The following is a 95,077-nucleotide window of genomic DNA, read 5'->3' as shown; positions in this document are numbered from 1 at the left end:
GGTAGCCGAGCTAAAAATTTGCGCATTTGCGGTAGAAATGAAGCGTGGGTTCATAGTGTGATGAATTCCCTAACTTTTTTGTATCCAAACCTACCTGACTTAAGTACATAATTCCCGATTTTCTTTAATTGCCCCCATGGAATATTGGTTTTTCTATTTACAAAAGCAACAATGTATTCTACGTTAGAAGAAGAATTTTAATCAGTATTCTAATGTGGGGGCAGGTTTCCCCGCTGGAGGAAACAAAAAAAGGCATCCGTTTTCACGAATGCCTTTCCACTATTTATTGCTTATTTAAATATGCAATGCTCTGTTATCTGTCGCTGCCAAAGCCGCTTCCTTGATTGCCTCAGAGAACGTCGGGTGTGCGTGACAAACGCGGGAAATATCTTCTGCTGAAGCACGGAATTCCATTGCTGTAACCGCTTCCATGATCATATCTGCAGCACGTGCGGCAATCATATGAACCCCCAGAACCTCATCCGTTTTTGCATCCGCAAGGATTTTAACGAATCCGGCGGTATCCATCGAAGCACGTGCTCTTCCCAATGCTTTCATCGGGAAAGATCCTGCTTTGTATTCCACTCCTGCAGCTTTCAATTCTTCTTCTGTTTTTCCTACAGAAGCAATTTCCGGCCAGGTATACACTACTCCAGGAATCAGGTTGTAATTGATGTGTGGTTTTTGTCCTGCCAATTGCTCAGCAACTACCACACCTTCTTCTTCCGCTTTGTGTGCCAGCATGGCTCCGCGGATTACATCACCGATTGCATAGATGTTCGGAACTGCAGTCTGCAGGTGGTCATTTACATCAATCTGACCGCGGTTGTTGACTGCCAATCCTGCATTTTCCAATCCAAGACCTTCTGTATATGGTTTACGTCCTACAGCTACCAGACAGTAATCTGCCTCGAGAACCACTTCTTCATTCTTTTTGTTCAGGGCAACCAGTTTCACTCCGTTTCCGGTGTTTTCAACTTTCTGAACCTTATGCTCCAAATTGAATTTGAATCCTTCTTTTTTGAGGATTTTTGTCAATTCTTTTCCAAGAGAAAGATCCATCGTAGGCAAGATGTTCGGTGCGAATTCAACCACCTCGATTTCTGACCCCAAACGTGCGTAAACAGATCCCAATTCCAATCCGATGACACCACCTCCGATCACGATCATCTTTTTAGGGATTTCCGTCATCTTCAAAGCTTCCGTAGAAGTGATGATACGTTTTTTATCCGGTTCCATTCCCGGGAAGAAATTTGGCTTGGATCCGGTAGCGATAATGGTGTTTTTCGCTGTGATTGTTGTTTTGTTTCCTTCTCCGTCGGTAATTGCAATCGTCGTTTTATCTACAAACGAACCCACTCCCTGGTAAACGGTTACTTTGTTTTTATCCATCAGGAATTTCACACCGTTGCAGGTCTGCGTCACTACGTCGTCTTTACGGGCAATCATCTGCGCGATATCTGCCTCTACGTTATCTACCTTAATTCCGTGAGTTGCGAAATTATGTTTTGCGTTGAAAAAATGCTCTGAAGAATCCAGCAAAGCCTTCGAAGGAATACATCCTACGTTCAAACAAGTTCCACCAAGCGTCGGGTATTTTTCGATTAAAGCCGTATTCAATCCTAATTGTGCACAGCGAAGAGCGGCTACGTATCCACCAGGACCTGAACCAATTATCGCAACGTCAAACGTACTCATAGTTTCAATTTGTAAAATATGTGTTAAAGGTAAGTATTAATTGAGAATTGAAAATTGAAAAGGCAAAAAGAATCTGTTCAAATTTGCTAAAATTGTATAGCCAGGTGATTAAATACGTTTTGATCTGAAACACGGGGTTTTCATTACTATTTTTCAGGCTTTGCACACGATGCTTCTTCGCGGTTAAACAAAATACGATGCGTTAATGTCGTAAATGACGCAGAAGGTTTTCCAAACGCTAACCTGAATTCGGGCGCAAGACCATGGGAATAAAAAACAAACAAGAATCGTTTTTAATTACATTTGCGAATCAGGAATTACAATCGGTATTCATATCCAATCAACCTAAGATGAATGTGTTCGTCAGAATCAAAAAAATCCGCTCCATCCTTTTTCCTATTGCCCTCATTCTACTAATTGACTTCGTTAGTGTTCGAGCTGTTTTTCAGAACTGCACCTGTCCGGAACTGGCTCTAATAGACCCCGTTGAATGGATATTACTAAAGTGGAAATACCGTAACGAACCTGCTGTAAAAACCGGTGAAATTTATCCTGAGAAAGACCTTTCTCCAGATGGCCCGCGACCTGCATTCATTACGATGACGCATTTCGGATATTACCTTGAACCCCAATGTGAAGATGCGGACTGCAACATTCAATACCCGCAATTCCGGATTTTGTTTTCAATACCCACCTTCCTGCTTTTCGTTTTGGAAGCAATCTTATTTTTTGTGCTTTTCCGGTTCTGGAGCAAACGAGGTTACTAATTACAACTCAAGGGAAAGCACACCATAAACGGGAGTGTTTGCTTTTTCATCAATAAATGTTAAATCCGGATTTTCAAAGAAATAATAGTAATACATTTGTTAATAATAGTATTACTATCATGATCATCCAGTTCAAAATAGCTCAGCCCGCCAGTACCTATTTAAGGGACCCGCAGGAAACCAAATTGGGGCTTTCCATCATTACGCATTCCATCAACCTGATTCATGAAATCGGTTTCGAACGGTTTACCCTGAAAAAACTAAGTGATTCTATTGGTTGTACAGAAGCAAGCATTTATCGTTATTTCAACAGTAAACAACAGCTCCTTTTGTTTTTATTCTCCTGGTACTGGGGCATGATGAACTACCGGATTCAACATGAAATCAATCAGTCTGAAAGTGCTGTCAAGCAACTGCAACAAGCCATTATATTGCTCATTGAAAGAAGAAAAACACCGAAAGACCTTCCCGTTATTGATGAGTTGAAATTGCAGGACATTATTGAGCAGGAAGGTGTCAAATCCTTGCTGACAAAAGATGTCGACAATATGAATAAAACCGGGGCTTTTGAAAACTACAAACAATTGGTTGGATATCTTGTGCAATTGGTGCATCAAATCAATCCGCAGTATGCATATCCCAATATGCTGATTACAACCATCATCGAAGGAGCCCATTTGCAGCATTTTTTTGCAGATCATCTTCCGCGGTTGACCAATGCGAACGAGGATCATCAATCGGTGGTTTCATTTTACATTCATTTACTAACATCAACGTTAAACGCGCATGAAAACACAGACAATTAATCCATGGAAAAGACTGAACCAGTTATTAAAGCTGGAAAAAACCGATATTTCGGCGCTTTATTTCTATGCAGTTGTCAGTGGAATCCTAAGCCTGAGCTTACCCCTTGGAATCCAGTCGGTGATCCATTTTATCCAGAGCGGTCAGATCACGACTTCCTGGGTACTGCTGGTCATGCTGGTCATCGCCGGCGTGGTACTCACCGGTGTGATGCAAATCATGCAGCTTCGGATTACGGAAAATATCCAGCAGCGTATTTTTGTGCATTACTCCTTTGATTTTGCCCACCGTTTTCCACGCTTCAACAGACAGGCTCTTTCAGGGAAAATCCCTGTTGAACTCATGAATCGTTTTTTTGATGTCATCAGCCTGCAAAAAGGGTTTTCCAAAGTCTTGCTGGACTTCACTTCTGCACTGCTCCAGATTGTATTCAGCCTGGTCGTTCTATCACTTTACCATCCTTTTTACATTGCTTTCAGCATTCTATTGGTTCTGTTACTAGTCATTATTTTTCGACCAATCCTGAAACAGGGGTTGGCTACTTCCCTAACGGAATCCAAGCACAAATATTCAACAGCTTATTGGCTGCAGGAAATTGCGCGTGCGGACTGGAGTTTCCGACTGATTCCAAACGAGAAGCTATCCCTGAACCGACTGGATGAACATGCCAATGCTTACCTGGAAAGCAGGGAAAATCATTTCCAGATTCTGTGGAAACAATTTATCTGGATGATTGCTATCAAGGCACTTATTGTTGCTTCGCTGCTCGGGCTGGGAGGTTACCTGGTTATTTCGCAGCAAATCAACCTGGGGCAATTCGTTGCGGCTGAAGTACTGATATTGCTCTTACTTGGTGCTGTCGAAAAAATCATTCAATCCCTGGAAACACTTTATGATGTTTGCACTTCTCTTGAGAAATTAGAGCAGGTGCGCGACATTCCTGTAACCTTTGAAGAGAATACTGCGGAACAACAAGTGGAACTATTCCCGGTTGAACTCATGAAACTGTTACCGGAAGGCAGCCATCAAAGTATTTTGCATGTGGATCAGGGACAACACACACAAATCATCGGTATCAATCAGCTCCAGATCAACACGCTGTTACGCAAACTGATTGATCCCACTGTTTCCAAAGGTTACCGTCCGCGCTGGAATTACCACATCCCCGATGGAAACAAACTCACCTCCGGTTTCGAGCAAATCGGCTGGTTTGCCAAGGGCTCCAACCTGATTGAGGGGAGCCTGACCGATAACATCGTGTTTGGAAGGACAGGTATTTCCACCGAAGAAATTATTTCCGCACTCAATTGCACCGGACTTGCTCACTTATATCAAGACCAGGCAGCTGGACTGGATTCCCTGATTTCGAAATCCGATAAGTTCCTTTCGGAAGAAGAGCGGGACCGCTTGCTGATTGCCCGCGCAATTATTTCCAACCCCAAACTCCTGGTGCTCTCATTCATCGGTTCCCCCATGACGACGCTCCAGCGGGAAGAGCTCATCGGGAAAATCCTGGAACAAAACCCCGGAACAACCATCGTACTTGCCACTGAACACGCACTTCAACTCAACGGGAATATCATTGATTTTAACGACTTGAAATTATGAAACGATTCGAATCATACGCATCCGTACAAACAGCCAAGCAATTAAAAACACCTTTGCGCTGGAGAAGACTGAGCCTGTATTTTTTCGGAATACTGCTTATCATCTTGTTTTTACCCTGGACTCAAAACATCGAATCCCCGGGAAGCGTAACCGCTTTGAGTCCGAATAACCGTCCTCAAACCGTTCATTCCATTATCGGAGGACGGATTGAGAAATGGTTTGTCCGGGAAGGAGAATTTGTTAAGAAGGGCGACACCCTGGTTTACCTTAGCGAGGTGAAAAGCGAATACATGGACCCCGCACTCATTGAACGGACCGAATCTGCCATGCATTCCAAGGAAAACAGTGCCGAATCCTACATGGCCAAGGTGCGTGCACAGGACCAACAAATAGATGCGTTGATTGATAATCGGAAAATCAAACTGCAACAGGCACGCAACAAGGTAAAACAAGCCCGGCTGAGAGTTGCTTCAGACAGTATGGACTACCGTGCCAATACCAAACAGCTGGAAATTGCAGTCAAGCAGTATGAACGAACGGAAGAATTGCACCGTCAGAATCTCAAATCGCTCACAGAATTGGAAAACAAGCGATTGAAAGTACAGGAAATGGAAGCCAAAGTTGTGAGCCTGGAAAACAAATTACTGGCTTCCCGAAACGAATTGCTGAATGCCATTACCGAAATCCAGTCCATTGATGCCGAATACCGGGATAAGATCGCCAAAAGTGAATCCGACAAATCCACGGCCCTCTCCAGCTTATATGATGTGGAAGCGACTGTGACGAAAATGCAGAACCAGATTGCCAACTACCACATCCGTTCCCGTTACTATTACGTAACAGCTCCCCAAAATGGCTACATTTCGAAAGCCTTGAAAAACGGTGTAGGAGAGACCGTCAAAGAAGGTGCTGAATTAGTGAGCATCGTACCGAATCTGAGTGACTTTGCGGTAGAAATGTTTGTTTCTCCGGTAGATTTGCCACTGGTACACGTGGGAAATGAGGTGCGGCTTCAATTTGACGGATGGCCGGCCATCGTATTCTCCGGGTGGCCGATGGTCAGCTATGGTTCCTATGGAGGAAAAGTAGTTGCTATTGACAATTTCGTGGGCACAAACGGAAAATACCGTGTCCTGGTCGCTCCGGATAAATCGGATTATCCGTGGCCAAAAGAACTGCGCATGGGAGTAGCTGTAAAAACCATGACCTTACTTGATAATGTACCAATCTGGTATGAACTGTGGCGAAAAATCAACGGATTCCCCCCGAATTACTATTTACCGGCTACCCCGGCTGCTAAAACTAAAAAGTCATGATGAAAGTACTCGTTTTATCATTGAGTTTCTTTGCTGTTACCGGATGGTCACAAGATACTGTACAGGAACTTACCCTGAAACAATACCTGCAGCATATTAAAGAAAACCATCCTGTTGCCTTGGTAGCATCCAACCAGGTAGAAATGGCAGAAGTCTTTATCCGTCAGTCGAAAGGAAGTTTTGACCCTGTACTACTCGGGGGAATTGACCAAAAAGTTTTTAACGGAACCACCTATTACAGCACGCTTTCAACCGGACTCAAAATTCCAACGAGACTGGGAATTGATTTCAAAGCGATGGGAGACTGGAACCGTGGAACTTACCTGAACCCGCAAAGCCGGACTCCTGAAAACGGGCTGACTTACCTGGGTGTGGAAGTACAATTGGGGCGCGGCATGTTTACCGATGAACGCCGGACTCAGATCAAACGGGCCCAGGTTGCACTCAATCAAAGCTATGTTGAACAGCTATTGACACTGAACGAATTGCTCTACGAAGCCGGACAAGTATTCATCCAATGGCAGGAGCAAACAGCCCAGTATGAGCTGGCCCTGGAAGGGTTGAAATATACGGAGATTCGCTTTGAGCAATTATTGTCCAATACCGCATTGGGCGACCGTCCTTACATTGATACTGTTGAGGCTTCAGCGCAACTTTTCCTGCGAAAAATGGAGGTCGAACAACGCCAGCTCCAGTTGCAAAATGCAGTGATTGCCGTGGAAAATTACTTATGGGAAAAAGGCAGGATTCCTCTTCAACTCGACAGTATGCTGATACCAGAAAAGCTGGTTGTAAATGAACCTTCCGCCGCGCTTCCTGATTCAGCAGGTACACATCCGGCTATTCGTTACTACGATTGGAAATTATCCGACCTGGATTTTGAACGCAAACTGAAAGTGGAACAATTGAAACCCCAGCTGAGTGTTAACTACAATTTACTGACGCCTGCCCCGGATTTTATTTCTACGAATTACACCTGGTCCAACTATAAATGGGGAGCAGCATTCTACATGCCGATTCTACTCAGAAAAGAGCGAAACAGTCTGTCCCTGACCAGAACCAAAATCGAAAATACCCGCCTGGAACAGCAACTGAAGCAACGCGAATTGCGGACCAAGCAACTTCAGATCCGCAATGAATGGAACACCTCCGTGACTCAGGCAAGAATGGCACAAACCATCGCTAATCGCTATCGTCAGCTGGCCAATGCGGAGCGTTCATTATTCATCAACGGGGAGAGTTCGCTGTTTTTGGTGAATGCCCGTGAAATTTCGTATTTGAATGCGCAATCGAAATGGATTGAAACGCTGTCGAAGACCAATAAGTCACAACTTTCAGAGTTGTATGTCACCGGAAAGCTGGGAATGAGTTACTAAATGAATCCGGAACGAATCAGTGATTCGGGATCGTCAAAGAGGTCGTCGAAACACTTATTCCAGGGTTTTACAACTCGAAAATATGCTTTTCGGCATGGTAAGATGAACGCACCAGCGGACCGCTTTCCACGAAACGGAAGCCCATTTCCAATCCGAGTTTTTCGTATTTCTGGAAACGTTCAGGCTCCACAAACTCCACAATCGGAAGGTGTTTCGGAGTTGGCTGCAGGTATTGTCCCAAGGTGAGGATATCAACACCAACGGCTCTCAAATCTTCCATTGTTTCAATGATTTCTTCGTCTGTTTCTCCCAAACCGAGCATCACCCCGGATTTGGTTCTCATTCCTCCTTTTTTCAGACGGAACAATACTTCCAGGCTTCGGTCATATTTGGCCTGAATACGCACCTGTTTGGTCAGGCGGCGAACAGTTTCCAGGTTATGCGAAACAATTTCCGGAGCTACATCGATGATTTGCTGCAGGTTTTCCCATTTTCCGGCAAAATCAGGAATCAGGGTTTCCATGGTTGTTCCCGGACTTTGATGACGCACCGCACGCACGGTCTGAACCCAGATTCCGGCTCCGCCGTCTTTCAAATCGTCGCGGTCTACCGAAGTAATCACGGCGTGTTTGATCCCCATCGTTTTGATGGAATGCGCCACTTTCCCCGGTTCGAATTCGTCAACTGCATCCGGACGACCGGTTTGTACCGCACAGAAACCACACGATCGTGTACAGATATTTCCCAGGATCATGAACGTTGCCGTTCCTTCTCCCCAGCATTCACCCATATTCGGACAGCTTCCGCTCTCACAAATCGTGTGCAGTTTATGTTCATCCACTAAAGCCCGAACCTTCTTATAGTTTTCACCGATCGGAAGCTTCACGCGCAACCAATTCGGTTTTTTAATGCGAACTTTATTATCTGCTGTTGTTATTTCTTCTGACATAGTCGTACCCTTCCACTAGTCAAAAACCAGGTTCTCTGTTCAAATGGCTATCGGGACACAAAATTCCGTACCTTTGACCCACTGATTTTTGATTTTACAAAAGTACAAAGAAGCATTCAATTTTAAGGGAGAATTGAAAAGTCAAAATTGAAAAGTTAACAGGCATGAACATGCTTCCTTTTGAACTTTTTGAATGATCCTGAGGAAACAGTATAAATAAGGAAACAGGAAACTCACAGGTTTGAGCACTTTTAAACCTGTTGAGTGATAAAACGAGATACACATTATGGCAACATCAACAGTCAAATACCTTGGAGGCCTGAGAACGGAATGTACTCATCTTCAATCCGGAACCGTTATTCATACGGATGCTCCGACAGACAATCACGGAAAAGGTGAAAAGTTTTCTCCTACCGACCTGGTTGCTACGGCTTATGCTTCCTGCATGATCAGCCTGATCGGGATTTACTGTAACGAACACGGTCACCGCTATGAAAACGGGACTGCAACAGTAACCAAAATTATGGCTGCCAATCCACGCAGAATCGGGAAACTGGTGATTGAACTGGATCTGAGAGACAACGGCTGGGATGAGCAAACGATTGAAAAAGTGAAGCGTGTTGCCTTGACTTGTCCGGTTGCAAAATCCGTTAGCGAGGATATCGAACTTGAAATTACTTTCCATGTATAATAAAAGAAATGACCGCGACGAGCGAGGCGGAGGTTTTAACCGCGATAAACGTTCGTTCGAGCGCAAACCGAAGGAAGATCCTTCCGACATTATTTACGGAATCCGCGTGGTGATCGAAGCGATCAAAAACGAGGTGGAAATCAATAAAATCCTGATTCAAAAAGGAATCGACAAGGATTTGTTTGAAGAACTGCGTACGGCTTTAACCGGAAAGGATTACCAATTGCAGTACGTTCCGGTTGAAAAACTGAACAAGCTGACTTCAAATAATCACCAGGGAGTTGTTGCTTTTACATCCCCGGTTGAATACCAAAACATCGAAGAGTTGTGTAATCAATGGCTTTCTGAAGGAAAAGAACCGTGTGTCCTGGTTTTAGACCGCATTACGGATGTCCGGAACTTCGGGGGAATTGCCCGCACAGCAGCATGTATGGGGGTAGATGCAATCCTGGTTCCTTCCAAAGGAAGCGCACTGGTTTCTGCGGATGCCATCAAAACTTCTGCCGGAGCTTTGCATACGATTCCTGTGTGTAAAACCGATTTATTGAAAAACAGCTTGTTCTATTTACAGCAAAGCGGCTTCCAGATTGTTTCCTGTACGGAAAAATCGAAAATTTCCGTTGAAAACTATTCGTTTTTCGGCCCTACAGCCATTATCCTGGGATCTGAGGAAGATGGAATTTCGCACGATTTATTGAAAATGTCGGATGCACGTTTGAGCATCCCGATGGCGGGAGACATTGCTTCCCTGAACGTGGGAGTTGCAACCGGAATGATTTTGTATGAACGATTGAAGCAGGTAAAAGCCGCTAAATAAGTGACATTATTTCGATATGAGGAGGCCGTTTCCTTTTATCTGAACGGCTTTTTTGCTCCCTTTCATGTCACAAATAATTGCTATTTTTCGTCCCTGAATTTTAAAACCAACTTATGAAAACCATTGAAGATCTAAAGATTGAAAAGACAACCTATAAGAAAGAAAAGGACGAAAACGGGAATGTCGTAGAATTTCCGGTTACCCGAATGATTAGACGAAACCCGGAAGTTGTTAAGCAAGGCGTTCGTTTTGGTTATTTCGTCATTGATGTTGTTTTCTACTACATCTTTACCATCATCGTAGGGGTTATCATCGGCCTTGTTGTAGTTGCAACGGACAATGTAGAAATGTTACGTCCCGGAACGTCGTTCAATACCCTTCTCAACTGGATGGGATATCCGCTGTTCTTTATCTATTATGGAGCTTTCGAGGGCACAATGGGAACATCTTTGGGAAAACTGATTTGCGGCTACACCGTCATCAATGAACGTGCTGAAAAAGTAGGTTTTGGACAGGCAATGTTGCGTACACTATGCAGATTCATTCCTTTTGAAGCATTTTCCTGCTTTGCGGAACGCGGGTGGCACGATACGTTATCAAAGACGTATGTCGTAAAAAAATCAGAGAAGATCGAACTTCAAAAATTATTGGGGAACTTCTCTGATACGCAGACCGATATTTTGGATTGATCAAAGACTTTAGACGAATAGACGAAAGACCGGAGACAAAATACTTCGGTCTTTCGCATTTTTAATCACTTTATAAATTTGCTCCTCCGGACACTTCAATACGTTGTCCGTTGATCCAGCGGGATTCATCTGAACACAGGAATGCAACCACATCACCGATATCATCCGGCAACCCTGCTCTTCCTAAAGCGGTTGTATTGGCAATCATTTTATTGTAGTCTGCATTATCTCTTACTGCTCCACCTCCGAAATCCGTTTCAATTGCTCCCGGAGCCACACAGTTTACGCGAATCTGACGCGGTCCCAATTCTTTCGCCAGGTATCTGGACAATTGTTCTACAGCCGCTTTCAAAGATCCATACACGGAATATCCCGGTGCTGTAAAACGTGCCAATCCACTGGAAATATTGATAATTGCTCCTCCATCATTTAAGCTTGGCAACAACCATTGGATCAGGAAATAAGGTGCTTTGAAGTGAATGTCTGTCAATGCATCGAAAACCGACATCTCTGTTGCTCCAAGCGGTGTGTGAAGTCCCACTCCGGCATTGTTTACCAGGTAGTCAATCTTATCCGTATTGAATTTGCTGTTCAGCAATCCGGTCAATTCCGCTACAAATGCTTCAAAACTATCTGCCTTACTTACGTCCAGTTGCAACGCCAATGCTTCCACTCCCTTCGCTTGTACTTCAGCAACTACTTTGTCTGCTTCCGTTTTGTTCGTATGGTAAGTGATTACAACGTTGATCCCTTTGTCTGCAAGCTTGTTTGCCATGTTTCTTCCTAAACCACGGCTTCCTCCTGTAATCAATGCTAATTTGTTTGTTTTCATATCCTGTCATTTGATATCCCAAAATTAGTGCATCAGGTGCGCAGGTAGTTTGCAAAGAGCAATCCAAGAATTGCAAAATTCAATCATTCATTAAAAAGAGACATCAAGAATCAAGAGTCATGACTCCAAAATTCTTCTCTCTTGACTCTATCTTTCAATTGTAAGTTATTAAACCCGGAATGAATTCGGAGCCATTTCTGTCTGCTTTTTAAAGAAATTGGAAAAATGCGCCACTTCTTCAAACCCCAGGCAATGAGCAATTTCCGAAACCGTCCAGTTTGTCTGCTTCAACAAAATCTTCGCTTCCTGGGTAATGCGATTCCCGATCACTTCAGTAGTTGTTCGTCCGGTATGCTCTTTCAACACTTTATTGAGGTGGTTCACATGAACTGACAAGCGATCTGCATAATCTTTCGCAGTCCTCAACCCGATCCGCTGCTGGTTGGATTCAATGGGAAACTGTCTTTCCAGCAATTCAACGAAGAGCGAGCTCACTCTTTCGGATGCGGAATGTTTCGGGTATAACACGGAAGCCGGCTGGAATTTCTGTCCCAAATGAATGATTTCCATCACATAATTCCGGATCAGGTCGTATTTGAACGCGTAATCCGAAGCCAGTTCTTTTTTCATTTTGGAAAATACCGTCCGGATATATGGTGCTTCATTTTCAGATAATTCAAATACAGGAATGCTTCCCGGGCTGAAAATCGGCAACTCATCCAGGTTGAAGCCCGTGTTGGACTTTGTGATAAAATCTGCAGTAAACACACAAAATACCGCCCCGTGATTGACGTCTTCGGAAGCGTAATTGTACGGAACTTTCGGCGTTGCAAACAACAATCCGTTTTTCTCTATATCAATGACCTTATCTGCGTATTCCGCCTTGCTCCGGCCTTCAATCAGGCTGATTTTGTAGTACAAACGACGGTTATAGGGCATTTTTCCTTTCTGTCCTTTTAGTTGTGTCATCAACTCTCTGGTGTCAAAGACATTGAAATGCCCCAGCTCCTTACCGATTCCCTCCGGAACCAAAGAAACGCCATTGCTGATTGATTGGTAAAATTCTTCCAGGCTGATAAAATCCATGAGCTATTGAATTGCAAAATTCAAATATAGGAAAGAAAAGGTGGGGATTTTAAGGGAAAGAATGGTGGGAAGGTGTTGGGTTTCTATACAAACCGGTTGGAATAGTAGTAAAACCAGCCTTTTACACAATTTCATGAATTTATAAAATTGAAAAAATCTCCCGCAAAATAGTGAGAAACACTTGCTTCCAATGTTCTTTTATCCGAAACTTAAATAGAAACGAAGGGGGCAGGATAGCTTCACCGGTCTTTACAAACTATGACCTCAATCAGTTTTCTTTTCGCTCTTTTGTGTTACTTTTGCACAGCTTTTAAATCCAAGAGATGAGTAAAAAGATTGGTGTACTGTTGATTCAGTTAGGAACTCCCGATAGTCCGAAAAACAGTGATGTTCGTCGTTATTTGAAAGAATTCTTAATGGATCCGAGAGTCATCGACATCCCGTTCTTTTCGCGTTTGTTACTGGTTCGCGGAATCATTGTTCCGTTCAGGACACCGAAATCGGCTAAAATCTATAAAGAACTGTGGGATCTCGGGAACGGAAAATCCTCGTTACTGACGTACACCGAATCGGTACAAAAACTGCTTCAGCAGCGATTTGAGTCGGACAATGTGACCATTGAAATGGCGATGCGTTATCAGAATCCATCCATGGAATCCGTGCTGGAACGCATGCGTAAAGCCAATTACGATCAGATCATTATCCTGCCTTTGTTTCCGCAGTATGCCAGTGCATCAACCGGATCTGCAGTGGATAAAGCGATGGAAATCATCAAAAAATGGTGGGTGATTCCGGAGATTCAGGTCGTTTCCCAGTTCTACGATCACGAAGGATACATCGACTCGATCGTTGAGCGTGCGAAAGCATTTGATATCGCTTCGTACGATAAAATCATGTTCTCTTACCACGGTTTGCCTGAAAGACAAGTGGACAAGGTTTATAATTCGGGTCTTTGTGCGGATCACGACTGTGAAAAGGAAATCACCGGTGACAACAAATTCTGCTACAAGGCAACGAGTTACGCAACAACCCGCCTTATCGCTGCAAAATTGGGATTGAGAGAAGATCAGTACATGGTAAGTTTCCAATCGCGCCTGGATGAAAAATGGATTCAGCCGTTTTCAGATAAAGTGATTGAGCAATGGGGGAAAGAAGGAAAAAAACGCATTTTGGCTTTTAGTCCCGCTTTTGTAGCTGATTGTTTGGAAACACTGATCGAGATCGGGGAGGAGTACCAGGAAATTTTCAAGGCAAACGGAGGAGAAAAAGTGCAGTTGGTACCAAGCTCCAATGATCATCCCCGTTTTGTGGATTGTTTGGAGGATTTGGTGCGCCGGAAATTGGGTTGATTTTTCTTGTTGCTGAGAGTAAAAAAGACGAATAGACATGAGTCTATTTGCCCGGTGTTAGCGCGGTTTTTAGCGTAAACCCGGAACCATCCTTACTGATGGATAAAATCAGTTTTTCACCATGCAGAAAAAGAAAATCGACCTCGTAGCGAATAAGTTTGCGTTGTTGGGCCTCCAGTTCGCTTTGCGCCGCATCATCCAGTTTCGATAGTTGCTCATAGTCATACTTCGTATCGGCATAGCTTTGCTCAAAAACGGCAATCTGCGACGGACGGAACCCACAATTCATTGAAATAGCCGAAAACAAAAACGGCGTTTGATCCTTCGCGGGAATGGAATCGTAACCCAATTCGGAAACGCTTCCCAAATAAGGAGTCTCGGACTCATTGACAAACTGCACAAACCCTCTTTCGGCCTTTTTTCCTGGAAGCATCAAAAAGATACCACAACAGGTGCAGGGCGAAATCGTATAGTGTTCATTGGGACGGAATTTGCATAAACTGAACGTTTCAATGCGTTTTCCCTGCCAGAAATAAACATACCTGATGGTGTCGAACCCGTTTGGATTGAGCCGAATAAGGTTTTCCCGGGAACTTGTCGTGCCGAATGAAACACCGTTAATAGTGAACTTCAACGAGAAAAAAACGGCCATTTCCTCTTCAAAGCTCTGAACAGATACATCCGGTTCGACCTTGATCGAACAGGTTTGAGCATAACTGTTAAGTAGCAGAGATGCAAAAAGAACCGAAAACAGCAGCTTCATGCCGGGGGATTTACTTCAGGTCTTCCGTGAACGAATCAATGGCTCCCGCTCCAAACTGGTCGTTCGACCATCTGTAAACAGGAACGCCTTTTTTCAATCGCACAAAAGTAGGGAAGTGGCCTTCTGCCAGCTTCACGGAAGCTTCGATGTCTTTCGCCAGGTCGATGTCAAAATCTCCTGCGATAAGCCCGCTATAAAGCTCCAGGTCTTTTTTATCGGAAGAACACACCATGAACAGCATCTGAGCCTTCGGGTGATGTTTCTTGATCAGTTTCAAACGGGTAATGGATTCCAGACAGAAAGGACAGCCCGGGATGGTAACGATGACCAAATCGTATTTCGGATCAACAGTCACTTTTGAATCGGAAACTTCCGTTCCTTCAGAGCTGAAATCTCCTTCGTAAATCGGGTTGAGTGCAAAACCAATTGTAAACGGCAGTGCTAAAAGCAGGATTACGATGACAACCTTTACGGCCTTCGGCTTCAGCTTAAACCCTTTCGCAAAGGTATAAGCCAGGAGAATTCCCCCGAAACCCAGGAGCAGGTATGGAAACAATTTCGACATCGTCCAGGAAAAACCACTATCCAAAAGCGATGATTCCAATGAATCGAACGTGAAAACAGTGGCTCCGCAAACAACGAGCAACAGGGCAAAGAGTATCTTCATGAGTTGGCTTTTGCGACTAAAATTAAGAATTATCTGTTTCCGAAAGCGGAAATTGAACCATTTCCGGAAGAACTAGATCAAACTCATGCTCAAACCCACTCCCAGCAGAATAGCCAGCAGTTTTGCCAGGTTAAAACGGTGGTTTTCGTTCGTTTCAAAAATGATCGTCGTGGAAATATGCAGGAACATTCCGACAACGATAGCCAGCAGGATATCCATGAACGGAACGGCAGTATTCATGGGGATCACTGAACCGAAAATCAATCCGAGTGGCGTCATCATCCCGAAAACAAGCAATAGAATCCAGGAAGTGGAAGACTTGATCAGCGACTGTCGCAGCAAAGTCATCAAAGCAATGGCAACCGGCAATTGGTGCAGGATAATTCCCAGCAATAAAGAATTGTGATGGTGACCGATCAGGTGTTCGTGGTTGTGGACGTCTACACTGGTGTTGGCCAGCGGAATTCCCTCAATAAACGAATGAATGCTCAGGGAAATCAATAAACCATAGGGAATCTTCTTGTTTGCATGTGCATGAATGTGTCCGTGCTCGATGCCGCCCGAAAAATACTCGAGAAACAACTGAACCAGGAATCCCACGAGCACCCAGATTCCAATCGTGGTATGGGCTTCCGCGTACAATTCCGGGAGAAAATGAATAAAGGCAATCGCCAGCAAAAAACCGCCGCTGAATGCCAGTGACAACTTGATAAAAGCCGCCTGATTCTTCTTTTCAAGAAAAACCACCAGCACACCGCCTACAACAACGGATAACAGCAGGAAGAAAATCGTTAGGATCAATTCGCTCATTTCTTTTTACAGATAAGGATCAGTCGGTCAGATGTTTCGCTGTCAAATGAATCCAGTTGGTAGTTTCCGGCAAGGCGTACGATTTCAAAATCCGCGTCTGCCAAAAGTTGTTCGAAATCCGAAAGGTAAAGAGCCTGTACTTTTTCCTGGAAGAACCACGAATTTCCCTGATCTTCAAATGCGATGGTTTTCACAATTCGGCCGTTGCTCACCTCCTTTTTGATATGGAAAAGAATGCCGTTTTTCCGTATTTCCTGGCGGAAGCGCAGGTCGCGGATTACTTTATGCGTATTCATGAAATCAATCACCAGGATGGCCGGGCCGGTCAGTGCATCGTGTACACTTTTCAACACCAGTGCATTCTGATGCATGTCATCAAAATACCCGAAACTGGTAAACAAGTTGAAGACATACTGATAGTGTTCGTCCAGCGGATCACGCATGTCATGCACGAAGAAAGTCAGTTCTGAACCGGAATTCTTTTTGGCCTCTTCAATACTATTCGGAGAAAGGTCGCAGCCCGAAACATTCAATCCATGACTGGCCAAAGCTCTGGAATGTCTTCCTGCTCCACAGGCAAGATCCAGTACGCTGGCTCCCGGTTCAGGTTTAAGTGCCGAAACCAGGTTGTTCAGGAACTCGTTTGCTTCTTCATCGTTCCGCTCGTCATACAATACGTGATAGTATGGTGAATTGAACCAGGTCGAAAACCACTCCTTTTTCTCTTCTAAATGCATCATTGTTGCAAAAATAATTCTTTTTTGTCAAACGCTTTTACGATTGATTCAAATTCCTTCGGAAAGAAAAACGGCAGGGATGGCGAAGTTTTATTTCGCCGTCTTGCAAGGCTTTGGAATAGTTATACTTTTGCTCAAAGAGTTCCTGCATTGAACGACTGCGCAGAATAACCCGACTCATTCGGATCATCTCCGGTGACTGATTATTTTCCTGGCTTTTGATCAGGACTCCATATTATACTATTTACTTATAAAAACCATTATTCATGAGCACATTAAGTTCTATCGTGATGCCTGTAATCTCAGATATGCAGGAATCACACATCAAACAACAATTACTGGCCTATTTTCCTTTACAGGAAGAAAAATTCGCCGTTATCGAGGACACCTTTCGCGCGTTGACGGCTGTCAAACAAGATCCGGAAACCCTGAGATCGTTTTTCCACAGTTGGAGTCAGACCAATAACAGCGCGGTAACCGTTGCCGGATTGAGCAACCGCATGACGATGCTGGTGCATGAAAACAAACCGGTACAAAGCGAACACGATTTGTTTAAAGCCGTTGCGAGCCTGAACCGCATTGTGGATGAGGATTTGGCTGTAGTCGGTCAGATTTTGCATTCCGTTTTGTTTTACCGCATGGCAACCAATATCAGTGGAGACGACAGCTGGCTGTCACACCGCTATCTGTGCGCTGAAGCGAAAGAATTCAAAGCGTGGAAGGACAAAAATTCCCTGCGGAATAAAGACATCATGATCGGTTTGCTGACCACGTTGGTACACGAGATTTATACACACGGAGAAGTAGAATTCATCCTGCCGCTTTTTGAAAACTGGCTGAAAACAACCAGTAATTTGTCGGAGCAGGATATTAACCTTTCCCTGGCTTGGATTGCGGTTCATTGCGGCCCGACTGAAAAAAATCACTTCTTCCATGCGGTAGATGCGGTTCATTCGTTTGCGAAAGCAACGGGATTGTCCGTTGAAGACTACGATTTACAGGAAATCATCACGACTTATCTGACATTGAAAGCAGAAGTGATGAGCACCCTGAACCACCAGCTGGTACAGTCCGGCGCATTATTGCAATGATGAATCCGGCGGAACAAACCGAAGCGCGTCGCCAGGGCCTGGAACTTTCTGCGAAAGGAATGGACCAGGCCCAGGTGAATTTCCTGCTGGAGCAATTTCTGGGTGAATTGCCCTACAACGTTTCTAATTTGCCTGTTTTGGTGAAGGAAAGCGATTTGCAGGAATTTCAGCGGCTGACCGAAATCCTGAACCGGGCATTTGTTCAAATCGTTCAGCATTATTTTTCGGATCAGCGTATCCGGGATATTTACCAGCTGGACGCCGGATTGGAATCCATTTTGGAAATAGCACAGGAGTTTCCGTACAAAGTCGGGATGTATCGTCCTGACTTTGTCATCGACACCGGCGGACAGAAGAAAATTTGTGAAATTGGTTGTCGTTATCCGTTCAATGGCTGGATGTTCAGCTATTACCTGGATGAAATCGTGGCGAAGCTCATTCCGGGAGTGCATGACAAGTGGCAGGAAGTTCCCGGATTGAACAATTTCCTGGATGATTATGTTCAGACTTTACATTCCGGAGAACCGCTGTTTTGGATTCATGACCGGGAAAAGGGAACCGAGGTCAATTACCTGTTTCGCGAGTTGAATCAACGCGGCATTCTGGCGCAATCGATTTCCTCAGCTGATTTGCGTGCAGAAGCGGATCAATTGTTTGTCGGGCAACAGCCGGCCGGTCAGTTTATTCTCGAAATGGATCGCGAAGAGTTGAAACGAATTGACCCTGCAGTACTGAAAGGACTAATTGCTTCCGGTAAATGCACCAATGATCCACGCACCTTAATCCTGGTTCACGATAAACGCGTTTTGGCAGTGCTTTGCAACGCCGAAATCATGCGTGATTATCTTTCCGAATCAGACTATGCTTTTTTGACTCCTTTCCTGATCCCGTCATTCATTCCGGACACGCAAGAAAAGCGGGAAGAACTGATTCGCTCAACCAAAAACTGGGTGTTGAAAAATAACAGTGGAGGAAGAGGTATCGGGATGTATATCAAAAATGAATGTGAACCGGAAGGTTGGGACCGCGTAATTGCTGAAGAATGGCAGCATTACATGGTACAGGAATACGTAGAACAGGAGTTTTTTGATTTTTTCTACGACCGCAAAAAAGAACGGATCAATATTGTGGGAATGCTGTTGTGCAGAGACAAACACACGTATGGTCCCGGAGTTTTTCGTGGATCAACCGAAAAAGTGATCAATATGCACGAGGGACGCGGCGTATTTCTGCCATGTATTGTGGAGAAAAACGGGTGAAGATGAAGTATTCCATCGTCATTCCCTTGCACAACAAAGCACCTTATGTGTGTGAAACACTGCAATCCATTGTGGATCAAACGGTATTGCCTTACGAATTGATTATTGTAGACGATCAAAGTACGGACGGAAGCCTGGAACTGGCTGCTCGTTTTTTGGAGCAGGTTCCGGAACGGTTCCGTAGTGTGCGTGTTGAACTGATTGCGTTGGAAGAGAACCGTGGTGTGAGTTATGCCCGCAACCTCGGTTTTTCCACAACAAGCGGTGACATCGTCAGTTTTATCGATGCAGATGATGTGTATGCCCCCGAACTCATCCAAAAAGCGACGCAATTGATCGCGGTAGAGGGAATGGATTTTGTGGTACTCGGCATTCAATTGTTTCCAAGTCATGTCCGCTACCCGGCTTTCCGGAAAATAGCACCCGATCTGGAAGAAGTGGAAACGGATGCTTACCGCATGAAACATCCCTTGAAAACAGTGACTTCGCGTCATTTCGTGATGGGGGTGGGAAGTAATGTGATCGCGAAACGAAAATGGATGGAAACCGTCCGTTTTGACGAAAATGTACGCTTCTACGAAGGAATTGATTTTTGGTACCGGGTTTTGAAAGTCGTGCTGAACGATCCGGATTCGAAAGTGGGCATGCTCATGGGAGATCAGCTTCGTGTGCGGGAAGTGGAAGGGAGTTTATCCCGGAAAAAATACCGAAGCAGCCGGGAATTAGTACTTCCGCCAGTGTTGGTTCGTTACAAAAACAGCAACGACCGTTACGACAAATTACTGATGGGCGTTGTAGGAGCCAGATGGATTGCACACGCGTTCGAAAATTTGAGTTCCCGAAGACAGAAAATCCGCTTCGTGATCCGGCATGCCGGACTTTTCCCGCGCCAATTGTACTATTTCTTACTGAGTAAAACACCTTAAAAGGTGACATAAGAATTCCGATAAATTGGCTGTTCAGCACTCCTGAACACTATGACGACAACTCTTTGGCGATTCCGGTAGGCGAGCATTCATTTGCGTATTTGGGGGAAAAATTACTGGAATTCTCAAAATCTTAAGATAAAGTTTAAAACAACACCAATATGAACACAGCAGGTTTAAAAGCGCATTTTCAGCACGTCAAAGCATCCCGTTTGTGGAGTGCTCATTACGAAGGAATTGACGATTTTTCAGCCGCACCGGTAATCGATAAACAAGTCCTGCGAGACACATTGGCCGACAAATTCCATTTAGCTGAAGAAGAAAAAGGAGTGTATTTGGTGCGTTCCGGCGGATCTACACAGAAGCCGTTGGTGTTTCCGGTAGATATCCGGGAAAATCTGGAACAACGCCAGTTGTTGGCAAACGAATTGGTTGCAAACGGAGTTTTCTCTTCACGCACCATTGCGCTGAACGTTTTCAGCTACGGCGATATGTACCGCACCGCTTCCATCATGGACGATATACTGGACAGGTGTTCGGCAACTACGCTGGCTTTGAGCGCCAATGCGACCTACGAAACAATGGTTTCAACGAGCATCGGCTTCCGGGCCAATACGATAATCGGAACGCCTTCCAAATTGGTCTTATTTGCCAAGTTTTTGCAGAAAGAAGGAATAACGTGTCACTTTGAAAGCGTGCTCTTTGCCGGGGAGTTCCTGCTTCCTTCACAACAGGAAACGCTTGCGGAAGTATTTCAGTGCAACACCATTTATTCCATGTACGGCTCAACCGAAACAGGAATTTGGGGCTGGGCGCATTACGACCAGAATCCGCGGGCCTTTCATTTCCTGGAAGACATTGTGATCGAAATTTTCAATCCGGATGTAGATGGATATGGAGAAATTGTAGTGACGAACCTGATCCGAAAGCGCTTCCCGCTGTTCCGTTACCGGATGGGTGATATCGGGAAATTGACGGAGGAAAACGGCCGGCCGGTAGTACTGCTGAAAGAACGCGAACAAAAGTCTTTTTCCCTCCATGAAAGTGCCTATTTCCTGCATGATTTTGAACCTTTGATGCACGATGTGGATTGTTTCCAGATTCAGTTGTCTTTGAAAACAGAACTGCTCACCGAACTGCGCTTTTTATTGGTGAAACCACAAGCTTCATTGCCTGATAAGGAACAATTGATAGCGCGCGTAGCACAGGGAATCGACCGGATCATTGAGCGCGATCCCCGATTTGCAACTGTAGAGGTAGATATTGTAGCTGAAGAAGCATTGTATATGAATCCCACAACCTCCAAAACACCACCGATCATTGATTTCCGAAATTAAATCGGATAACATTATTGAACTGCAAAGGCCTTTAGGGTTAAAAGAGTAAAACAGATCTAAATGGTATTACATCATAGCTTAGAATTCATTAAGGATTAATCAGCGAAATCAGCGGGAATTAGATAAACCACATAGGACAAATAGCCAAAATCTTTTAAATCCTTTGGGATCTCTATAGCCCAGTCACAATAAAGGATTCAGCAGTTTCGTTGTATGGAAAGGAACTAAGAAGAATTTAGGGGAATTGGGGGTCAAACCTCCAATTTTCCTACCCTTTTTAGTACCCAAACTGTGAGTTATTACTTATACGTTTGAATCAACCAAATAAATGAATCACCATGAAATTAAAGATCAATTTCATACTAAAAACAGGAGTTCAAGGAGAAATTCCTGTATTAGCTGTAATGAACTTCGGGTACAAAGAGTTCGATGCGATGAAACAAACGTATGTGTATAAACCGCTTCGCTATTATACCGGAGTTAAAGTTAAGAAATCTGAGTGGAATGAAGAAGAAAAACTTCCTAGGGATAAATCTAAACGTGCAACACTTCTTCAAATCGAAAAACAAGCAACGGATATTTTCAACTATCTGATCACAACAGAAACAGTAACTCCCGAACGCTTGAAACAAGAATTGGACGTTAAGATCAAAAAGAAAGAAGAACAAGCAATTGTAACACGGGTTCGGATTGTAGATTTCATAGAAAATGAAATCCTGCATGAACAGGGAATCAAACAAGGAACAAAGAACAGCTACAAAGTACTCGCGAATCGTTTGAATGAATTTGAAACTAAGATTGGGAAACAATTGTATAGTAGTGATCTGAATGAAGAATTGTATATCAGCTTCATGAATACGATCCGGGAACGTGTTACTCGAATCAATTCTGTTTACAATGCATACAAAACGTTTAAATCCGTTCTGAATAGAATTGCCCGAAAATATAAATTGAACAACATATTCAATCCAACTAAGGAACTACGAACTACAGATAAACTGCGTAGTGTTACAGAAGATAAAATCTATCTTGAATTTGGACAGATTCAAAAAATCATGGGTTATGAACCCCCAACTAAAGAACTCGCTAATGCAAAATTGATTTTGCTTACACTCCTATTTACAGGTTGCAGATACTCTGACGTTCATAAAGTCAAACCGGAATACTTGTATTCGAAAAACGATGTAACGTTCTATTACGCTCGTTATCTGACTACCAAAACCGATACAGAGATTGTAGTACCAATTCTAAAGCCATTACAGGAAGCATTTGATGCAAATGGTGGAGTTGCAGAACCCATGATCATGCAAAGGTTTAATTCACTTGCTCGGGATATTGCTGAAAGCGTAGGATTAAAAGAAGAAATTACACTCTCTCACACGAACTCCTTTGGTAAGAAAGAACTAACAACCCAAAAGCTGTTTCAACTGATTAGCTCCCATATCGGGCGCAGATCATTTGTGACTAATTTAATGAGCTATATTCCGATTACGGTATTGAGTAAAATAACCGGACATTCCAATTCAGCGGTGGAATCGGATTTCAAAGGGTTAGGAAGTAGTGAGATTTTCAAATACAACAAAATCTCATTGATTGATAATGCAGCTTTGCTGGTTAAGATACTCCGAATTTATATGGAAGATAAACTCGATGATTTTCCGATTCGGTTAGTTTAGGAATATAAAAAAACACAAAAGCGATCCGGAATCAAGATCGCTTTTGAGGTTAATTCATAGATTTATTTATGAAGCAACTTATAATCTCATTAAGAAATTCATGCTTGCCAAATAACACTTAGTGCTTTATTTTCATGCATAATGCAATGCTCTTTAAACTTTTTCTGTAAGCTTTGCTGCGAAACATTATTGAACCATTCTACTGCCCATACATCTGTGGTTATTCCAGCGGTAGATTTACCTTTAAAACATTGATCCATTAATGTGTTTTCAGGGATGGCAGGATATTTTTCTGCTAAGAATTTATATGGAAATCGTTCGCTTTCGAATTTCCATTTAATCTTACCATCAACTGCATATACGATCATAATTTCATTATTACCAATGTCTTTATACCGGAGTGCAGCAGCAGTCAGACTTACGTTAAATGAAATTCTTAGTTGTTCTAAAACAGAAAAGTCGAACTTTTTCCCTTGCACTTCCTTTTTGAAATCATTTTCTGGCATCAAAAGACAGGCAGCGAAATAATCTGCTTCGCGCTCTATCCGATCAAATCGTTCTGGTTTGCTCATTGAACCATGAGGTTTTAACAATCCATTTACAAGACCGACCCTGTGGTTCTCAATAAAATAATGCCCGAGTTCATGGGCCAAAGTAAATCGCCCTCTTGCTGTTCCGCTTTTGTTTCCTCTGCTTTCATTAAGATGCATGTAAAACGCATCATCGAAAAAGGTCATTCCATCAAAGCTATTGCCATAATCATCATAGAATAATTCGATTCCCTCGTCTTCGATTATTGATTCAAGCAGAGTCGCACGATCATCGTGTAAACCTGAGATCGATTCTGCCAGTTGTTTGATAAGTAAATCAGAGCTATTTTTTACCGTCGTCATCCTTCTTGCGATGTTTAGCTTTCATTTTAGAGAGAATATCATCAGGGATGGTTATATCTCCATTTCTTGCAACCATTTTCAATTCTCCAATTTCTTGTTGGTTTATCTGAATAATTTTGGTCGGTTCGTGTTGGCATTTATACCTTCCTGCAAGAATTCCTTTTACATCAACTTTTGCATTCGCTAATTTGAATACATAGTCATCATATAATTTGTTGAACCGGAGCAACTCTAGTTCGTTACTCGGTAATAAATAGCCCGCAGACCCCAGCATTTCATCCCAGTTATCAGCATTGACAACGAAGGTTTGATTTTTATTATTTGCCATAGTTGTTCAGGTAATTTTCAATTGTTTTGTAAGCTTCATTTTTATATACTTTCACACTGCTCTGAGTCAGATTCAGTGTAATACGAAGTTTTTCCAAGACTGACCTCGGAACACGTTTTTTTGGTTTCTCATAAGCTTTGTACGTAAGGTAGATAATACGGTGTTTTTCATCCAGTAGTGCTAAACCTTTTTCCAATACATCAAGTACTTGCCGAAGGTCTTTTTTTCTTTCGACATCCCCGCTGCATGTGTAATCGATTAATTCTTCAGTACTGGTAATTATGGACAAATCTTCTTCGTCCGTTGGTTCATGACAAGTACCATTATTATATTGGTTTGCTAGTTGGGTCATTATGATTCCATTCAGCCAAAATTGAATTCCTTTGCTTTCATCAGACGCTTTGGATTTTTTTGGATTGAATGATGGATACTTCCAGACTCTTTCAAAGGTGCAGTTAACTATATCCAGAGCAACGGTTTCGTTGTAATTCCATTTATTGCATGCAATTTCAGCCATTCTGAATACTTCGCCTTGAAATCGCAGACAAAACACTTCAAAAGCTTCACTGGCTTGTTCAGGAAAATCCTTTTTCATAGCCATGTAATCTATCAAATCAGTACTGGAGCTATTTTTTATTTCTTCCGATACGGTCAAGTCATCCATGCTTTTCTTATTAATACCAAAAACGATAGTATCGATTTTAGTATAGGGGGTGAATAGTGGTCATATTACCTGTAAACCAAACGACTATCGTTTTTAGTATGAAGGGTAAGAGACCGAATTAATTAATGCAAATAAAGTAAAAAATGGCAAAAAATGATCCAACTGGAGATAATTCTCGAAAAGGAGCGGTGAAAAACCGCTCACAGGTATTGAATCCGCAGACAGGACTTTACACGAAGCGCGACAAGAAAACAGGACAATTCGTGGGAGTAAAGATAACCGGAGGTAAGTACAAAGGAGTAACCAATGAAAAAAAGGGTGAACGATAACAAAAACAAAATGCTAATCAGTATGATTGAATTTCTACTAAAACTTTTCTTAACAAAAGGAGTCCCAACATTTTGGAAAAACAGAAAGACTCTTAAACTCTACTTCCAAACCAGATTTGGAAAGTACCGCAAACAAAAAATAAGATTCTCAATTAGCTACTTGTACAGAATACGAATTCCGCATTCAAACAAGTATTTACTGGTCTTTAACAGACGAATTGAGAACCAGCTTCAGCCTGTAGGAGGTGTGTATAAACGCTATGGCGCAGATCATCTTTTTGAATCTTGGGGGCATATGCCGGATTGCCCAACCAGAGGTGTAGGTGTTGATCGAACAAGTGATGGAGACCTTCGTTTTTGTGTTGATGGGAAGCACGTCATTAATGTCGTAAAATGGTTCGAAGAAGGAATGGAGCGTGAAACAAGCGCAAACAGAGAATTCATTGAAGAACTAGTAGACACAGCTATTCTTGACAGAGAAATCTTCAGAAAAATCAAGTACAAGCAAATCGGGCGTTATTCAAAACATCTTAAATGGAGCGACCACCACAAATGCTACGAAGTTCTCATCTACGATATTGTAGAGCTATTGCCGACCCCGGATCAGGAAACTGCTTTGATAGAACTGGCGGAAGGTGAAAAATTCGTTCCAGGTAGATATGCAATCGTTGAAAGTTCTGACATAGAGCAACTACGATTAATGAAAGACGGTCAGCAAATCGCTCGCATAGGTGAGCATACAAAATACACAATCAATCAAAAATAAAGTGATGACAAAAATTTTTAAAAACTACGAGATTCAGCGGGAAGAACTACTTGCCCGTATTGCACACCAGTTGGAATTGAACCCAACTCGCGCCGAACGTATGGTAACTGCGTACAATGCAGTATTCGAATTACTGAAGAAGGATGAAGCATTTTTTGCGGGTGTAGAAATCGAACTTTACGTGCAGGGTTCTAAGAGAATTGGCACGACAGTAAAACCAATCAATGGGGACGATTTTGATTTAGATATTGTCCTGCATATCCATGTATTGCATGAAAATTATAACCCGGTAGATGTTTACAATGCTTTGGTAGAAGCTCTTGAGGGTGACACGTATTACAAATCCATAATGGAGAAAAAAGACCGTTGCGTCCGCTTAAATTACAAAGACGATTTCCACATGGATATTTTAATCGGCTGCATGGTAACAACTGATGATCCTGACCGTTTAGCAATTCCCGAAAAGAAGCTCGCTTCATGGTCTTTCAGTAATCCTAAAGGTTTTTCAAAATGGTTCTTGGGAATTGCAAATTCTGCGGAACGATCCATGTTAAAACGATTTTCGGAACAACTACTCCTGGAAGCAAAAATTGACCAGGAACAGCTTCCTGAAAATGACCTTTACAACAAATTACCTTTACAGCGCGGAGTACAGCTAGTCAAGCGCGCACGAGACATTTATTTCACCAATAAGGATTATGCAGTGTCAAGCATCGTATTAACCACTCTGATGGGCAGATTCTACAATGGTCAAGAATCAATCTACGATACGATTGATGAAGTTGTTCAAAATATCATGGATCAACATGCCCTATCAGTTCGAACCGGAGAGAAATTCCAGATCAGAAACCCCGTTGATCCGAATGAAGTTTTTACAGATACCTGGACAGACAAGCATTACGAAGCTTTCTATGCTTTTATCAAGGATTTCCATACGAAATGGAATCGACTAAAGCAGGATTTCGACCAAAGCGGAGAAGCTTACATTGATTTATTCGGTGAAGGACAATACAAGGAGTCACTTAGAGAACAGGTTAAATTAATGTCCCGTTTTGACACAGATGAACTCACAAAAGCCAATGGTCTTATTCTCAGTGGTGCAGCTTACACTGACAGAAACGGGTTGATTACGCAAAATAGAGGAGTGAAAAATGAGAGCCACAGCAATTTTGGAGAATAGAATGTATGCCGACTACTTCAAAAATGTAGACTGGAATCTTTTGCTAGAAAAGGAGCTTGTTGAAAAGCATTTTGACTGGATTAAAGTAAGAATCGTAAACGGGGCAATTTGGGGTTCTGGTGTTTTAATTGTCAATGGAAATCGATACGAGGTTTCACTGGAATACAAGCCACGTATTGACGAATTCGGACGTGTTGATCGTTTTGATAGAATCCGTATAAATGGGATTAAGCACCATTCAAAGACACATCTTTACCTGGATGATACACTGTGCCTATATCATCCAAGAATTGACCGATCACCGTTCCGGATTCTTCCATTGGTTACGATTATACCTTGGATTTCTGAGTGGTGTATCCACTACGAAGAATGGAAAAAGTATGGGACATGGCTAGGGAAAGAAATAGAGCATTGAAATACAATGTTGATTTTCAATTATCTTTTACAAAAATATTCAATGGATAAAACAAAACTATTGCTAGAATTCACTACTGCTCTAAACGAGCAGGTTGTCAAAGCTTTTGAAAACAAAGAAATGTATGATCAGAAGTACATTGTTAACTCAAAAATTACTGCTGGATCAACTTATGAACGAATGCCTGTAATTGATCAATTTACAGTTCTAAATGCAGAGGAAATTCCTCTGACGGATCTAATCTTGGGACAAAATACCAGCATGAACATTTCAGCCACTGGAAAACTAGCTGTTTGTGGGAGTAAACCAAAGACAGGAAAGGAGTTAAACGCGGTTGATCAAAAGTTCTATTCTTTAAATATGTACGTGGAGTTAGCTTACGACAAAGATAAGGAGCAGATAAATATTTTGTCTTTGGATATTCGCTAAAGAACGTTGCTATCTGTCCGACTATTTATGAGGTTTTCGGTATTAGACCAAAAAATCGAATAATCATCACTTTTATTTGATCTCTGGAATTAAACTAACAATACGGCTATCTCATTTTGAGATAGCCGTATTGTTAGTCGTTTATTCAATGAACAGCTGAACCCTGTTTCCGCTCTATATACTCCATAATTGCAGCCCGTGAAAACCGAACAGTCCGCTCATTCATCCGGATGGCTACAAGTACGCCATCACGGACCAATTTAATGAGGGAATTCTTACCGATGTTCAGAATCCGTTTTACCTGCTGATTATTGAGCAATTCGTCTTCTTTTTTGTTCGGAATTGGTTCAATAGGTAGTGTGCGATTGCCATTCTTTTCCAATAAAGTAATGCGTCTTTGGTGTTCGTTCACCTGGGCTTTTAATTTTTCAATTTCCTCGCTCATTCGTTCAATCGCGAGTTTAACCACTGTTTCCATGATTAAGGTGTTTTAATTAGTTGATACTTTTTGTTTATTCACGGCTTTAGAACCGTACTTAGAGCAAGTATAGTGCAGAAACGAAACACAAAAAAATATTGGGGTACCCCAAAAATTCAACTTTTTCTAAGTTTTAACATTTGAAGCCTCCAAAGGATCTAAAGGGACAAAAACAAACTGTTATTCAAGTGTCTTTTTAACTTTTTCAATGTCAGAATCAATCAAGGAAATTGCAGAAGCAAGTCCCCAATCCTCAAAAAAGGACCGAGCAATCTTCAGGTTTTGAATTGTTGCTTTCTCACTTGAAAAAGTCAAGGGATTCAATAGTTTTTTGTATAATTCCGAATGGGTGATTTGGGTGTATGGAATGCCTAAAAAAGTATGAAGTGCATGGGCAGACTTGCTAACATTCTTTTTGTGCTTGATCCCTAATAACTGAGAAACATAGTAGAAAATCAAAACCTGTTGAGAACGGGTAAGTCTATTCGTGGATGCTGGAAGAATCAGATCAACTAGCTCTTCGGACTCTCCTTCCTTTACGGTAAACTCTTCCAACAAGTTCTGAATAGCCTGTGTCAATGCCAAAAGCAAAACAATCTTTTGTTCCTTGCACTTGACTAACCGCTGTTCCTGGTCAATCAATTCCAAGACGGACTTTCCGGCATCTTCAATTCCCTGAATGTAGAGCCAATGCAACGGGTCCGGAGATTCATATTTTTGAGTGTGGAGAAGGAATGTTCGTTCAACCACTTCAGACGCCAATGAACGAATTTCAGATAGATGTCCAAACGTTTGTTTCAGAGGATCGGAATCACCTAGTTTTTGAAAGTGGAGGTAGGTTGAAACAAGTGAATGATAAAGCACCGAATAGCGAGGAATCAGAGGATTTTCATTAAACAAAGATTGCCTGTAATACGTCTCTGCATAGGTTTTATCTTTAGCCCGTTCAATGCCCAATGAATAACGTTTTTTCAACGAATGATAAAAACGAACATAGGCTCTTGAAAAGAGTTCTCCAGGTGGTTGAATTGCTTCCATAATCCTATAACGTATTTAACCTTGTAAATCTTACACAATTCAGTGAAAAATTCCTGAAACCCAGTAAAACCCCAAGTCACTCCATGTTATTCCATGTTGTGATCAGCTTACTTCATGTTATGTAACAGGTTATTACTAGGTAATTATTTCGCTGCGCGTTCTTATAAAATCGTATCAGATCTATTTTTCTTCCGATTCAAATAAGCACTTACTGCCAAAAGGCAAAAATCCTCCATAAATTCGACTATGCTTTTATAGAGGTCTTGGGTAAGATCCGCTTTTTCAAGTTTCATAATAATGTACGGATAAGTCCACCTCTGTTTTAAAGACGTACTTCCGAAAAGCACTTCACTAGGAGTGAAATTTGAAAGTGGTAGCAACTTTCTTTGATGTGAACTAGTATTGTGCAAGCCTTTTGAAATTTCTGTAGCGAAAAATTCGCAAGTACTCACAGCTTCGAGTATCCCTAATTTTGGATCATAAGTAGCACCTTCTGGAAATAGTAATAACTGTAATCGCGTGCGTTGATCAATCGTGCCTGTATCCCACAATTGTTTTGGTTCCTGGCTGATCTGTTTTGCGAACTCGATGCAGTTGCCGATTTTTAATTGATATGATCCTCTATTCTTTGGAATGGATATACGTTGAATTTCTGTCTGGTATTTTGTTTGGTATTTTTCAAAAATTTCCTTGTCAATTTCACCAATTGCAAACCGCTCTTCAACCAGTTCAAGTTTTCGAAGAATTTCATTTTTCCTTGACTGCATCATGTTTTGTTCCTCCATCTGTTCTTTGAAGATTGTTTGAAACAAAATGCGAATTCCATCTTCAACCAACGGCATTAAATCATTGTTGAGCTTCAATCCGATCAATAAGCTCTGGAATTGACTGTGTAGATTTTTTGCGCTTTTATTACTCTTACAGCCTTTTTGATTACAGTTGTAATAAAACAAACCTTTCTTATTCACCAAATATCCAGTCATGGACCTTCCACAAGTCTTACATTTTGTGAAGATTTTTAAAGGTAACTCATTGTTATATTTAAGATGAACAAGAGGTTGTGTATTTTTGCTTGCAACAATGTTATTCACCTTCAGGAATAATTCTCTAGATACCAGCGGTTCATGTTTTCCAATAATCACCTCTCCAGGAATCAAACTGTTCGTAATAATTCCACAGTAGAATGTATTTTTAAAGATCAATCCCAAGCGAGTTTCTTTCATTTTATACCCCAGAGTTTCATATCTTCTTATAATATCGGCATTACGCATTTTTTCATTAGCCTTCCATAGAAACGCTTTTCGAATCATTTCACCTTCTTCGTTGATTACAAGTTGCTGATTGATAGCTTTGCCCGGGGACAAATTCGTGTAACCACTTGGTAAATTTAAAGGCCAATAGCCTTTACGTAATAACTCCCGCATACCGGTAATGGTCTTATCTTTGCGCAGATCGTTATCCATTTGACTAAATAGAAAGAAGATGTTTTGCTGAAACATTCCGGATGCGATCGTAGGATCAAGTTCCTGGGTTACTGCAAGTGTTTTGACATTGAGATCCCGCAACAAATCACTGGCAATTTTTGCTCCGTTCAAGCCGGACCGAGAAAAGCGTTCATAAGAGTAGACGATAATGTAATTGACTTGTTTATTGCGCTTAATGAAGGTCAAGATCCTGGAGAATTCTTTTCGATCATCTGTCTTTGCAGATTCATGGGTTCCACCGAAGTAATCGATCACTTCCAAGCCTCGTCTGGCAGCAAAATTCTCACAATACTTCTTTTGGGATTCAAGACTGGTATTTTCCTCTTGTGAGACATGGGAAACACGCGTGTAAATGACTGCATTGGAGCCATTTCTTTTGGGAGAAAAATTCTTTCCTGTGAAAGAATTAAATAAGCTTAGATCATTCATAATGAAAGTTTTTCATTAAGATCTTCAATACTTCATTCATTTTCAAAGAAGACTATTGCGTTTAGTCGAACATTACACCATGTTCGTACAACTTTACACCATTGCTAGAGTACTTTATACAATTATTCAGAAACTTACATAATTCACAGATTTTATCGGGAATAGGATTGAAATAGTATCTTGTAACCGATTTAGGTGGTTAGGTTAGGTTGATTAGTGAATGGAGTAATGACGCCTGTCTTACTCCATTTGTATTTTTAGTCAATTCTTTATTCGGATTCCAATCGAATTGATTTCGATGAATCTTTCTTTTCGACTAGACTAATTCAATTATCCTTTTTGATTAACTTTTCTTTTTAATCGACGAATCAGTTTCAATTTTATGATGTCTTCAATCTTATTCGGTTTCGACCTTATTTCGAGTCAAATCAGTTTCGACGAATCTTATTTTCCGACCATATCAATTTAATGATCCTATTTGCTAAAGTTTACTTTTTGATAGACGAACCATTCACCATATTGTGCTAAAGACCGTTCCGGGTTTGATTCAACGCTATCTCGACTTAAAATTGCTTCTTAACTCGATTTTTTAGTTTCTTGAATTTACTGTTGGCTGATCAAAAAACACTAACTGCCCACCGGATTGGGGCAGTTAGTGTTTTTAATAATCTTTGATAGAAATGTGGTTTTCCGCAATTAAATACCGTATTTATACGGTTGATATTTTATTATGAGATACTTTATTTTGCCATCGAACTTACATAACTACAAAACTAGTGGTAAAATACTTATTACAGATTCTTGCGGCAGTAGTCTTTTTATGGATTTCCTACTATACAAATCCAAGTCTAAAATCTGAATTCCTAGGACAAGGTATAGGTTTATTTGTAATACTATTTGTCGTGGAATTAGGTGGTGATGTTTTGAAACATCACAAAAGAATAGGTCTAGTATTTCGTAGTTGGTATCTTGCCATAAGAGGGAAACACATCCGATTTTCAATGTCTTACGTTTATAGAATACAGGTTAATGATAAATATTTACTTGTAAAGAACTCTAATTGGAACTTCTATCAACCAGTCGGCGGAAAATATAAAAGACTTCCTGTAACCCGTCAAATTTTAAAACAATTTGAAGCAACGGATGATTTAAAACTTTCAACAAACGGATTGAAAAAGGATGATCTTGCGGTCTTCATTCCTGCCAAAAATGCAGTCAAATTTATAGATTGGTTTAATACGTGTGAGGATAGAGAAATATCTCATTGGCGTGAATTTTACGAAGAATTGATTGATGTAAAAGGTCAAGTGCTATCATCTACAAACTTCCCTTACGTCAATTATGAATTTGTAGGGAGAGTTAGAACTCCGTTAAAAAAAGCAAAGGGATGGGATTGTTGGGAAATTCTTCAATACGATGTTTTAGAACTGTTACCGACTCAAAAACAATTGATTGAACTTGAAGCTCTTCTTAATAATGGAGATACTGATTATATAAAATGGGCAGACAAGGAATTGATTGAGTCTTTAGGATATGACAATAGGTCCAGGAGTACACCATATAAGATTGGAGAGCATACGAAATGGACGGTTAATATGAAATGGACTGCCGACTAACTTTTGAAATGCAAATTTAAAATGTAATTAATTGGTCACTCAAAAAAATAATGTTCTAATTCTTGCAAGTGGTGGAATAGATTCTACAGCCTGTATTCAATTTTATAAAGACCTTGGTTTTGAAGTTGAACTGGTCTTTTTAAATCTTGGACAACCCTCTCACAAGAATGAATTAAACGCAGTAACAAAAATCAGTGAGTATTACGGATGCAAACTAAATATTCTAAATGTAAGCGGACTTAATATTACAAAAGGGTTTATTCTAGGTAGAAATGCCGCACTTATCTTTTTAGCGTTAATGAGTTTCTCAAAATCTTTTGGAATAATTGCAATTGGAATTCATTCAGGAACAACTTACTATGACTGCGGTGAGAATTTTTTAAATCAAGTTCAATCTATTATTAAAGAATATAGTGGTGATTTGGTACAAGTCGCTGCTCCTTTTCTCACTTGGAACAAAAAAGAAATTGCCAATTATTGTTCACTTGAAAAAGTTCCAATTCATTTGACATATAGTTGTGAACTTGGTTTAGATCAACCTTGTAATGAATGTTTAACCTGTAAAGACTTAAGGAAAATATATGAGTGCTAGAAGTAATATTATTGAACACCCATTAGGTGTTCGACTTGAAACTCCATTAATGGTTCCATCTTTTTCAAGTAAAGGTTATGGCTTTAAAAAGAAAAGAAGTAAAAGAGCTCCTGACACCTCAGAAGTTGCAGATGCCTTTCAGTTTGCTAAGGAATTTCTTACAGAGACTCTTTTAGTAAGTGCTTATGATATATTTTACAGTCATATACCATTTGATGAAGATTCAATTTGTACAGAGCTTACTTTCATTGATAGTGGTGGTTATGAAACTGGCGGTGGATATGATATTTCGGCAACATCAAAATTCAACTATGACATAAAAGCATGGGATGTAAATCAATTGAATAGAGTATTAAGTAAATGGCCGGAACATAAAGCTGCAATTGCGGTGAGTTATGATCATGGTAATCATAGAATCTCATTAAAGGATCAAATTGATTCAGCAAAAGCATTATTTAGCACTCATTCAAACTTTTTATCAGATTTCTTAATAAAACCTGAAACTAAAGACCAACAATTTGTAAAAGTTCAAAACATCATTGACAATATCCAGGATTTATCAGGTTTTTCGATAATTGGATTAACTGAAAGAGAATTAGGTAGTTCGATTTTAAATCGGATGATTAATATAGCTGAAATTAGACGTGCTTTAGACAACGCAGGTATTTCGTCACCATTACATATCTTTGGAAGTTTAGATCCAATAACAACGATATTGTATTTTTTAGTAGGCGCGGAAATTTTTGATGGACTAACGTGGTTAAAATATTCATATTACAACGATTCAGCAATATATCAGTCAAATTATGGAGCACTTAATGTTGATTTAGGTATTCATGTAAGTGATGCAAAAGTTAAATCGATGTCTATTACTCAAAACACATATTATCTCGAGAAAATGAAATATATAATGAAGGACTTTATCGAGTATCAAGATTTTGAACAATTTGATGAATTAGGTGGTCCTGGGTTTGGTAAAATACTTGAGAAGCATTTCAAAACTTTTCAATCAAATTTTAAGTAATATGGGCGGTTCAGGAGGTGTATTTTTTCCTGGTGGTAATTCACCAGATGAAATTAGCAAGAGAATTCGAAGTGAAGAGCAAACTAAAGATCAGGCCTTCGAAATTAAAGTGACTGATTTAATTAGAACTCTATTATCTAATGTGAATGACAGAGATACAAATCAAATTCAGACGCATATTCAACGAATAAAACAGGCACTAAATTTAGGGGTCGATGGGACTATTGATTTAAGGTATGGTGGATCACTATCAAAAAACACATTTGTTGAAGGACTTAGTGATATTGATACATTGGCAATTCTGAATAAATCTGAATTGATGCATCTAAGCCCTAATGAAGTTAAAGATTATTTCTATGACAGAATTCGTGAAAGTTTACCTTATACAGATATTGTTTCTGGAAAAAAGGCTGTAACAATTAATTTCACTTCTGAATATTCAATTCAGATATTACCTGCCTTAAAAGACGGGAATGGAATTCGTATTCCATCATCTTCAGATCCAAATGAATGGTCTAAGATAATTCAACCAAAGAAATTTGTTGAAACTTTACGATACGTCAACATCAAAAATTCAGGTAAATTGATTCCAGTAATTAAGTTAGCAAAATCTATTATATCGACTCTTCCGGAAAGAAGACAACTTTCAGGATACCATGTAGAAGCACTTGGAATTGAGGTGTTTTCAAATTATTCAGGCGATAAGACTCCAAAAGCGATGCTTAAACATTTCTTTACTGAAGCTAGTAAAAAGGTTTTAGAACCGATAAAAGATAAAACTGGGCAAACTATTCACGTTGACAACTACTTAAAAGCAGCAAATAGTATTGAACGAAAAATGGTTTCTGATTCACTAAGTACAGTATCGAGAAAAATGCAAAATGCAGACGGAAGTAAAGATATCCGTGCCTGGAATGAAATACTTAAATAATGAAACCTTTTTGCTAATCTCCGTAAAACACAGAATAAAATTAGAGTATGGAGTTTTCCTCGCAATTATCTCATGCATATTTCTTTGCCAAGAACATTGTAATTGACAATGGATACGCTCATGAAATTGATTGGCAAGATAATATTTCATTCAATGATATAAGCTTGTCTCAGTTCTTGGAAGAGATTTCATGGGTAGTTATAGCTAGTGGAATGAATGACCGTGTGGTTCAAAAAATATTTCCAAAAGTTAAACAAATTATGAGAGGATTCGAGTCTATTGATTGGATTTGTGCGAATCGAGAAAAGATTAAGGGGCAAACAAAGATCGTTTTCAATCATGAAGGTAAAATCAATGCTATCCTATATATTGTTGATTATATCAAATCGAATTCTTTTCAATATCTTAAGCATAGAATTCTTAATGAAGGAATATCTTACATCCAGACTTTTCCATACATGGGAAAAGCCACTTCCTATCATTTGGCAAAAAACATTGGACTAAATTTTGCCAAACCTGATCGTCATTTATTAAGATTAGCAGATATATTAGGGTTCAATTCACCTGACGAACTTTGCTTGAATATTTCAGATTCTATTCAAGAAAAAGCATCTGTTATTGATCTAGTTTTATGGCGGTATTGTACATTAGATAAAGACTATAAGCTAACCCTTGAGAATTTTATCTTAGGTTCATATTGCAAAATTCCACAAAGACAATTTTCATAAAATGTACAATGTAGTTTTCTCAAAAGTGTAAGTTTAACTCATGTACAATTTGAGACTCATGAGATCATCAATTGTTTCGAGGAACCCCATATAAAATTCTTTGTATTTAATTAAATATACTCCACTATGTCAAAAAGCACTGAAACCATTAAGGAAGAAATTGAAGATTTTAAAACTTCGCAAGGAGGTGATTATCCCGAATTTTACATCGGAATTACTAATAATCCGCAAAGGAGACTCGTTGAGAATATTTTAGTAGAAGAACTTTTTGAACATATTAGTGCTGGTCGATATAAAGACACCGATCCATGTTATCAAGCAGAAGCAGAGTCTAGAGATGAAGCGGTTGAAATAGAGAGGTATTTTCAGAAGCTTGGTATGCAGGGATTTAATCCTAGATCTAAAGGAGTAGAGAGTTCTTGCTATGTGTATTGTTTTAAAATCTCCGAGGATTACCAATTGATACAAGAAACCGAAGGAAATTCAGAAGAAGGTAGAAGCATGGCAAAATCAATAAAGAAGTTTGAACAATTTTCTAAACTAAAGTAATCAAGAATGTAGTGGTGATCCTTTCTGACGAATTTAAAGTACCTTCATCGCCCCTACTGAGCATAACAAATTAAATAACCAAATACCTAACACAATGGATGCTGGAAAACGAACAATCAACGATATTTTTAACGGTAATAGAATTTTAGAAATTCCTTTCTTTCAAAGAGCTTATGTTTGGGGAGATGAACAATGGGAACGGCTACTTGAAGACATGGAAGCGGTAAGTATTTCAAACCGCCCCTATTTTTTAGGATCAGTTATTTTGAAACAGCAGCCGACCAATACGTCTAATCCTGTAGGAGATGTTAGGACAGTTATTGACGGACAACAGCGTCTTACAACCTTAAATATTTTCTTCAAGGTACTATGTCTTAGAACAGATAACAATGCCTCATTTGAACGAATTTTTAAACTCCTGAACAACGAGTTTGCACTCTATCATAATCATAATGATATTGCTTCATTTAAGCAGATATTGAGTCTAACCGAATTGGTTGATCTTACTGGTCCCGATCACGACAAGATTATTCACGCATATAATTACTTTAAGAAAAATTTAGATCCGAATAAACTCAATTTTAACATCATTTTGTCAAGAATCTTATTTGTAGGAATTGATTTGGATGAAAACGAAGATGAACAACAAATTTTCGATACGATTAACTCACTAGGGGTTCGTTTAACAACTGCTGAATTGTTAAAGAACTACTTTTTTAATCGGGATGACTTGAATCTGTATAATGAATATTGGCGTAATATTTTTGAAGGAGACGATGAAGAAACAAAACGCTATTGGGATCACGAATTGACTGCCGGAAGACTGCGTAGAACTTGTATTGATTTGTTTTTCTATTCTTACTTACAAATTAAGATACAAGACTCTTCATTGAAGGTTAAAACTGAAGATAAAATTGAATTCTCGAAAGTAGAATCGCTTTTTGAATCTTACAAAACGCTTATTAAGGAGTACAAACTTGATAGAACAGAAATACTTCGTGAAATCAAAGACTATGCTGTGGTTTTCAGAGATAGTTTTGATTATGAGATTGTAGAACATGAATTGAGCGCTGATTATGGTATTGACAGAATCAATGCGATCATTTTTGGTTTGGATACTACCACACTTATCCCATACGTGTTATACATTCAAAAACACGTTCGTGAAGAATCTGAACGTAACAAGTTGTATAAAGCATTAGAAAGTTATTTGATGCGCCGAATGGTCGTTCACGCTACCACTAAGAACTATAATCAACTCTTTACAGACCGACTCATTTCTCATGAAGTATTGACTGTTGAAGCTTTTTATGATTACATTGAAAAAAGTGCAGATAGAGTAAATTACTTCCCCGATGATTCAGAATTGGAGCATGGATTCAAAAGTACTTATTTGATTAACAAGCAATCTGCAGGAATTATCTATTTCCTCGAATCCAAGATCAGGAATCGAAACAGACAGTCAACTCAATTGCTCGGTATGCGCAAGTATAGTCTTGAACACTTGATGCCAAAAAAATGGAAGAACCATTGGGGGGAACTGGGAACTAAAGAAGAACGAGATTTCCGAAATAGAATCCTGTACACCCTAGGAAATCTTGCGATTATCACTCAATCCCTAAACGCTTCAATTCGTGATTCGGATTGGACAACAAAGAAGGTCGGAAGAGCAAATAAACCTGGATTGAGACACTATTCAGCCGGAATAGAAACTCTTGCACCATATTTGGAACTGGAGGATTGGAATGAAAACGAGATTCAAAAGAGAGCCCGCTTTCTTTATGACAAAGCAATAGAAATTTGGTAAAATAAGAGTAAACTTCTTCAAACAAATAAAAAGGTCACCATTTCTGATGACCTTTTGTTACCTATTTTGGGCGTGTATCGAACCAAGAATGCTTTTTTTATGTGTTTCCAAGGGTGAAGCACCCGCTCTGTGTTTTAAATCAGGGATTAAAAACATATACCATTTCGTAGTAATATCAAGAAATACATTGCGGAGTTTTGCAAAAATCGATGAATAATCGAACTAAATAATTTGGATATTCAAGTTTTTTGTGGTTGATTTGAAATACTTATTCACTGAATATCAAAACACTATGATAAAACTAACCCTATGCTTAATCGGAGGAATAGTTTCTGTCTCAAATACATTTGCTACTACTGAACAAAGTATAACTGAAACTCCAAAAACTGACCTACTTGATTCAATAATCACAATAGCGATTATCCTATTCATCGTAAGTATGATCGTAGAGAAGATGACTCAATTTGTACGTAGTTATGGTCCAGGCTCTTGGATAGCACAGTTATTTTCTAAATTAGGAATTAAAGGTATTTGGAAAAATATAGGAAAAGGGCAAAAACCAGAAAGTATTGAACTTAAAAATAAGATAGAACGCGAAGTGGCGATGTTAAGTTTTGTTATTGGATTAATAATCGCTTCTTCTCTTGGTATAGATATCCTTAGCATGTTTCAGGCAAATGATCCCCGTGAAGTAATTTTTTGGAAAGGGAGTCAATATCCACATAAGATTATTTTAATTCTTTCATTAATCCTAACCGCCTTTTTTCTTTCCTTCGGATCAAAGTTTTTTCATGATTTGTTGGATATGCTTCTTCAAATAAAAAACTTAAAAAGAAAACTAGCTTCTGATGAGACTTATGATGTTGAAACGGTAGAGCAGTTAGATACATATTTAACCAAATCACAATCAGAAATTGTTCACCTCGCCATAGAGCAAAATAAGGAATTATTTCATCATAAAGAATTGACATCTACTCCAATGCATGGTAAACTGATGAAAAATGATGAACTAATAGATTGTATTGATATACACATTAGTGGCTCTGACAGAGGTAAGATTCCCATCTCAGTAAATGCAGATATAGGAAAGGGTAAAAGGGTAAATATTCCCGTCAACGTGATTTTCAGAGTGGAAACAGCTTCCGTATATGTCGGTCAGAACAGCGCGGTTTTTGTAGCTGAAAGAGCAGGAGTATCCGGAAGCCTTTGCTGTAAAATTAGGATTGGTAGTGAAGAAAGACTGCTGACTTGTAGTCATGTTCTAAATGCCGGAAAAGGAGTTAATAGATTTGGTGCAATAAAACCAACTCCTGCAATGATCGATGGGAAACTAAATGGAAATTTTGTTTGGGCATTACATGATAAGCAATTCGACATTGCATTAATAAAAACAACTACAAGTAGTTTCACTTATGAAATTACTCCAAATAAAGTTAAGAAGTTAACTCATTTAGATATCCGAACATTACAAGTCCGCATTATGTGCAATGACACATTAAATGGCGGTTATCTAGAAAAAAAAGGGTATGTAATTAACAATAGAACAATCAATCCAATACCAATCAAATATTCTGATGGAACTTATCAAATGACTGATTTAATAGTTCTTTCAAATATCAAAGAAAGTGAATCAGATGATAACTATAGTGGCATAACTACTCCAGGGGATTCAGGTGCTTGTGTTTACGATCAATATAATAATCCAATTGGAATGATTATAGCCGGGAACAATAAATTCTCCTACGCAATTCCGTTGGTCAACATCTTAAACAAGCTGTCTGCAGAAATAGTATAAACCTTAAAACTCTCAATATGAAAAAACGTAAATTATTATTGCTAGCAATAACCATCGTTAATCTTTCTTTGATGAATAAAGGGCTTTCGCAAGAGAATTCAATAAAAATTGATATAAATAAAATCAACAAGGATGGATATGAGGTCGATTTCAAAAAGGGTTTTACAATTGCTTTTGTAAACATGGATTCCAAAACAGAAAACAAAATTCAATATCAAGTGGAAGGTGCTGATGGTAATCCAGCTAAAGAAATCACCATGTTAGCAGAAAAACTAAGAACTACCAAATATGAACTTAAAATACTATTAAAGGACGATAAACTTATTTTAACTGCAGCTGACCCTACAAATCCAATAGAGATTGATAAGAATTTTTTCTTGATTTTTAATAAAGATAGGATTGCAATAAAAAACAAGTTTATTGAATCAGAACAAGATAAGAATAGCGAAAATAACATTATTCCATATTGGCAACTCGTGAAAAAATTTGAATTTAAACTCTCACCATTTAAAGTTGATCCTGAAAAAAACGGGGTTATTGATGAAACTGAAATATTAAAAGATTATCCAGACGCAAATTGCTTGATCTATAATGCCAAAACCGGTAAAACAAAAACTTATCTGAACGGGAAGATCGTAGATAAAACTAAAACTGTTGTAAATGCTGGAGAACCTTTGGTTTTAGTAGTAGCAAACGTGAATCCCGCAATTTATTCTGTCGAAGTTCTAGACTCTACGATTCTCATGTATAATGAAAGTAATTCACTCATTGAGACATTATTATTAAGTCGAGCTGAGAATTGGTCAGGGGATAACGAAACGGTCGCTCAAAGTAAAAAAATAAATGACGAGGAGTTAAAACAATATCAAACTATGAAAATTAAACTTCTACTCGCACGTACAGAAATGAAAACACTTTTGGAAAACTACTATTTGAGTAGTCCATACGGAAATGAATGCTTAAAAGAGAAGAAAAAAGACGCATTAAACTATATAGACACTAGTATTGAGCGATTTTTTGAGGATTCGGGAGATAAGGGATCTTATAAAAATTTATCATTCCTGCAATTGGTTGATCTTTATTTATCACCATCGGGTCAGGACTCTGTTTTAAATAAAGAGTTGAAAATCCTGTATAAAGAATTTACAATTAATCAACCCTACATTACTTACTACTGTCCACAAGTGCCCAAAGCTGATAAATTGGATCTTAGAATGACAATCGAAGCAAAACCCTTAAATCCATATCCTAGCCTTCAAAAAGGGTCCCAATTTAAGAAAAATTCAAAAAATCCAACTCAGACGATCTATATAAAAGGCTTTTTTAAAGCCGATATTAGTGCTGGTTTATATATGGGTTTCAAGCATGATCAAACTTATACTTTAGCTGCTGATAGTACAATAACTAAGAATACAACAAATACTTCGGATTCAACAATCTATAACAAACGTATAGTAAATGAAAACACGGGTACAAAGGAATTTGGATTTGCCAGCTACCTTCATCTATATCATAAATGTTGGACTTCTGTCAATTTAGGGTTAACTCTTGGAGCTGGAATAAGTTTTAGTGATAAGGTTCGTGTGCGTTATTTTACAGGAGTAAGTTTACTTTTAGGTGCGCACAATCGTGTATGTTTAAGTGCTGGAGCAGTTTGGGGTAATTATAGCAATCTGAGTAACCAATATAAAATCACAAAAACTATTGGTCAATATGATCCGCTTCCTTCAAACTATTCAAAGCTAGAATATGTAACACGTTTCCGAGGTACAGGATTTGTTTCTGTTAGTTATAACTTACCATTTTTAAACAGACAATCAACTGGCTCTAAACAGACTAAAAAAGAAGATTAGTCGTTATTTAAAGTCTTTTATTCAGTTAACTATTTTAAACGTTTGTGAATTACTTCAACTAGAAAATTCAGGTCGATCAACTGATATATGTAGCTTCGTTATTAAAAAAAATGCGTTATACTTTTACTAGTAATTTATTATACTAGAATCTAACTATTCACAATTTTATTATATGGGAGTTTTAGACGATAAAAAATTGTTAACCTGGAAAGATGATGGAATAAGTGTTCCGTTTGAAAGATTCCAAAATTTCGCAGTTCGTGAAGGTTTTCTTTATGTTTTTACATATCCAATTGGAAATATTCCAAAGATGGCTTTTGCATTAAGATCATTGGATGATCTCAAGAAAATAGAACCGTTTCAAGATCTAAGTGATTTTGAACTAATTGAATAAAGTTAAAAGCTATGTGTAAACATTTGTTGTAAAATGGAAGATGTGACTTGAGGATATCTGATTCTAATGGAAGTAAAAACAGTTCAATTTCTTTAGAAAGAATAACGACATTTTTAGAAACAGCAGAAAAATCACCTCATTCTAAAAGTAACAACTAGGATTCGGTTGTGTACCTCAGATTTGTTGCTTTTCCGCGAGATATTTCGCTACTTTCAAGGATTGCCCTTATTTTGTGATATAACTAAACTATTATCAATGAATGATTTGCCAGCACAAGCACACTTGAGAGTTGAGATAATAATGGAGTTTCAAGGAAAGCGAATTTCTAAAAAGGATTTTGAAGAAAATCCTCTTATTCAAAGCTCCTTACCGAACTTAATTCAGTTTCAAAAAAAGTATCATGAAGCTTTAAATAAAGCGAGCCGAAGCCATTCGTACTTTAGGATGGTTGTCTCTGAAAATGGAATTGATATAACTGAAGTAAAATAGTTTGATATGGCAAATTATCAACAAACTTTTATTGAAGCGATTGAGCGTACAAAACGATTGAATTTGAAACTTGATGTACCAGTATTAGATTCTCAGGATACTTATATCAAACCTTTTCATTATGAAGATCTAAGAGATCTTCTTTGTCATAAATTTCCCGAATTCATTAATGGTGAACTAGCACTACAATGTGCTACGGTTTCATATTTTATGAAACCATTAGTTGACAAATATTTGGAATGTGAATCACTAATTACCTGCGGTTATTTTATACTTGGAGATGCAACTAGTTTTTTCATAGATGAAGATTTTGTAATAAAATTACTCAAGGAAAAACAAAAAAATAGAATCATAGGATTTCATGTTTGGTTAACACTCCCAAGTTTAGAAATTATCGATTTTACAATTGGTCAAACCTATGCTCGCGTGGGAAAAGATATACCGATCCATGAATATGTATTTAAGCATCCAAACACAATGCAAGAGGGTTCGCTTCAATTCCATCCTGTAATACTAGGAGAAGATTTTTTGAGAAAAACTGGATATTTAATTGATTAATAAATTACTTTATCGCAATTGTAATGCTTGCATCCATTCAATTTCAAATGGTTCTAGGGTGTTTCAGAGGAATAGAAAGGATTATTTAGAACCCTCTGGAAACGTTGGGAGTACAATAGTACCCTTATTCTTACCCTAAACTCGTGCTTCACTTTCAATACACTAATAATCAATGGGTTGAAGTTAATTTCCAACCCCGTATTTGTTCCACATAGGAACATAGAACACATAGCGGATTGCATTTGCGGACATCTGCGCACCTCCGCGGGAAAACAACCTCCATAGATTCAGCGCGAATGCTCCCGAATTATCAACGAGTCTGTAAGCGCAAAATCATCAAAAACTACACCGGTTTTCCTCCTCCAGGTAGCTGACGAGACCAGTCGCTGAAATCTCACGATAAATTCTACCATTTGCTCATTTTTTTCGTCGAACCTCAGAATTAGTTCGATAGGATTCTTATATTTGTTCCACTTCGAAAACTAAGAATGATAAAGAACGACATCTACGAACTATACCAAACAATGGAGCGGGAAAATATCCTGCTATCATTCAAGGGAGAGGTCACGTCGGAACTTATGTCCTCAGTTCTTTCCATCATGGAGTCTAAAATGGATTACATGGAAGAATCTCCCAAGATGAAAAAGAAGGTTTTCAACGTATTGGTAGAATGTTTGCAGAATTTGTATCACCACATTGATTCGGGTGAAGATGCTGACAAGAACCTGACGCGGATTGAGGCACGTTCTGCTTTGTTTATGATAGCAAAGAAAGACGATCATTTTGTTATTCGAACCGGAAATTACATTGACAACGAAAGCGCGCTGGATTTACAAAAGCGCCTCGAAATGATCAATGGAATGGATAAGGATGAGCTGAAGAAATATTATCAGGATGTGCTCAGCAATGGGGCATTGTCCGATAAAGGAACAGCTGGACTTGGTATGATTGATATTGCACGGAAATCGGGAAACAGACTGGAATACCAGATTTTACCGATTAACGACATAACTAGTTTTTTCTGTTTGAACATAAAAATTGATTAGTAAGAATATGGAAAATTTACACCTGGAAGGATCAGCGAAAACACCTTCGATCCATTTTGATGCCACTACCGGAAAGCTTGAGTTGAAAGGTCGTTCTATTCCTGAAAACTCAGTGGAATTCTACAAGCCTTTGAATGACTGGATTGATTCTTACGGGAAAAATCCGATCGCGGAGACGGCTGTTGATGTGAAACTGGAGTATTTCAATACCTCTTCATCCAAATGCATCCTGGATTTGTTCAAAAAACTGGAAGCGATCTCGGGATCCAAAACGAATGTAACCGTGAACTGGTTCTTCGAAGAAGACGATGAAGATATGGAAGAAGCCGGCCAGGATTACCAGGCAATCATCGGGCTGCCTTTCAATATCATAGAAGTAGAAGAAATTTAAAAACAGATCCCCCTTCGCCAAGGGGGATTTTTTGTTATGAAAAAAAAAACAGTCGGCATCACCGGTGGAATCGGATCCGGGAAATCAGTTGTTGCGAAAATCCTTGAGATCATGGGCTATCCTGTGTACTCCTCCGATCAGCGCGCAAAAGACCTGATGCACGAAGATCACTCCATTGTGGATGGTCTCAAAAAACTTTTCGGGGAAGAAGCGTATATCGGCGGAGTGCTGAACCGGCCTTACCTTGCGGCACAGATTTTCCAGGACGAATCCAAAAGAACAGCGATGAACAGCGTGGTGCATCCGGCGGTCAGAAAGGACTTCAAAGATTGGGTCGAAGCACAGCAATCGCCGCTTGTTTTCCAGGAATCGGCACTCTTATTCGAAACCGGGAACTACCGGTCTTTTGATGCCGTATTTTTGGTTGGTGCGTCAGAAGAAATCCGGATTCAGCGCGTAAAAGAACGCGACAGCCTGACCGATGAGCAGGTGTTTTCCCGCTTCAATGCGCAAATGCCGGAGTCTGAAAAAAGAAAACTGACCGACCTGGTCATTGAAAATAACGGAACAGCATTTCTCGTTCCGCAAATCCTCCGTTTGATCAAACAGATCGCTTAATCCACTTCTTCGTAATCGTCGAAATGAGTATTGGACTGATTCTGATTCGGGTTATTTCCGTTGTATGGATCGTTATTGTCTTGATTTCTTCCGAATGCTTTTCCTGAAAAAATGACGCTGAGCGCGTTCACCATTCGAAGCAGCATGGTAATCGTGAAGAAGAAACCAACAATTTTAAAGATAAATCCGAAGATCGGCGTGCCCTCGATATCAATGATGTTGGAATAAAACCAGCTGGAAATGGAGTTTGCTGCAAATTCCGGGTTCAGGAGCAAAAAGCCGAAAACAGCCATCGCTAATGCCACAATTCCGAATTCGAGTCCCATTTTGGGTTTCTGCGTATCGGAAAGTGTTCTTCCCTGGATTTGGATCATCATGACCTTTCGTAATTGCATATTCTGCACTTTTCCAACGAAATACATGAGCAGGATCAAACCGGTGGTGACAGATGTTGCCATGTTTCCATTCGGATTATCCGTACAGAACAGGATGGCCACGTCTGCAATCAGCAGATACTGGATCGTTTTCAGGGCAAGCCCCAGCGGGTAAGATACGGGTACGCCTCCGCGCAACAGGACAAAGCCGAATTTCAAAATTCCCCAAATGAAACTGAAAATCGCCAAAATGACTCCCAGTCGAAAGATTAAACTGATAAATTCCACATAGCAAAAATGCGAAAAAGGGTTGAATTGAACAACTTGTTTTGGCAGGGTATTGGTATATTTGGGCAAAATTGAGAAATATGAAAAATGGTTTGTTGAGTTTAGCCCTGTTAATCGGGTTTGCGCTTCATGCGGAAGAGGGGATGCTCATTCCGTCTTTGCTTCAGGCGTTTGAATCCGATATGAAAGCAAAAGGAATGAAACTCTCCGCAGCAGATATTTATTCGGTAAACAATGCCTCGCTGAAAGATGCAATCATGCATTTCGGAGGTGGTTGTACCGCCGAACTGGTTTCGGACAAAGGCTTGCTTCTAACGAATCACCACTGTGGTCTGGATGCCGTGCAAAAACATTCATCTACCGAACACGATTACCTGAAAAACGGTTTCTGGGCAAAAAGCTTTAAAGACGAACTTCCGAATGCCGGATTGACCGCTACGCGGATCGTGCGAATCGAAGACGTAACCGAAGCCATGTTGTTCGGAATCCAGGGATTGGAAGACGGGAACAAGATCGGAGAAGTGTTGAAACGTAACATGAAAAAACTGATTGAAGACGCTACCCGCAATACTCACTATCAGGCCGATGTACAGGCATTTGATTACGGAAACAGCTTCTACCTGATGGTGAAGGAAGTGTTTACGGACGTGCGTTTGGTTGGAGCTCCTCCAAGTTCTATCGGGAAATTCGGTGGAGACACGGATAACTGGGTTTGGCCGCGCCATACCGGAGATTTTTCCGTATTCCGCATTTATGCAGGAAAAGACAACAAGCCGGCGGCATACAGCGAAGACAACGTTCCGTATTCGCCGATCAAGCATTTGAAAATTGCATTCAACGACCGAAAAGCCGGAGATTTCACAATGGTATACGGTTTCCCGGGACAAACAGAACAGCATTTGACTTCCGGAAACCTGAAATACTACATCGAGAAGCAACGCCCGATGGAAATTGATATGCGTACGAAAAGTTTGGCAGTGATCAATGAAGCAATGACCAAATCAGACCTGACACGGATTCAGTACATGGCAAAACAGGCGCGCATTGCCAATGCCTGGAAGAAATACATCGGGCAGATTGACGGATTGAAACAACTGGATGCGGTTTCGCTGAAAAAGAAATTCGAAGACGAATATGTGGCGCGGGCAAAATCGCAGGATGGCTGGAATCAGTACGCTCCCCTGGTTGACCGCATGAACCAGCTGGTAGACCAAAAATCGCACTACGAGTTTACCTACACCCTGATGGTGGAATACCTGTTCGTGGGGCCGGAGTTTTTCCGACTGACACGTTCTATGGAAGATATCGAGCGCAATTACGAGAAATATAAGACTAATAACGAACTGGATGCTAAAATTCAGAACCTGGTGAAAGGGGCAGAGGGATTCTTTAAGAATTACGATGTGAATGTTGACAAAGGAATCTTTGAGGTGCTCACTCCTGCATTCCAAAACTACCTCGACAAGCGTTTTGTGATTCCTTCCCTGAGCAACCAGAAACTGGCGGCTGACGTGTATTCCAAATCAGTGTTTGTGAACAAAGAAAAGTACCTGGCTTTCCTGAATAAGTTCGGAGATAAATCATTGGCAGCATTGAAGAAAGACCCGGGTTACAAATTGTTTACGGAATGCTTCAACCTGATGCGTAATGAAATTGCATCCGGATCAAATGACTACGGACTGGAAATGGACGCTCTGCTGAAAGAATTTGTCAAAGGAAAATTAATCATGTTCCCGGATGCAAAACACTGGCCGGATGCCAATTCAACGCTGCGTGTAACTTATGGTTTGCTGGAAGGTTCAGCCCCGGTTGATGGAATGGCATATACGGAGCACACCACGTTGAAAGGAATGATCGACAAGCACAACACCGGAAATCCGGATTTTGATCTGGATCCGAAAATGATTGAGTTGTACAAATCGAAAAGTTACGGAAACTATGCTCAGAACGGTGAGTTGTGGGTATGCTTTACGGGATCAAACCATACAACGGGAGGAAACTCCGGTTCCCCGGTGCTGGATGCAAACGGAAATTTAATGGGATTGAACTTCGACAGAAGCTGGGAAAGCACGATGAGTGATTTCTACTTCGATCCGAACCGTTGCCGCAACATCGTGGTGGATATCCGCTACGTGATGTGGGTGATGGACGTTTACTGCGGTGCAAAACATTTGGTCGACGAGATGACGTTGGTGAAATAGATATTAATAGAGACAAGATTTCAAGAGTCTGGTCTTTAAGACTTGAGATACTCACTAAAAAAGGCTTTCAGAATTTCCGAAAGCCTTTTTGATTTTATCTTGACTCAATAAAATCTTAAAATCTGATCTCTCGACTCAATAACGTTTTGTGTCTTGACTCCCGAAGTCTTCTTATTTCTCCGGCATAATATCCATCTTCTCAGCGAAATGGTAGCAATAATCTCTCAAATCTTCTGAAATGAGGTTTTCGCCCGTTGCTTTCTCAAAAGTATCTGCCATGGTGAGCAGCGTTTGATGAAAAAACTGCTTCATTTCCTCTACGGACATATCTTTCGTCCACAAATCAATCTTCATGGTATTGTTATCCTCCGGGTTCCAGAGAGACAGCATCATGGCTTTCGCCGGAGCATTTTCAATGTTTCCGTCTTGCGCGCTCCAATGCATTTCAAGTGGAAGATTGTTTGCGTTAAGCCCAATTTTTACGCTGATTTCAGATCGTTTTGTTACTATTTCTTCTTCCATTTTTTCAATCGTTAATTTGGTATTCCTTTAAAATCTCGTTGTACGGTTTGTCGATTAATTCCTGCAAAGTTACATCATATTGTTCCATATAGCTGCAAACAATGCGGTAACCTAAAAATTGTCCCAGGCGATCCGGTCCCTTTTGAGGTAGTCCGGCGGTGAACGGAGCTTCCTGCAAAAATGCCGCCTGATCGGTTTCACTTCGGGCAAACAAGAGGTTTTGCTTCACCAGGTATTCCCAGAAATTGCGTTCGTTTCTCAAAGCCCAGTCGTATTCTTTTTCGGTATAACGGAGCAAAATATGTTCATCCTGTTCCGGTAATGCCGCTTTCGTCAGGTAAAGGATTTTACCCCACTGAACAATGGCCTGGATGTTATTGAAATCCTTTCCGGGTTCACAAATATGCGTCAGGATCCAGCCGCAAACCGCATCACGCTCGAGGTATTCCGGTTCCATGGCTTTTTTAATCCATTCGTAGAATACATCGCCGGGCAATTCCCGGATTACATCCGTTTTTGCTCCTAAATAACGCTCCAGCCCGATCCCGATTTCCTGCTCCGTGCAGTAAACACTCGACGAAAAATACGAGTTCATGAAAATCACCGATTTCGGAAGTTTGCTGTTTGGCAGGTGGACATGTAAACGTTTGAATCCATCTTCAATTATTTGTTTGGATTTCGGGAGCTTGGGAGCCAGTTTTTCATCGATGCGTTTCGACAGGCGTTTGTAGTATGGACTCAGCGTGAAATCTGCCCAGTTTATCGCAAAAGTACTGTCTTTCGGAAGCCCGGTTTTGAAACAGTAGTAAAACTGGTAATCCATCATATCCGGGTATTTTTTCGCCAATGCTTCGATCTCAGAACTCAGTTTCTCATCCGGAGTATGCTTCAAAATACTATCCAGTTGAACACCTTCCAGGCGGTACGTGCTCGAAGAAATATCCACATCCAGCGGATCGGAACACGAAACGGCCAGTAACAGGATGGAAGCGAACACGAAAAGTGCCGGTGAACTCAATTTTTTCGTAAATTTCATATTGGTCAAAAATAATCATTCTAGTCTCATCGAAAGAAACTATATTTGGTTCAGTTTTAAGATAACTTATGAAAAGAGTAATAGTAACATGTTTGGCAGTAGCTTTTTCCGCTGCCGTTTTTGGACAATCAGAAGGATCTGATAAAAAAGTAAACATGGGAATCGCCTACCAGTTAGGGTTGAATTTCACGAAACCGGGAACCAAACGCATCGAGAAAGACGGAGTGGGGGTTCAGAACGCTTTCGGATTGAATATCAACATCAATTTCAATGAAAATATTGGGTTTGTGACCGGGTTGGAGTTCGATTTCGAATCTTACCGGATTGCCATGACGGCTCTTAACGGAAACTCTTATTACTATTACAACGACAACAACATCATCCAGGAGAAAGACGTGAAGGATCCGAACACCGATCAGGTTTTCCGCCTGACGGGAAGACAGTATAAAAACATTTATGCAACATTGCCTACCATGCTGCTCTTCCGTACCAATGCAATCGGAGACTTCCGTTACTACGGGAAATTCGGAGCACGTACCAGCTTTTTGATTAAGTCGACAAGAAATGATGACGGATTCATCTTCGGGAACGGTGCAAACGGAACGAATATGGACGCAATCCAGGCAGGTTTGTACCCATCGACAAGTACGACCATGGACGGAATGAAATCTTCCTACGGAAACGATGTAAGCTTCATTCGTGTTGCTTTAGGTTTGGCTGGTGGAGCTCAGTGGAACTTTACAGGAAACACGCTGTTGTTTGCTGAATTAGGATTCTACTACGGGGTGACTCCGATCAACATCGAAGGAAGCGGAAAAAACAAAACGCTTTTCAACAGATCAGCTGGAAGCAGTGATTACTTCGGTTTGAAAACAACACAAACACAGTTCTGTTTGAAAATCGGAATCTTGTTCTAAGAAAAAACAAACTCAACATAGGAAATCCCGTCCGGCATCGCTGAGACGGGATTTTTTGTGATTCCTTGTTCCGGAAAGTAAACGCGGAGGTGTATCTAAAACGATTAATCCGGGAATCTGCGGGAAATATTTGAGTGTGGCCTGAATTCTCAGACATTTCTTTATTATTTTTACTAACAAGATTTATGGAAAAAGAATTACAAGTAGTCGACTATATCTCCGATTGGTTGAAACAATATGCGTTAAATGCAGGAATGAACGGATTTGTTGTCGGGATTTCCGGAGGGGTGGACAGTGCAGTGACTTCTACGCTCTGTGCAAGAACAGGAATGAAAGTAATGGTGCTCAATATGCCGATCCGGCAAACAAAGGCAGAGTTTACGCGTGCAAGCGAGCACATTGATTGGCTGCAGACGAATTTTTCCAACGTAGAAGCATTAACCATTGACCTCACAGATGCGTTTCATCAGTTAGAAAAAACGTTCCCGGCAAGCACGGTAGAAAATCACCTGGCAATGGCCAATTCAAGAGCAAGGCTGCGCATGACGACCTTGTATGCATTGGGGCAGACACACGCTTTGCTTGTAGCAGGAACAGGAAATAAAATTGAAGACTTCGGAGTGGGATTCTTTACAAAATATGGTGATGGCGGCGTGGATTTGAGTCCGATTGCCGATCTGACGAAAACGGAAGTCTTTGAACTGGCCGGCTCGCTCACGATTGTCGAATCCATCCTCACTGCAAAACCAACCGACGGATTATGGGAAGACGGAAGATCCGATGAAGACCAGATGGGAGCTACATACCCGGAACTGGAATGGGCGATGGACTTCAGCGGAAACGAAGAAACGCTCAATGAACGACAAAAAGAAGTGCTGTCGATCTTCCGCAGATTGAACCGTGCGAACAAACATAAAATGGAACCAATCCCGGTTTGCATTCTCCCCGAAAACATTAAATGGTAGGGAAAACGCTGATAGCTTTTGTATGGTCATTGCTTGTGTTTTCACAGGGAATGGCGCAGGAAGCCTTTAACCGGTATCAGCCCTTGTGCAGTAAAGGCCCGGTTCCCAGGGATTTTTCCACTTCTACGTTGAATAAAATCAAACAGGACGGAAAGGAAGACCTGAAATCACTCAGTAGCAAAAAAAAGCAGTTCTTTATTGAACAACTCCATTATTCGATCGACGAAATCCTGTACTCCGGGAATGTGACTTTCGGAGACACCGTGAGCCGTTATTTGCAGAAACTCGGAGATAAACTCGTTGCCGGGAACAAAGACCTGGAAGGAAAACTCCGTTTCTATACTTACAATTCGACAGATGCCAATGCGTTTTCAACCAGGCAGGGAATTGTCTTTGTCACCACCGGATTGATCGCGCAGCTTACTTCAGAAGCACAGCTTGCATTTGTGCTTTCGCATGAGATTATCCACTTCCAGGAACATCACGTATTGGATCTCTTTGAATATGCGACGAAGGAAAAATTCTATTCCTATAACGAAAGAGCTCGTTTCCTGAGTAATTATTCGCGGGAAAATGAGCTGGAAGCAGACCGGATGGCAGTCAAAATGGTACATGATGCCGGGTATAAGTCCACGGAGTTGAACAAGACCTTCGACGTGTTGCTGTATTCCTACCTTCCGTTTGAAGAAATGAAATTCGAGAAAACCTATTTCAACACGGCAGAAATGTATGTGCCGGAAATGTATTTCGAATTCAAAAGAACCGAAATTTCAGCCAAATTCAAATACAATGATTACCTGATGTCGCATCCCAACCTGGCGAAGCGCAAAGAACAGGTGTCGGAGCAAATTGCGAAATTCAAGGATTGGGGCGGGAACATGTTGTATGAAGACAGCGCGTCGTTCTTTTATGTCCGCGATATTTCCCGATTCGAATACGTACTGAATAAAGTATACGAAGAAGAACCGGTGGATGCCTTGTATGCAATCTACATCCTGGAAAAAAAGTACCCGGAATCGGTTTTCCTGGCAAACTGTAAATCGCAGGCCTGGCTGGATCTGATGAAAGTGGTTATCCAGAAAAGGAAAACGAGTATCTATACCGGTCTGCCTCAGACAAGACGCAAAATCAAGTACTACGAAGGACAGATTTCCATCCTCAACCAGTTTTTAGGCGTCCTTCCCAAGCAGGGGAAATTAACGATGGGGCTGCGCGTGATCTATGACAATTACCGAAAAGACACGACCAATGTGGTTGCCGAAAAATGCCTGCTCACGGCAATCCAGATATTGGTTAAAAGCGAAGAGTTTGATTTAGAAAAATTTTCCAAACGAAATTATGCCCAAACCCTGGTGTACCTGGGCGAAAAGAAGCAGGCGGTTGCTGGCGAGAAAGCACCGACGGATGCATGGGATAAGTATGCGGTGATTGAAAACCAATCCAAAGGAATGACGGATGGTTTTGAGATTGATTCGACCAAGTTCTACATGTACGGAATTGCAGACATTCTCCGCGACAGCAGTTTCCTGGCGAAGTTCAAGCAGCATACCGACAAAAAATTCCTGCTGGAGAAAAAGGACGACGAGTTTAACCTCCTGACGGACAGCGAACAGATGGATTTGGAGTTTTCGAAGTATGGCCAGGAAGCACATCTGAAAATGGATTCCATGTTGATCTTCCAGCCGGCGGTTTTCGAAACAACGCGCTCCTCCGAAATGGATGTTTACAAGACGTTTAAAACGCGCGAGCTGATCTACAAGGAAGTGGCAAGCAATGCGTCCGACCTGGATATCCACATTAAAACAATGAACCTGCAGCGGCTGGATACACTAAGTGCTGCCGATTGGAACAATTATGCGTTGTTGCAGCGCAGTCTGACCCGTGCAATCACCGATCACGAAAATGATTTCTTTGTATTGGATGTGCCGGATCTCAACCGCATCCGCAATTTGTTTGGCGCAGAAAAGGTATTGTTTATAGAGTACCAGCATGCATACGCCCCGGATTTGTATTTTGGGAATGTGGTGCTCTTTACGATCCTGCTTCCGGTTGGGTTGGTTTACTTCCCGATTGAAATCCTTTCGGGACATTATTCCGACTGGCAGTTTTATGTATTGAATCTTCAAACCGGAGAAGTGCTCCTGGATCGCTCGTATTATGCGAATGAACCATCGACCAAACATTTTATCGGTTCGCGTTTGTACGGAATGTTTAACCAGTTAAAGCAAGCAAAAAATGAAGATTAAGAAGCTGTTGTTTGTTTGCTGTTTGTTGTCCGCTTCGTTCATCCAGGCACAGGAAGCAGGTTATTACGGTCGTCGGATTTTCCTGGAAATAGACGGGCAGGGGCAGTTTCCGCTGCTCCAGAATATTTTCGGAGAACGCAAAGGATACGTTTCTCAAAAAGGAACACTTCAAAGTTCGTATAACCTGCTCGACCTTTCCTACAGAGCGAGTTTAAATATGGCTGTTTCGGAATATGTTGGCTTCGGATTGGAATTTTCACAGCGCTTTTACCGGGTCAACCTGCAGTCGGTAGACGAATTGACACGGAATTTCAAAGACAGCAGCGGAACCATGACTACGCAGTATTTGAATGCCCGGGTTGGGTATCTCCCGATTCGTGAAACGATATTTATGCCTCGTGTCCTGGTGTCGTTGAATGACAGCAGGGTTCCATGCGGTTTTGCCAGTGAAATCGGAGTAGGGTATTCCCTGATCCAGTTCCCCGACAGAGACCTCGCGGTTGAGACGGTGAATCCGAATGAAAGCAGTGTGCTTCCTTCCGTAAAAGAACATTTACTGGATTCCCGTGCGGAAGAATTCCGGGGAATGGTGTTCATGTATGGCTTCCGGATGAATTACCCGATTACGAAGCGCATCCTGTTTCACATCGGTTTCCGCTACCAGTATGCATTACAGTTCGGCAAAAAGAAATACCGCCGCATGGACGAATCCGAATATTGGTTTTCAGGAAGAGAAATCTGGTCGAAAGTGAACCTGAGAAGACAATTGGGAATCTTCAGTTTCGGAACGGGGTTGACGTTTACCTTGTAAATCCAAATTCCAAGTTCCGAATTCCGAATTATTTTTTTGGAATTGATTGAGATCAGGTGCTAATTCCCATCACTTCGAGTTCCGGAAATCCGGAATATTGAGCAGGAAGGGGAGAGTTTTTTTATCATTCCGAATGACGAGTTCCGAATAATGATCAATTCGTAATTAGGCATTCATCATTTGGAACTATTCCGCCTCTGGCGCCAGGCGCAATACAATTCCGTCAATTTCTTCCGAAATAGGAATCTGGCATCCCAACCGGCTGTTTGATTTTACATAGAATGCCTGATCCAGCATGTCAAGTTCAGCATCGCTTTGTTCGTCCAACGGAGTATCGGATTCCAGGTAGCACTGGCAGGTAGCACACATGGCCATTCCGCCGCATTCACCTTTTACGGGAAGTTCGTATGCCTTGCAAAGTTCCATGATGTTCATATTCATGTCCGTAGGCGCTGATAATTCGTGCACCGTTCCTTCTCTGTCAATGATTGTAACTGTAATGTCTGCCATGGCAATTTTTTTGCAAAGGTACTAACTATTCCCTGCGGTGCTTCAGGAATTGGGGAATTTATATTCTTTTGGGAGATTAAAAGTGAAAAAGGTTCCGTTGGAAATTTTAAACCTTTTCTACCAACCCGGAGGGATTCATCACCGTTTTTTAGTACATTACTTCTTATTTGTAAATCGTAAATTCCTGAAATGCGCCTGCTGAGTTCATTGATCTTCCTGATTGTTTCCGGTTCACTGTTCGGACAGTCCAATTCCTGGGTGCAGAACTCGGAATATTTCAAAAACAAGCTGCCGTATCAAATCAGTAGTTACCTGTTTGAAGACGGTTCGTTTCAGCTTTCGGAAGGAGATTACCGCTTCAAGTTTGATGCAAAGGGAGTCCTGAACAAAGAACTCATCCAGGAAGTGGTGGAAGAGAAGTCGGATTCGGATCAGAAAACGGGCAGCTGCACGGCTTTCGACATGAAAACCAACACGCGCTATACCTTCGAAGACGACCGTCTGCACATCGAACGCTTTTTTCCGGATAGTAAGAATGAATACAGAGCGATTCCGTTCGAAAAGCAGGAACACGTGGTGAAAAGTGTGTGGGATGCCTATTCCAGTAACGCCAATCATGTGGATGCGGGAATCATCACTTCCATTCCGGGGAAAGTAATTGTATACCAAACATATTTTGCCATTTCAGCGAATACCCATCCCAAACAATTCAAACCGAAAGGAGCAAACACCTATTTGCGCTTGAGTATTCTGAACCTGAAAGATTATTCTGTAACATATGAATACCTGCTCATCGATGTGTTTAATCCTGCTTTCGGGAAGAAAAAGGAAGTGCTGGATTTCTATGATTTCAAATGCATCGGGATCAACAAAAACCGGGAGTTGCTTTTCTGCTTGAGCAAAGCATCTTTCAAAGACCGGCACGCACCGCCGCTCACGATGAGTGATTACAAACGGGTGGATTACTGTAAATCCAACTTGGATGTTTGGTCTGTGAGCCTCAACGACTATTCACAAAAAAAGGTAAATACGACCAGTATCGAGTCTGTTCCGGCAGCCACTTCGGTGAGTTTTTCCCTGGTAAATGACGGTTGGATGCTGACGTGGACAAAACTGACCGGAAGCAATATGTATGCGTTTCAGGCCCGTGTTTTTGAGTTGGACGAAGACTACGATGTGAAAGAAACGGTTCTGACCTTTCCGTCTTCGGAAGTGAAACTGAGTAAGCCCCAAACCCCGAACCTGCGGATTTTCAAAGATCTGAACGGGCAAAAGCAATACTGTACCATGCTGCCGAATCATCCGGCAATTTTTATTCTGAACGAGCAGTCTGAATTGCAGGTGGTCGAAAACAGTGCGTTGAAATGGGATTTGCTCAAAAATTACGTCACAACTGATTCTGAGATGTTGTGTCTGCCCTGTATCAAAGAACTCACAAAAGAAGAAACGGAGGCATTATCAGACTTACCGGCAGACATTGCAGAAAAGGCACCGCACACACGCATGCTCCGATTCCGCAAGGTCGGGAACGAAGTGTTTTACCTGCACATGGAAACGCTTAATCAAATGGTGGAAACAGGCCATGTGGAGAAAATCAAAGAATTGTACTTAAGAACCGGGAAAATGACACTTTGATTCGTGTGAGTGATGGATCATCTGAAGGGTTTTTCTGCTTGAGTCCGGCTTTTCCACAAAGTGCATGAGTACCGATAAATCGACTTTTTTGTTTTATCATCTTTTTTAGCACGAAGCTTAAATCTAAAATTCTAAATTTGGACTTTATTCAATCTAATTTAATAAAATGAAGATTATTTTTCTATTTGTTGCCTGCGTTTTGTCTGCAGGAGTTGCATCAGCCCAAAAGGTTATTGACATGAATGAAGTACTCGGAAAAGGGAAGTTTACCTATACCGGAATGTACGAATTGAAAGATGGAAATGTCTTGCTGGATCTAGGTCAGGAACTTGCTTTGATCGATACTGAAGGGAAAGTTGTTCATCGCGGTGCAAACCCGATAGCCGCAAAGAAGTATAAATACGATTTGGATCAGTATACCGGATACAACAAAGCCAACGATATCTACTTCCACGTGATGGATGGAATCTATGCTTTTGTTAGGAATTTTTCTTCTGACAAACGGGAATTGGTCGAAATCAAAGTTCCGAAACTGGAGAACTTCAAAGGATCGGTATTCAATTACAATGATAAAAAGGCAGCATTTAATTATTACAGTTCCCGACCAGCTTTGAGTTCGTTCATTCAAAACATTGATGGCGATAATATTGTCATTGCGAGAAGCTATGTTTCCATGTCAAAAAACAGTCACGGTGCGGAAACTCCTCAAAAAGATAAATACAACTCATTCGTTCGATTGACATACATCAACCTGAAGACCCAGGAGTTTAGAGAAGAGTATGTTTTGAAAGACGTTTTTCAACTGAAAAGAGCAAAAGACAACGAGGTTTCCATTAAAATTCTGGGCTTTGAAAACAATGAGTTCAAAATCGGGATTTTGGAATTGAACAAGAAAATGGTACACCCGGCAATCAGAGGATATTCCTTTTCGGGGAAATATGAACTCCAAACGTATAACATTGAAACAAAAGAAGTGAAAGTGATCGGAAGTACTTCCATTTCCTCCGAACCGGAGGTGGTGTACTCTTCATTGGGATTAACGGATAAAGGGATTGCACTTTCCTGGACAGAACACATTCCGGATTCCAAATATTACGCGTTAAAAAATAAAACATACCAAATTGAGAAATCGGGAGAAGTAGATTCGATTACCTACGAATTCCCTGTTGAATACGTTTCATTGCTGGAGCCGCAGTCTGTAGGAGCATTTAACTATACGAACCAGAAAGGAGACGAATTTGCAGTGCTTGCCGGTAGATTTGTGAAGAGCAAACGCGATAAAGATCCGGTAATGGCATACGTGTTGGTGAATAAGGAACAAACTTCCGAAATTCGTGACCGGATCGACGGATGTCCGGGATATTATGATGACGAAAAGAGACGGTATTACCAGTTGGATTTGGAGATCCAGGATGCTGAGCTGCTCAATAAATTAGCGAAGCCTTTGGGTGAAAAAGGAATGAATTCGTATGATTTCAGAGTAAACTGCGACATCGTGAAACTGGGAGATAACAAGTTCATTGCAATTAAATCATTGGTGGAATTCAAAACAGGTTTTTACAAAGTAGGGACTCCTGCTTCATTCCTGATCCAGTTTATTGAATTTGAACTGTAAGTTTAGAACACGACTCTATTGAAAGTGAAACGGCTGATTCGAAAAACGAGTCAGCCGTTTCTATATAGTGTCGTTCCTGTCTATCTCCCGTAAGCGGGAGGAAGGAGGATCGGAAAGTCCTGACGCAAGGGCCAGGACTGTAATGGATACAAATGTAAGGTATTTGTATAAAATCATTCGGAAGAAAAATTTTTCGTCTTGACCGGTTGATTTTGATAGTCAATGATGGAGGTAATCTGTACTTTTGCGGAAAAACTTAAATCGAATGAAAAAATCAATCTTTGCCGTCCTATCTATTTTTACGGTCTTTCAAATTAACGCACAACAAAAAGAAATCGATGTATTGGATGTCTTCGGTGGTAAGATGGAAGAATTGAATTGGGTCTATATTTTAAATGATGGAACCATTCAATTGACCGGTCATAAGAAAGTCTATAAAATTGATGCGGACGGGAATAAACTAGGAGAACCTGAAACCATGCCGCCTACCATATCCAAGTCTACATCAATGACTGCCGAACGTTCACAAGGTTCGTTTTACGATCGCAATGTGCGCTATAGCCGTTTCGGAGAAAGTATTGAGTTTACGTATATGAAGTCCGACGGGCCAAATGAGTACTACGACGTTCCGATGAAACAACTAAAAGGAGTGACGGGTTCAGGAACCGCGCCTAAAGTAGCAGATGCACATTCTCAAAGCTCGGGGGTTCATATGATCGATGATAACAACGCGATTTATTATGCCAGTTATGTCTCAAGATGCGATTTATCACACCCCAAACAAAAATTCTCATCCAAAAACGTTTATACGTTTTTGCGCCTTGTAAAAATAAACATCAAAGAAAAGAAAACAGAGGAGGTTTATACTTGTATTGATTTGGTTTCTGAAACAAGAGATGTATACAATGATGTGGAGTTCCAGGTACTCGATGATAGTAATAATGACAAACTGATCCTGGGAGTGAGAAAATGTAAATCCGTGCTGAATGCGAGCAACGAAGGATTTTATTATGATTTGAGAGAATCTTCCAAAGGTGTATTTGAAATTTACAGCCTGGATTTAAAAACACTGGAACTTGAGAAAATTCAATCGGTAGAGATTGGAGTGCCCGAAGCAGCAGTGGCTATGAATTATGCTTATTACTCCGATGGAATCAAACTGAAGTGGGTTGAAAAGATCGCCGGAACACAGAGTTATTCGTTACACATGAAGTCGTACCGGTTAAATGACGAAGGAACAGAATTGGAAGAGCGCACTGTTCATTTTCCGGAAGAAGTGGTGGCTTTGGTGAAGCCGATTCCAATGTCGATTGTAGACTATACGGATTTGAATAATAAAAAATGGACGTTTGTACAGGGAAATTTCGTGAAGTCAAAAAGAGACAAGAACCCGGTTCCTTTGATTGTAATGCTTGACGAAGAGGGGAATGTTGAATTTAAAAACGGACATAAAAAACATTCGATCGGGGAATTTGCCTTTTATGATCCGGAATTGGACAGAGCGAGGTATTTGACACTGGAGCGCGATATTGCCGAGGAAGAATTGGATAACCTGGTAAAACCGCTTTTGAATGAAACAAAGATGAACTACATGGTGAAAGATAGCCGATTCCATATTCGCAAAGTTGGTTCTGAGATTATTTTCGTTCATTGTGACTACCGGGGAGGTGGATCCGGTTTCACCAGCAGATTGACTGATTTTAAAATGGTCATAGGGAAATTGTAACAATCTTTCCAGGAAGTATCTATAAAAAAGCCGGGGCGAAAAATTTTTCACCCCGGCTTTTTTATTATTGTATGAATGTTATTACATCATTCCTGGCATACCTCCCGGCATTCCGTGTGAGTGCGGAGCTTCTACTTCCGGCTCGTCAGCGATCACACACTCTGTTGTCAACAACATAGCTGCGATAGACGCTGCGTTTTCGATGGCGATACGCGTCACTTTAGTCGGGTCGATAACTCCTGCTTCATACAGGTTCTGGTACTGCTCTGTGCGTGCATTGTACCCGAAATCATCTTTTCCTTCGCGGATTTTCTGAACAACTACTGCTCCTTCGCCACCTGCATTTGCAATAATCTGGCGTAAAGGCTCTTCAATTGCGCGTTTTACGATCGCAATTCCGGTTGTTTCATCGTCGTTTGCTCCTGTCAGGTGCTCCAAAGCATCCATTGAACGGATCAGGGCAACACCTCCACCCGGTACGATTCCTTCTTCAACAGCTGCTCTTGTTGCTGCCAAAGCGTCATCTACGCGGTCTTTCTTTTCTTTCATTTCAACCTCGGTCGGTGCACCGATGTACAACACGGCAACACCACCTGCCAGTTTCGCCAAACGCTCCTGCAATTTCTCACGATCGTAATCGGAAGTAGTGGATTCCATTTGTGCTTTGATCTGACCGATACGTGCCTGGATGTCTGCTTTCTGACCAGCTCCGTTTACGATGGTTGTATTGTCTTTGTCGATTTCTACTTTTTCAGCAGTTCCAAGCATATCCAAAGTTGCGTTTTCCAATGTCAGTCCGCGCTCTTCTGTAATTACTTGTCCGCCGGTCAAAATAGCGATGTCTTCCAGCATAGCTTTTCTGCGGTCTCCGAATCCCGGAGCTTTTACTGCTGCAATTTTCAAGCTTCCGCGCAAACGGTTCACAACCAATGTTGTCAATGCTTCTCCGTCTACATCTTCTGCGATGATCAACAGGGATTTCCCGTTTTGAACAACCGGTTCCAAAATAGGAAGCAATTCCTTCATGTTGCTGATCTTTTTGTCGTAGATCAGGATCAACGGATGCTCCATTTCAGCGATCATTTTGTCAGTGTTGGTTACGAAGTAAGGAGAAAGGTAACCGCGGTCAAACTGCATTCCTTCTACTGTTTTTACTTCTGTTTCCGTTCCTTTTGCTTCTTCAACGGTGATTACTCCGTCGTTTCCGACCACTTTCATGGCTTCAGCGATCAATGAACCGATTGTTTCGTCATTGTTTGCTGAAATTGTTGCAATTTGTTTGATTTTGTCGTTATCGGAACCAACTTCTTTGGAAAGTTTTTTCAGGTCAGATACAACAGACAATACTGCTTTGTCGATCCCGCGTTTCAAATCCATCGGGTTTGCACCTGCAGCTACGTTTTTCAATCCTGCCGCAATGATCGCCTGTGCTAAAACGGTTGCTGTCGTTGTTCCGTCTCCGGCAATGTCAGCTGTTTTGGAAGCTACTTCCTTCACCATCTGAGCACCCATGTTTTCAATCGGGTCTGCCAGTTCGATTTCTTTTGCTACGGTCACACCGTCTTTGGTTACGTGTGGTGCTCCGAATTTCTTCCCGATCACCACGTTACGTCCTTTCGGACCTAAAGTTACCTTCACTGCATTTGCCAGGGAATCAACTCCTTTTTTAAGCTTCTCACGAGCTTCAACATCAAAATAGATTTGCTTTGCCATGTCTTATTTCTTAGTGCTTTAAATTCTTAATAGTTCAATGAATGTTTAAGTCTTTTCAATGATCCATTTTCAATTGAACAATTAGCCGATGATTCCGTAGATATCACCTTCTTTCATGATCAGGTAGTCTTTTCCGTCGATTTTAATTTCTGTACCGGAATACTGACCGTAAATAACAGTATCATTTACTTTTACCTGCATCGGTTCGTCTTTTTTTCCAGTGCCAACAGCGATAACAGTTCCTTTCAATGGTTTCTCTTTCGCTGTGTCCGGAATAATGATACCACTTGCCGTTACTTGCTCTGCAGGTGCCGGTTCGATCAGCACTCTGTCTGCTAAAGGTTTAAATGTTGTTGACATATGTTGTTTTTTTATTAATAAAAGTTTGACACCGCAATCAGACCAAGATTGTGCCAATTGACGGATCGTGTCAATTTTTCATTTTTCCGGTCCGGATAGAAACAAAAAATGTCAGTATGCTGACATACTGACATTCGAATATCTTTTTTTCGGAAGCTTATTCCTGAGGTGCGCCCTGAGCTGGAGCTGTTCCTCCTTGCTGACCAGGCCCCCCGGCTTGACCACCCGTTTGTTCTTTTTTAGGATCTACCTTCGGTTTGGAAGGTTTCATCATGCTCGTCATCACAATACTTCCCACCAAAATAACCGAAGCCAAAACCCAGGTTGCTTTTTCGATGAAATCATTGGTACGCTGCACTCCCCCAAGCTGTTGTGCCGCACCGAAATCAGAAGATAAACCTCCTCCTTTAGGGTTCTGAACAAACACAACAACGATTAATAAAACGCTTGCTAATACTAGTAAAATTGAAATTAATGCTATCATTTTATGAGGTAATTTTTTTCTTTAATTCTTCAATTTGGAGTGCAAATAAACTCTTTTTTTCTGGAAACGCCAAACTTAATTGATGATAAACATGAATTGCTTTTGGAAAATTCCCCTGAGCCGCATAGATTTTAGCCAGCGTTTCGGAAACAGGGATTCGTTCGTCGTTCAAACTTTCCTTTGCTTTCTTCGATGGAGAGTAGAATTCAGCCTTCGGTCGGGGCATCGTCGGGTTGGTTTCGATGAACTTATCGATGATGTCTTTGGAGGATATTTTTTGCGCTGTTTTCTCTTGCTGAGGTTCTTCCGCTACCGGTTTTTCTTCCTGAATGCTTTCATGCAGACCGGATTTCAGCCAGTTGGTAAAAGAACGTTTCTCTGAAGGATCTTTCGAAGATGGTGTTTCTGCTGGCTGTACTTCTTCTGTATGCAGGTGAGTATGGGGCTCAAGATATGGTTCTTCTTCCTCTTCCGGAGTTTCTTCTATTGGTTCTTCCGGCGTCGGTTCGGCAACAGTTTCAAGATAGTCTTGCGACAAGGTCTGTGAAATCATTTCGAAATCGAATACCGTATCTTCCGATTCACTTTTTTCCGGGTTTTCTTCCTTTTGGTCAGATGCTTCCTCCGTTTTCAGAAGCAAAACTTCTTCTTGTACCGGATCGGTGTCGATTTCCGCAAAGGTTTGCATGTCTTCGGTCACTTCTGAAACCGGTTCCTCAGGTTCAGGTACTTCCAAAACGAATGCTTCCGTTGGTTCTTCTTCTGAAGATTCTTCCGGTTCAATGATTGGCTCAGAGACAACGACAGGCTCCGGGATAATAACCGGATTTTCTGTTTCGGAGATCACTTCTTCCGAGGTTTCGATCAGTGCTTCACCTTCAAATGCTTTGTGCAGCAAATGAAACAAACGCGTTCTGTCGGACAATTTATAAGCCTGCTTCGGAAGCACATCATCCAGGTGAATGGACTGAAAACGGGAAACTCCCTGCAGATACAACAGTGCATAAACGGAAGAATAGGGATGTTTCTCCGATAATTCCCGGAGAACTTCCACATCCTCGGAACGCATCAGTTCCGGACGTTTGATAAATTCTGCTATTTGTTCTGCATTCAGCATTACCAGTTCGATAGAAGTTTGTTGACCACATCCTGCACCACCTGCTGGTTGATGGATTCCAGTAAACGCGATTCGACGTCGACCAACTGTTCATTGGATTCGTAATCGGCAAAGCGCGAACTGGTGAATTCCATTTTTTCCAGCCCCTTGGTAGGTGTAATAATAGTGAAATTAACCGAAACGGTTAAGCGGTTCTTGGCTGCAAGGTCTCCCTGCTGAATGGCAATGGGAGAAGTGCTGTAGCCGGAAACAATTCCGCTGATTTTTACCTGAGCTTCATCCAGTGTGGAAGCCAGTTTCAAACGGGTATTGTTCTGAATTCCGCTCCGCATGCTTTCGGAAAGATTGGCGGGGTAATTCGATGGTGCGGTTGTTGCGTTTAATTCCAATGGCGTAATGAAGAATCTTTTCCATTCTTCAGGCATGGAATTGTCGATCGGGTTCATGAATGCTTTCGGCCAGCAACTGGTGAGACCGAACAGCAAAAGTGTTATCAATGCGAGGTGTTTCATCCTTGAATATCGTATTCTTTGATTTTGCGATACAAAGTTCGTTCCGAAATTCCGAGTTCTTCTGCCGCGTATTTTCGTCGTCCGCGATGTTTGTCCAATGCTTTCTGGATCAGTTCTTTTTCGCGGTCTTCAAGCGACAGGGATTCCTGTACCTCTTCATGTAATTCGTAATCTTCTGTTTCCGGCTCCCGGTAAGTGTCCGGATCAAAAACAACCGGTTTAACCGGCTCCGCCTTGATCGGAGCAGGAGGAAGCATGCGCTGTTCTCCCAGGTTAATATCGTGATACAACCGGTTTACAACGGCAGCCTGGTCGTGCGACAGGTTGAAATCTCCCTGGTTATTCAATAGTTCGACAACCAGTTTTTTCAATTCATTCAGGTCGTTTTTCATGTCGAACAGGAATTTGTACATCAATTCGCGTTCGTCGATTTTGGTTTCCTGAACTCCGACAACTGCCGGGAAAAATTCTTCTGCCTGAGGCAGGTAGGATTGCAAACGCGGACCGTCAATGTCGCGCTCCTGTTCAATCACCGAAATTTGCTCTACCAGGTTCTTCAGCTGACGGATGTTTCCCGGCCAATGGTATGCATTCAGTATTTCAACGGCATCGGGAGTCAGTTTGACAGCCGGCATGCGGTATTTTTCAGCAAAATCGCTTGCAAACTTGCGGAACAGCAGGTAAATATCGTCCTGGCGCTGGCGCAACGGCGGAAGCGAAATCGGAACGGTACTCAAACGGTAGAGCAAATCTTCCCGGAATTTCCCGGATTGGATGGCGCGCTGCATGTTTTCATTCGTTGCAGCAACCACGCGTACGTTGGTTTTGATCACTTTGGACGAACCAACGCGGATAAATTCGCCGGTTTCCAATACACGCAGCAGGCGCACCTGGGTCTGCATCGGGAGTTCGGCTACTTCATCGAGGAAAATAGTTCCTCCGTCAGCAACCTCAAAATATCCTTGTCTGCTTCCGGTTGCCCCGGTAAATGAACCTTTTTCGTGACCGAATAATTCCGAATCAATGGTTCCTTCCGGGATCGCTCCGCAGTTTACGGCAATGTATTCGTTGTGTTTCCGGGTGCTCAGTTGGTGAATCACCTGCGGAATGATTTCTTTCCCGGTTCCGCTTTCACCCGTTACCAACACCGAAATGTCTGTTGGCGCCACCTGCATAGCAACTTCCAACGCGCGGTTGAGCTGGGGAGCATTCCCGATGATTCCGAACCGCTGTTTGATTTGTTGAAGTGACATGGTGCTCATGTGGCGGGATTAATTTTCGTTAGTAACCAATTCTCCGATCAGTGTTGCAGAAGTGCAATCCGTGATTTTCACCATCACGTATTCACCTTTCTTGGCATTTCCTTTCGGGAAAACGACCATGGAATTTCTTCCGTCGCGGCCGCAGAAATGTTCCTCAGAACGTTTAGACGGGCCTTCCACCAATACTTTGGAGATTTTACCGATTTGTCTTTTGTGGGCTGCCGCAGAACTTTCCAGCTGCAGGGCAATGATTTCTTCGAGACGTCGTCCTTTCACATCGTCCGGAACGTCGTCTTTGAATTTGCGTTCAGCCAATGTTTTCGGTCTTTCCGAGTATTTGAACATGTAGGCGAAATCGTATGCTACTTCTCTCATGAGAGAAACTGTTTCCTGGTGTTCTTCTTCTGTTTCTCCGCAAAACCCGGTGATGATATCCGTTGAAATGGCACAGTCAGGAATGATGCGCTTGATAGCTGCAATGCGATCGAGGTACCACTCACGGGAATACCCTCTGTTCATGCGCTCCAGGACATTGGAGTTCCCGGATTGAACCGGCAAGTGGATGTACGGACAAATGTTTTCGTATTTCGCCATGACTTCCAGTACATCGTCCGTCATGTCTTTCGGGTGGGAAGTGGAGAAGCGTACACGCAGATCCGGGTGAATCTCGGCAACCATTGCCATCAATTGGGCAAAATTGGTTGTCGGAATGGATTCGTCTTTAATTACACCTTTGCTGCTCATATTCCAGCGGTAGCTGTCAACGTTTTGCCCTAAAAGGGTTACTTCGCGGTATCCGTTTGCAAATAAGTCGGTACATTCCTGAACAATGGTTCTCGGATCACGGGAACGCTCACGTCCTCGGGTAAACGGAACCACACAGAAGGAACACATGTTGTCACAACCACGCGTAATGGTTACGAATGCGCTCACTCCGCCCTGATCCATCCGAACCGGTGAAATATCTGCATAGGTTTCCTCCCGGGAAAGCAATACGTTTACGGCACGTTGCCCGGTTCCTACTTCGTCAACCAGGTTTGGCAAATCGCGGTAAGCATCCGGCCCGGCAACGAGATCAACGAGGTGTTCTTCGTCCAGGAGGGATTGCTTCAGGCGCTCCGCCATGCATCCCAGGATTCCAACCACTAAATTCGGCTGGTCTTCCTTGCGCTTTTTAAATTCGCCCAAGCGGTTACGAACACGCGTTTCTGCGTTTTCACGAATGGAGCAGGTGTTGATCAGAACCACGTCTGCTTCGTCAATGTTTCGTGTTGTCGTATATCCTTCTTTTGCCATAATAGAAGCAACTACCTCACTATCGCTGAAGTTCATCTGACAACCGTAACTTTCCACGTAAAGTTTTTTGGAGCCGGTTCCGCCTTCTAAAATGATTGCTTCTCCCTGTCTGCTCTCGTCAATGACTTTATTTAAACCGTGATTCTCTAACATGCTTGAATTTTATAAGAGTGCAAAAATAGGTTTTATGACAGATATGTCAAAATGTCATGTTGTCTTCTGTGTTAATTTTTTGAAATGTTTTTTGTTTTAGAACCACAGCGGGTACATCGCTGTTTGTAGATCAATAAACCAAAAAGGTACAAAGAACGCAAAGATTCGTTGTGTAAAATAGATTCAAAAGGTATTGCACCATCTGGGGTGACCAGCGAAATCAGCGTAAAATGATTCGACCGCATAAGGCCCGGGAAAAACTATGCAGTCATAGCTCTGTGAAGTACGTTTTAGAGCTTGATTTGTGGAGTTTGTGGGAGTGTGCTGTTACACTCTCCTGAGCGATTATCACCGGTGTTTTTCATTCGGAAAATCGGGAATTCTGAAAATGATAAACGATAGTTTAAGGAATACTTTCGTTTTTTTCACGCCCGAATATCTTGTTTTTTGTTTTTAAAACGGGTTATATTTGCATCGATTCGAATCGTTTCGAGCTACAAAAGGGGTATTATGAGTAAGAATTTAGTCATAGTGGAGTCACCTGCAAAGGCGAAGACCATTGAAGGATATTTAGGAAAAGACTTTACTGTAAAATCAAGTTTCGGACATGTCCGCGATTTAGCATCGAAAGGATTAGCGATCGATATCGAAAACAATTTTGCACCGGAATACGAGGTGAGTTCGGATAAGAAAGCACTGGTGGCAGAGTTGAAAAAGTTAGCAAAGGAATCAGAAGTGGTTTGGCTCGCTACCGATGAGGACCGTGAGGGAGAAGCTATTTCCTGGCACTTGTATGAGACCCTTGGACTGGCAAAAAAAGATACCAAACGCATTACATTCAACGAAATTACCAAAGGAGCAATCCTGAAAGCCATCGAGAATCCGCGTCAAATCAACAAACCCCTGGTTGATGCCCAGCAGGCAAGACGTGTTCTGGATCGTTTGGTAGGTTTCGAACTTTCCCCGGTTTTGTGGAAAAAGGTAAGGCCGAGTTTGTCTGCCGGACGCGTACAGTCGGTTGCAGTGCGCCTGATTGTGGAACGCGAAAAGGAAATTCAGCAGTTTCATGCCGAAAGCTATTTCCGCGTAACAGGTGAATTCCTGAAAGGAAAAGAGCGTATCAAGGCAGAAGTGTCGAAACATTTTGGTACGGATACGGAAGTAAATACCTTTTTGGAAAATTGCTCCAATGTCAACTTCCAGGTACTGGATGTGCAGCAAAAACCGGCGAAGAAAACGCCTGCTTCTCCGTTTACGACTTCCACATTGCAGCAGGAAGCTTCCCTGAAACTGGGATTCTCTGTTTCACGAACCATGCAGGTTGCTCAACGTTTATACGAAGCGGGACACATTACCTATATGCGTACCGATTCCGTGAATTTATCGGAAACGGCGATGGAAGGTGCTAAAAATGAAATTTTTTCGGCTTACGGGAAAGAATATTCCCATCCGACCAAATACACGAACAAAAGTTCCAACGCACAGGAGGCGCACGAGGCAATTCGTCCGACCAACTTTGCGATGCACGCATTGTCGAGCGGAGAGCGTGATGAAGTGCGTTTGTATGACCTGATCTGGAAACGGGCGATTGCTTCCCAGATGAGTCACGCAGAATTAGAACGTACAACGATTTCGATCGGAAATTCCAACTTGCCGGAAGTATTCCAGGCGAAAGGAGAGGTGATCAAATTTGACGGATTCCTGAAAGTATACCTGGAAACAAACCTGGATGAAGACGAAGACAACGAAACGGAAGGATTGTTGCCTGCAGTTCAGATAGGAGAATCTTTGGATCGCGATTTTATTCGTGCAACGCAGCGTTTCACGCGTCCTGCGGCACGATATGTTGAAGCCTCTCTTGTGAAAAAACTGGAAGAACTTGGAATCGGGCGTCCATCTACGTATGCACCGACTATTTCAACAATCCAGAAGAGAGGGTACGTAGAGAAACAAGAACGCGAGGGCGAAGAGCGTCCGTACCAGGTGCTGGAATTGAAAGGTACTTCGATCAGTAAGGAGACGAAGAAAGAGATTACCGGAAAAGAAAAAAATAAATTGTTCCCGACCGATATCGGAATGGTGGTGACAGACTTCCTGATCGATCATTTCGGCGGAATTATGGATTATCACTTCACGGCAGAAGTGGAAGAGCAGTTCGATGAGATTGCGCGCGGAAAAATGGAGTGGACGGATATGTTGAGTTCCTTCTACAAACCATTCCACCACAACGTAGAAGATACGCTGGAGCATTCCGACCGTGCTACCGGAGAACGCGAACTGGGAATTGACCCGGTTTCCAATAAAAAAGTCATTGCACGGATCGGCCGTTTCGGCCCGATGATCCAGATCGGTGATGAGAAGGAGGATGGTGACAAACCGCGTTTTGCATCCCTGCTCGGAACACAGTCGATTCATACCATTACGCTGGAAGAAGCACTTGAATTGTTCAAATTACCGCGTTCAATCGGGGAGTTTGAAGGTCAGGACGTGAAAGCAAACGTAGGTCGTTTCGGTCCGTATGTACAACTCGGGAAACTCTTCGTATCGTTGAAGAAAGAAGATGACCCGATGACTGTTACCTTGGAGCGTGCCATTGAACTGATCCGGGAAAAACGCGAAGTGGAAGCCAATAAGCTGATTAAATCGTTCCCGGAGCGCGAAGATGTGCAGTTGCTGAATGGCCGTTACGGAGCTTACCTGAAAATCGGGAAAGACAACTTCAAACTTCCGAAAGGAACAGAGGCTGCTACGCTGACCCTGGAAGAATGTCTGGCAATTGCGAACGATCCGGCAAACGCACCGAAGAAAAAGCCGGGGGCAAGAGCGGCAGCGAAACCTGCAGCGAGAAAAGCACCGGCAAAGAAAGCACCAGCGAAGAAAAAGTAGTAGTTGTTCTGTCAAGACCGAAAATTCAAAATGCAAAATTCAAAAAGGGTTGGTTGATGGTGTTTTTTGAATTTTGACTTGATCATTTTTGAATTAACCAGAGTTATTAACTTTCTACTCTTTATTCTTCTGCAGAGCTTTCTGCACAGGCATCTGTCAATCACTTATTTTTGCAGGAAAGTCATTTTAGAATGAAGGATTTATCTATTTATTTCAGTCCGCTTCCAGCACCGGAGAACCCGTTTGCAGAATCGATCGGGGAATTAATTGTGCGCCACGATGATTCAGGTTTTCCTGAAATCGATCAGCCCGGAATTGCGCTGATATATGTTCCTGAATTCCGCAATGGCATGCCGGAGCTCCACAACGAAACAGACGACCGTTTTCGCGGATACCTGGATTCGTATTTCCCCGGGGCTTACTGGAAATTTAAAATCTACGACCTTGGAAACCTGATGCCCGGAGAACGGGTAGAGGATACATATTTCGCATTGAGACAAGTCGTTGCGGAGTTGGTGAAGAAATCCGTTGTGCCGGTTGTTATCGGTGGAACGCAGGATCTGACCTACGCCATGTACCAGGGATACGAAGAACTGGAACAGCTCATCAATGTGCTGAATGTGGATGCGAAGCTGGATTTGGGAGATCCGGAACTTCCGATCGGGAAAGATGCGTATGTGAGCAAACTGTTGATGCACCGGCCATGCTATTTGTTCAATCTTTCTGTGGTCGGATATCAAACACCTTTGGTGAAATCTTCCGAGATCGACCTGTTTGATAAGCTGTTCTTCGATGCTGTTCGCCTGGGAGAATTCAAAGCTGATTTTAAGATTGCTGAGCCGCTGCTTCGAAACACCGATTTATTAAGTATCGACCTGCAGGCGATTAAAGCATCTGATTTTAAAGGGACGCATTTTTCACAACCTAACGGACTCGACAACCAGGACATCTGCCAGATCGCTAAATACGCCGGTATTTCGGATAAAATGACTTCTGTGGGGCTGTTCAACCTGCTTCCCGGAGAAATTGCCGAAAGTGCCCATGCTGAGGTCGGTCAGATCATCTGGTATTTCATGGACGGATATTCGCAACGGGTAGGTGATTTTCCGATTGGAACTAAAAAAGATTACACCAAATTTACGGTCTTCCTGGACGAAATTAACCACGATCTTGTTTTTTACCGGAGCAACCGTTCCGAGCGCTGGTGGATGGAGGTTCCATACCCTCCGAAGGCAGGTGTAAGGTATGAAAGACATCACATGGTTCCGTGCGACAAATCGCAGTATACCAATGCATTGAATGGTGATATTCCGAACCTGTGGTGGAAAACATACCAGAAGCTGGGGTAACCTTTTATTTCTTGTTCCGTAAGAGGAGTTGTGTGTTAAATATTTATCTCTTCAACATTTGATTGTGGAAAAGATGGATTGATTGCACTAAAAAATTTTGTTTGTTCTAAAAAATACTTATTTTAGTCGCCAATTGGCTAATTTTTGTTAAAAGTCAAGCACGTTAAAACCATAATAGGACCCAACAATATGAATAAAACGTTACGAATCTTATCAGCGTTTGTGTTATGTTCTTTTGGAGCTACTGCTCAGCAAGATATCGCATTAACACATTTTATTTACAATAAGTTCGCCATCAACCCGGGCGCCACTGGTATCGAAGAAGGAATATGCGGTAACCTCATTTACCGTAATCAATGGGATAAAGTAAATGGAGCGCCGAACTCAGTGGTGTTCAATGCGGAAGCAAACATGGAAAGCCTTGGTAAATGGACAGGGGGTTTCGGATTGAATTTCACACATGATGCGATCGGTTTTAACAGACAAAACAACGTGATGCTGAATTACTCCCACCACCTGCAATTGGGTGACGGACAATTGGGCATCGGTTTGGGTGTTGGTATGGTGAATTTTGGGATGAATCCGGTTTGGATTGGTCCTCAAACTCAGGTTGACCCTACTTTTCCTGGTGCGAGCAGCGCGATTACATTTGATGTAAACTTCGGATTGTACTACCGTGCTCAAAACTGGTACGCTGGATTGTCATCCACTCACCTGCAGGCATCTGCTCTTGGTTTGACAAGTTCTGTGAGCGGTTCCGGTACAGGTACTGTGAAATACGATTTGGCAAGACACTACTACGTAATGGGTGGTTACACATTTAAAAATATCGGGCCTGGTGATATCGATGTGCAGGCAATGATGGAAACGGATATGAAAAAATATTCCGGAAACATCAATGCACGTTATATCTACAAAGGGTTCCTTTACGGAGGATTGGCTTTCCGAAATAGTGACGCTGTTTCTGTTTTGGTAGGTTACAGACCGTTCGATATCAAACAACAAAGAGCCCGTATGTTTATGTGGGTTGGATACTCTTACGACATCACAATCGGAAGATTATCAAAGATTTCGAATGGTACACACGAGATTGCGCTTAAGTTCTGTTATATTCCAATTATACCAATTACGAAAGCAAAAAATCCAAGATGGTTGTAAAATCAAAAAAAAATTAAGAATCTTTGTAACCATTTTTTATTCGATTCCGTTATATCGCAAAATTGATCCTGTAGAATGTTAACGATAAATCCGGAACTGTAAAATTGAACTAGAATGAAAAAACTGTTGTTTATCGGTTTAATTGGGGCTTTGATAGCCTCGTGTAGCACGCGTAGCGGACACCTTACCGGTGCCTTGGGGCGTAAAGTCTACCAGCCCGAGATCCCTCTTGGGATGGTTTATGTTCCGTCGGGATCTTACATCATGGGAGAAAATGACCAGGATGTACCTTTCCTGCACCAGACGCGTGCAAAAACGGTTTCTGTCCAGGCATTTTACATTGACCAGACTGAAATCACGAATAACGAGTACCGCCAGTTCGTAGAATGGGTTCGTGACTCGATGGCTCGTGAACGTATTTATACAGGTCTGGAAGATGATGAGGATGCGTCCCGTTACATCAACTACACGGATATGTACTTCGACGAAGGTGCATTGGAGATGGTTGAATTCGAACCTTCGGATCGTGACGTGAACAGAGCGCAGTTTTCATTGAACTGGGATCGCCGTTTTTCGTATGACGACCCGGAATTGATGCCTTTGCTTGCTGATATGTACTATCCGCAGCCGGAGCGTTTCTATAAGCGCCGTGAATTTGATACACGTAAGTTGAACTTCAAATACTATTGGATCGACTTGAGAGAAGCTGCGAAAAGAGGGCGTATCGATATCGTACACAATGGTGTGGATAAAGAAGGAAACGAAATCAGTCCGGAGCACCGTGATTTGAATACACCTCAGCATCCGTTTACGGAAGAGCCTCAAGGTTTGGACAAAGACATGGGGTACTTCAACAAAAAAGGACAAAACAACGCGATCCGCGGACACGAAAACCGCCAGCGTTTTGTCATCGACGAAGAAATCAACGTGTATCCGGATACCTTGGTATGGGTACGTGACTTTACGTACGCTTTCCACGATCCGATGACAAACATGTACTTCTGGCATCCGGCATACGACAATTACCCTGTAATCGGTATTACCTGGGTTCAGGCAAAAGCATTCTCTGTATGGAGAACACAATTGCTGAACAACTGGCTTCAGGCAATGGGAGATTTGTTCGTGAACGATTTCCGTTTGCCTACAGAAGCAGAATGGGAGAGAGCTGCACGTGGTGACTTGAATAACTCACCATACCCTTGGGGAGGTCCTTACATTCGTAACCAAAGCGGATGTTTCCTTGGAAACTTTAAGCCGATGAGAGGTCGTTACTTCGAGGACGGTGGTTTCCACACAGTAAAAGCTTACTCTTACAACCCGAACGGTTGGGGTCTGTACTGTATGGCAGGAAACGTTTCCGAGTGGTGTGAAACAGCATACGACGAGTCTATGTATGAGTTCTCTCATGACTTGAACACTGAATACCGATACGACGCAATGGACTGGGATCCACCGGCAATGAAACGTAAAGTAATTCGCGGAGGTTCCTGGAAAGACGTAGGTTATTATTTGCAAACTTCAACTCGTACATACGAGTATCAAGATACGGCTAAATCGTACATTGGATTCCGAAACGTGGCAACACACTTAGGACGTGGTGGACGTGACTTCTCCAAAGAAGGTGGCGAGGAAATTCGTAGCGATATCCAACTTCGCTAGGAATAAACAACAAACAATTACAAAACAATAAAATTTGGTTAAACCTAAAAAACAAAGAAAACTATGAAACCAGGAAGTAAAGGATGGAAGAAGTTTATGGCGAAACTATACGGTTTCGGTGCGGCAGTCGTAATCGTTGGAGCCTTATTTAAAATCATGCACTGGCCGGGTTCTGGTCCAATGTTGATTGTTGGATTGGGTACTGAGGCTATCATCTTCATTTTCTCGGCGTTCGAACCGATTCATGAGGATCCGAATTGGGAACTTGTTTACCCGGAATTGGCTTTTGCTCACAGTGATGATTTAGATCACGATGCATTGCCAGTAGCAGGATCAGGAAGAGGAGGAAGAAATTCTGGAGGTTCCGGAATTACAGAACACCTGGATAAAATGCTGGAAGAAGCGAAAATTGACGGACAATTACTAGAGCGTTTAGGCGATGGAATGCGTCAATTAGGAGAAAATGCAGCACAATTAAAAGGAGTAACATCTGCAGCAGCGGCAACTGACTCTTATGTTTCTTCTTTACAAGCAGCATCTGATAAAGTATCTTCTTTATCTGAGGCTTACGAAAGAGCGTCTGTTTCTATCTCTGGAATGACATCTAACACGCAGGAAGGTGAATCATTCGGTGAGCAAATGCAAAAAGTTTCTAAGAACCTGGCTGCATTGAACAACGTATACGAATTGCAATTGAAAGGTTCATCAGCACACCTGGAAGCAACTGAGAAGTTCCAGGGTCAGGTAACTGAAATGATGAAGAACTTGTCTGATTCAGCTGAAGATACAAAACGTTACAAAGAAAATATGGCAATGTTGTCTAAAAACCTGACTGATTTGAATGCAGTTTACGGCAACATGTTGAAAGCTATGACAATTTCTAGAGATTAATTTCGATTGATCGATAGTTACTTTATTAAAATTGAATATTACTAACGAGTAAACAATAAAATTAAGAAGTCATGGCAGGTGGAAAAGAAACCCCAAGACAGAAGATGATCGGGATGATGTACCTGGTATTGACAGCGCTCCTCGCGTTGAACGTATCTACACAGATCCTGGATGCTTTTGTCGCAATTGAAGAAAATATCCAAAAAGCCAATGTTGCTCAAATGGAACGTGGTGATGGATTTAAATCGGCAGTAGACGAAGAATTGAGTACTACGCCAAAGAATGCTGAGAATGATGCGAAGCGCCAAAAGCTTCAGAAGATTTTGAAGCAAATGGATGACGTGAATAACTTATCAGATAAAATGCTGAAAAGTATTGACAAAATCAAGCTGGACATCTTGACAAAAGCTGGTGAAGCAGTGAAAGAGTACAAGAAAGACAGCGAAGAGCACATCCTGTGGGAAAAAGAAGGTTTTTGTAAACCGATTCGTATGCACCTTGCTGCTGTACAAGCGAAAGATCAGTACGATATCCCAATGCACACGATTATCGGTGAAGACATCAAAACACCAACTGGTTCAGGAAAGCAGTTGTGGGCTGATTTCAACCAGTACCGTATAGACATGGTAAAAACAGTTGGTACATACAACGACGGAGGGAACAACTTCGGAATTACTCCAACTGCAATCAACACGTTTAAAACAAATGCTGATTTGGTTAAGTCTGTTCAGCAGATGATCAAACAAAGTAAGGCAAATCACCGTGATGATGATCAGGTATTGCAGGATATCTACATCGGGTTGACAAAACCTGAGAGAATGAAAGTTCACGATGTGGACGGAGTTCATTGGATTGGTGCAACATTTGACCACTCACCATTGGTAGCTGCTTTGGCATCTTTGTCTTCTATGCAGCAGGATGTATTGTCAGCAAGAGCTTTGGCTTTGGCTCACTTGAAATCAAAAGTTTCAACTGGAGAGTACTCATTCAACAAGATTGTTGGTTTGGCTTACGGACCATCTATCGCGAATACGGGTGACGAAGTTGAGTTGAAAGTGATGATGGCTGCATTTGACTCTGACAACCAGCCGGAAGTAACCGGTCCTGGAGCAATCACAGTTGAAGGTGGACAAGGTACTTTGAAAACAAAAGTTTCCGGTGGTGCTGAAATGGTACTAAACGGAACGGTTTCTATCAAAAACAAATCAGGTGTGAAGAAAACAGAAAACTGGACACACACGATTAAGATCATGAAACCACAAGGTACGGTATCTCTTCCTGAGTTGAACGTATTGTACAAAGGTTACAACAACATCGTTGAGGGAGTTGCTTCTGGTTACGATCAGACAATTTTGAACGGTAACGGAGTAACATTGTCTAAATCCGGAACTCAGTATATCGGTCGTGTGAGTGGAGCAGGAAGAACTGCTACGATCTCTATCTCCGGTAAAAACTCTGTAACGAATAAAACAGTTTCTTTAGGAACATTTACATTCCGTGTAATGAACCTTCCTCCTCCATCCTTGTTCTTCGGAGCTACTGAAGATGGTGGTAAAGCTTCTAAAGCAGAAACACGTTTGTTCGCACGTTATTCTGATAGCCCGTTGAAAGCAGAATTCTCTGTTCAAACATGGGAGTTGAACGTTGCTGGTGCGCCACGTCCTGCTAAAGGAACTGGAAACGTACTGAACGCAGACGGTATCAGTTTATTGAAACAAGCAAAACCAGGATCTTCTATCAGCTTCATGACGCAAGTGAAAGGGCCGGATGGAATCCTACGTAAGAAAAGTGGTGTATTTACCATTTAATGAGTAAAACAAATAATAGAGTGTCAATCATGAAACGTTTAGTTCTATTAAGTACCTTGTTAGCCGGAACATTTGTAACAAATGCTCAGGAAATCAATGGTGGACCGGTGAATGTTCCTCAGGCGGATGTTATTGACGGGGTGTATATGACAGAACATATCCCTACGAAAAAGATGATCCCGTATGAGTTTGTACGTGAAGCTGATGTAGTCTGGAGTCATCGTGTTTGGCGTATGATTGATATGCGTGAGAAAATGAATCACCCGATTTATTTACCGTTTGATTACCACACGCCATCCGGACAGTATGTAAGAAATACAAGCCGTTGGTCTTTGTGGACAATCCTGCGCCACCATATCATCAATGGAGACTTGAAAGTATTCTCGCCTTACAACCCTTATCAGTTTGATATGTTGGATGGTGACCAGTTCAAGTACCCGATTGTACCGTCAGCTGGAGGAAATTATTATACAGACTCCATTTTCCGGGACAAAGTATTCTATTATTTGGGAAAATTAGGTCCTCAGAGTGACGTTCCTTTGACAAACGAATTCGGAGATCCAATTGAAATTACGCTTCCTGACGGAACAATTACCTTCAAATATCCGCCAGCGGATACCATGTGGGTTGACTCCGAGCAGATTGTTCAATACCGCTTGAAAGAAGACTGGTTCTTCGACAAAGAAAGATCTGTATTGGATGTGCGTATTTTGGGAATTGCTCCGGTTGTTTACAAAGAGGAAACTTCTCCGACAGGAGGAAAGACAATTACCGGAATGGAAGAGAAATTTTGGTTGTACTTCCCACATTGCCGTTACATCTTGGCGAATTACTTCGTGTATAACGAAAAGAACGACGCGCAATGGCAAAGTTTTGATGACTTGTTCTGGCAACGTCGCTTCACAAGTACCATCTACCGCGAAAGTAACGTGTTCGATCGTGAGATTGACAGCTACAAAACAGGTGTGGATGCCTTGATGGAATCTGAAAAAATTACCGAGGAGATCAGAAACTTCGAACACGATGTTTGGAACTTCTAATTGAATCAAAAAATATGAGAATCCCGGTTTCGCTTAGCGAGACCGGGATTTTTGTTTGTAACTAACTCGATAACAACTGTAACCAAGTCGCGCGTTTTACGCTATGGGATAAACCCAAACCATGAGACTTTTATCCTTTATCTTGTTTACAGGCAGTATACATGCCGTACTGGCTCAATGCGAGTCAACTGATTTTTTATCTTCATCACCCATCCTGGATCACCCCTATCTGAAGGAAAACATCCTGACCAAAAAAACGGTTCCGTATGAGTACGTCCGGGAAGCGGATGTGGTGTGGAGTAAACGCGTTTGGCGCGAGATTGATTTGAGAGAAAAGATCAATCATCCGCTGTATTATCCGTTTGATTTCCATACTCCATCGGGGCAATACGTCCGGAATGCCAATTGTTGGTCTTTGTGGACAATCATGCGGCATCATATCATGAACGGTGAATTGAAGATTTTTTCACCCTACAATCCATACCAGTTTACCATCATGGACGGTGACCAGTTCAAATACCCGATCGCACCATCATCGGGAGGGAATTATTGTAACGATTCTATTTTTCGCGACAAGGTTTTCTATTACCTGGGGAAATTAGGGCCGGAACCAGATAAACCTTATTCGACTATTTATGGAGATGATTCGGTAGCGGTCATCAATGGCATTCCGCAATTTGTTTATCCTCCACGCGACACGTCCTGGATCGATTCGGAGCATATCGTGAAGTATTTGTTGAAGGAGGATTGGTTTTTCGACAAGGAAAGATCGGTGATGGATGTCCGGATTATGGGAATTGCACCGGTGGTGTACAGAGAAGAAATCGGGCCGGACGGAAAAAAGATGATTTCCGGGACGGAAACGAAGTTTTGGATCTATTTCCCACATTTTCGTTATCTGCTGACGAATTATTATGTGTACAACGACAAGAACGATGCACAGTGGATGAGCTTTGATGATTTGTTTTGGAAGCGCAGATTCTCGAGTACTGTTTACAAAGAAAGTAATGTGTTTGACCGTTCGATTGACAGTTACAGAACGGGGGTGGATGCCTTGCTGGAATCTGCGGATATCATTGAAGAGATCCGGACGTTTGAACAGGATGTATGGAATTTTTAAACGTAAATTGAAACGTTTGGAGGCCCGGAGTTGTTCCGGGCTTTTTTGTTTGGAGTAGAGATAAATCAGAGCCAGTTATTCAGAGCGTTCCTGAAATTTACCCGGGTACAGGTTCGTAATATTGCGAATTCGCGAATTTGGATTGAAACCGACCTGTTACTTATCAAAAGAACCGCATTCGGTAAGTATAACCTTAAAACATATAAATCATGGCAGGCGGAAAAGAAACTCCAAGACAGAAGATGATCGGTATGATGTACCTGGTACTGACAGCACTTCTGGCATTGAATGTGTCAAAAACAATTCTCGATGCATTTGTAGCAATTGAGGAAAACACTCAAAAATCAAATATCACGCAGGTCGACAGGGGGAATGAATTGGTTTCTGACGTTTCCGGAGAGATAGCAATCACCAAAGGTGAGGAGAACAAGGAAAAACTCCGAAAGCTCAAAGATGTACTTTCGCGGATGAAACAGGTGGATGCTTTTTCAGCAAAACTGATCCGGGAGATTGATGATCTGAAGCTGGAAATCCTCCATGAATCCGGAGAAAACACAGAAGTGTACAAACCGAACGACCAGAAGACTATTTTATGGCAGAAAGGTGTGGGGTGCACACCGATTCGTATGAATCTGATGGCAGTGGACGCAAAGGACGAGTACGACATCCCGATGTATATCCTGGTTGGGGACGATATCAAACGACCAACCGGAAAGGGAAAGAAACTCTGGGAAGATTACAACGATTTCCGTGGAAAATTGGTGCAGTTACTGGGAACTTACCGGGAAGGCGGGAAATCCTATTCCATTACTCCCAAAGCAATCAACGATTTCAAAGACCATGCTGACCTGAGGAGAAAAGTGGAGCAGATGCTGCAAACGTCTAAAATCAATCAAAAAGGAGATAAAGATATTTTGTCAACGATTTATATGAACCTGACCAAGCCGGAACGCGTGAATCAAAACGATATGGAAGGCGTACATTGGATCGGGCAAACGTTTGATCATTCTCCATTGGTGGCGGCTCTGGCTTCGCTTTCTTCCTTGCAGCAAGACGTTTTATCAGCCCGTGCTTTGGCATTGTCTCACCTGAAAAATAAAGTTACGGTCGGGGAATTTTCCTTCAACAGTATTGTTGGGTTGGCTTATGGCCCTGCGGTGGCAAACAGCGGAGACGATATTGAAGTGAATGTCATGATGGCAGCGTTTGATTCGGATAATCAACCAACGGTAACCTACAACGGAAATTCGTTTCTCGGTACGGAAGGGAAAGGACTCATTAGGGTAAAAGCGGGTTCAGGAAGCGAAATGACTTTGAATGGAACCGTTTCGATCAAAAATAAATCCGGGGCGATGAAAACGGAAAACTGGTCGCACACCGTCAAAATCATGCGCCCGCAGGGAACGGTGTCACTTCCGCAGTTGAATGTATTGTACAAAGGCTACAACAACATAGTGGAAGGAGTAGCTTCCGGTTATGATCAAACGGTTTTGGACGGAAATGGTGTCACGCTGATCAAATCGGGTAATCGGCACATTGCCAAGGTTTCGGGGAGTGCAAAAACGGTAACGATCGATGTTTTTGGAGTCAATTCCGTATCAAAGAAGCGAGTGAAGCTGGGGTCTTTCCCCTTCCGTGTGATGCGTTTGCCGGATCCGGACTTCTTTTTCGGAGCGGTGGAAAGCGGTGGGAAAGTTCCTCCGGGAGAAACCCGTTTGTTTGCCCGATACAAGAATAGTCCGCTGGATGCGACATTCAGAATCCTGACCTGGGAATTGAGTACCAATGCTGCGCCACGACCGGAAAGAGGAACGGGGAATCAGATTTCGCCGGATGCCGTTAAATTGCTCCGGCAATGCAGACCGGGAACGATCGTTTCTTTCAGGTTGGAATACAAAGGCCCGGATGAAATTCTTCAAAAGAAACTGGTGTCATTTGTGATTTAAATCGGTGAAACGAGCCGGGTTGAAAACAATCCGGCCCGTTTAGGTGTATAGATGGTGGTCGATTCAAAGAAGGGTGGATTTTCGGAACCCCTTGCTGTGACTGAGCAAATAGATGGATGTCTATTCGTCTTTTTGGAGTGTGGGAATGCAAAATTTCCGACCAAGAACCCAAACCTGCTCCCAAATCTTAATTTCCCCGAATTCATCATAAAACAAGCGCTTTGTTTACCTTTGCACATGCTTGTTTTGGAAAAGTTGGGAGTGCATTTCCCCCAAGGTTATTTGTTTGAAGATTGTTCGGCCCAGGTGAACCAGGGAGACCGAATTGGTTTGGTTGGTAAGAACGGAGCTGGAAAATCCACCCTGTTGAAGCTCATTGCACAAAAGGAAAAGCCGACAGATGGTCAGATTCATCGCCAAAAAGGGTTGGAGATTGGATTCCTGACCCAGGATATCGTGATTGACACGAAACAAACCGTATTTGATTACCTGTTTTATTCCAATGAGCAGCTAAACGACCTGAGAAAGAAAATCGACGAGATCAATAAACAACTCACGACGAGGGAAGACTATGATTCCGAATCTTACCTGGAATTACTCAATGACCTGAATGCGGTAAACGAATTGTTCAGTATTCACGAAGGATTTCAGTGGGAAGAGAAAATTGCATCGGTTTTGGACGGTTTGGGCTTTCAGAAAGACGACTTTTCAAAATCGCTGGAATCCTTTTCGGGAGGATGGAAGATGCGTGCTGAATTGGCTAAAATCCTGGTGAATCGTCCGAATTTGTTGCTGTTGGATGAGCCGACCAACCACCTCGACATTGTTTCGATCCAATGGTTGGAAAACTACCTTTCCAAGTTCGACGGAGCCGTTATCGTTATTTCCCACGACCGCTTGTTCCTGGATAATGTGACCAACAGAACCTGGGAAATTTCCATCGGGAAAATCCTGGACTTTCCATATGCTTATTCCAAATACAAGGAATTGCGGGCGGAAGAACTGGAGCGTTTAACCGAAGCGAAAAAACAGCAGGATAAAGACATCAAGCAGACCCAGGAATTGATTGATAAATTCCGGGCTAAAAAAAATAAAGCGGCATTTGCGCAGTCGTTGATCAAGAAACTGGATCGCACGGAACGCATCGAGATTGAAAGCGACGCCGTGGCACGGATGAATATTTTCTTCCCCCTGAATGTTCAGCCCGGAAAATGGGTATTGGAAATGGAACACCTGGGGAAAAGCTATGGAAGCAGAACCTTGTTTAAAGATATTTCCATTACGGTCGGACGGGGAGAAAAAATTGCGCTTTTGGGACCGAATGGGGTCGGAAAGTCTACCTTGTTCAAATGTTTGACCAAAGAAATTGATTTTGAAGGAAAAGTAGCATTCGGACACAACGTCAAAATCACCTACTTTGCGCAGGATCAGGCCGAGCGACTGGATAAAAACCTGTCGGTATACGATACTGTTGACCAGGTGGCTTCCGGAGATGTACGGAAAGACCTGCGTTCCATTTTAGGGGCATTTTTGTTCTCGGGAGAAGATATCGACAAGAAAGTAGGGGTATTATCCGGCGGAGAACGAACACGTTTGGCTTTGTGCCAGTTGCTGTTGAGTCCGTCGAATGTGTTGATTCTCGATGAGCCGACGAACCACCTGGATATCCAGAGCAAGCAGGTATTGAAAAGAGCGTTGCAGCAATACGAAGGAACGTTCCTGATTGTATCGCACGACCGGGAATTCCTGGATGGATTGACCAACCGGATTTGGGATATCGAAAACCAAACCCTGAAAATTCACCATTTCGGAGTGTACGATTACCTGCAGCGGAAATTAAAAACCGATGCTGTTCCTGCAAATTCCGGAAAATCAGAAGCTAAAGCAGCGCCTGTTGTGACCGAAGAAGCAGCGTCAAAAGCACTGTCCAACGAAGAACGGAAAGAGCTGAAACGCAAAAAGAATCAGCTTCAGAATAAAGTAAAACAGAACGAAGAACGTGTTCAGGAGCTGGAGAAAGAAGTGAAAGACCTTGAAGAGCAGTTGTCAACGATGGATTTCACCGATTCCAGTAAAACAGCGCCGGTGCTGAAAGCCTTTGAAGAAGCCAAATCCAAACTGGATTATTATTCGGAATTGTGGCTCGAAGCAACAGAAGAACTCGAAAACTTACAGGAGAACGTATGAAAGGATTATTAGATAAAATGCGGGTTTCATTTGATAATCCGGTTCAATATCAGTTGGTCTTAGACCGCGAAGCATTGGTTTCGATGAATGAACTCATCGGGAGGGAAATTCAATTGAGCTGGTCTGGACGAATCATCTGTTCAAACTGTGGAAAACTGACCAAAACATCGTTCGGACAAGGATTTTGTTTCAACTGTTTCCAAACAGCTCCGCAGGCTGCGCCGTGTATCATCAACCCGGAGTTGTGCCGCGCGCATTTGGGAGAAGGAAGAAACATCGAATGGGAAGAAAAACACCACAACCAGCCTCATATCGTGTACCTCGCTGCTTCAGATTCTGTAAAAGTGGGGGTAACGCGTGCCGAACAAAAAATCACGCGTTGGATCGATCAGGGGGCGTCACAGGCAATTGTACTGGCGGAAACGGCTAACCGGTATGAAGCTGGATTGATCGAAGTAGCGCTGAAATCCGTCATGACCGATAAAACCAACTGGCAGCGCATGCTGAAAAATGAAATCCGGGAAGACCTGGATCTGATCGAAGAAAAGGGACAGGCAGAAGACATTCTTCCGTTTGACCTGCGCGATTTTGTGAGTATGGATGATTCTGTTACCGAACTGATTTACCCGGTAGCGAAATATCCGCTGAAAGTGAAAAGCGTGGGATTTGACAAAGTTCCGGTAGTCAGTGGAAAACTGGCCGGGATCAAAGGACAATACCTCATTTTCGACGATGAACGGGTGATCAATCTGCGGAAGCATACCAGCTACGAAATTGAGTTTACGCACGAGTAAGTATGAGATGTTTATCATGATCCCTTTGTGACCTTTGCATCTTTGCGTTTAGTTCAAAGATGAACTGCAAACTACACGAAGGTTATATGTGATTTGGTACCGTGAAAAAAACAGTTGAATTTCAAGGGAAACAACCAATCGCAAAGTTCTTGCGTGAAGGATAAGTTTTGAACGTTTGGATGTTGTAATTATTCTCGTTAATTTCTGTCAAAAAAAGAAGCAATTCTTCTGAATCCTATTAATTTTAATTCTTGTAAAAAATCTATCAATCATGTTCGATAAAAACGAATTTAATAAGTACGCAACGAAGCATATGGGAATCTCCAGTATGCACCTGGAAAGCTACGTCGAATCTTCATTAACTCCATATATTATTGAAGAACGTCATCTAAATATGACACAAATGGACGTGTTCTCACGTCTGATGATGGACCGCATCATTTTCCTGGGAACAGGAATCAATGACCAGGTTGCAAACATCATCAATGCACAGCTGTTGTTTTTGGAATCAGTAGACGCGAAAAAAGACATCCAGATTTACCTGAACTCTCCGGGAGGATCCGTTTATGCAGGTTTGGGAATTTATGACACGATGCAGTACATCAAGCCGGACGTTGCAACCATTTGTACCGGGATGGCAGCTTCTATGGGAGCAGTGTTGATGTGTGCAGGAGCAGAAGGAAAACGTTCTGCCTTGAAACACGCACGTGTAATGATCCACCAACCGCTTGGAGGAGCACAGGGACAAGCATCCGATATCGAAATCACAGCTCGTGAAATTCAGAAATTGAAGAAAGAGTTGTACGATATCATCGCAACGCATTCGAAACAAACATACGAAAAAGTATGGGCAGATTCAGACCGTGATTACTGGATGACGGCTGCTGAAGCGAAAGAATACGGAATGGTCGACGAGGTATTGCTTCGCAATCCAAAATAGTCTACCTTTGCACAATAATATCTAAGTCATCTTGGCTCAGCCGAGATGACTTTTTTGTCGATAAACACTAGAATATGTCAAAAAAAGAAACTTCTTGCTCATTTTGTGGAAGACCACGGAGCCAGGTTGGTTTACTGATTGCGGGATTGTCCGGTCATATTTGCGACCATTGCATCACGCAGGCAAAAGCAATTATTGAAGAAGATCAATCCACAAAAGTTTCCTCTGAAGTAGCTCCGGTGAACGTATTGAAGCCGGCAGATATCAAAGAACGCCTGGATGAATATGTCATCGGGCAGGACGATGCGAAAAAAACACTGTCTGTTGCAGTATACAATCACTACAAACGTTTACACCAAAACAAGATCGAAGATGTCGAGATTGAAAAATCCAACGTGATCCTGGTGGGGCGTACCGGAACAGGGAAAACCTTACTGGCGAAAACCATCGCTAAAATGCTCAATGTTCCTTTCTGTATTGCCGATGCAACGGTATTAACGGAAGCGGGATATGTAGGAGAAGACGTGGAAAGCATTCTTTCCCGTTTACTGCAGGCCGCAGATTACAACGTACAGGCTGCACAGCACGGAATCGTTTTCATTGATGAAATTGATAAAATCGCACGCAAAAGCGATAATCCTTCCATCACACGGGATGTTTCCGGTGAAGGAGTACAGCAGGCTTTGCTGAAATTGCTCGAAGGTTCAACAGTGAATGTACCGCCTCAGGGAGGAAGAAAACACCCGGAGCAGAAAATGATCTCCATTGATACGAAAAACATCCTCTTTGTTTGTGGAGGAGCATTTGACGGAATCGAACGTATCATTGCAAACCGCGTGAACCGCAAAACGATCGGGTTCTCCTCAGACGAACTGGAAAAAGTAGACGAAGATCACTTGTTGAAATACATCACCCCTTCCGACGTGAAATCATACGGATTGATCCCGGAATTGATCGGACGTTTCCCGGTATTGACCTACCTGGAGCCGTTGGATGCAAAGAGCCTGAAAAGAATCATTACAGAGCCTAAAAACGCAATTATCAAGCAATACATGCGATTATTTGAAATCGACGGTATCCGCCTGAAATTTGATTCGGATGTACTTGATTTTATCGTAGAAAAGGCAATCGAATTCAAACTGGGAGCACGTGGATTGCGTTCCATTTGTGAAGCGATCCTGATGGACGCGATGTATGAACTTCCTTCGAAAGATGAAAAAGAATTCAGAGTAGACCTGGAATATGCCAAAGCACAATTCTCAAAAAGCAAAGTGGCGCGTTTGAAAGTCGCTTAGACGAATTGAAAATTGAGAATGTAAAAATTGAAAAGTTTTTGATCCCTCTTTGATGATTCGAAGAGGGATTTTTATTTCCTCCCTTGAGGGAGGATTAAGGAGGGTGGGAAAAGGTTGTTGATACCGCCACCCCTCTTTATCTCCCCTCAAGGGGAGAGTTTATGAGATACGGAACGAACAATACTTAATCACCGATCCTTTGGCAGTGAACAGCTGTTCGTAATGCGTTTTGATGTGCAGGATTTCGCGAATGGTCGGATCAAGGTCTTCCGGGATGGAATGATACAAATCCCAGGTTAATTCAACCACCTGGTAACTGTGTTCGTGAATCTGTTCTTCCGTTGATTCAAACAACACATCCGAATCCGTTTTCATGTGAATGAGTCCGCCGGGTTTCAGAATACGTCTGTAACGCGCAATGAATTGTTCCGAGGTCAACCGTTTTCGCGGTTTTACGGGTTGCGGATCAGAGAAAGTCAACCAGATCTCATCCACTTCGCCGGCTTCGAAATACGAATCAATGAAATCAATCTTGGTGCGCAGAAAAGCAACGTTATCCAGACCTTCGTCCAGCGCTTCTTTTGCGCCCACAAACATGCGCGAACCTTTGATATCGACCCCGATGAAATTCCGATCCGGGTAGTGTTTTGCAAGCCCCACAGTATATTCCCCCTTTCCGCAACCCAGTTCCAGGACAATCGGATTTTCATTTTTAAAGTAATCGGTATGCCATTTTCCTTTTAGCGGAAATGCTTCCTGCGGGTTCGGTTCCAGCGTGGGCTCAAACACATTGTCCCACAATTTCATTTCAGCAAAACGTCTTAGTTTATTCTTTCCCATAAATCGCTGCAAAAGTAACGATTCCGTTCCAAACTATTTTGTTGAATTTTTTCAAATCGCAGCAACAAGTAAGCCCGGCAATCCGTACATTTACACTTTAATTTATACGTGTTATGTCAAAGAGTCATCATCACGCGCTCTCTTTCGCGGGATTGATTATTACGGTCGGAATTATTTTCGGAGATATCGGGACCTCACCACTTTATGTGCTAAAAGCAATCACCAATGCAGCGCCTTTGCGGGATGCCAGCGGTCATTTGATCGAACGTGGGAAACTCATTACGGATCAGCTCATTTTAGGCGCACTATCCTGTATCTTTTGGACACTGACTTTACAAACGACGATCAAATATGTCATCATCACGTTACGTGCAGACAACAAGGGAGAAGGTGGAATTTTCTCGCTCTATACCTTGGTACGCAGGCAGAAAAAATGGTTGGTTATTCCGGCAATGATTGGAGGTGCAGCTTTGCTGGCCGACGGGATCATTACGCCACCGATTTCGGTTTCCTCGGCCATTGAAGGTCTTTCGTACATTCCGTCGATGAAACACATTCCGATTACCCCGATTGTAGTTGGCATCATCATTCTTATTTTTGTTATTCAGCAATTCGGTACCAAGTTTATCGGACGATTCTTCGGGCCGGTGATGACCATCTGGTTTTTGATGCTGGGAGTCATTGGTCTTTCCTGGTTCATCAAGGATCCGACGGTGATTAAGGCATTGAATCCGTACTATGCATACGATTTATTAGTGAACTATCCGAAAGGATTCTGGTTATTGGGAGCAGTGTTCTTATGTACAACAGGAGCAGAAGCGCTTTACTCGGATTTGGGACACTGTGGAAGAGAAAACATCCGTGTGAGCTGGATTTTCGTGAAAGCGATGCTGATTTTGAACTATTTTGGTCAGGGAGCATACTTACTGGGCAAGCACTCCAATCAATATATTTTCGAAGAGAATCCATTCTATATGATTGTACCGGAATGGTTTAAATTGCCGGCAATTATTATTGCAACAGCCGCCGCCATTGTAGCATCCCAGGCTTTGATTTCCGGTTCGTTTACGTTGATCAACGAGGCAATCCGCCTGAATCTCTGGCCGCGTGTGAAAGTGAACTTCCCATCAGATATTAAAGGACAGTTGTATATTCCATCGGTGAACTGGTTTTTGATGTTCGGTTGTTTGGGTGTTGTCTGGGTCTTTAAAAAGTCTGAAAACATGGAAGCCGCCTACGGATTATCCATCGTATTGGCGATGATCAGTACGTCACTCCTGTTGATTTTTTACATGGCTAAGAAACACTGGAATCCGGTGTTCCGTTATATCATGATCGCCATTTTCTTCATCATTGAAGGAGGTTTTGCTGTTGCACAGGTTGAAAAATTCCCGGAAGGAGGTTACATTACCCTGATGATTGCGACGTTGCTGATTGCGATTATGTACATTATTTACAAGAGTAAAATTATTCGAAACAGCATCATTGATTTTGTGAAGATCAAAAGCTACCTGCCGATCCTTCAAAAATTGTCTGTCGATGATCAAATCCCGACCTATGCAACGCACCTGGTTTACCTGACAAGTGCGGAGCGTATTGACGAGGTAGAATCAAAAGTGTTTTATTCGATCCTGGAACAACAACCGAAAAGAGCAGAGCGCTATTGGTTTGTACACGTAGAAACATCGGATGAGCCTTATACCAAAGAGTATAAAGTGACGAAACACGATGAAAACGACCTGATCCGCATTGACTTCAAACTGGGCTTCCGGATTCAACCGAAACTGGACACCATGTTCAAACAAGTTGTGGAAGAATTGGTTCAAAACAACGAGATCGAAATCCGTTCGCGCTATGCATGTGAGTACCATCACAGCGACCACATCGGAGACTTCAAATTCATTGTAATCCGCAAGTTCCTGTCGAACGACAACGAACTGCGCTGGTTCAATAAAGTCATTATGAATGCATACTTCTTCATCAAAGGAAGAGCGTTGTCAGAAAAAAACGAATTTGGTTTGGATCCGAGTTCGTTTGTCGAAGAAACGTTCCCGTATGTATTATCGAAAGCCGCTCCAATTAACCTGAAAAGAAGAGAGTAAATGATGACCCCGGCTGAATTGTCGCAGGAGCGCATCCTGTTTACCTGCCTCGATTGGGGGAGTGGACATACGGCCAGGTCTGTTGCTTTACTGAAACAGTTGCAAGAACAGGGAAACGAACTGTTCATTTGGTGTACAGGCGCTCAGAAAGCAGTTTTCGAGTGCTACGGAATCCGTGCTGCTTACCTGGAGAATGAAGGATTTCAATTTCGCTTCAAAGGTGACGGCAATTTCACTTCGGAAATGCGTCGAAATGCACTGGGATTTTTGCGCCGGATTAAAAACGAGCGTGTTTATGCAGAGCAGTTGGTAACAGAACACCACATTTCAGTGGTTTTATCGGATCATTGTTACGGATTTCGTTCGGAACAAGTACCATCTGTATTCATCACGCACCAGGTTTCTCTTCCGTTCAAAGCCGGCTGGCTGGCGCAAAGCATCCACCGCAGATGGATGAAACGGTTTGATCAGGTTTGGATCATGGATGATGCGGAGAAGCGCCTGGCAGGAAAGCTGAGTGATGCAATTGAAAAATCGACTTACATTGGGTTTTATTCACGTTTTAACGGACAGGAGATTTCAGTTGTCCCGGGAAAAGTGGTTGGAATTGTGAGCGGGCCGGAACCGTATGCGGAGCAATTATTCCAGTGGATTTTGGAGCAGTACGGAACGGAGAACCTGGTTTTAGTTACGTCCAAAGTCTATTCGGAAGTACCGGAGAAGGTCACGATTATCACCGACTGGAAACAGGCAGATGCGGAAATTGCTTCTGCAGAAATGCTTATTTCCCGAAATGGATATTCAACCCTGATGGATCTGGAATTCCTGCAAAAGAAAGCGGTATTGATCCCGACGCCCGGTCAGTTGGAACAAGAATACCTTTTTCAATTGAGAATGTAAAATTGAGAAAGAGTCAAGACGTTCTGACAGAAGAGCCCAGACAATTGATAGGCTACAACGCTTTTTTCTACTCCTGGTTCCGGAAGTCTTGCCTCTCTAATTAAGTTGTTCTTCAGGTGTTGATTGGAAAATTTCCTGTAATTGATTAATAATTTTCAATTTTCAATTTTCAATTTTCAATTTTCAATTTTCAATTATTTAATCGTAATTCCTCGCGAAGTCACCAGGGTAGAAGACGTTCCTTCGAACTTATCCAGTGAAAACGTGAACGTACTTCCCACACCGATGGTACTGCGAACGGAAATTGTTTGGTTATGTGAATCCAGGATGTGTTTCACGATCGATAACCCGAGTCCTGATCCGCCTTCATTGCGGTTACGGCTTTTTTCCACGCGGTAGAAACGCTCAAATAAGCGCGGTAATTCATGCGGTTCGATTCCCGGGCCGTTGTCCGAAATTTCTACGGAGACCAAATCATCGACCTCAAAAAAGCGGATTTGTGTTTCCCCGTTTTCGTTTCCGTAAGAAATGGAGTTACTGATGAGATTGGTCAGTACCTGCGCAATTTTTCCCCGGTCTGCCAGAACCATGATTTCCTTGTGGTATTCTTTCGCAAAACGCAGTTTGATGTGTTTTTCCTGGGCTCTGAGTTCCAAACTGTCCATCACCTCCCGGGCAAGTTCTTTCAGGTCGAACGGGCGTAAATCCATCTTCAGGTCGTTCACCTCCAGTTTGGTGAGTTCGTCCAAATCGTTCAGGATATTGGTCATGCGGTCGATCACCTTGGAAGCTCTTTCGAGGAACATCCGGTTGACTTTTTCATCCTCCAAACCACCTTCCAGCAAAGTCAAAACGTAGCCTTGAATGGAGAAGACCGGAGTTTTCAATTCGTGTGCCAGGTTCCCGATGAATTCCCGGCGGAACTTGTCCTGTTCCTGGAGTTGTGCAATTTCCGAATTGCGCTGCTCAGACCATTTTTTTGAATCCGTCTCGGCATTCCCGATCACATCTTTCGACATGTTGATATAGAGCTTTTCATGCGGTGCCAGTTTTCCTTTGCGGATAGAACGGTAAAGAATCCGCAGCCGGTTGTAGATAAACTCTCTGAAAAGGTAATAAAATGTCGTAAACGTTGACAGCGAACCGAAAAGAACGATGGCAACAAACGGTCCTGCCTGGATCGGTGAGATAAGATGAATCACCAAAAGAATAACGATCAGAGAAGCTGCTACGATAGCGCTTCCGAGCAGAACAATGGTAAACGGATTTAATTTTTTCACTTTTCAGAAAATGTATAACCAACACCTTTAATGGTACGAATATACGATTCTCCTAGTTTTTCTCTTAGTTTTCTGATATGAACGTCAATGGTGCGTTCTCCGACGATGGTTTCATCCCCCCAAACGGTCGTTAGAATCTGCTCCCGGGTGAATACTTTTCCAGGTCTGGAAGCAAGCAGTTCGATCAGTTCGAATTCTTTTTTAGGAAGTTGAATTTCCTCATCATTCATAAACACCAGGAACTTTTCGCGGTTCACAGTGATGGAAGAAGTTTTGATTTCTGCTTCCGCTCCGTGAATACGTCCGGCTCTTCTCAACAATGCTTCTACTTTGGAAACCAGTAAACGCGGCCGGATCGGTTTGGTGATGTAATCATCTGCTCCTGCCTCAAAACCTGCTACCTGCGAATAATCTTCCGCACGAGAAGTTAAGAAGGCAATCAGGGGAGAATTTAATTGGAGATCCTGGCGGATTGTCTGGCATGCTTCAATCCCGTCCATTCGCGGCATCATCACATCCATCAGGATGAGATCGGGTGAAACTTTCTGTGCCATCTCAACTCCTTCGAGCCCGTCATTCGCAACAAATACTTTGTATCCTTCCCGCTCAAGATTATACTGTAGAAATTCCAGGATATCTTTTTCGTCATCCACCAAAAGTATGGTTTGTCCTTTGCTTACTTGCATTACGTTTGCTCTTAAAGTTTGAACAAAATTATCCTTGTAAGTTTCCTTAATAATTACTGATGTGTTACGAAATAATTAATTAATAAGGGATAGATTATTTTAATATTAAGTATTTAGCTTTTAACATGCCTCTTCAAATTCTAACAAGCCCTTTGAATCTTCACTGCCTTCCTGAACAGGAACTTTACCCGTAAAGCCAAAGGATTGTTTAACTTTGCTTTATGAACTTTCGATACGCTTTGGAACTCGCTTATCGCGGAACGGATTACCACGGCTGGCAGATTCAGCCCAATGCATCTTCCGTTCAGGAGGAAATAGAACGCAGACTTTCCCAACTGGCCGGAAATACGCCGGTTTCGGTGGTGGGATGTGGCAGAACGGATACCGGAGTTCATGCATCGTATTATGTACTGCATTTCGAAATGGAAAGGGAAGCAAACTGTGCCCAGCTGATGTACAAGCTGAATAAAATGCTCCCGGACGATATTTCCGTGTTTTCCGTGCAGCCCGTAAGCGGGGAATTTCATGCGCGTTTTTCTGCTGTATCACGAACCTATCACTACTTTGTAAACCTGGAAAAAAATCCCTTTGCGCTCGATAGCTGGCATGTGCCCCGGGAATGCGATTTCGAAGCAATGAATCGTGCCGCGAAGCAGTTGATCGGAACACAGGATTTCACGTCGTTTTCCAAGTTGCATACGGATGTGAAAACGAATATCTGTACGGTCTACAAAGCTTCCTGGATCCGGCAAACGGATCAAAACTGGTATTTCGAAATCCAGGCAGACCGTTTTTTGCGCAACATGGTGCGGGCGGTGGTTGGAACATTGATCGATGTGGGATTGGGCAAGCTGGCGGAAAATCAACTTCCGGAAATCATCGCAATGAAAGACCGGGGCGAAGCCAAACTTTCCGTTCCGGCAAAAGGATTGTTCCTGGTGGATGTGGAATATCCGGCAGCCTTGTTCACGAAAATAAAAAAGCAGTAGAAGTGATGTGGTGCAGGCTGACTTTTTTGTTGATGATGACAGTTCTTTTGGGAACTGTAGCTTCCGCGCAGCCGCAGCATGTGAACTGGGAACCGTTGAACAAGGTGTTCTCGATTAAAGAAGGACTGCCCAGCTCCGAAACCTATTTTGTACACCAGGACCGGCAGGGATATATCTGGTTTTGTACCGACCGGGGAGTGGTTCGTTATGACGGATTTCACCTGCAGACCTTTACGATGAAAAACGGGCTTCCGGATAACGTGATTTTCTGGATTTACGAAGATTACAAAGGAAGGGTCTGGTTTGTCAGTTACGGAGGCCAGTTGAGCTACTACGATTATACCCGCAACCGGGTAATCAAATACAAATACAATGATTTAATTGCTGATTATATCGGGAATAACCTGTATCCGCATAAAACATTTTCCATCGACCGGGAAGACAATGTGAGTTTTGGCTCCGGGAACCTGGGAATCCTGAAAATTGATGCCAAAGGGAAATCTAAGATTGTTGTCTACAAGGATGATTACTGCACGTTCGACCTGGTGAACGGAACCTATCTGTCGACGTTTAACCTGTTGAAAACACAGGAAGTATTTCCCAATTCTTACATCATGAATATCCGCAAAGATGGGAAACTGGTGAAGAAGGTCACGAATAATACGGTCTACCAGGTGTATATGCCGAATTACCTGATGGAGCTGAAAAAAATAAAGAATGTAGAAATCGGCAGAATCCAGGATTGCTTTTTTGATTTGAAAACCCCGGATGATGTGCTCCGGATTCCGGGAACAACCGGTTATTTTCCGATCGGAAATGACGTGTGGATCACGACCATCGAAGGAGTATACAAACTGAAAGATGTTCCCCGCTACGGATTTACCAAAGCTCCGAGAATCCGCTATTTGAAAGGTTACCGGGTTTCCGCCGTTTTTTTGGACCAGGAAAAAGGACTCTGGTTTTCGACCCTGGATAAAGGAGTGATTTACATTCCGAACATGGTGGTGAGAAACGTACCTGTTTTCCATGATCAGATTGAAATGAACGTTTCCCACGTGGTTATTGATTCCTATAATGAATTGATCTATTCCAATCACCTGGGCGTGTACCGTCTGAATAATCAGAAACCCATTCTGGAAACAAATGGAATGTCGCGTAATTCCCTGACGCGGTTTTCAGATATCCTGCTGATCTCGAAGAACAAAAGCCCGGTGTCGATGAAAGACAAAAACTGGCTGGTCTTCAATTATTACGATTGCTACAATGAAGGTGACACCAGTGCCATTGCCTGTTCATCCATGATTGCGCGGATTCACAAAAACGGGACAATAGATACGTTGTATGATTATTTCGATTACAAAAGGCATCAAAAGAACATGCACCATTTTTTTG

Annotated in this window: 86 protein-coding genes (1 of these 86 running past the window's edge); 58 read left to right on the top strand and 28 right to left on the bottom strand. The window is 42.0% G+C overall.

What is annotated here, in order from left to right; all coding sequences use genetic code 11:
- Positions 1-294: 294 nt before the first annotated feature.
- Positions 295-1,698: a dihydrolipoyl dehydrogenase gene (lpdA, locus tag ABDV94_RS15090; protein ID WP_343748039.1), complete on the bottom strand. Its 1,404-nt coding sequence runs from the start codon at positions 1,696-1,698 to the stop codon at positions 295-297.
- A gap of 886 nt (positions 1,699-2,584) precedes the next feature.
- Between lpdA and ABDV94_RS15085 the strand changes: the two genes are divergently transcribed.
- Genes ABDV94_RS15085 through ABDV94_RS15070 form a run of 4 tightly spaced genes read left to right on the top strand, consistent with a single transcriptional unit; the run spans position 2,585 to position 7,569 of the window.
- Positions 2,585-3,271, top strand: a complete 687-nt coding sequence (locus ABDV94_RS15085; RefSeq protein WP_343748038.1) for a helix-turn-helix domain-containing protein — start codon at positions 2,585-2,587, stop codon at positions 3,269-3,271.
- On the top strand, positions 3,252-4,877 hold the full coding sequence (locus ABDV94_RS15080; RefSeq protein WP_343748037.1) for an ABC transporter ATP-binding protein/permease: 1,626 nt from the start codon (positions 3,252-3,254) through the stop codon (positions 4,875-4,877). Before ABDV94_RS15085 ends, ABDV94_RS15080 begins: the two co-directional genes overlap by 20 nt.
- Positions 4,874-6,193 carry an HlyD family efflux transporter periplasmic adaptor subunit gene (locus tag ABDV94_RS15075; RefSeq protein WP_343748036.1) on the top strand — a complete coding sequence of 440 codons (1,320 nt, stop codon included), beginning with the start codon at positions 4,874-4,876 and terminating at the stop codon, positions 6,191-6,193. The genes ABDV94_RS15080 and ABDV94_RS15075 overlap by 4 nt, the downstream gene beginning before the upstream one ends.
- Positions 6,190-7,569, top strand: coding sequence for a TolC family protein (locus tag ABDV94_RS15070; RefSeq protein ID WP_343748035.1), 1,380 nt, complete (start codon positions 6,190-6,192; stop codon positions 7,567-7,569). The genes ABDV94_RS15075 and ABDV94_RS15070 overlap by 4 nt, the downstream gene beginning before the upstream one ends.
- 67 nt (positions 7,570-7,636) lie before the next feature.
- On the opposite strand, the gene lipA is transcribed toward ABDV94_RS15070, so the two are convergent.
- Complete coding sequence (lipA, locus tag ABDV94_RS15065) at positions 7,637-8,518, bottom strand: lipoyl synthase (protein ID WP_343748034.1); 882 nt, start codon at positions 8,516-8,518, stop codon at positions 7,637-7,639.
- Between the two features lie 286 nt (positions 8,519-8,804).
- On the opposite strand from lipA, the gene ABDV94_RS15060 reads away from it, so the two are divergent.
- The 3 genes from ABDV94_RS15060 to ABDV94_RS15050 all read left to right on the top strand — a co-directional run bounded on the left by ABDV94_RS15060 (position 8,805) and on the right by ABDV94_RS15050 (position 10,715).
- Positions 8,805-9,209, top strand: a complete 405-nt coding sequence (locus ABDV94_RS15060; protein ID WP_343748033.1) for an OsmC family protein — start codon at positions 8,805-8,807, stop codon at positions 9,207-9,209.
- Positions 9,202-10,026, top strand: a complete 825-nt coding sequence (rlmB, locus tag ABDV94_RS15055) for a 23S rRNA (guanosine(2251)-2'-O)-methyltransferase RlmB (protein WP_343748032.1) — start codon at positions 9,202-9,204, stop codon at positions 10,024-10,026. The genes ABDV94_RS15060 and rlmB overlap by 8 nt, the downstream gene beginning before the upstream one ends.
- A 113-nt stretch (positions 10,027-10,139) precedes the next feature.
- Positions 10,140-10,715 carry an RDD family protein gene (locus tag ABDV94_RS15050; protein WP_343748031.1) on the top strand — a complete coding sequence of 192 codons (576 nt, stop codon included), beginning with the start codon at positions 10,140-10,142 and terminating at the stop codon, positions 10,713-10,715.
- A 70-nt stretch (positions 10,716-10,785) separates the two neighbouring features.
- Here the strand turns inward: ABDV94_RS15050 and ABDV94_RS15045 are convergent, their stop codons facing one another.
- Both ABDV94_RS15045 and ABDV94_RS15040 read right to left on the bottom strand, forming a co-directional pair.
- On the bottom strand, positions 10,786-11,547 hold the full coding sequence (locus ABDV94_RS15045) for an SDR family oxidoreductase (protein ID WP_343748030.1): 762 nt from the start codon (positions 11,545-11,547) through the stop codon (positions 10,786-10,788).
- A 168-nt stretch (positions 11,548-11,715) separates the two neighbouring features.
- A complete protein-coding gene (locus ABDV94_RS15040; RefSeq protein ID WP_343748029.1) occupies positions 11,716-12,633 on the bottom strand; it encodes a helix-turn-helix transcriptional regulator in 918 nt (305 codons plus the stop codon).
- 323 nt (positions 12,634-12,956) lie between these two features.
- Here ABDV94_RS15040 and hemH point away from each other — a divergent pair, with 323 nt between their 5' ends.
- Positions 12,957-13,982 carry a ferrochelatase gene (gene hemH, locus ABDV94_RS15035; RefSeq protein WP_343748028.1) on the top strand — a complete coding sequence of 342 codons (1,026 nt, stop codon included), beginning with the start codon at positions 12,957-12,959 and terminating at the stop codon, positions 13,980-13,982.
- A gap of 43 nt (positions 13,983-14,025) precedes the next feature.
- On the opposite strand, the gene ABDV94_RS15030 is transcribed toward hemH, so the two are convergent.
- The 4 genes from ABDV94_RS15030 to ABDV94_RS15015 form a co-directional block, all read right to left on the bottom strand.
- Positions 14,026-14,745 (bottom strand): hypothetical protein, encoded by a 720-nt coding sequence (locus ABDV94_RS15030; RefSeq protein WP_343748027.1) that lies wholly within the window; start codon positions 14,743-14,745, stop codon positions 14,026-14,028.
- 10 nt (positions 14,746-14,755) lie between these two features.
- Positions 14,756-15,412 (bottom strand): hypothetical protein, encoded by a 657-nt coding sequence (locus ABDV94_RS15025; protein WP_343748026.1) that lies wholly within the window; start codon positions 15,410-15,412, stop codon positions 14,756-14,758.
- A gap of 72 nt (positions 15,413-15,484) precedes the next feature.
- Positions 15,485-16,222, bottom strand: a complete 738-nt coding sequence (locus ABDV94_RS15020) for a ZIP family metal transporter (RefSeq protein ID WP_343748025.1) — start codon at positions 16,220-16,222, stop codon at positions 15,485-15,487.
- Positions 16,219-16,962 (bottom strand): methyltransferase domain-containing protein, encoded by a 744-nt coding sequence (locus tag ABDV94_RS15015; RefSeq protein ID WP_343748024.1) that lies wholly within the window; start codon positions 16,960-16,962, stop codon positions 16,219-16,221. The genes ABDV94_RS15020 and ABDV94_RS15015 overlap by 4 nt, the downstream gene beginning before the upstream one ends.
- A gap of 263 nt (positions 16,963-17,225) precedes the next feature.
- On the opposite strand from ABDV94_RS15015, the gene ABDV94_RS15010 reads away from it, so the two are divergent.
- The 5 genes from ABDV94_RS15010 (at position 17,226) to ABDV94_RS14990 (ending at position 23,248) form a co-directional block, all read left to right on the top strand.
- Positions 17,226-18,050: a hypothetical protein gene (locus tag ABDV94_RS15010; RefSeq protein WP_343748023.1), complete on the top strand. Its 825-nt coding sequence runs from the start codon at positions 17,226-17,228 to the stop codon at positions 18,048-18,050.
- On the top strand, positions 18,050-19,309 hold the full coding sequence (locus tag ABDV94_RS15005; protein WP_343748022.1) for a hypothetical protein: 1,260 nt from the start codon (positions 18,050-18,052) through the stop codon (positions 19,307-19,309). The genes ABDV94_RS15010 and ABDV94_RS15005 overlap by 1 nt, the downstream gene beginning before the upstream one ends.
- A gap of 2 nt (positions 19,310-19,311) precedes the next feature.
- A complete protein-coding gene (locus ABDV94_RS15000; RefSeq protein ID WP_343748021.1) occupies positions 19,312-20,235 on the top strand; it encodes a glycosyltransferase family 2 protein in 924 nt (307 codons plus the stop codon).
- Positions 20,236-20,396: 161 nt separating this feature from the next.
- Complete coding sequence (locus tag ABDV94_RS14995; RefSeq protein WP_343748020.1) at positions 20,397-21,572, top strand: hypothetical protein; 1,176 nt, start codon at positions 20,397-20,399, stop codon at positions 21,570-21,572.
- 338 nt (positions 21,573-21,910) lie between these two features.
- Complete coding sequence (locus tag ABDV94_RS14990; RefSeq protein WP_343748019.1) at positions 21,911-23,248, top strand: hypothetical protein; 1,338 nt, start codon at positions 21,911-21,913, stop codon at positions 23,246-23,248.
- Positions 23,249-23,346: 98 nt separating this feature from the next.
- Here ABDV94_RS14990 and ABDV94_RS14985 read toward each other — a convergent pair whose 3' ends face one another.
- From ABDV94_RS14985 to ABDV94_RS14975, 3 genes are read right to left on the bottom strand one after another with little or no spacing between them, the layout of a single operon-like run.
- Positions 23,347-24,141 (bottom strand): ImmA/IrrE family metallo-endopeptidase, encoded by a 795-nt coding sequence (locus ABDV94_RS14985; protein ID WP_343748018.1) that lies wholly within the window; start codon positions 24,139-24,141, stop codon positions 23,347-23,349.
- A complete protein-coding gene (locus ABDV94_RS14980) occupies positions 24,122-24,469 on the bottom strand; it encodes a hypothetical protein (RefSeq protein WP_343748017.1) in 348 nt (115 codons plus the stop codon). The genes ABDV94_RS14985 and ABDV94_RS14980 overlap by 20 nt, the downstream gene beginning before the upstream one ends.
- Positions 24,459-25,133 carry an RNA polymerase subunit sigma gene (locus ABDV94_RS14975; protein WP_343748016.1) on the bottom strand — a complete coding sequence of 225 codons (675 nt, stop codon included), beginning with the start codon at positions 25,131-25,133 and terminating at the stop codon, positions 24,459-24,461. Before ABDV94_RS14975 ends, ABDV94_RS14980 begins: the two co-directional genes overlap by 11 nt.
- Positions 25,134-25,276: 143 nt before the next feature.
- On the opposite strand from ABDV94_RS14975, the gene ABDV94_RS14970 reads away from it, so the two are divergent.
- Genes ABDV94_RS14970 through ABDV94_RS14950 form a run of 5 tightly spaced genes read left to right on the top strand, consistent with a single transcriptional unit; the run spans position 25,277 to position 28,252 of the window.
- The gene (locus ABDV94_RS14970) at positions 25,277-25,462 is read left to right on the top strand and encodes a hypothetical protein (RefSeq protein ID WP_343748015.1); all 186 of its coding nucleotides are present in this window, start codon (positions 25,277-25,279) and stop codon (positions 25,460-25,462) included.
- Between the two features lie 22 nt (positions 25,463-25,484).
- On the top strand, positions 25,485-26,228 hold the full coding sequence (locus tag ABDV94_RS14965; protein ID WP_343748014.1) for a hypothetical protein: 744 nt from the start codon (positions 25,485-25,487) through the stop codon (positions 26,226-26,228).
- Positions 26,229-26,232: 4 nt separating this feature from the next.
- Positions 26,233-27,408: a nucleotidyltransferase gene (locus tag ABDV94_RS14960; protein WP_343748013.1), complete on the top strand. Its 1,176-nt coding sequence runs from the start codon at positions 26,233-26,235 to the stop codon at positions 27,406-27,408.
- Complete coding sequence (locus ABDV94_RS14955) at positions 27,380-27,823, top strand: hypothetical protein (protein ID WP_294860512.1); 444 nt, start codon at positions 27,380-27,382, stop codon at positions 27,821-27,823. Before ABDV94_RS14960 ends, ABDV94_RS14955 begins: the two co-directional genes overlap by 29 nt.
- A 42-nt stretch (positions 27,824-27,865) precedes the next feature.
- Positions 27,866-28,252, top strand: coding sequence for a hypothetical protein (locus tag ABDV94_RS14950; RefSeq protein ID WP_343748012.1), 387 nt, complete (start codon positions 27,866-27,868; stop codon positions 28,250-28,252).
- A 145-nt stretch (positions 28,253-28,397) separates the two neighbouring features.
- Here ABDV94_RS14950 and ABDV94_RS14945 read toward each other — a convergent pair whose 3' ends face one another.
- From ABDV94_RS14945 to ABDV94_RS14935, 3 genes are all read right to left on the bottom strand, one after another.
- Entirely contained in the window at positions 28,398-28,730 is a 333-nt protein-coding gene (locus ABDV94_RS14945) for a helix-turn-helix domain-containing protein (protein ID WP_343748011.1), read from the bottom strand.
- A gap of 180 nt (positions 28,731-28,910) precedes the next feature.
- Positions 28,911-29,768 (bottom strand): hypothetical protein, encoded by an 858-nt coding sequence (locus ABDV94_RS14940; protein WP_343748010.1) that lies wholly within the window; start codon positions 29,766-29,768, stop codon positions 28,911-28,913.
- Positions 29,769-29,929: 161 nt separating this feature from the next.
- On the bottom strand, positions 29,930-31,681 hold the full coding sequence (locus tag ABDV94_RS14935) for a recombinase family protein (protein WP_343748009.1): 1,752 nt from the start codon (positions 31,679-31,681) through the stop codon (positions 29,930-29,932).
- A 776-nt stretch (positions 31,682-32,457) separates the two neighbouring features.
- On the opposite strand from ABDV94_RS14935, the gene ABDV94_RS14930 reads away from it, so the two are divergent.
- From ABDV94_RS14930 to coaE, 15 genes are all read left to right on the top strand, one after another.
- A complete protein-coding gene (locus ABDV94_RS14930; RefSeq protein ID WP_343748008.1) occupies positions 32,458-33,297 on the top strand; it encodes a hypothetical protein in 840 nt (279 codons plus the stop codon).
- A gap of 31 nt (positions 33,298-33,328) precedes the next feature.
- Positions 33,329-33,889, top strand: coding sequence for a 7-cyano-7-deazaguanine synthase (locus ABDV94_RS14925; protein ID WP_343748007.1), 561 nt, complete (start codon positions 33,329-33,331; stop codon positions 33,887-33,889).
- Complete coding sequence (locus ABDV94_RS14920; RefSeq protein ID WP_343748006.1) at positions 33,879-34,913, top strand: hypothetical protein; 1,035 nt, start codon at positions 33,879-33,881, stop codon at positions 34,911-34,913. Before ABDV94_RS14925 ends, ABDV94_RS14920 begins: the two co-directional genes overlap by 11 nt.
- A gap of 1 nt (position 34,914) precedes the next feature.
- Positions 34,915-35,844 (top strand): CBASS oligonucleotide cyclase, encoded by a 930-nt coding sequence (locus ABDV94_RS14915; protein WP_343748005.1) that lies wholly within the window; start codon positions 34,915-34,917, stop codon positions 35,842-35,844.
- A 47-nt stretch (positions 35,845-35,891) separates the two neighbouring features.
- Positions 35,892-36,572: a hypothetical protein gene (locus ABDV94_RS14910; protein WP_343748004.1), complete on the top strand. Its 681-nt coding sequence runs from the start codon at positions 35,892-35,894 to the stop codon at positions 36,570-36,572.
- Between the two features lie 126 nt (positions 36,573-36,698).
- Positions 36,699-37,121: a GIY-YIG nuclease family protein gene (locus tag ABDV94_RS14905; RefSeq protein WP_343748003.1), complete on the top strand. Its 423-nt coding sequence runs from the start codon at positions 36,699-36,701 to the stop codon at positions 37,119-37,121.
- 94 nt (positions 37,122-37,215) lie between these two features.
- Entirely contained in the window at positions 37,216-38,928 is a 1,713-nt protein-coding gene (locus ABDV94_RS14900) for a DUF262 domain-containing HNH endonuclease family protein (protein WP_343748002.1), read from the top strand.
- A gap of 292 nt (positions 38,929-39,220) precedes the next feature.
- Positions 39,221-40,723, top strand: coding sequence for a hypothetical protein (locus ABDV94_RS14895; RefSeq protein WP_343748001.1), 1,503 nt, complete (start codon positions 39,221-39,223; stop codon positions 40,721-40,723).
- Between the two features lie 17 nt (positions 40,724-40,740).
- Positions 40,741-42,576 carry a hypothetical protein gene (locus ABDV94_RS14890; protein WP_343748000.1) on the top strand — a complete coding sequence of 612 codons (1,836 nt, stop codon included), beginning with the start codon at positions 40,741-40,743 and terminating at the stop codon, positions 42,574-42,576.
- A 172-nt stretch (positions 42,577-42,748) separates the two neighbouring features.
- Complete coding sequence (locus ABDV94_RS14885; protein ID WP_343747999.1) at positions 42,749-42,970, top strand: hypothetical protein; 222 nt, start codon at positions 42,749-42,751, stop codon at positions 42,968-42,970.
- Between the two features lie 255 nt (positions 42,971-43,225).
- Entirely contained in the window at positions 43,226-43,459 is a 234-nt protein-coding gene (locus tag ABDV94_RS14880) for a hypothetical protein (protein WP_343747998.1), read from the top strand.
- A gap of 6 nt (positions 43,460-43,465) precedes the next feature.
- Positions 43,466-44,017, top strand: a complete 552-nt coding sequence (locus tag ABDV94_RS14875; RefSeq protein ID WP_343747997.1) for a hypothetical protein — start codon at positions 43,466-43,468, stop codon at positions 44,015-44,017.
- Between the two features lie 488 nt (positions 44,018-44,505).
- On the top strand, positions 44,506-45,063 hold the full coding sequence (locus ABDV94_RS14870) for a SiaB family protein kinase (RefSeq protein ID WP_343747996.1): 558 nt from the start codon (positions 44,506-44,508) through the stop codon (positions 45,061-45,063).
- 7 nt (positions 45,064-45,070) lie between these two features.
- Positions 45,071-45,454 carry a DUF1987 domain-containing protein gene (locus ABDV94_RS14865; RefSeq protein ID WP_343747995.1) on the top strand — a complete coding sequence of 128 codons (384 nt, stop codon included), beginning with the start codon at positions 45,071-45,073 and terminating at the stop codon, positions 45,452-45,454.
- 36 nt (positions 45,455-45,490) lie between these two features.
- Positions 45,491-46,072 (top strand): dephospho-CoA kinase, encoded by a 582-nt coding sequence (gene coaE / locus ABDV94_RS14860; protein ID WP_343747994.1) that lies wholly within the window; start codon positions 45,491-45,493, stop codon positions 46,070-46,072.
- Here the strand turns inward: coaE and ABDV94_RS14855 are convergent.
- Positions 46,069-46,734 carry a hypothetical protein gene (locus ABDV94_RS14855; RefSeq protein WP_343747993.1) on the bottom strand — a complete coding sequence of 222 codons (666 nt, stop codon included), beginning with the start codon at positions 46,732-46,734 and terminating at the stop codon, positions 46,069-46,071. The two genes, coaE and ABDV94_RS14855, sit on opposite strands and share 4 nt — an antisense overlap.
- 80 nt (positions 46,735-46,814) lie before the next feature.
- Here ABDV94_RS14855 and ABDV94_RS14850 point away from each other — a divergent pair, with 80 nt between their 5' ends.
- Complete coding sequence (locus ABDV94_RS14850) at positions 46,815-48,935, top strand: S46 family peptidase (protein WP_343747992.1); 2,121 nt, start codon at positions 46,815-46,817, stop codon at positions 48,933-48,935.
- 171 nt (positions 48,936-49,106) lie between these two features.
- Here ABDV94_RS14850 and gldC read toward each other — a convergent pair whose 3' ends face one another.
- Positions 49,107-49,457, bottom strand: coding sequence for a gliding motility protein GldC (gene gldC / locus ABDV94_RS14845; RefSeq protein WP_343747991.1), 351 nt, complete (start codon positions 49,455-49,457; stop codon positions 49,107-49,109).
- Positions 49,458-49,461: 4 nt separating this feature from the next.
- Positions 49,462-50,493: a hypothetical protein gene (locus ABDV94_RS14840; protein ID WP_343747990.1), complete on the bottom strand. Its 1,032-nt coding sequence runs from the start codon at positions 50,491-50,493 to the stop codon at positions 49,462-49,464.
- 68 nt (positions 50,494-50,561) lie between these two features.
- On the opposite strand from ABDV94_RS14840, the gene ABDV94_RS14835 reads away from it, so the two are divergent.
- From ABDV94_RS14835 to ABDV94_RS14820, 4 genes are all read left to right on the top strand, one after another.
- The gene (locus tag ABDV94_RS14835; protein ID WP_343747989.1) at positions 50,562-51,410 is read left to right on the top strand and encodes an outer membrane beta-barrel protein; all 849 of its coding nucleotides are present in this window, start codon (positions 50,562-50,564) and stop codon (positions 51,408-51,410) included.
- A gap of 185 nt (positions 51,411-51,595) precedes the next feature.
- Complete coding sequence (gene nadE, locus ABDV94_RS14830; RefSeq protein WP_343747988.1) at positions 51,596-52,375, top strand: NAD(+) synthase; 780 nt, start codon at positions 51,596-51,598, stop codon at positions 52,373-52,375.
- Positions 52,369-54,621, top strand: coding sequence for a M48 family metallopeptidase (locus tag ABDV94_RS14825; protein WP_343747987.1), 2,253 nt, complete (start codon positions 52,369-52,371; stop codon positions 54,619-54,621). Before nadE ends, ABDV94_RS14825 begins: the two co-directional genes overlap by 7 nt.
- Positions 54,611-55,432, top strand: a complete 822-nt coding sequence (locus ABDV94_RS14820; protein ID WP_343747986.1) for a hypothetical protein — start codon at positions 54,611-54,613, stop codon at positions 55,430-55,432. Before ABDV94_RS14825 ends, ABDV94_RS14820 begins: the two co-directional genes overlap by 11 nt.
- A gap of 186 nt (positions 55,433-55,618) precedes the next feature.
- Here ABDV94_RS14820 and ABDV94_RS14815 read toward each other — a convergent pair whose 3' ends face one another.
- Positions 55,619-55,942, bottom strand: a complete 324-nt coding sequence (locus ABDV94_RS14815) for a 2Fe-2S iron-sulfur cluster-binding protein (RefSeq protein WP_343747985.1) — start codon at positions 55,940-55,942, stop codon at positions 55,619-55,621.
- 189 nt (positions 55,943-56,131) lie between these two features.
- Here ABDV94_RS14815 and ABDV94_RS14810 point away from each other — a divergent pair, with 189 nt between their 5' ends.
- From ABDV94_RS14810 to ABDV94_RS14800, 3 genes are all read left to right on the top strand, one after another.
- Positions 56,132-57,577, top strand: a complete 1,446-nt coding sequence (locus ABDV94_RS14810) for a hypothetical protein (protein WP_343747984.1) — start codon at positions 56,132-56,134, stop codon at positions 57,575-57,577.
- A gap of 166 nt (positions 57,578-57,743) precedes the next feature.
- The gene (locus ABDV94_RS14805) at positions 57,744-59,192 is read left to right on the top strand and encodes a hypothetical protein (protein ID WP_343747983.1); all 1,449 of its coding nucleotides are present in this window, start codon (positions 57,744-57,746) and stop codon (positions 59,190-59,192) included.
- Positions 59,193-59,457: 265 nt separating this feature from the next.
- On the top strand, positions 59,458-60,918 hold the full coding sequence (locus ABDV94_RS14800) for a hypothetical protein (RefSeq protein WP_343747982.1): 1,461 nt from the start codon (positions 59,458-59,460) through the stop codon (positions 60,916-60,918).
- Between the two features lie 81 nt (positions 60,919-60,999).
- On the opposite strand, the gene groL is transcribed toward ABDV94_RS14800, so the two are convergent.
- The 7 genes from groL to miaB all read right to left on the bottom strand — a co-directional run bounded on the left by groL (position 61,000) and on the right by miaB (position 67,815).
- Positions 61,000-62,631 (bottom strand): chaperonin GroEL, encoded by a 1,632-nt coding sequence (groL, locus tag ABDV94_RS14795; RefSeq protein WP_343747981.1) that lies wholly within the window; start codon positions 62,629-62,631, stop codon positions 61,000-61,002.
- 81 nt (positions 62,632-62,712) lie between these two features.
- Positions 62,713-62,991: a co-chaperone GroES gene (locus tag ABDV94_RS14790; RefSeq protein WP_343747980.1), complete on the bottom strand. Its 279-nt coding sequence runs from the start codon at positions 62,989-62,991 to the stop codon at positions 62,713-62,715.
- 157 nt (positions 62,992-63,148) lie between these two features.
- Positions 63,149-63,475, bottom strand: coding sequence for a preprotein translocase subunit SecG (secG, locus tag ABDV94_RS14785; protein WP_343747979.1), 327 nt, complete (start codon positions 63,473-63,475; stop codon positions 63,149-63,151).
- Between the two features lies 1 nt (position 63,476).
- Entirely contained in the window at positions 63,477-64,592 is a 1,116-nt protein-coding gene (locus tag ABDV94_RS14780) for a hypothetical protein (protein WP_343747978.1), read from the bottom strand.
- Entirely contained in the window at positions 64,592-65,104 is a 513-nt protein-coding gene (lptE, locus tag ABDV94_RS14775) for an LPS assembly lipoprotein LptE (RefSeq protein ID WP_343747977.1), read from the bottom strand. The genes ABDV94_RS14780 and lptE overlap by 1 nt, the downstream gene beginning before the upstream one ends.
- Positions 65,101-66,366, bottom strand: a complete 1,266-nt coding sequence (locus ABDV94_RS14770) for a sigma-54 dependent transcriptional regulator (protein ID WP_343747976.1) — start codon at positions 66,364-66,366, stop codon at positions 65,101-65,103. Before ABDV94_RS14770 ends, lptE begins: the two co-directional genes overlap by 4 nt.
- Positions 66,367-66,375: 9 nt before the next feature.
- Positions 66,376-67,815, bottom strand: coding sequence for a tRNA (N6-isopentenyl adenosine(37)-C2)-methylthiotransferase MiaB (gene miaB, locus ABDV94_RS14765; protein ID WP_343747975.1), 1,440 nt, complete (start codon positions 67,813-67,815; stop codon positions 66,376-66,378).
- Between the two features lie 510 nt (positions 67,816-68,325).
- Between miaB and topA the strand changes: the two genes are divergently transcribed.
- From topA to clpX, 13 genes are all read left to right on the top strand, one after another.
- Positions 68,326-70,701, top strand: coding sequence for a type I DNA topoisomerase (gene topA / locus ABDV94_RS14760; RefSeq protein WP_343747974.1), 2,376 nt, complete (start codon positions 68,326-68,328; stop codon positions 70,699-70,701).
- Between the two features lie 191 nt (positions 70,702-70,892).
- Positions 70,893-72,050, top strand: a complete 1,158-nt coding sequence (locus tag ABDV94_RS14755) for a formimidoylglutamase (RefSeq protein WP_343747973.1) — start codon at positions 70,893-70,895, stop codon at positions 72,048-72,050.
- Positions 72,051-72,239: 189 nt separating this feature from the next.
- Positions 72,240-73,208, top strand: a complete 969-nt coding sequence (locus tag ABDV94_RS14750; protein WP_343747972.1) for a type IX secretion system membrane protein PorP/SprF — start codon at positions 72,240-72,242, stop codon at positions 73,206-73,208.
- 114 nt (positions 73,209-73,322) lie between these two features.
- Positions 73,323-74,867, top strand: coding sequence for an SUMF1/EgtB/PvdO family nonheme iron enzyme (locus tag ABDV94_RS14745; protein ID WP_343747971.1), 1,545 nt, complete (start codon positions 73,323-73,325; stop codon positions 74,865-74,867).
- Between the two features lie 63 nt (positions 74,868-74,930).
- The gene (gene gldL, locus ABDV94_RS14740) at positions 74,931-75,758 is read left to right on the top strand and encodes a gliding motility protein GldL (protein ID WP_343747970.1); all 828 of its coding nucleotides are present in this window, start codon (positions 74,931-74,933) and stop codon (positions 75,756-75,758) included.
- 71 nt (positions 75,759-75,829) lie between these two features.
- Entirely contained in the window at positions 75,830-77,566 is a 1,737-nt protein-coding gene (locus tag ABDV94_RS14735) for a GldM family protein (RefSeq protein ID WP_343747969.1), read from the top strand.
- Between the two features lie 29 nt (positions 77,567-77,595).
- Positions 77,596-78,606, top strand: a complete 1,011-nt coding sequence (gldN, locus tag ABDV94_RS14730; RefSeq protein ID WP_343747968.1) for a gliding motility protein GldN — start codon at positions 77,596-77,598, stop codon at positions 78,604-78,606.
- 121 nt (positions 78,607-78,727) lie between these two features.
- Entirely contained in the window at positions 78,728-79,726 is a 999-nt protein-coding gene (gene gldN, locus ABDV94_RS14725) for a gliding motility protein GldN (RefSeq protein ID WP_343747967.1), read from the top strand.
- Between the two features lie 209 nt (positions 79,727-79,935).
- Entirely contained in the window at positions 79,936-81,672 is a 1,737-nt protein-coding gene (locus tag ABDV94_RS14720; protein ID WP_343747966.1) for a hypothetical protein, read from the top strand.
- 261 nt (positions 81,673-81,933) lie between these two features.
- A complete protein-coding gene (locus ABDV94_RS14715) occupies positions 81,934-83,859 on the top strand; it encodes an ABC-F family ATP-binding cassette domain-containing protein (protein ID WP_343747965.1) in 1,926 nt (641 codons plus the stop codon).
- On the top strand, positions 83,856-84,653 hold the full coding sequence (locus ABDV94_RS14710) for a DUF2797 domain-containing protein (RefSeq protein WP_343747964.1): 798 nt from the start codon (positions 83,856-83,858) through the stop codon (positions 84,651-84,653). Before ABDV94_RS14715 ends, ABDV94_RS14710 begins: the two co-directional genes overlap by 4 nt.
- A gap of 271 nt (positions 84,654-84,924) precedes the next feature.
- Positions 84,925-85,593, top strand: a complete 669-nt coding sequence (gene clpP, locus ABDV94_RS14705; RefSeq protein ID WP_343747963.1) for an ATP-dependent Clp endopeptidase proteolytic subunit ClpP — start codon at positions 84,925-84,927, stop codon at positions 85,591-85,593.
- Positions 85,594-85,667: 74 nt separating this feature from the next.
- Complete coding sequence (clpX, locus tag ABDV94_RS14700) at positions 85,668-86,888, top strand: ATP-dependent Clp protease ATP-binding subunit ClpX (protein WP_343747962.1); 1,221 nt, start codon at positions 85,668-85,670, stop codon at positions 86,886-86,888.
- 159 nt (positions 86,889-87,047) lie between these two features.
- Here the strand turns inward: clpX and trmB are convergent, their stop codons facing one another.
- Positions 87,048-87,728 carry a tRNA (guanosine(46)-N7)-methyltransferase TrmB gene (gene trmB / locus ABDV94_RS14695; protein ID WP_343747961.1) on the bottom strand — a complete coding sequence of 227 codons (681 nt, stop codon included), beginning with the start codon at positions 87,726-87,728 and terminating at the stop codon, positions 87,048-87,050.
- A gap of 113 nt (positions 87,729-87,841) precedes the next feature.
- On the opposite strand from trmB, the gene ABDV94_RS14690 reads away from it, so the two are divergent.
- Together ABDV94_RS14690 and ABDV94_RS14685 are read left to right on the top strand one after the other, a co-directional pair.
- The gene (locus tag ABDV94_RS14690) at positions 87,842-89,830 is read left to right on the top strand and encodes a KUP/HAK/KT family potassium transporter (protein WP_343747960.1); all 1,989 of its coding nucleotides are present in this window, start codon (positions 87,842-87,844) and stop codon (positions 89,828-89,830) included.
- On the top strand, positions 89,831-90,730 hold the full coding sequence (locus ABDV94_RS14685; protein ID WP_343747959.1) for a glycosyltransferase: 900 nt from the start codon (positions 89,831-89,833) through the stop codon (positions 90,728-90,730).
- 194 nt (positions 90,731-90,924) lie between these two features.
- On the opposite strand, the gene ABDV94_RS14680 is transcribed toward ABDV94_RS14685, so the two are convergent.
- Complete coding sequence (locus ABDV94_RS14680; RefSeq protein ID WP_343747958.1) at positions 90,925-92,010, bottom strand: ATP-binding protein; 1,086 nt, start codon at positions 92,008-92,010, stop codon at positions 90,925-90,927.
- Complete coding sequence (locus ABDV94_RS14675; protein WP_343747957.1) at positions 92,007-92,696, bottom strand: response regulator transcription factor; 690 nt, start codon at positions 92,694-92,696, stop codon at positions 92,007-92,009. The genes ABDV94_RS14680 and ABDV94_RS14675 overlap by 4 nt, the downstream gene beginning before the upstream one ends.
- Positions 92,697-92,917: 221 nt before the next feature.
- Between ABDV94_RS14675 and truA the strand changes: the two genes are divergently transcribed.
- The gene (gene truA / locus ABDV94_RS14670) at positions 92,918-93,685 is read left to right on the top strand and encodes a tRNA pseudouridine(38-40) synthase TruA (RefSeq protein WP_343747956.1); all 768 of its coding nucleotides are present in this window, start codon (positions 92,918-92,920) and stop codon (positions 93,683-93,685) included.
- Positions 93,686-93,717: 32 nt separating this feature from the next.
- A protein-coding gene (locus ABDV94_RS14665) for a histidine kinase (protein ID WP_343747955.1) crosses the window boundary here: on the top strand, positions 93,718-95,077 show its beginning. 1,550 nt of this gene lie beyond the right edge of the window; the window shows 1,360 of its 2,910 coding nt (coding positions 1-1,360); it begins with the start codon at positions 93,718-93,720; its stop codon lies beyond the right edge, outside the window.

The organism is Fluviicola sp., assembly GCF_039596355.1.
In the GTDB taxonomy this organism is placed as follows: domain Bacteria; phylum Bacteroidota; class Bacteroidia; order Flavobacteriales_D; family Crocinitomicaceae; genus Fluviicola.
Note: the sequence above shows the minus strand (reverse complement) of the source record. Positions and strands in the feature narration are given on the sequence as shown.

Bases quoted from the DNA above. Each gene is read 5' to 3' on its own strand.
- ABDV94_RS14870 (WP_343747996.1), top strand. From the start codon at position 44,506: ATGATAAAGAACGACATCTACGAACTATACCAAACAATGGAGCGGGAA.
- ABDV94_RS14985 (WP_343748018.1), bottom strand. From the start codon at position 24,141: ATGACGACGGTAAAAAATAGCTCTGATTTACTTATCAAACAACTGGCA.
- ABDV94_RS14960 (WP_343748013.1), top strand. From the start codon at position 26,233: ATGACAAAAATTTTTAAAAACTACGAGATTCAGCGGGAAGAACTACTT.
- ABDV94_RS14900 (WP_343748002.1), top strand. From the start codon at position 37,216: ATGGATGCTGGAAAACGAACAATCAACGATATTTTTAACGGTAATAGA.
- ABDV94_RS15070 (WP_343748035.1), top strand. From the start codon at position 6,190: ATGATGAAAGTACTCGTTTTATCATTGAGTTTCTTTGCTGTTACCGGA.
- groL (WP_343747981.1), bottom strand. From the start codon at position 62,631: ATGGCAAAGCAAATCTATTTTGATGTTGAAGCTCGTGAGAAGCTTAAA.
- ABDV94_RS14850 (WP_343747992.1), top strand. From the start codon at position 46,815: ATGAAAAATGGTTTGTTGAGTTTAGCCCTGTTAATCGGGTTTGCGCTT.
- ABDV94_RS14920 (WP_343748006.1), top strand. From the start codon at position 33,879: ATGAGTGCTAGAAGTAATATTATTGAACACCCATTAGGTGTTCGACTT.
- lpdA (WP_343748039.1), bottom strand. From the start codon at position 1,698: ATGAGTACGTTTGACGTTGCGATAATTGGTTCAGGTCCTGGTGGATAC.
- ABDV94_RS15000 (WP_343748021.1), top strand. From the start codon at position 19,312: ATGAAGTATTCCATCGTCATTCCCTTGCACAACAAAGCACCTTATGTG.
- ABDV94_RS14945 (WP_343748011.1), bottom strand. From the start codon at position 28,730: ATGGAAACAGTGGTTAAACTCGCGATTGAACGAATGAGCGAGGAAATT.
- ABDV94_RS14805 (WP_343747983.1), top strand. From the start codon at position 57,744: ATGAAGATTATTTTTCTATTTGTTGCCTGCGTTTTGTCTGCAGGAGTT.
- ABDV94_RS14755 (WP_343747973.1), top strand. From the start codon at position 70,893: ATGAAGGATTTATCTATTTATTTCAGTCCGCTTCCAGCACCGGAGAAC.
- ABDV94_RS15025 (WP_343748026.1), bottom strand. From the start codon at position 15,412: ATGAAGATACTCTTTGCCCTGTTGCTCGTTGTTTGCGGAGCCACTGTT.
- ABDV94_RS14800 (WP_343747982.1), top strand. From the start codon at position 59,458: ATGAAAAAATCAATCTTTGCCGTCCTATCTATTTTTACGGTCTTTCAA.
- ABDV94_RS14675 (WP_343747957.1), bottom strand. From the start codon at position 92,696: ATGCAAGTAAGCAAAGGACAAACCATACTTTTGGTGGATGACGAAAAA.
- ABDV94_RS14970 (WP_343748015.1), top strand. From the start codon at position 25,277: ATGGCAAAAAATGATCCAACTGGAGATAATTCTCGAAAAGGAGCGGTG.
- coaE (WP_343747994.1), top strand. From the start codon at position 45,491: ATGAAAAAAAAAACAGTCGGCATCACCGGTGGAATCGGATCCGGGAAA.
- ABDV94_RS14770 (WP_343747976.1), bottom strand. From the start codon at position 66,366: ATGAGCACCATGTCACTTCAACAAATCAAACAGCGGTTCGGAATCATC.
- gldN (WP_343747968.1), top strand. From the start codon at position 77,596: ATGAAACGTTTAGTTCTATTAAGTACCTTGTTAGCCGGAACATTTGTA.
- ABDV94_RS14910 (WP_343748004.1), top strand. From the start codon at position 35,892: ATGGAGTTTTCCTCGCAATTATCTCATGCATATTTCTTTGCCAAGAAC.
- ABDV94_RS14955 (WP_294860512.1), top strand. From the start codon at position 27,380: ATGAGAGCCACAGCAATTTTGGAGAATAGAATGTATGCCGACTACTTC.
- ABDV94_RS14835 (WP_343747989.1), top strand. From the start codon at position 50,562: ATGAAAAGAGTAATAGTAACATGTTTGGCAGTAGCTTTTTCCGCTGCC.
- ABDV94_RS14990 (WP_343748019.1), top strand. From the start codon at position 21,911: ATGAAATTAAAGATCAATTTCATACTAAAAACAGGAGTTCAAGGAGAA.
- trmB (WP_343747961.1), bottom strand. From the start codon at position 87,728: ATGGGAAAGAATAAACTAAGACGTTTTGCTGAAATGAAATTGTGGGAC.
- ABDV94_RS15085 (WP_343748038.1), top strand. From the start codon at position 2,585: ATGATCATCCAGTTCAAAATAGCTCAGCCCGCCAGTACCTATTTAAGG.
- ABDV94_RS15060 (WP_343748033.1), top strand. From the start codon at position 8,805: ATGGCAACATCAACAGTCAAATACCTTGGAGGCCTGAGAACGGAATGT.
- ABDV94_RS14895 (WP_343748001.1), top strand. From the start codon at position 39,221: ATGATAAAACTAACCCTATGCTTAATCGGAGGAATAGTTTCTGTCTCA.
- topA (WP_343747974.1), top strand. From the start codon at position 68,326: ATGAGTAAGAATTTAGTCATAGTGGAGTCACCTGCAAAGGCGAAGACC.
- truA (WP_343747956.1), top strand. From the start codon at position 92,918: ATGAACTTTCGATACGCTTTGGAACTCGCTTATCGCGGAACGGATTAC.
- ABDV94_RS14690 (WP_343747960.1), top strand. From the start codon at position 87,842: ATGTCAAAGAGTCATCATCACGCGCTCTCTTTCGCGGGATTGATTATT.
- ABDV94_RS14890 (WP_343748000.1), top strand. From the start codon at position 40,741: ATGAAAAAACGTAAATTATTATTGCTAGCAATAACCATCGTTAATCTT.
- miaB (WP_343747975.1), bottom strand. From the start codon at position 67,815: ATGTTAGAGAATCACGGTTTAAATAAAGTCATTGACGAGAGCAGACAG.
- ABDV94_RS14950 (WP_343748012.1), top strand. From the start codon at position 27,866: ATGGATAAAACAAAACTATTGCTAGAATTCACTACTGCTCTAAACGAG.
- ABDV94_RS14965 (WP_343748014.1), top strand. From the start codon at position 25,485: ATGATTGAATTTCTACTAAAACTTTTCTTAACAAAAGGAGTCCCAACA.
- ABDV94_RS14980 (WP_343748017.1), bottom strand. From the start codon at position 24,469: ATGGCAAATAATAAAAATCAAACCTTCGTTGTCAATGCTGATAACTGG.
- ABDV94_RS14685 (WP_343747959.1), top strand. From the start codon at position 89,831: ATGATGACCCCGGCTGAATTGTCGCAGGAGCGCATCCTGTTTACCTGC.
- ABDV94_RS14975 (WP_343748016.1), bottom strand. From the start codon at position 25,133: ATGGATGACTTGACCGTATCGGAAGAAATAAAAAATAGCTCCAGTACT.
- ABDV94_RS14915 (WP_343748005.1), top strand. From the start codon at position 34,915: ATGGGCGGTTCAGGAGGTGTATTTTTTCCTGGTGGTAATTCACCAGAT.
- hemH (WP_343748028.1), top strand. From the start codon at position 12,957: ATGAGTAAAAAGATTGGTGTACTGTTGATTCAGTTAGGAACTCCCGAT.
- ABDV94_RS15045 (WP_343748030.1), bottom strand. From the start codon at position 11,547: ATGAAAACAAACAAATTAGCATTGATTACAGGAGGAAGCCGTGGTTTA.
- ABDV94_RS14885 (WP_343747999.1), top strand. From the start codon at position 42,749: ATGGGAGTTTTAGACGATAAAAAATTGTTAACCTGGAAAGATGATGGA.
- lipA (WP_343748034.1), bottom strand. From the start codon at position 8,518: ATGTCAGAAGAAATAACAACAGCAGATAATAAAGTTCGCATTAAAAAA.
- ABDV94_RS14820 (WP_343747986.1), top strand. From the start codon at position 54,611: ATGAAGATTAAGAAGCTGTTGTTTGTTTGCTGTTTGTTGTCCGCTTCG.
- ABDV94_RS15075 (WP_343748036.1), top strand. From the start codon at position 4,874: ATGAAACGATTCGAATCATACGCATCCGTACAAACAGCCAAGCAATTA.
- ABDV94_RS14880 (WP_343747998.1), top strand. From the start codon at position 43,226: ATGAATGATTTGCCAGCACAAGCACACTTGAGAGTTGAGATAATAATG.
- gldC (WP_343747991.1), bottom strand. From the start codon at position 49,457: ATGGAAGAAGAAATAGTAACAAAACGATCTGAAATCAGCGTAAAAATT.
- ABDV94_RS15030 (WP_343748027.1), bottom strand. From the start codon at position 14,745: ATGAAGCTGCTGTTTTCGGTTCTTTTTGCATCTCTGCTACTTAACAGT.
- clpP (WP_343747963.1), top strand. From the start codon at position 84,925: ATGTTCGATAAAAACGAATTTAATAAGTACGCAACGAAGCATATGGGA.
- ABDV94_RS15080 (WP_343748037.1), top strand. From the start codon at position 3,252: ATGAAAACACAGACAATTAATCCATGGAAAAGACTGAACCAGTTATTA.
- ABDV94_RS14710 (WP_343747964.1), top strand. From the start codon at position 83,856: ATGAAAGGATTATTAGATAAAATGCGGGTTTCATTTGATAATCCGGTT.
- ABDV94_RS14905 (WP_343748003.1), top strand. From the start codon at position 36,699: ATGTCAAAAAGCACTGAAACCATTAAGGAAGAAATTGAAGATTTTAAA.
- ABDV94_RS15020 (WP_343748025.1), bottom strand. From the start codon at position 16,222: ATGAGCGAATTGATCCTAACGATTTTCTTCCTGCTGTTATCCGTTGTT.
- ABDV94_RS14810 (WP_343747984.1), top strand. From the start codon at position 56,132: ATGCGCCTGCTGAGTTCATTGATCTTCCTGATTGTTTCCGGTTCACTG.
- ABDV94_RS14750 (WP_343747972.1), top strand. From the start codon at position 72,240: ATGAATAAAACGTTACGAATCTTATCAGCGTTTGTGTTATGTTCTTTT.
- ABDV94_RS15050 (WP_343748031.1), top strand. From the start codon at position 10,140: ATGAAAACCATTGAAGATCTAAAGATTGAAAAGACAACCTATAAGAAA.
- ABDV94_RS14875 (WP_343747997.1), top strand. From the start codon at position 43,466: ATGGCAAATTATCAACAAACTTTTATTGAAGCGATTGAGCGTACAAAA.
- ABDV94_RS14790 (WP_343747980.1), bottom strand. From the start codon at position 62,991: ATGTCAACAACATTTAAACCTTTAGCAGACAGAGTGCTGATCGAACCG.
- lptE (WP_343747977.1), bottom strand. From the start codon at position 65,104: ATGAAACACCTCGCATTGATAACACTTTTGCTGTTCGGTCTCACCAGT.
- rlmB (WP_343748032.1), top strand. From the start codon at position 9,202: ATGTATAATAAAAGAAATGACCGCGACGAGCGAGGCGGAGGTTTTAAC.
- ABDV94_RS14865 (WP_343747995.1), top strand. From the start codon at position 45,071: ATGGAAAATTTACACCTGGAAGGATCAGCGAAAACACCTTCGATCCAT.
- ABDV94_RS14745 (WP_343747971.1), top strand. From the start codon at position 73,323: ATGAAAAAACTGTTGTTTATCGGTTTAATTGGGGCTTTGATAGCCTCG.
- clpX (WP_343747962.1), top strand. From the start codon at position 85,668: ATGTCAAAAAAAGAAACTTCTTGCTCATTTTGTGGAAGACCACGGAGC.
- ABDV94_RS14935 (WP_343748009.1), bottom strand. From the start codon at position 31,681: ATGAATGATCTAAGCTTATTTAATTCTTTCACAGGAAAGAATTTTTCT.
- gldL (WP_343747970.1), top strand. From the start codon at position 74,931: ATGAAACCAGGAAGTAAAGGATGGAAGAAGTTTATGGCGAAACTATAC.
- secG (WP_343747979.1), bottom strand. From the start codon at position 63,475: ATGATAGCATTAATTTCAATTTTACTAGTATTAGCAAGCGTTTTATTA.
- ABDV94_RS15015 (WP_343748024.1), bottom strand. From the start codon at position 16,962: ATGATGCATTTAGAAGAGAAAAAGGAGTGGTTTTCGACCTGGTTCAAT.
- ABDV94_RS15040 (WP_343748029.1), bottom strand. From the start codon at position 12,633: ATGGATTTTATCAGCCTGGAAGAATTTTACCAATCAATCAGCAATGGC.
- ABDV94_RS14940 (WP_343748010.1), bottom strand. From the start codon at position 29,768: ATGGAAGCAATTCAACCACCTGGAGAACTCTTTTCAAGAGCCTATGTT.
- ABDV94_RS14995 (WP_343748020.1), top strand. From the start codon at position 20,397: ATGAACACAGCAGGTTTAAAAGCGCATTTTCAGCACGTCAAAGCATCC.
- ABDV94_RS14735 (WP_343747969.1), top strand. From the start codon at position 75,830: ATGGCAGGTGGAAAAGAAACCCCAAGACAGAAGATGATCGGGATGATG.
- ABDV94_RS15010 (WP_343748023.1), top strand. From the start codon at position 17,226: ATGAGCACATTAAGTTCTATCGTGATGCCTGTAATCTCAGATATGCAG.
- ABDV94_RS14720 (WP_343747966.1), top strand. From the start codon at position 79,936: ATGGCAGGCGGAAAAGAAACTCCAAGACAGAAGATGATCGGTATGATG.
- gldN (WP_343747967.1), top strand. From the start codon at position 78,728: ATGAGACTTTTATCCTTTATCTTGTTTACAGGCAGTATACATGCCGTA.
- ABDV94_RS15005 (WP_343748022.1), top strand. From the start codon at position 18,050: ATGAATCCGGCGGAACAAACCGAAGCGCGTCGCCAGGGCCTGGAACTT.
- ABDV94_RS14840 (WP_343747990.1), bottom strand. From the start codon at position 50,493: ATGAAATTTACGAAAAAATTGAGTTCACCGGCACTTTTCGTGTTCGCT.
- ABDV94_RS14825 (WP_343747987.1), top strand. From the start codon at position 52,369: ATGGTAGGGAAAACGCTGATAGCTTTTGTATGGTCATTGCTTGTGTTT.
- ABDV94_RS14780 (WP_343747978.1), bottom strand. From the start codon at position 64,592: ATGCTGAATGCAGAACAAATAGCAGAATTTATCAAACGTCCGGAACTG.
- ABDV94_RS14815 (WP_343747985.1), bottom strand. From the start codon at position 55,942: ATGGCAGACATTACAGTTACAATCATTGACAGAGAAGGAACGGTGCAC.
- nadE (WP_343747988.1), top strand. From the start codon at position 51,596: ATGGAAAAAGAATTACAAGTAGTCGACTATATCTCCGATTGGTTGAAA.